This window comes from Streptomyces sp. NPDC045026, from assembly GCF_056432625.1.
In genome coordinates this window covers 1-115343 of record NZ_JBWKIS010000024.1, presented here as the reverse complement: position 1 = coordinate 115343, position 115343 = coordinate 1, and the positions used below count along the sequence as shown (strand labels likewise).

Sequence of the window (115343 nt, the reverse complement as noted above, 5' to 3'; positions counted from 1 at the left end):
CCGTAGACCAAGCCCTGCTTGGCCGTAGCGTTCTTGGACAGGCCCGCGAGGCTGAGGACGAACAGAAGGGCCGCGATCAGATAAGCCGCGGTCGCGATCGAGTCGACGGACACGTCAGGCACCCTTCGAGAACATGTTGAGCATGCGCCGGGTGACGGCGAAGCCGCCGAAGATGTTGATGGCGGCGAGCAAGGTGGCGATTCCGGCCAGGACTTGGATCGCGCGGTGATCGATGCCGATCTGGATGAGCGCGCCGACGACAATGACGCCGGAGATCGCGTTGGTGACCGACATCAGCGGCGTGTGCAGTGCGTGGGCCACCTTACCGATCACGTAGTAGCCGACCACGACCGCCAGCGAGAGCACGGTGAAGTGCTGCGGAATCGGGGCCGGGGCGAAGGCATTGATCAGGAAGAAGGTAGCCATGCCGCCGAGGACGAGACTGAGCTTCGCGACGGCGGCGAGGGGCTTCTTCTCCTCCTTGGGTGCGGCCTCGACGGTGGGAGCCACAGCCGGGGCCGCGGACACCTGCACTGGAGGCGGCGGCCACAGCTTTTCGCCGTCGCGTACGACGGTGATGCCGCGCTGCACCTCGTCGTCCAGGTCGAGGACCAGTTGTCCGTCCTTGCCCGGGGTCAGCAGCTTCATGAGGTTGACCAGGTTGGTTCCGTACAACTGACTGGCCTGGGTGGGGAGGCGGCCCGCGAGGTCGGTGTAACCGAGGATCGTGACACCGCCCGCTGTGACGACCTTCTCACCGGCGACGCTCCCCTCGACGTTGCCGCCCATGCCTGCAGCCATGTCGACGACGACACTGCCCGGCTTCATCAACGCCACGTCGGCCGCGGTGAACAGCCGCGGCGCCGGGCGGCCCTGCACCAGCGCGGTGGTGATGACGATGTCCACGTCCGCGGCCTGCTCCGAGTAGAGCCTGGCGGCGGCCTCGTTGTAGAGGTCGGACGTGGCCTTCGCGTAGCCGTCGGAGGACTCTTGCGCCTCCTCCGCCACGACTACGGGGAGGTACTCGCCGCCCAGCGACTTCACCTGGTCGGCGACCTCCGGGCGCGGGTCGGTGGCCCGCACGATGGCCCCCAGCGACGACGCGGCGCCGATCGCGGCCAGGCCCGCGACGCCGGCTCCGGCGACGAGCACCTTGGCCGGCGGCACCTTGCCCGCAGCCGTCACCTGGCCGGTGAAGAACCGGGTGAACTCGTGGGCGGCCTCGACGACAGCGCGGTAGCCCGCGATGTTGGCCATGGAGGAGAGGACGTCGAGTGACTGCGCGCGGCTGATGCGCGGCACCGCGTCCATCGCAAGGACCGTGATCTTGCGTGTGGCTAGCACGTCGACCAGATCGGGGTTGACGGAGGGCCCCAGGGTCGAGACGAACGTGGCGCCGTCTTTCGGTATTCCGACCTCGTCGGTTGAGGGACCGTTGACGCGCAGGACGACATCGGCGCCCCACGCCTCGTCGGCAGCGCCGGTCCGGGCCCCGGCCTCGACGTAGGCCGCGTCGCTGAACGAGGAGAGCTCACCGGCTCCGGCCTCGATCACCACCTCGTACCCGAGGCCCAGTAGTTGTCCGACCGTCGCGGGGGTTGCGGCGACCCGTGTCTCCCCGGCCGGCTCGCGTGGCACTCCGATGAGCATCGTCAACTCCTTCAGCGTGGATGGTGCCGCACCGGTGCAGGGCGGGCATGGCAAAGGTCTGGTGCCGGTCCGCTCCACCGGACCGGCACCAGACCTTTGCATGGATCAATGGTCGGGCGTGAGTGAGTAAAGGATCAGGGCAAGTTCAGTACAGGAGGAGGGGGTTGATGAGGACTCCCGTGGAACGGTGGATCGCTGTCGGCGCGGCGACGAGCAGCCCCGTCGACGTGCCGGCCGCCTTCAGCTCGGCGACGGCAGGGCCGATCAGGCAGTTGTCGACGAGGCAGAGTCCGATCGCGTAGATGAGGTTGTGCACTTCCAGCGAACCGCCCGGGTCGTCACGCGCGTCGTGGAAGTCCCAGAGCACGAGGCCGGGGTTCTGCGCGGCGATCCACTTCGCGCCGTCCTCGCCTATACCGGGCCGGCGTACGGCCGCCGCCCCGCTCGGGTACACGTTCCCCGCGGCCTCGTAGCGGTCACGGCCCTGGTAGATGATCAGCGCGTCGCCGGACGCGAGAGTGACGCCGGTCGCGGCGAGGGCCGCGTCGAGCTCAGCGGCCGTGACCGGCTCCTCGGCGGTGATCCAGTCGACGCCGCGTACCGCCGCGACGTCGAGCAGCACGCCACGGGTGGCGATGCCGTGCTGCGCCCAGTTCACCATGGTGTCCTCGTCGGTCTCGGACGCCGAGGCGGGGATCGGGCCGTGCCAGCCGTTGTCCGCGCCGATGTGCGCGAGCCCGTCGAGGTGGGTGTTGTGGACGCCGTGCGCGTCGTACTTGATGACGTCGCCGCCGTGCGCGTGGCGGCCGTAGACGCCGATCCGCACGTCGAGTTCGACGCTTCCGTGGCCGTCGCGGAGCTCTGACACGCCCAGTTTCTGCCAGTCGCGCTTCTCGGCCTCGGCCACCGCACGGCCGTCGGCAAGGCGCCCGGGCCGGGTCTCCACCTCGCGCTCGAGCGAGGCGGCCCTGCCGAACTTCACCTGGGTGACGCCACGCAGCCGGGCCGCCTCGTCGATGAGCGCCACCGAGCCCCGGCACTGCGCCCCGTCGACGTGACGCTCCTTGTCATGGGCGTCGGCGATCTCGCGCAGCCACGGGGCGAGCGGATCCGGACCGAGGTCGTCAGTCATCTTTGACTCCGTTCTTCTCTCAGGAATGCGCACCCGAGCCTGGCGAGACCGGCGGCTCGCCCGGGTCCTCACCACCGCAGCTCTCGTGCGGGCGACGGCTTCCGTCTTAGGGTGGCGTCGCGCCCGTCATGGCGAGTTGCCGTGTCGCTCGGTACGTATCCACCGGATATCGCATCCCGCACAACAGAACAAGAAGCCGCTACAACGCAACGGCTCGGATTCTGCTCTTGCCTGGTCGGGAATGTCAACGGGCGACCACAGAGCCGCACTCTCATTCTCTTAACGCGAGCTCACTTCTTGACACGGCAACGTCCGCGAAGCCATTCTGCGGTTACCGCACAACAGTAAAAGTGTTCGGTTCAATGGAACGTTGCGGACCGGTCATGTCAGAACGGCCGGTCCCGGAGAGCGATGACGCCTCCGGCTCACGGAGCCGGACCAGGGCGCACCGCGACGAGAGGGGCGCGGATGAGTACCGCGGAGATGAACCCGGCTCAAACCGACTACTTCACCGACGCCGAGGTGGCGGCGGATCCGCTGCCGTATTTCGACCACATGCTCACCCACCACCCTGTGTGGCGCGAGCCCAAGTACGGGGTCGTCATCGTCACCGGCTACGAGGAGGCGCTGCAGGTCTACCACCAGCCCGACGTCTACTCCTCGATCAACAGGACGGGCGGTCCCGTCCTCGATCTGCCCGTGGAGCTGGCCGGCGACGATCTGACCGAGATCCTGGAGCAGTACCGCGAGTACTTCCCCTCGAACGACCAGATGGTCACGTTCGATCCGCCCCTGCACACGGATCACCGTGCGCTCCTGATGGGGCTCATCACCCCGAAGCGGCTCAAGCAGAACGAGGAGTTCCTGCGGCGCACCGCCGACCACTTCCTCGACGAGCTGCTGCCCAAGGGCAGTTGCGACTACATCTGGGACTACGCCAAGCGCTATGCGGTGCTCGCCGTGGCGGACCTCCTCGGGGTACCCGAGGCAGATCACCAGATGCTGATCGAGCTGCTGGCCGTCAAGGGCCCGATGCTCGGCAATCTCCAGCTTCAGGCCGCTCACCACAACAGCCTGGAACGGCTCTACGACTACTTCATCGAGAAGATCGAGGAGCGGCGGGCCAACCCGGGCGAGGACATCCTCACCGGGATGGCACTCGCGACGTTCCCCGACGGCACCCTCCCCGAGCCGATCCACGTGGCCCGCATCGCCTCGAACCTCTTCGCCGCCGGGCTCGAGACGACCGTCCAGCTGCTCGGCATCTCGCTCGCGCGCCTCGCCGAGGACCAGGACCTGCAGGGCCTGCTGCGCCAAGAGGGCGCGCTCATCCCCAAGTTCATCGAGGAAGTACTACGCATCGAGGCGCCGATCAAGGGGTCGTTCCGGCTCACGAAGGTCGCCACGACGATCGGCGGCCTGGATCTCGCGCCCGGCACCGTGGTGCTGCTGCTGCACGGGGCCGCCGGACGCGACGCGCGGGTCTTCGACAACCCCGGCGAGTTCGACCCGCAGCGCCCGAACGCTCGCCAGCACCTCGCCTTCGGCCGTGGCATCCACACCTGCCCCGGAGCTCCGCTGGCCCGCGCCGAGGCGGTGTACTCGCTCCAGCGACTCCTGGAGCGTACGGAGAGCATCACCCTGTCCGAGGAGCGGCACGGGCCGGCGGGTGATCGCCGTTGGGAGCTCATGGAGAGCTACAAGTTCCGCGGGCACACCCACCTGCACCTGGAGTTCAGCGAGCGGAGGGCCGGCTGATGCCTGACGAGATCACGGTCGACCGCGACCGTTGCATGGGGTCGGGGCAGTGCACCTTCTACGCGCCGAGCACCTTCGACCTCGACGACCTGAGCATCGCGTTCGTCACGGATCCGCACGGCGACAGTGACGACAAGGTCGACATGGCGATCAACGTGTGCCCGACCCGGTCCATCGCCCGCGCCACCGCCGCGGCAGACAACGGAGGAGTGCGATGACCGTCGAGACCGAGGCTGTCGTCTCCCTGCCGATCCCCGACCTGGAGAGTGACAGCCTGCTGGGCACCTTCCCCGAAGGCCACCGCCTCGTCGGATCTCGGTGCGACCGGTGCAGTCAGACGATGATCGGCACACGGGTGGTCTGCAGCTCCTGCGTCAGCCGAGACGTCTCTCGCGTCGCCCTGCCCACGGCCGGGACGCTGTACACCTTCACCCGGCTCCACGCCAAAGGCCAGGACGTGCGCCCCTTGGGATACGTCGATCTCGACGGCGTCCGGACCCTCGCCGACCTGCGCGAGGACTCCACACCGCTCCAGCCGGGCATGCGCGTCGAGCTCGGCGTCGACGGCGACAGCTGGTTCTTCGTGCCGGTCACCGGCGCGGGACGAGAGGGCAACTCATGAGTGACAGCGTGTTCGTCGTCTCCGCGGCGATGGTCCCCTTTGCCAAGCACCACAGTTCGTCCTACGTGGGTCTCGCGGTGCCTCCGCTGATCGACGCCCTGCAGGGCGCGGGCATCCAGAAGTCCGATGTCGACGCCGTCTACGTCGGGCACTCCTACGGCGGCATGATGACCGGCCAGCGGATCACCAAGGAGATCGGCCTCGGCACGATCCCGACCGTGAACGTCGACAACGCCTGCTCCAGCGGCGCCACCGCCGTGCACGAGGCGTGGACAGCGATCTCCCAGGGCCTCATCGACGTGGCCGTCGTCATCGGGGTGGAGAAGCTCACCCAGTTCGGCGGCGGCATGCTGCCGCTGTCCCCCGAGGACCGCGAGGTCAAGCAGGGCATCGCGATGCCCGCCGTCTACGCGATGCGCGCGACGCGATACCTCCATGAGACCGAGGCCACCGCCGAGGATCTGGCGCGGGTCAGCGTGAAGGCCCGCAAGCATGGCGCGCTGAACCCCTTCGCGCAGTTCCGCGAAGAGGTCACCGTCGAGCAGGTCCTCGCGGCGCGGCCCGTCGCCGATCCCCTCACGCTGCTGATGTGCTGCCCGACCGGCGACGGAGCGGCGGTCGTCGTCCTCGCCTCCGAACGCGCCCGTCAGCGCCTCGGTACGCCGCACGGTATGCGCGTCGCCGCCTCGGTCCTGCACTCGGGCCAGGTCGCGGAGGGATTCCGCGACATGACGAAGCCGGAGATCACGTACGACTCCGCGCGTGACGCGTACGCGCAGGCAGGTATCGGTCCGGAGGATCTCGACATGATCGAGCTCCACGACGCGTTCTCGATCGCGGAGCTCGTCTACTACGAGGCGTTCGGCCTCACCGAGAAGTACAGCGCCGCGGCACTCCTGCGCGACGGCAGGACGACCTTCGGCGGCGACGTCGTGGTGAACCCCAGCGGCGGCCTCCTCGCCAAGGGTCATCCGGTCGGTGCCAGCGGCGTCGCCCAGATCACCGAGGCGTTCTGGCAGCTCACCGGGCAGGCCGGGGCCCGGCAGATCGAAAACAACCGCACAGCACTGACCCATGTCACCGGCGGCGGCACCGCCGGCCTGGACCACGGAGCGTGCACCATCCACATCTTCGAGGCGGCATGACGACAACCAGCGAGCGCCCGCCCCTGGAGAGCCTGCGCATCATCGATCTGACGACCTTCCTCTCCGGCCCCTCGGCGACCCAGCTCCTCGGGGACCTCGGCGCGGACATCATCAAGGTCGAAGCGCTCGGCGGCGATTCGAGCCGGGCCATCGTCGGACCGACGGTCGACGGGGACAGCGCCTACTACCTGGCCAACAACCGGAACAAGCGCAGCATCGCGATCGACCTGAAGTCGCCGCGGGGGCTGGCGATAGTGCAGCGCCTGATCGCCGGCGCCGACATCGTCATCGAGAACTTCCGGCCGGGTGTCACCACACGGCTCGGTATCGATCCGCACGACGTCACCGAGCGCCATCCAGCCCTCGTATGGGCGTCGATCAGCGGGTTCGGACAGCACGGTCCGCTGCGCGACCGGCCCGCTTACGACATGGTGGTCCAGGCACTCAGCGGTGTCATGAGCCTGACCGGACACCCCGGGGCCCCGGTCGCACGGCTCGGGATACCGGCCGGTGACGTCGTGGCCGGCCTGTACGCCGTGATCGGGATCCTGGCCGCTCTGGAGGCGCGCCGCGAGACGGGGCGGGGACGGATCGTCGACGTCTCGATGCTGCACGGCCAGCTCGCCATGCTGTCGTACCAGGCCCTGTACACCAACCTCAACGGTGTGGCTCCGGGGCCGCAGGGCGCCGGCCACGACTCCATAGCGACGTACCGCTCCTTCCGGGGTGGAGACGGCCGCGAGCTGGTGGTCACGGCCAACACGCCGCGCATGTGGCAGGGCCTGTGCCGGGTCCTCGGTGTCGACGAACTGGTCGACGACGAGCGCTTCCTCGACGCCGCATGTCGCCTGCGCAACAAGGAAGAGCTGTGGGCGATCCTGGAGGGACGGTTCGCCGAGCGGCCTGCCGCCGAGTGGGTCGACCTGCTCTCCGCCGCGTCCGTCCCCGCCGCTCCGGTGCGCGACGTTCTCGAAGCGCTCGCTGACGCACGGGCAGCCGACGACGGGAGTCTCGTCGTGGTGCGGGGCGACGAAGCGGCCTTCGAGAACGTCTCGACCCCGATCCGCTTCGAGGGCACCACGGAGGTCGCACCTTCCTACCCGCCGGCGCTCGGCGGGAACACAGTCGACATCCTGGTCGACGAGCTGGGCGTGACGGCCTCGGAGATCGACTCGCTGATCGCTGACGGCGTCGTTGTCGCGAGCGTGCTCGGGGATCCGGTCAGGTAGCCCGGCTCAAGGTCAGCAAGAACCCACCACATGCACAGGCCCCGGCCGGACGATGAGCCTCCTCATCGCCCGGCCGGTCGGCTTCCATGTGAGCCCGAAGGGTGTGGCACGGGACCTGGAACAAAGAGACCACGCTGCCGGTGGCCAGGTGCGACGAGATCGAGGCCCCCGGCGGCCGGGGGCCTCGATCTCGTATCCGGGAGGCCTCACCTCACGGTCGGGTGCGCACCACTTCAGACGGCGTCCGGAACCACGACGACAGACTGAGGCAGGGTGTCGCTCGACCTGATGGCTCCCCGCCGGATGAACCAGGCGGCCACGAGGCCCACCGCGGCGGCGACAGCAACCATGAGGAACAGCTGGTTGTACCCGGCGCGCGTGGTGAACGACGTACCGGCGACGAGGTGTTGGGACAGCAGAACCGTGCCGATGGACGTGCCGACGGCCGAGAACGCGGTCTGCGTGACCATGTAGACACCGGACGCCTCGCTGGTGTTGGCCTCCGGAACCCCTTCGACGACCAGGTTCGGGAGCGAGCTGAGCAGGAAGCCGGTCGCGCCGGTCAGGACGACCTGCGAGACCAGGAAGCCGATGACGGTGTCAAGGAGCAGCATCGACAGCAGGGCCGCCGCGATGCTCAACACCGCGCCGACGATGAGGGCGTTGCACGAGCGGCCGTTGCGGGAGACCCGGCCGCTGAGCGGGGAGAGCAGAAACCCGATGAGGCCGATCCCGAAGGAGACGTTGCCGGCCATGCCCGCGCTCAGGCCGAGGCCCACCGGAGCGGCCTCGGGCATCTGCCAGATCAGCTGACCGACGAAGCCCGACACTCCCAGGGTGCCGAAGGAGACGAACGCGGTCGCCACCAGCGTCAGGCCGAGCTTGCGGTTGCGGAAGAACCGGATGTTGATGAGCGGCTCGTCGATGCGGAGCTCCCGGACGACCCACAGAGCCAGGACCGCGAGGCCAACGGCGAGGAAGCCGACGGTCTTCCCGCTCGACCAGCCCCACGTGCTGCTCTCGTGGACCCCGTACAGGGCGAGGCCGATCCCGGGCGCGAACAGGATGCCACCAAGCCAGTCGACGCGCCCAAGGCGCGCCTTGACGGTCGGGCGCGGCAGGAGCAGGGCGCCGACGGCGCCGACAGCGGCGACGACCGCCGCGACCACGAAGACGTAGTGCCAACCCCAGGCGTCGACGATGTTGCCGGCGATGATGTTGCCGGCCGCGCCGCCCCACATGGCGGCACCGGCGACGGTGGCCACGGCCACCGACAGGTTCTTCTTCGGCACGCTCTCCCGGAGGATGCCGACGCACAGCGGGACCAGACCGCCCGCGAGTCCCTGGATCGCCCGCCCGGCGATGAGCCCGCCCAGGCTGTCCGCAGCCAGGCTGACGATCGAGCCGATGATCGATGCGAGCAGCACGACGATGAGGACGTTGCGGCGGCCGAAGGCGTCGCCGAGCCGGCCGCTGATGGCCGCGGAGGCGGCACCGACGAGCAGGAAGCCGGTGAGGACCCAGCCGGCGTCGCTCGGGGTGGTCTTGAACTGCTCGATGATCTCCGGCAGGGCCGTATACATCATCGTCGCTTCGAAGGAGCTCACGATCGCGGCGAAGATCAGGATCACGACGATGAGAGCGACAGGACGCTGAGGCCGCGGATCGGCTTCCAGTCCGGTGGTGGATGACATCGTGGCTGCTTTCGTCTGGCATCCGGGCGTCGCCGGAGTCCGGCCGCGGGATGCACGTTGAGGGGGCCTTCCGTCGTAGACATCGAGTCGTCTACGACACCCAGGCGTTTCGTTATAGAGAACACTCGCTCTATATAACGCGAGAGTGTGATCCGCCCCATAAGCGCTGTCAAGGAGTCGAGCGAGGACAGTTCTAAGCCCCAGTGCTTGACAAGCAGGAAAGGGCGGCTTGATGCTGAGCACGCCTGGTAAGGCAACGTCCGTTCTTTTGGACGAAACGCACGTGTTTCCCACGGGAGTCGACCGTGGGCCGGGAACGGAGGGCTTGATGTCCAGCCACGTCAGCATCGATCGGGCAGGGGGAGCACCCGGATCCGCCGAGCGCGACCTTCCCGTACCGCTCCGTCATCCGGACCGCCTTTACATCGACGGCCAGTGGGTGTCCCCGGCCGATTCCTCGGCGCGGTCCTCCGGATTCGACATCATCGACCCCGCGACGGAGGAGCTCTACTACCGCGCCGCCGAGGCCGGCGCAGCCGACATGTCCCGGGCCGTCGACGCCGCTCGTCGCGCGTTCGACCGGACGGACTGGCCGTTGCTCGCCCCGGCCGAACGCGCCGAGTGGCTGCGCAGGATCGCCGACGGCCTGCGCCGCCGCGCAAGCGACGCGAGCCGCCTGTGGACCCGTCAGGTGGGTGTCCTCCATTCCATGTCGGCCGCCTCGATCGAGCGTGTGGGAGCCCACTACGACTACTACGCGGACCTCGCCGCGGACTTCCCCTTCGAGGTGCGGCACGACACGGTGCAGGGTGCCTTCGGCGCGGTGGTGCGGGAGCCGATCGGTGTCGTGGGGGCGATCGTCGCCTGGAACACACCCATGTCGCTGCTGGCCTACAAGGTCGCGCCCGCGCTGCTCGCGGGGTGCACGGTGGTAGTCAAGGCGCCGCCGGAGGCTCCCGGTGAGGCGTACATCCTCGCCGAGATAGCCGAGGAGATCGGTCTGCCGGCGGGCGTACTGAACGTCGTCGCCGCCGATCGTGAGGTCTCCGAGCAGCTCGTACGTGATCCGCGGGTGGACAAGGTCGCCTTCACCGGCTCCAGCGCCGTGGGACGGCGCATCGCGAGCATCTGCGGTGAGCGCATGGCCCGCTACACCCTCGAACTGGGCGGCAAGTCGCCCGCGGTGATCCTCGACGACTACGACATCGAGACGGCGGCCAGGACTCTGGCCGAGGCCGAGTGCACCCTCAACGGTCAGGTGTGCTCGTCCCTGACCCGCATCATCGTCAGCCGTCACCGCCATGACGCGTTCGCCGAGGCGCTCGGCACGTTCTTCGGCGAGGTCCGCATCGGCGATCCGTTCGACCCCGCCGCGCAGCTCGGGCCGCTCGCCATGGAGCGTCAACGGGACCGTGTGGAGGGCTATATCGCCAAGGGTGTGGCCGACGGGGCGAGGCTCATCTCCGGCGGTGGCCGCCCCGACGGATTCGACACCGGCTTCTACGTCGAGCCGACCGTCTTCGCCGGCGTGGACAACCAGTCGACGATCGCCCAGGAGGAGATCTTCGGCCCCGTGCTCAGCGTCATCCCCGCCGACGACGAAGAACACGCGGTCCAGCTCGCCAACGAGACGGTCTTCGGGCTCAACGCGACGGTCTTCACCCACGACGCCGACCGCGCGCACCACGTCGCCCGTCGCATCCGCGCGGGCACGGTCGGGCACAACGGGTACCGGACCGACCCCCGGATGGGTTTCGGCGGATTCAAGCAGTCGGGGGTGGGCCGCGAAGGGGGATCCGACGGCCTGCTGCCGTACCTGGAGGCGAAGACCGTGATTCTGAGCGGTACGCCGACGGACCGGGCCTGACACCGCGAGCGCCTCACCACTTCACGCGCCACCGCTGCCACAGACAGCACCTGTTCACAATGACGATTTGACGATCCAGGAGTGACTCATGCCGGGACGAGTCGAGGGCAAGGTCGCCTTCATCACCGGAGCAGCCCGAGGTCAGGGCCGCCGCCACGCTGTTCGCTTGGCCGAGGAGGGGGCGGACATCATCGCCGTCGACCTTCTGGAAGACATCGAGACAGCCCCGTATCCGCTGGCCGGCAAAGCGGACCTCGACGAGACCGTCCGCCAGGTCGAAGCCCTCGGCCGGCGCATCGTCGCCAAGCAGGCGGACGTGCGCGAGCTGCGGCAGCTGCAGACCGTCGTGGACCAGGGGGTGGAGGAACTCGGCGGACTCGACGTCGTCGTGGCCCAGGCGGGGATCCTCACCATGGGCTCGGACACCCCGCAGGCCTTCATCGACGTCGTCCAGGTCAACCTCGTCGGAGTGATCAACGCCGTCACCGCCGCCGCGCCGCACCTGCAGAGCGGTGCGTCCGTGATCCTCACCGGTTCGACCGCGGCGCTGCTGGCCGGCTCCGTCGACATCACGGGTGCGGGCGGGCTCGGCTACGCCCACTCCAAGCGGCACGTCGCCCGGCTCGGGCACGACCTCGCGCGCGTCTACGCAGGCCAGCAGATCCGCGTCAACGTCATCCACCCGACGAACGTCGAGACCGGGATGATGGACAACGAGTTCATGTACCACGCGTTCCGGCCCGACCTGGAGAGCCCGTCACGCGAGGAGATGATTCCTTCGCTGGCCGCCAAGTCGCCGATGAACATGCCGTGGCTGTCGCCCGACGACGTCTCCGCGGCGGTGCTCTACTTCGCCTCCGACGAGTCGAGGTGGGTCACCGGTCAGCAGCTGAAGCTGGACGGCGGGCAGCTGCTTTCCGTCGGGAACGCGGGCGTGCCCGCCTGATCCCCCCGGACGATGTGCCGCTTCACCGTTCGTCGGCTACTCGACGGTCTGAGCCTGTCTTTTGACCCTCCGCATCGACGAGCGGGAAGTGGCACGCCGCGTACTGCCCCTGCGCCACCTCCCTCATCTGAGGCTCCTCCTGCGCGCAGCGCTCCACTGCACGTGGGCAGCGCGTACGGAATCTGCATCCGGAGGGGGGTGCGAGCGGCGACGGGATGTCTCCCGCCAGAGCGGGTCCGCCGAAGCCCCGTTCCGGATCGGTGAGCGGTACCGAGTCGAGCAAAGCCCGTGTGTAGGGGTGGGCGGGTCGGTCGTAGACCTGTACCGTGTCGCCGAACTCGCAGACCTTACCCAGGTACATGACCAGGACGTTGTCGCTGACGGACCGGACTACGCCGAGGTCGTGCGCGATGAAGACGACGGTGAGATCGTGGGCGGCCTTCAACTCCTGGATGAGGTTGAGGATCTGCGCCTGGACCGACACGTCGAGCGCGGACACCGGTTCGTCACAGATCAGCAGGCTCGGGGCGACGGCCACCGCGCGGGCGATCGCGACGCGCTGGGCCTGACCGCCCGACAGCTGTCGCGGCAGCAGGTCCTTGAACCTCTCGTCACCGAGGCCTACTTGGGCGAGGACGGCCGCCGACGCCTCGGCCCGTTCCCGGGCCGGGGCACCGGCCACGGACAGTCCTTCGACGACGAGTTCCCGGACCGGGCGGCGCGGATTGAGCGAGGCGACCGGATCCTGGAAGATCATCTGCAACCGGCGGCGCAGCGCCCGCAGATGGCGTTCGCCTGCCGCCTCGATGTGCTCGCCGGCGAAGCAGATCCGCCCGGCGGCGGGGCGGTCCAGGCGCAGGGCCGCGCGTCCGGTCGTCGACTTACCGCAACCCGACTCGCCGACGATGCCCAGTGTCTCGCCCGGCAGCACGTCGAAGCTCACCCCTGACACCGCCCGTACTACGGCGCCGCGACGACCGGCCGGATACTCGACGACCAGGTCCTCGACGCTGAGCAGCGCCTTGTCGCCGCGCAGGTGCGCGGTTCCCCTACCGGCCATGGGGGACACCTCCAAGAGCGAGGGCGGGGTGGGCACAGGCGACGTGGTGCCCGGGCCGCACGTCCGTCAGGTGCGCGCCGAGCGTCGTGCATTCCTCGTCCGCGTACGCGCATCGTGGCGCGAAGCGGCAGCCTGCCGGGGGGCAGATGGGGTCGGGGAGCGATCCCGGTATGAGGGGCAGAGGGGTGTGGCGTTCGTGCGCGAGCGTGGGGGTGGAGTCGAGCAGGGCCCGTGTGTAGCGGTGGTGCGGCTCCTCGAAGACCGCCCGGGTCGGGCCTGTCTCCGCGATCCGGCCCGCGTACATCACGGCGACCCGGTCGGTGCGTCCCGCGACCACGGCCAGGTCGTGGCTGATCAGGATCAGCGCCATGCCGCGCTCGCGCTGGACGCGCCGCAGCAGGTCCAGGATCTGGCGCTGGACGGTCACGTCGAGAGCGGTGGTGGGTTCGTCGGCGATCAGCAGGTCCGGCTCGCTCGCCAGGGCCGTCGCGATCATGATGCGTTGGCGCATGCCGCCGGAGAGTTCGTGAGGGTAGGCGCGCAGCCGTCGCTCGGGGTCGGGCACGCCGACCTCGTCCAGCAGGCCGAGCGCACGGGTGCGGGCCTCAGCGCGGCTCACCCCCAGCTGTCGGCGCATGCCTTCGGTGAGCTGGCGTTCCACGCGGACGACCGGGTTGAGGGAGCGGCCGGGATCCTGGAAAACCAGGGCGATCCGCCTGCCCCAGATCCGGGAGCGGTCCCTGCGCGGCAGGGACAGCAGGTCGCGTCCTTGGAAGAGGACCTCCCCCGAGCTCGCCGCGGCCCTCGGCAACAGCCCCATGACGGCGCGGGCGAGGACCGACTTGCCGGAGCCCGACTCCCCCACCACGCCCAGGGCCTCGGCGCCGGCGAGCCGCAGCGAGACGTCGTCGACGGCGCGTACGGTGCCGCGCGGGGTGGCTATGTGGGTGCGCAGGTTCCGCACCTCCAGGACGGGAGCGCCCGGTGTCACCGCTTGATCCACAGCTCTTCGGGCAGCAGCGATCCGCTGCCGTACTCCACGACGCCGTGGACGTTCTTGCCGGTGATGACGGCGGGCGCCGCGCGCGTGTAGAAGACCACCGGGACGAGCGCGGCGAGACGCTCCTGCACCGTCTTGTACGCGGCCTTGCGTTCGGCCTCGTCGGTGGACCTGCGCCCATTCAGGAGAGCGGTGTCGAGCTGCTTGTCCTTGATGCCGGACATGTTCCTGCTCGATGCTCCCTGAAAGGTGCCGAGCAGCCTGACCTCGGGGTCGGCGAAGAGCGCGGAGCTGACGACCATGTCGAAGTCGAACTTGGTGCGCAGGGCCGCGTTGTCGGCGTAGTCGATGACCTTGATGTCGACCTTGACGTTCTTGAACTGGCTCAGCTGTGTCTGGACGCTCTCGGCGACGACACGGTTGTCGGAGGAGGGGAACGTCTTGAAGGTGAACGTCACCGGTTTGCCCTCGGCCGCGAGTTCGTCGAAGAGCTTCTGGGCCTTCGCCTTGTCGGGACCGGCCAGCGGCATGTCCTCGTAGAACGGCGAGGTCTTGTCGAAGAGCGTGTCGGCCGTCTTTCCGGCGCCGTTGAAGGCGCTCTGATTCATCGCCTTCATGTCCAGGGCGGCGGCGATCGCCTGACGGGCGCGGATGTCGTCGAAGGGTGCGCGCCGCGTGTTCATGGTCAGGGACAGGCCGCCGTTGAGCGGCACGACGGTGGTGGGCAGTTGGGCGGCCTTCGCCTTGGCGAGGTTCTGCCAGCTGCTCTCGATGGCGACGTCGGCGCCGCCGGTCGTCATCGTGTCGAGACGCTGCTTGCCGTCCAGTGCGGTGCGCACGGTGATGGTGTCGAGATACGGCTTGGGCTTGGCGTAGTACCGGGTGTTGCGCGCCAGGACCACCGAGTCCTGGCGTGCCCACTTCGTGAGCGTGTACGGGCCGGCCCCGACCGGCTTCGCGTCGAAGCTCTTGCGGCCGGCCTTCAGCGCGGTCGGGGAGGCGATCCAGTTCAGGGCCGTCAGGACCACCGCCTGGGCGTAGTGCGGGACCGCCTCCCTCAGGGTGACCTTCAGGGTGGTCGGGTCCACCACCGTCGTCGAGGCGATCAGCGACGCCTCGGGGAAGGCGAAGGCGCCCGTGGCCGGATCCTTGAGGCGGTCCCAGTTGAACTTCACGGCGGCGGCGTCCAGCGGGGTGCCGTCGGAGAACTTGAGCCCGTCACGGAGCTTCAACTCGAACGTCCTTCCGCCGTCCTTCGTGGCGAACGACGTGGCCATCTTGAAGCGGATCTCTCCCGTGGTGACGTCGTTGACCATCAGGGTTCCGTACAGGGCGTTGCCGATGAAGGAGTTGACGGCCCACTCGTTGGCCAGCATCGCCGGGTCCATGCCGGCTTGTTCGCTCAGCTGCAGAACACGGGCGCTGCCGCCGGCGACGGGTTTGCCCGCGGCGGTGGACCCGTTCGACGTACTGCCGGAGCCACCCCCGCCGCATGCCGAAAGAACCATCGCGGTGGCGGCGCAGGCCGCGGTCAGGGAGAAAGAACGCCTTGTGCGGATCATCGTCGACCCTTCGTGAGCGGATGGGGTACGGGGACGGGTTACGGGGAGCGAAGAGACAAGACGGAGCGGGGCAGGGCGGTCAGTCGCGCAGTGTGCGGTCGAACCGGTGGCGCAGGTGGTCACCGGCCTGGTTCAGCGCGAAGACGGTCAGGAAGATCACGACGGAGGGGACGAACACGATGTGCGGGGAGTCGGCGATGGCGTCCTTGCCCTCGGCGATCATGCCGCCCCAACTGGGCCTGGGCGGTGGGATGCCCATGCCGAGGAAGCTCAATGAGCCCTCGGCGACGATCAGCGCCGCCATCACCACGGGCACGTAGGCGCCGAGCGGGGGCAGTACGTTGGGCAGGACTTCCCGCGTCAGCACCCGCCGGTGGCCCGCTCCCATGTTCCGCGCGGCGAGCACGAAGTCGCGTCCTTCCCAGGTGAGCGTGGTGGCCCTGGACAGGCGGATGAACGAAGGGACCACGAGCAGCGTCAGGCCCGCGAGCAGCGTGCGGACGCTGGGCGTCAGGATCGCGGACAGGGCGAGCAGCAGGATCAGTGGCGGGAAGGCGAGCATCGCGTCGGCCACGAGCCGGATCACGGTGTCGCATCGGCCGCCGAAGTGCCCGGCAGACATACCGAGCGCGGTGCCGACGACCGCTCCGACGCAGCCGGCCACGGCGCCCACGACGAGCGAGACCTGCGCCCCGTACACACACCGGGACAGGATCGAGCGGCCCTGGGTGTCGGTGCCGAGCAGCAGGTCGAGCGATCCGGATCCGGGGGCCTGGCGCGGGGGCCCGACCGGGACGGCGTACGAGGCCAGGGGCAGTAGATCGGCCAGGAGCGCCGCGGCGATCACCACAAGGAGCCAGCCGTAGGACAGGTACACCAGCGGCGAGCGCCGTACGCGCACGGTCGGAACGAGGGGGTCCGCGGACACGTGATGATCGGCGGTGGGGTCGGCCGGTGCCTTGGGTGCGTACTGGGTCATGCCCGTGCCGCCCTTCTGACGCGCGGGTCGATGAGCTGGTAGCTCAGGTCGACCAGCATGTTGACGACGACGTAGACGACGGCGACGAAGACCACGACGCCCTGGACCATCACCACGTCCCGCTGGGTGATGGCGGAGGCCATCAGCTGGCCTAGGCCCGGCAGGCCGAACAGTGACTCGACGACGACCGTCCCGCCGATCAGCCGCCCCAGACTCAACCCCGCGAGCGTGACCAGGGAGAACGAGGACGGGCGCAGGGCGTGCCGGAACATCACGTAGCCGCGGCCGAGCCCCTTGGCCCGGGCGGCTTCGACGAAGTCCTCGCGCAAGGTCCCCACCAGGTCGCTGCGCAGCAGCCGGTGGAAGGCGGCGATCTCGGTCAGGGCGATCGCCACCACGGGCAGTGCGACCGAGCGCAGGTGCGCGCCGATCCCCTCCTCACTGACGCGTGCCCACCCGGTCACCGGGAGCCAGCCGGCCTGGACCGCGAACACATAGATGAGGACGGGCCCTGCGATGAACGCCGGTACGGACAGGAAGACGGACGACAGCCCGTTGGCAATACGGTCGACCGGGCCACCGGGGCGGCCCGCCGACACCGTCGCGAGCAGCACCGCGACAGCGAGCGCGAGAACCAGGGCGAGGACCGCCAACTCCAGGGTGACGGGCAGCCGTTCGACGATGGCCCCGCTGACCGACTGCCCGGTCACCGGCGAGTCGCCCAGGTCTCCGCGGACGGCGGCGGCCAGCCAGTGCCCGTACTGCGCCCACAGCGGCTGATCGAGGCCGAGCTTCGACTCGAGCGCGTCGACGGCCTCGGGGGTCGCGTTCGGTCCGAGGACGACCTCGGCGGCCGAGCCCGGTGCCAGTCCGAGCAGGAGTGTCACACCGATCGTGACGAGGAGGATGACCAGGAGGCTTCGGCCCACACGCCTCACGACGGAAAGCACCATGCGACTCGCTTCCTCAGGGGACCAGTCAAGGACTGTGCTGAGCAGTGCGCAGTGGTTCGGGCGGTACGGAGCGGGGGCGACCGGCAAGGATCACCAGCGGTCACCGGGCCGCTGGACGACGGCCCGTCCTGGCGCGTCGAGCGGCATTGCGGCATGACTACGAGAGCACACTCAGAGTGCGGGCATAGATGCGACCGGCACCCTCAATAGAGGGTTACAGTACACTCTATTTCGAAAGCGGCCAGCGTCCTCGCGCCGATAATGCAGAGAAGCACGAGCGTCGCCCTCAGCGTGCGTTCCGGGTAGTTCCGCTCGCCCCAGAACAGTCGGTGGCGGGACAGTGCGTCGACACCTTCGTGGACGATCGGTTCGATGCCGACGTTGGTGACCTCGGAGGTGCGGCCAGGTCGGTGATGGCGACGCACAGGAGGTAGTCGGGTTGGCCGCCGAACAGGCACTGAGCCTGGAGGACGTGCAGGAAGGTGGCCACTGACTCGTCGAACGCGGTGACGGTGCCGGGTTCGTCCCAGTGAAGACGAGGGCCTCGAGGTTGGGGCCGACGGCGGCCGGGGCCACGATCGCGCCTTAGCCGCGGATCGCGCCCTCGCGTTCCAGGGCTCACAGCCGGCGGTGACAGGGCGAGACGCTCAAGTGCATGTGGGCGGCCGGCGCGGTGACGGCGAGGCGGCCGTCCGGCGGCAACTCGGTTGCACCGATGGAAGTCCCGCTTCTCACATACCGATGTCCGACGCCAGCATGAGCGCCCTGGCCTCCATCCAGTTCTGGCCGGACAGACGGCGGAAGGCGCCGACCAGTACGTCGCCGAGGTCGAAGCTCGGATCCACCAGCCACTGCACCTGCAGACCGTCCCAGGTGGCGACGAACTGGCGCGCCACCTCCGATGCGTCAAGGCCAGGATGGGCGAGGCCGGCCGCCTGCCGCTGTTCCATCAGCCGGGAGAAGCGGGCGATCGCCGCCTGGTGGTGCGCTCGGAAATAGTCCTGCGCGGGGTGCTCGGGAGTGGTCGCATGCCCAGCAAGCGCCGTGTACAGGCGCATGATGTTCTCGCGGTGCGGGGCGGCCCGGGTGAACGCCTTCAGGGCCGTGTCCACATCGAGGGCCTGCGTCCCGTTACCGGCCGGCGTGCGCTCGTCGTCCTCGTCGTCGGAGCACTGCAGCGCAGCCACCAGCAGGTGGTCCCGGGTCGGGAAGTGGTAGAGCACGGTGCCCTCGCTCGTGGCGGCACGCTGGGCCACCTCGGCCGTGGTCACGTTGGCGTGCCCCTTCTCCAGCACAAGGTCAAGAACGGCACGCGCGATGACTTGGCGGCGCTCTTTGGTCCTGGCGTACGGCCCTCGGGACCTGCCTTCGGAGGTGGTCATGCGATGACTCTACGGCGCATTCAATTCTTATACATACTCAAGTTTGGCGTGAGGGGCGTCGCAACTTTGAGGCGAGGCCTCTGGTTGAAGCCATTGACGCAATACATTCACTCTGTTTCACTCAGGTTTCACGCTTGAGGTGGGCCGCTGAGCCCGCAGAATCGGCCCCTCTGCCGCACTGGTGATGCCGTCCGGCGTCGAACCTTGTGACCCCATCCACGTCACCAGCCGCGGACCCTCACCATTCCTCTCAGACGGCACGGTGAACTCCCATGACGCAGAGCAATGTCCCAGCCCCTGCCCCCGCAAAGGCGATGCCGTCGGCGGCCCAGGTCGGCCCCCTGGACGCAGCGGGGAAGCCGCGCTATCGGCTCGGGCCCCTATATCTGACGCTTCCGCTGGTCAACATCGCCCTTGTGCTGGTGTGGGTGGGCATCGGGTCGTTCCTCATCCCGATGCAGGTCACCGCGATCAAGGGGCACAACGATCCCGAGGCGCTGAAGAACGCGGTGGCGATCGGCGCCGCGATCGCCGCGATCGGCAATCCGGTCTTCGGGCAGATCTCCGACCGCACACGCTCCCGGTTCGGGAGACGGGCGCCCTGGATCCTCATCTGCTCGATACTCGGCGCGAGCGCCCTGGTCTGGCAGTCGCAGGCCAAGTCGATCGGCGTCCTGGCCGTCACCTGGGGCTGTGTGCAGTTCATCGTCAACGGCTTCCAGGCCGCGATCACCACCACTATGCCCGACCGGGTGCCGCCGACGAAGTACGGCATCATGTCCGGAATCGCGGGCCTCGCCACCCCGGTTGCGACCATCCTGGCCGCGTACATGATCGGCGGTATCGACGGCCACAAGTTCGGCTACGACGGTGTCATCGGCGGATTCGGCGGCCGGTTCCAGGGCGAGAAAGGCTACTACCTCATCGCGGGAGTCCTGGTCGCGTTGTCGCTGATCTTCGTCTTCGTCACCCCGGACAAGTCCAGCAAGGGAATGGCAGTCGAGAATTTCGACGTGAAGAAGTTCCTCGCGAACTTCTGGGTCAACCCCAGGCGGCACCCCGACTTCGTGATCGCGTTCGCCTCCCGCTTCGGTGTCGTCGCCGGGTACTTCGTCGTGCAGACGTACAGCTTCTACGTCCTCATGGAGTACATCCGGGTCAAGCCGCAGGATGCCGCCTCCACGATGGGCTTCCTGATGGTGATCAACGCCGTGGCGATGGTCGTGGCGGCCCTGGTCGTCGGTCGACTCGTGGACCGCGTCGGCCGGATCAAGGCATTCGTCCTCGGTTCCGGAGTGCTGGCCGCGCTCTCACTCTTCATCCCGATGATCTGGGACAGCGTCGACGGGATGGTCGCCTTCAACCTCGTCAACGGCTTCGCGTTCGGCATGTATATGGCCGTCGACATGGCGCTGATCACCAAGGTGCTGCCCCGGGGCGAGGACGCGGGCAAGGACATGGGCCTGATCAATGTCGCCAACGCCGCGCCTCAGGTGGCCGCCCCGTTCATCGCCTCCGCGATTGTCGAGGCGTGGGGCTACGACGCCCTGTTCCCGATCTGCGCCTGCATCGCCCTGTTCGGCGCCGCGGGCGTGATGTTCGTGAAGTCGGTCCGCTGACGACGCACCCCAGGCGCCACCGCGTACCCGTCCAACTCTCCGTACCTCTCCCCCTATATGTGTCCACAACCGCGCACCAGGAGCACCATCATGTCCTTCCCCGACACCTTCCTCTGGGGCACCGCCACTGCCGCCCACCAGGTCGAGGGCAACAACGTCGCCAGCGACTTCTGGGTCCTGGAGAACATGCCGGGCACGTTCTTCGCCGAACCCAGCGGCGACGCCTGCGACCACTACCGCCTCTACCGCCAGGACATCGCCCTCCTGAAGGAACTCGGCTTCTCCTCCTACCGGTTCTCCATCGAGTGGGCCCGTGTCGAGCCCGAGGACGGCCGCTTCTCCCGGGCCGCGATCGCCCACTACCGCGACGTGCTGGAGGCCTGCCGGGAGTTCGGCATCACCCCGATGGTGACACTGCATCACTTCACCAGCCCCCGCTGGCTGATGAAGCTCGGCGGCTGGGAGTGCGAGCGCACGCCCGAGCGGTTCGCCGACTACTGCCGCACCGTGATGGCCGAACTCGGCTCGCTGATCCCGTACGTGTGCACCATCAACGAGGCCAACATCGCCCCACTTATCCGCAGCATGCAGCCCAAGCCGGACGCGGCGGAGGCGGGCGACACGGCGCACGCGCCGGTCGGGGTCGGTGATGCGATGGCCGACGTGTTCGGCACCGGTCTCAAGGCGGGCGCGGACGCGCTCGGCACCACCCCCGAGAAGATGAACGTGTTCCTCTTCACCGCCAGTGACGCCGGGATCGATGTGGTCAAGCGTGCCCACGTCTCGGCGCGCAGCGCCATCAAGGAGGTCAGCCCTGCCACCCAGGTCGGCATCACCCTGGCGCTGTCGGACTACCAGCCGCAGCCCGGTGGCGAGGCGATCGCGGACGGGATGTGGGCGGAGAACTTCGACGACTTCCTGCCGGCCATGCAAGGCGACGACTTCATCGGCGTACAGAACTACACGCGGGCCACGGTCACCGCGAGCGGACTGCAGCCTCACGCGCCGGACGCCGAACTCACCCAGATGGGATACGAGTTCTACCCCCAGGCACTCGAAGGCGTCCTGCGCCGCGCGGCCTCGGCGGGCCTGCCGCTCATAGTGACCGAGAACGGCGTGGCCGCGACCGACGACACCCGGCGCACCGAGTTCATCCGTATCGCCCTCGAAAGCGTGGAGCGCTGCCTTGTCGACGGCATCGACGTACGCGGCTACTACTACTGGTCCGCCCTCGACAACTACGAGTGGATCATGGGCTATCAGCCGACCTTCGGGCTCATCGCCGTGGATCGCGCGACGCAACGGCGCGCAGTGAAGAACAGTGCACGCTATCTCGGAGACATCGCCCGTCGAGGCGCTCTGCGCTGAGTAAGGTCGGGGACTGGAGTGGTGGCTGACGCTCCGTTTCCAGTTCCTGACCCGAGCAGACGGCCGTTCCTCACCGGATGTAATGCGCGCCGGATCGGGCCGCGCCTCCCGGGCGCACCGCATCCCGTTGTCAGCGCGCAGCCGCCCAGTCGGCCACCGTCACGACCTCCGCCTGCTGCGGGAAGACCTTGTCCACGAGAACCCTGTGCACCTCCGGATCGCTGTCCAGGCAGCCGTCACGCAGAACCGTGAGGCCGTAGTCCAGGTCGGCCGCCTGACGCACGGTCGACAGGACGACACCGCTGGTGGCCACCCCCGCGAGCACCAGCTCCTCGATGCCGCCGGCGCGCAGCACCATGTCGAGATCACTGCCCGCAAAGGCGCTGACGCGGCGTTTGGTGACGACGATGTCCTGTTCGCCGGGCGCCACCTCGGGCGGGATCAGCATCGCCTGCTCGGACCCTGCCGTCCGGGGCGCTCCCGCGAGCCCGCCGAACATCTTGTTGCGCGCACTGACCTCGGGATATCCCGGCCGGAACCCGACCACCACGTACACCACGGGAACACTCGTCGCCCTGGCGGCATCAATGGCCGTCCGCAGGCGCGGCAGGTAGTCGGCGTCCGGGTAGCGGTCGAGGACGGCCTGTTGAACGTCCATGACCAGGAGAGCCTGCCGGGCCATCTTCACCTCACTGTGTAGGGGTCACGAAGCACGGGGACCCGAAGAAAGTCATCAGCTGATTACTTGCCAAGCTAGGCACGCGTCACGACTATGTCAACAGGCGATTACTTGACACCTCGCCAGGGACGACGCATCACGGAGGCCACAGGTGACAACGCGAGGGGCGGCCGAAGGCCCCCGGAAACGCAACGCGGCGGCGACGCGTCAAGCGCTGCTCGCAGCCGCGCACGACCGGTTCATCCGCCTGGGGTACGAGGGCACGAAACTGCGGGACGTGGCCGCGGACGCGGGAGTCACCCTCGCCCTGGTCAAGCGGTACTTCGGCTCGAAGGAAGGGCTGTTCAAGGCGGCTCTCGCAGCCACACCGCGGTTCCTGGGCCGCGAGGGCGACACCCCTCGTGACCCCGCCGCACTGGCCGAAGCGCTCAGCCGTCAACTCGCCTCGGACGCCTGGCCCGAGTTCGGTGAGCACCCCGTGCTCATGCTGCTGCGCGCCTCCGGCGACCCACAGGTGGACGCTCTGCGCAGGGAGGCTCTGCTCGACGCCGGCCGACAGGTGCTGGCGGCCTCCGGCGAGCCGCACAGCGAAGACGCCGGACGCCTACTGCGGGCGGAGCTGCTGATCGCGCTCGGCGTCGGCGTCGCCGTCCTGCGGTCCTCGGTCGGGCTCCAGCCCCTGCAGGACGCGACCGCCGACGAGCTGGCCGCTCCGCTGCACGACGTCGTGCGCGCCCTGCTCACACCCGCCACCTGACCCGGGCGCCGGGGCGCCCCGGAAGCCGCTGATCGCGACGCCCGGGGATTCCACGAAAGCTCTCGGCATTCAGTGCACTCAACTTGGCCTTGCGGCGGTACCGTACCGCCATGAGGATCGGAATGACCTTGAGCTACAGCGGTGGTTTCCGGGACACGGTCGCCGTACTCGGCGACTACGAGAAGGCCGGACTCGACATCGTGTTCGTCCCCGAGGCCTACTCCTTCGACGCCATCAGTCAGCTCGGCTTCATCGCCGCGTGCACGGAGCGCCTGGAGATCGCCTCCGGGATCCTGCAGATCTACACCCGTACCCCGTCTCTCACCGCGATGACGGCCGCCGGACTCGACCATGTCTCCGACGGCCGGTTCACGCTCGGCATCGGCGCGTCCGGGCCGCAGGTGATCGAGGGGTTCCACGGGCAGCCGTACACCGCTCCCCTGGCGCGCACCCGCGAGATCGTCGACATCTGCCGCTCGGTCTGGCGCCGGGAGCCGGTGGTGCACGAGGGACGCCACTACCGCATACCGCTCCCCGCCGACCAGGGCACCGGACTCGGCAAGCCGCTCAAACTCATCAACCGTCCGGTACGTGAGCGCATCCCGATCCTGCTCGCCGCCATCGGCCCGAAGAACGTGGCACTGGCCGCCGAGGTCGCCGAGGGCTGGCTGCCGATGTTCTTCCACCCGGAGAAGGCCGACGCGGTGTGGGGTCCCGCGCTGGCCGAAGGGTCGGCTCGACGCGATGCCATCCTCGGGCCGCTGGACGTCGTGGTCTCGGCGCCGCTGGCCGTCGGTGACGACGTCGACGACCTGATCGACCTGGCCCGGCCCCAACTCGCCCTCTACATTGGGGGGATGGGAGCGCGCGGCCGCAACTTCTACCACGACCTCGCCCGCCGCTACGGCTATGAGACCGAGGCCGACACCATCCAGGAGCTGTACCTGTCCGGGCGCAAGGAGGAGGCCGCGGCCGCGGTGCCTCAGGACCTGCTGCGGGCGACCTCGCTCATCGGCCCCGCCTCCCGCGTCGCCGAACGCGTCGAGGCGTACCGCGCCGCCGGGGTCGGCACGCTGCGCGTCGCCCCCGTGGCACCCACCCACGAGCGGCGGCTCGCCGACGTGGAACGTCTCAAGTCCTGGGCCCTGTAGTGCCCTTCGTCGGCGAAGGGCTTGTGCTGGAGCCCGACGGGAGGCCGGGAGGTGCGGTCCGCCATGTGGTGGTCGACGACTGGCACCAGGCGCCCGCGAGCGAAATCGCCGCGGCTGCCGCCCGCGCCGCGGACTCCTTGTCACTCACCGTCGGCGTCGCCACCCGGCAACCACCTGGGCGGCTGCGACCGCTGCTCGACGCGCTGACGTTCACCCTCGTGAGCCCTCATCTCGACGCCGACGCACGGCAGTTGGTGCGCGTACCGGACCCCTGGAAGGAATACGCTGCGCTGGCCGAAGCCGTCGCGCGGCGTCCGCGAGCCGCCGTGGCCCTGGGGCAACTGCTGCGCGGGTCGCCGTCCACCGACACCCTCCAGGGCCTCGCCTCGGAGGCGGCCGCCTACTCGATGCTGCTGTCCGGAACGGAGTTCGCGGCATGGCTGGCCACCCGGCCCACCCCCCGGCCCGTCGACGTCGACGTCGGCCGTCCGTTCGTACGCCTACGGCGCACGGGCGCAGAGCTCTCGCTCCTGCTCGACCGGCCGGAGCGGCGCAACGCGTTCGGGTACCGGATGCGGGAGGAGTTGTACGAGGCTCTGGAGGTCGCGGCCCTCGACGACACGGTGGAGCGAGTCGAACTCGCAGGTGCGGGGCCGGTGTTCTGCAGCGGTGGCGATCTGGCCGAGTTCGGCCGGGCGCGGGATCTCGTCGCCGCCTATCTGGTGCGCCTCGACCGGGCACCGTGGCGACTCCTGGACCGGCTGCGGGGCCGGGTGACGGTCCGGGTGCAGGGGGCGGCCGTGGGCGCGGGCATCGAGATGGCGGCCTTCGCCGGCCGCGTGGTGGCCGCGCCGCAGACGTTCTTCGCCCTGCCGGAGGTGGAAATGGGCCTGGTGCCCGGCGCCGGCGGAACCGTGAGTGTGCCCCGGCGCATCGGCCCGTGGCGGGCCGCGTGGATGATGGTGGGCGGGGCGCGGGTCGACGCCGGGACCGCTCTGCGGTGGGGCCTGGTGGACGCGATCGACGACAACAGTGCGGACACCGCCGCCCATGAGGCGTGACGCGGCGGGGATCCTCCTCCGCGACGTGGAGATCCACCCGCATCGGACGAGAGCCGACTGCCGCATCCTGCACGGCAAAGTCGTACAGATCGGCCGTGAACTGCGCCCTGCCCCGGGCGGGTTGGTGATGCGGGGAGAGGGCGGCGCGCTGCTGCCCGGCCTGGCCGACCACCATCTCCATCTCGCGGCGACAGCGGCCCAGGAGACATCACTCGACGTGTCCGCTCTGCCCCGCAGCGGACTTGCGGCCGCGTTGGCCCTGGCGGACACGGGTGAGGACGGCTGGGTCCGCGTGGTCGGTTACGACGAGGTGGTCCACGGGGATCTGGACCGCGACGCCCTCGACGCGTACCGCGGCTCCGTTCCCGTGCGCGTGCAGCACCGCTCCGGTGCCCTGTGGTCGGTCAACTCCGCCGGGCTCGCCCGGCTCGGCGCCCACCACGCCTCGCATGAGGGCATCGAGCGCGACCTCGAGGGGCGACCCACCGGCCGGCTGTGGCGCGCCGACGGCTGGCTGCGCGAGGTGCTCGGCGCGCGGCGGCCGTCCCTGCTGTCCCTAGGCGCGCGGCTCGCCTCCCTCGGGGTCACCCATGTCGCCGACGCCACGCCGGACGCCATGGCCGCCGAGGCCGCCTTCGCCGCCGTATACGCCGGTGAACTACCGCAGCACGTCATGGTGATGGCGGCCGGGGCCGGTGCACCGTGCCATCCGCGTCTGAGCGTCGGCCCCGTCAAGATCGTGGTCACCGACCACGATCTGCCCCGCCTGGATGCTCTGGCCGGGCGCATGGCGCGGGCCCACGCCGCGGGCCGGCCGGTCGCCGTGCACTGCGTGAGCCGTGTCGCGCTGGCCCTGACCCTGGCCGCGCTCGACCAGGCGGGCGGGCTCGACGGGGACCGCGTCGAGCACTGCGCGGTGGCCGATCCCGCCGCGGCGAAAGAGCTGGCGCGCCGGGGGATCCGCGTGGTCACGCAACCAACCCTGGTGACCCGCCGCGGCGACGACTACTGGCAGCGATCCGAGCCCGGTGACCGCGCGGACCTGTGGCGGTACGGCACTCTCGTACGGGCCGGGGTGCGGGCCGCGCCCGGCAGCGACGCCCCGTACGGGGACCTGGACCCCTGGGCGTGCCTGCGTGCCGGGGCCGGTCGGCGCACCCGGTCCGGTCGTGTGCTGGGCCCGGGCGAACGGCTCCCGGCCCGGACCGTACTGCGCGGCATGCTCGCTCCGCTGGACGATCCCGGCGGGCCGCCGCGCCGGATCGCAGTAGGCCACGCGGCGGATCTGGTACTGCTTGACCGGCCGCTCGCGGATGTCCTGCGGGCCCCGCACGCCCGACACGTACGCGCCACGTTCGTCGCGGGGCGCCAGGTGTACTCGGCCTGACGGTCCGCCCTGACCGGACCTGACCGGACCGGTCACGAGGGGCCCGACCACAGCTGCGCCCAGATCCACCGGCACACCTGTTCACCCCGACCGCTCCGGTCCGGTCCGGTCATTCCAGGTCCGGCCGCAGCCGCGCCAGGACCCGGTCGGTGTCCGCGCCCAGATCCGCCGCCCCCACCCGCCCGTCGGGCGCACGGGCCCGCGACACCGGCTGGGTCCGTCCCGACGCGGCGCACGCGACCACGGTTCCGGCCGGACCCTTGCGCACGGTGTGGGGGCCGTGCGGCACCGGGGATGCCTGGGGCGCCGCCGCGAACGCGGCCGCCACGTCGCGCATGGAGACGTCGATCAACTGCCCGCCGCCCGCGCGCAGCGAGGTGGCCGCACCCAGCGCGGCGACAAGGCCCGTCAGCGGGTCCGCGATCGCGTCGGCGCAGAACACCGGCCGGCCCCGCGACCGGCCCACCAGTCCCCCGGCGACCGCGGCGTCATCGCCGAAGGCGACCCGGTCCGGCAGCCTGCGGCCGTACCCGGTGATGCCGATCCACACCGTGCCGGGGCGGTGGTCGAGTTGTTCGGGGGCCAGTCCCAGCTGGGCGAGGGCGCGCGGCCGGGACGCCTCGATCACCACGTCGGCCGCGCGCACCAGAGCAGCGAGCGCCGCGCGGCCGTGCGGGGTGGTGAAGTCGACGGCGACGCTCTCGTGGCCCGCGTGCAGCCAGTCGTAGAAGCTGCGGTCCCCGGTGCGTGCCCCATCGGGCCGCCGGGTGCTCTCGACCTTGACGACCCGGGCACCGGCCAGGCCGAGCAGCCGGGCGCACAGGGGGCCGGCCCACATCGAGGAGAGGTCCACGACGAGGGCGCCGTCGAGCGGGCGTGCCGCGGCCGGCGGGGCGAGCGGCGAGACGCGCCAGGGCGCGGATGGCTCCCGGGGTCGAGCGGGGAGGACGGCCGCGGGAACCCCGAACAGGCGGACGCGGGCCACGAAATCCTCCGCCGGTACCTCCCGTGCCGCGTCGGCGAGGGCGCTCCAGGAGTCACGGATGTCGTCGCGCTCCAGGATCGCCGGGACGAGGTCGAGGTCGTCGGGGCGGCTGAGGGTCAGCGCGCACCAGCCGTCCGCGGCGGGCAGCAGACGCGTGGCCCCGCCCGCGGAAACGTCGCCCCGCCGGGTGAGACCGAGGGCGCCCGCACGCGCGCCCAGCAGGAGCGCGGGGTCGATACGGGCCTGCGGCGAGGTCAGCCGGGCCAGGACTCCGACGACCGCGTGGACCAGGGGGAGCATCGAACCGGGCGTCATGAGGGGTGGCCCGTCCGCGTCACCGGTCAGGTCCATGGCCCCGCTGGCCGCCCACTCCAGGTACGGGCAGCATCCGGGCTCGTCACTGTCCGGGGCCGGCGGCAGCGACAGGCCCCCGATGCCGCTCAGCCAGCGTCGAACGGTCCGGGCCGGTGCTTCGTCTCTCACCGGCCCGTCTTCTGTCCGCCCCGCTGGTGGATGCGCGGCAACAGGCAACGCAGCGACCGCCCCGCGACGGCTCCCGCCCACACCCCGGCCCCGTACGCGAGGTCGTCCAGGCGGCGCGCCAACGTGAAGCGGACCGGATCCAGGTCGGGGGCGAGACGGCGGTACTCGATGACGCCGTCGATGAGGGCCGCGGCGGCGGTGGCCCGGCGGGCCCGTCGGGAGACCAGGCAGCCCGCCGCGGTCAGGGGCCACCAGTGGCGCAGCAGCAGGGCCGCCGTCTGTTCCGCCGTGCCGGCCACACCAAGTCCCGTCAGGGACAGGGCTGTTCGGTACGGGTGCTCGGCGCTCGCGGTGGCCTTGCGGGCGTATCCACGAGTCACTGCGGCCAGCACTATGGCGGTGACCGGCACGCTCCAGCGGCGTTGGGCGAGAACGCTGAGGGCCACCGCCGCAGCCCACGGTGTCAGGGCGGCAGGGGCGATCGCCGAGCCATGCCGAATCTCCAGCGCGTGGGCGCCGGTGCCGTAGTACGCCTTGCGGCCGAGCCAGTCACGCAGGTGCGTGCGGTGGTCGTGGCGGACCGAGACCGTCGGTTCGTAACGGACCCGGTGGCCCGCCCGGGCGAGGCGCCAGACCAGGTCGACGTCCTCGCCGACCCGCATCGCCGCGTCGAACCCGGGACAGATCGCCGCCACCCGTGCCACCAGGCAGGCGCTGGGCACCCAGGAGACGCGGGAGCCCTGCCGCACGAGCGCCGGCCAGGGCCCCAGGTCCAGGGAGGAGCGTGCCGCCTCGTAGCGGGAGATCCAGCCGGCGGTGGACGGCCCGGTACTGGTGCTTGTGTCGGTGCCGGCCTCGGTGAGGCCCAGGACGCGGGGTGCCACGGCGGCCAGGCGCGGGTCGTGGAAGTGGCGCAAGAGCGTCGCCAGGGCCGCAGGGGCGACGACGACGTCCGAGTCGACGAAGGCGACGTACGGCGTGCGGACGTGGAGCAGTCCTTCGTTGCGGGCGCCGGCCGGGCCACCGTTGACATCGAGGCGCACCAGGTCCGCGCCGTGTCCGGCCGCGACGCGCGCCACGGCCTGCTGGTCGCGGGAGGCGTCGTCGACGACGATCACCGGGACTTGTCCGCCGAGGGCGTCGAGCAGGCGGCCCAGCTGCGCCGCCCGGTCGCGCACCGGCACGACGACGGTCACCTGGGAGACGTCCACGGGGGGCAGTTGGCCCGCCACAGGGTGGGCCATCCCGAGCGACACCAACCGGTCCGCGAGGCGGGCCGAGGCCGGGCCGTCGAGCTGGATCCGGCGGCCCTGCAGCAGGAGGCGGGCCCGCGGCGCGAGCCGGACGAGCCGGGGCGGCGCCCCGCCGACCAACACCCGCCCGTCGTCCAACTGTCGTACACGTACACAGAGTTGGACAACCGATCCGGTCGGTAGGCCGGACGGCGCGGGCGGGGCGGTGGTCATCCGCGGAATCCTCCCTCGGCGCTCATCACGGCCCCGTTGGCGACCCCGCCGGACGGGGAGCAGCAGAAGGCGATGAGGGCAGCGACCTCCTCGGGTTCGTTCAGGCGTCCGCGCAGCTGGGACTCGGTGAAGGTCTCGACGTCGTCGAGCCCGTAGAGCGCGGCCGTCGCCTCCAGCATGTCGGTGCGGGTGGAGCCGGGTGACACGGCGACCGCGCCGACCCCGGTGTTGACGAGATCAGCGGCGAGCCCGCGCACCAGCCCGATGACGGCGTGCTTGGCCGCGCCGTAGCCACTGAGGTGGTAGAGGCCGCGGGTGCCGGCCGCCGAGGCCACGGCGACGAACCGGCCGCCGGCGGGCTCGGGTCCGTCGAGCAGATACGGCACGCAGGCCGCCGCGGTGTTCCACACGCCCAGCACATCGACGTCCCACAGGGTCCGCAGATGCGACTCCGGTGTCTCCCACAGAGGCTGCCCGCCGCTGATGACGGCCGCGGCGGCGACGACGGCGTCGAGGCGGCCGAAGTGGTCGACCGCTCGCGCCGCCGCGGCGTCCATGGCGCCACGGTCCCGCACGTCGGCGACCTGGGCCAGCACCTGTTCCGGGTGGTCCGCGGCCAGCTTCTCCAGATCCGCGTGGTCCGCGAGGGGATAGTCGACGCCGGCTCCGCGGGAGGCTCCCGTGCCCGTACAGGCATCCAGCGCGAGCACCCGGTATCCCTGCGCGCACAGGGTGCGGACCGTCGCCGCACCGATGCCCCGGGCCGCACCCGTCACCAGCGCGACCCTGCTGTCCTGCTCCGTCACTGCGAGGCCCTCTCGGTGTTCGTACGTGTCGCGCCGTTCGTACGTGTCGCGCCGTTCGTAGTTGTCACGTCGTTCGTAGTTGTCACGGGTGTCACGTTGTTCGTAGGTCTCACGTCCACGCGGCGGGTGACGTCGGCGACGAGTTCATCCAGGAGCAGTGCGCCCGCTTCGGCGCTCGCGCCGGTCGGGTCGCCGAGCACTCCCGTCGGCGACACGCCACGCACTCCTTCGGCGCGCAACGCGGGCATCAACTCCCGTACAGGTGTGGTGTTTCCACGTGCCGCCGCCGTCATGTCCACCTGTGCCGGGGCCAGATGGAGCAGCAGGGACGTCTCCGTGTACCCGGCGTGGGCGTCGCCGCCGACCGGCTCGCAGGGCACCCACACGGCGTCCCGCCCTTCGTCGGCCAGCTCCGCGACCACGCGCTGGAGGCAACTGACGTTGCCACCATGGCCGTTGACGAACACGACGCGTCCGGACCACAGCGAGAGCGAGCGGACGAGCTCGACCAGCATGAGGCGCAGCGCCTCATGACCGATGGAGATGGTGCCGGGGAAGTCCTGGTGCTCACCACTGGCGGTGAACGTGATCGGAGGTGTCACCAGCACGGCGTCCCCCGAATCCGCCGACCGCCGGGCTCTGAGCCGGCGCGCCGCGCCGTGCGCCACGGCGTCGGCGATCCGGGTGTCGGTGTCCAGGGGCAGATGTGGCCCGTGCTGTTCGAATGAGCCGATGGGCACGAGGACCGTCGGCCGCGGCGGCACGGCCGGCCAGGGCCTGCGCGACAGGTCATCGGTGTGCGCGTGCGCGACGGACTCGGACCACCGGTTGGCCATGAACGTACCTCTGGGCTATGGGAGTGGGGGAGGCCGGACCGTTCAGTAGACGCCGCACATGCCGTCGATGGAAACCTCTTCGACGAGCAGGTCCTCCGCGACCATGTCGTCGTCGGTGGCGGAGGCGGAGGCGGCCGGGAGAGGGGGCGGCAGGTGCTCGGCCGCCCGGGCGGGCTGGTCCATGGTCGCGGCCGTAGTCGTGGTCACGGTCATGAGAAACTCCCTCTTCCAGTGAGCGGGGCACAAACGTTCTCTACGCTTGGCACCGTAATGGCACCCCGTGCCGAAAGGAAGAGAGAAGGAAGAGTTTGCTGAATTCGTCGCGTCGGTCGTCCCCCGACCGCGCCCACCGCACCGGTCGCAAACCGCTGACGTCCCGCGCCCAGCTGGAGCAGCACGCCCTGCGACTCTTCGCCGACCGTGGATTCGACGAGGTCACGGTGGAGGACATCGCGAGCGCCGCCGGGGTCAGCCGACGCACCTTCTTCCGCTACTACCCGTCGAAGAACGATGTCGCCTGGGGCGACTTCGACGGCGCACTGGAGGAGATGAGGGCACTTCTCGCCGGCTATCCGCGCGAGATGCCGATGATGGACGCGCTGCGCGAGACCATCGTGGAGTTCAACCGGTTCGAGGCGGCGCAGCTGCCGTGGCACCGCCTGCGCATGTCACTGATCCTGGACATCCCCGCGCTGCAGGCGCACTCCACGCTCCGCTACGCCTCCTGGCGGGCGGTGGTCGCCGAGTTCGCCGCCCGGCGGCTCGGGCAGGCACACGACTCCTTGCTGCCCCAGCTCGTCGCGCACGTCTGCCTGGGCGCCGCCGTCGCCGCGTACCAGCAGTGGCTGCGCCAGGACGACGCGGACCTGTGCGCCTTCCTGGACGAGGCGCTGCGGGCGATCGGCCCGGGACTGCAGGCGCACGAACCCCGCCCCTGACGGCGGATACGCTCATCGCGGCTCGCGCGGCAGCCCGAGTCCGCGCTCCGCGATCTGGGTGCGCAGCACCTCGTTGGCACCGCCGGCGATGGTGTACGCGCGGGCGTAGAGGTAGGCGTCGGCCCACCAGCCATCCGCCGCCGCGCCCGGGTCACCCTCGGTGAGCAGACCGTCCGCGCCCTGCAGTCGCAGCCCGAACTCGACCAGGTCGTGGTTGAGTTCGCTGAAGAAGATCTTGCCGATCGCGGCGTCGGCGGGCCGCTCGGTGCCGTGCAGCATCCGGGACTGCGCGAGGGCGACGAGCGCGGCGTTGACGTGTACGCGGGTCGCCAGTTCACCGATCGTCTGCCGCGAGGCGGAGTCGTCGAGGGCGCTGCCCGCACCGGTCGTGGTGCCCGCCGCGAGGGCCGTCAGGTCGTCCAGCGTCGCGATCAGTTCGGTGCCGCGTGCGGCCACGCCCGAGCGCTCACGCCCGAGGCTGCTCATGGCCACCCGCCACCCGGCGTTCACCTCCCCGATGACGTTGGCGGCGGGTATGCGGACGCCGTCGAGGAACACCTCGTTGAAGTCGGTGGTGCCGGTGATCTCGCGCAGCGGCCGGATCTCGACGCCGGGGCTGCGCATGTCGAGGGCGAAGGCCGTGATGCCCCGGTGCAGCGGGGCGTCGGGGTCGGTGCGCGCCAGCAGGTACCCCACGTCGGCGTACTGGCCGTTGGTGGTCCACACCTTCTGCCCGTCGACCACGTACACGGAGTCGTCGCCCTCGCCCTGGCGCCGGGCCCGGGTGGAGAGGGCCGCAAGGTCGCTTCCCGCGCCCGGCTCGCTGAACAGCTGGCACCACACGTCCGCACTGCTGCGGATACGGGGCAGGAAGTGGTCCCGCTGCGATTCGGTGCCGAACTCGATCAGCGCGGCCGAGGCGAGGGCCGCGGCGCCGATGGGCGGCCAGGTGCGGGCGCGGGCGATCTCCTCGGCCACGACGAACGGTTCCAGAGGGTGCGCGTCGGGCCGGCCGCCGTACCGCTCGGGCCAGTCGATACCGAGGTGGCCCGCCTCGTACAGCTTGGCGGTCCAGGCCCTGATCGCCGGCATGAGCTCGGGCTCGGGCGCGCGGACACCCGCGTGCGCCTTGATCCCGGGGGCATGTTCGGCGATGAACGCCCGGACCTTGAGGCGGAATGCCTCCAGCTCCGGAGTGAACTCAAGCCGCATGGTTCTCCTCGTATCTGAGGTACAGGGTCGCGCCCATGATGAGGGCACTCTAAGGTGGCCATCAACCAGTTCAACCTCGGGAGTTACGGATACAAGACTCGACCCGAGACTTAAAAGAGGATACTTTCCTTCTGCTGCGTCGACTCCGGCGCGATGGCCCATCGACCCGGGTGGTGATGCGTGGACTTCGAACTCAGCGAGGAACAGGCGATGCTCCGTGCGGCGTCCCGCGACCTCTTGCGTGACCGCACAGCAGCCGACCCCGCTCTGTGGCGTCTCGCGGCCGGACTCGGGTGGCCGGGGCTCGCCGTACCGGAGGAGTTCGGCGGCACCGGACAAGGGCTCACCGAACTCGCCCTGGTGGCCGAGGAGTTGGGTCGCGCCCTTGGACGCGTTCCATTCCTGCCCACCGTGCTGGTCGCCCGCGCCCTGACACACGGTGGCTCGCCACGACTGCGGGAGGAAGTACTGCCCGCCCTGGCCGAGGGCATGGAGTGGGCGTCGTGGGCCTTCGCGGAACCCCGTTCGCCCTGGACACTCGACGGTGTCGGGACCATCGCGCGCACCGACAGTGACGACAGCGGCACCGTGGTGCTCGACGGCGTGAAGACCATGGTGCAGGACGCGAATGGAGCCCGGTGGCTCCTGGTGACCGCACGGCAGGACGGCGTCCCCGCCTCGTTCCTCGTCGACCGCGCCGCGCCCGGTCTCACCGTGCGGCGCCAGCACGTCCTCGATCTGACCCGGGCGTCGCACGAGGTGCGGCTCGACGGCGTCCGGGTCCCGCTCGACCGGCGCCTGGACGGCGGGCCCGCAGCGGTGCAGCGACTGCTCGACGACGCGTCGGTGCTGGTCGCGGCCGACGCCCTCGGCGTGATGGACCACCTGCTCGACATGACCGTCGCGTACATGAATGTGCGGGTGCAGTTCGGGCGGCCGCTCGGCTCGTTCCAGGCCGTCAAGCACAAGTGCGCCTCGATGGCGCTGCAGGTCCACGGCACACGGGCGGCCACAGCGTACGCGGCGATGGCGGCCGACGCCGGATCGCCGGACTCCGCACGGGCCGCGTGTGCCGCCGCGTCGTACTCGAGCGCCGTGGCCGGTGAAGTGGCCGGTGAGGCCCTGCAGTTGCACGGCGGGATCGGCTTCACCTGGGAGCACGACCTGCACCTGTATCTGCGCCGGGCGAAGACCGACGCCGTGCTGTACGGCGACGCGGCCGTCCATCGCGACCGGCTCAGCGCGCTGATCCGGCCCGAGACCGTACCCGCATAGCCGCCAGGACGACCAGTACCGTCAGGACCGCCAGGACTGCGCGAAGGGAAAGAACGCCTGTGGAGATCAAGGGGAAGAAGGCCGTGGTGTTCGGCGGGGCGTCCGGCATGGGCCGGGCCAGCGCCGAACTGCTGGCGTCCCGTGGCGCCGAGGTGGCCGTCCTGGACCGCCCGGAGTCGGCCGGCGCCGAGGTCGCGGCCGCGTGCGGAGCCTCGTTCCATCCGGTCGACGTGACGGACTTCGAGGGCACCGAGCAGGCCCTGGCAGACGCCGTCACCCAGCTCGGCGGGCTGCACGTCGCCGTCACCACCGCGGGCGGCGGAGTTGCCCGGCGCACCCTCGGCAAGGACGGCCCGCACGACCTGGAGACGTTCCGCCGGGTCCTCGACCTCAACGCGGTGGCCACGTTCAACATCAGTCGTCTCGCCGCCGCGCACATGAGCCGCAACTCCCCCGAGGACCCCGACGTCACCGGCGAGCGCGGCGTGATCGTCAACACGGCTTCCATCGCCGCGTTCGAGGGCCAGATCGGGCAGGTCGCCTACGGTGCCGCGAAGGCCGCCATCGCGGGAATGTGCCTGACGATGGCCCGCGACCTGGGTTCCCTGGGCATCCGCGTGATGGCGATCGCGCCGAGCCTGTTCGAGACGGGGGCCGTGCGGAAGATCCCGGACGAGGTGAAGTCCACGCTTGTGCAGGACGCCGCGTTCCCCAAGCGTCTGGGCCGTCCCGAGGAGTACGCCAAGCTGGTGCTCGCCATCGTCGACAACCCGATGCTCAACGGCCAGTGTCTGCGCCTCGACGCAGGGCAGCGCTTCGCACCGAAGTGACCTGGGGCGACCGACCGGGGACAGTGCGGATTCAGTGACCCCAATCAAGCCGGTGAGCACGCCTCTACGCCCGGGAATCCGCTGCTGTCGGCCCAGCTCAGTATGCTGAGGACACGCAACGTCACTCGAGGAGTTGACCCCATGGCGACCGCCGCCGACCACGAAGCCACCGACTTTCCCTGGCAGGCTGGTCCCGCCGACGGTGAGACCGGTTCCCCCGTCGGCAAACTGGCCGCGCAGATCGCACGCCGCATCGAGGCGGACGTCATGCAGCGTGGCTGGCCCGAGGGCGAGTCCCTCGGCTCCGAGCAGGACCTGCGCGAGCACTACGGGGTCAGCCGCTCCGTGCTGCGCGAGGCGGTGCGTCTGGTGGAGCACCACCAGGTGGCCCGGATGCGGCGGGGGCCGGGGGGCGGGCTGATCGTGTGCGTGCCCGACGCAGGCCCGGCCACGCGCTCCATCGTGATCTACCTGGAGTACATCGGAACGAGCGTCACAGATCTCCTGCACGCGCGCCAGCTCCTCGAACCGATCGCCGCGGGGCTTGCGACGCAGCGCCTCACCGAGGACGGTATCGACACGCTCCGCGCCACCCTCGACGACGAGCTCACCCAGCCGGACGAGCCGGGCGAGGGGGCCCTTGATCCGCTGCATCCCGTGCTCGGCCGGCTGTCGGGCAACCCGGTGCTCCAGCTCTTCATCGACGTGCTCACCCGCCTGACCGCGCGGTACGCGCACACCTCGCGGCGGATCGCCAAGGCCGAGGTCCAGTCCGCCGCAACCACTTCGCGCGAGGCGCACCAGGCCATCGTCGACGCCGTGATCGCCGGCGACGGGGCGCACGCCCAGACGCTGCTGACCTCGCACCTGGAGTGGGTCGCCGCCTGGATCGAGAAGCACCGGGTGCGCCGCGCGCGGATCACCGGCACCGTGATCGAGCCGGAGATGGCCGAAGGGCCGCGGGCCAAGCTGGCCGAGGTGGTCGCCTCGTGGATCCATGACGACATCGCCGCGCGGGGCTGGCAGGTCGGTTCGGTGCTCGGCTCCGAAGCCGACCTCCTGGCCCGCTACCAGATCAGCAGGGCCGCGCTGCGCGAGGCGGTACGACTCCTGGAGTACCACCAGGTTGCCCGGATGCGGCGCGGTCCCGGCGGCGGCCTGATCGTCACCGAACCCGAACCACAGGCGAGCATCGACACGATGGCGCTCTTCCTGGAGCACCAGGGCGCGACGGCCGACGATCTGCGGATCGTCCGCGACGCACTGGAGCTCGGCGCGGTCGCGCGGGTGACCGCGCGGCACGCCGAGGGCGAAGAGAACGCAGAGAACATCGCCGAGCGGCTTGCCGCGGCCGTCCGGTGGCCGGCGGAGGGCCCCGCGGACGACCCGCGCAAGGCGGACCTCTTCCACTCCGAACTCGCCGCTCTGGCGGGCAATCCCGTCCTGTCGTTGTTCATCGACATCATCACGGAGCTGTTCCGCCGGCACGCCGCGGGCCAGAACCAGTCGCTGCCCGGGGACAAGGCGGCCGACGAGGTCACCCACGTGCACCAGCGGATCCTCGACGCGGTCCTTGCCGGGGACTCCGGTGTCGCCCGGCACCGGATGCGGCGCCACCTGGACGCGCTCATCCCCTGGTGGCACTGAGCAGGGGATGAGCGCGGGGATCAGTCGGCCCGGTCGCCCACGCTGAACCGGGCCAGTTCGTGCGTCACCATGCCGTCCAGTCCGGGCGCTGGCGGCTCGGGCAGCACGACCGCCCGCTCACGGGTCGGCAGCAGCACTACGGCCGTGCCGGGGGTGGTGAGCTCGCCCCGCTGGTTCTCGCAGCGCACCGCGACGTGCACCTCGGCGCGATCACCGGCCTGCCGCTTGTCGACGACCTCGCCTCGCACCCACGTGGTGTCGCCGAGATAGTTGAACTTGCGGTGCTCGCAGCGCAGTTGCCACAGCCAGCCGTCGTCGCCCATCCAGTCGGTGAGCAGATGGCACAGCCAGGTCTCGCGCATCCCGCCGTAGTCGTAGGGGTTCGGCAGGCCGAGCTCCCGTGCGCGCTCCGGCTCCCAGTGCAGGCGCTGCACCGTGTCGGGGACGCCCAGCGGGTTGGGCGGGTAGAGGCCGGGGGCCTTGCGCCGCACCTCCGCGGCGATACGGAACGCACCGGGCGGGGTGAGCTGCATGCCCCAGCCCAGATGCCAGACCACCACGTCCGTGACGGTGAGCGGCCCCTTCACCCGGGGCTGCAGCTCCTCGCCGATCTCGACGTCCTCCCAGTAGCGGGGTTCGGCGCCGCGCCGGGTCTCGGCCGCGTACGCCGCGTCGATCTGCGCCAACTGGTCGTCCGTATAAGGTTGTTGCTCCACCTTCTCCTTGGCCCGCTTACGCGAGGTGTGCCGTTCCGCGTTGATCCACGTGCCACGGCGTACGGCGTGCATCTCGCCGGCCCCGTTGGCGTAGAGGTAGTCCTGGGTGACATGGGCGGTGCGGCCACCGAAGCTGCTGCGCTTGGCCTGCACGCCCACCTGAGTCTGCAGCACCCGGCAGCGGTCGCCGAGGGTGAGCGGCCGCCACCACTCGAACTCCATGACCGCCTGGTATGAGCCGAGCCCGGCGAACGGATCGCCCTTCAGGAGCGCCTTGGTCCGCGGATCCGGCGCCGGGGCCGCGTCCTCGCCCATGGTGTAGAGGAACGTCGGCGGGGCGATGAGCGATCCCCAGCGGGTGCCCGACGCGTACCCGGGATCACAGTAGAGCGGGTTGTCATCGCCGTACCCGTAGGCGAAGTGGCGGGTGCCGTCGGAGCTCACCTCGTAGTTGTGTGGGGGGTTGCGCTGCGGCTTCGGGATGCCGAGACGGCGGCGCGAGCGCTCAATCGCCTCGTCGGTCAACACGCCGAACGGCTTGGCCTGTTGGTGATCCGTGGTGGTGGTCATCGGGGCCTTTCGTCAGTCAGGTCGAGCACGACCTTGCCGGTGGTCCTGCGCTCGGCGACGGCCGTGAGCGCGGCGGCCACGTCCTTCAGCGGATGAACCTGGGAGACCATGGGCCGCATACCGTCGCGGACCATCCCGGCCAGCGCGTGCTGGGCCGCCGTGACCGCCTCCGGATCCTCCTCGCGCATCATCCGGGCCTCGAAGCCGCGTACGGTCGCGTTCTTGAGCAGGACGAGGTTGAGCGGGATACGGGGGATGCGGCCGTCCGCGTAGCCGACCGTGACGAACCGGCCGTGGCGCCGCAGAGCCCGGAAGGCCGCCTCGGCGTGGTCGCCGCCGACCGGGTCGACCACCAGGTGCACGCCGTCGCCACCGGTCACCTCCCGGAGGCGGGCCTTGAAGTCCTCTTTCACGTAGTCGATGCCCTGCTCCGCGCCGAGTTCGCGCGCGACGGCGAGCCGCTCCGGACTCGATGCGGCCGCCACGACGTGCAGGCCGAGCCGGGTCGCGACGTCGACGGTGGCCGAACCGACCCCGCCCGCGGCGCCGAGCACCGCCACCCACTCCCCCGCGGCGGCGCCGCCCACCGTCACCAGGGCGTGAAAGGCGGTCCCGTACGTGACGTGGAAGGCGGCCGCGTGCACCATGTCGAGGCCGTCGGGGATCGGCCGCAGGGCCGCCACGGGGGCGACCACCCGCTCGGCGAAGGCCCCGGTGAACACGGCTCCCGCGACGGGCGACCCGACGGTCGGCCCGTTCACCCCGTCCCCGAGCGCGGCGACGACTCCGGCGAACTCGCTGCCGGGCGTGAAGGGCAGGGGGGCAGAGATCTGGTATCGGTCGGCCGCGACGAGCACGTCCGGGTAGTTGACGGCCGCCGCATGCACCTGGATCAGCACCTCGCCGGGACCGGGCGCGAGGTCGTCGACCTCGGTGACCGCGATGCCGCTCGGCGGCCCGTACGAGGTGCAGCGCGCCGCCCTCATCACCGCGCCTCCAGGCCGGGCATGGCGGGGTCGCGGGGCAGTCCGAGGATCTGTTCCGCAATAGTGTTGCGCTGGATCTCGGCCGTGCCGGCACCGATCGTCGAGGCCCTGGTGCGCAGGAATCCCCATACCCAGCGCCCGTGTTGGACGGCGTACGGATCACGTCGCCCGAGCATGCCGTACGAGCCGAGCAGGTCGAGGGCGAACTCGTGGAGCTCCTGCTCGAAAACGACGATGAAGAGGCGGGCTGTCGACGAGGCGGGTCCCGGCTCGCCCTTGGTCATGATGTCGGAGATCGTCCGCATGCCCGTGTAGCGCATGATGCGCACGCGCATCTCGAAGTCGGCCAGCCGGTCGCGAACTTGGGGATCGGCGGTCGCTCCGCGCTCGCGTGCCAGCTCTATCAACTCGTCCAGGACGCGGCGGTAGCGAGCCGCCTGGTTCATCGCACCGGCGGCGCGTTCGTGCCCGAGGCTCGTGCGCACCAGCGGCCAGCCGCCGTTCTCCTCGCCGATCCGGTCGGCCACCGGTACGCGGACGTCGTCGAGGAAGACCTCGCAGAAGTGTGCGTCGCCGGTCAGGTCGCGCAGCGGGCGTACGGTGACGCCGGGCGCATGGGCGTCGATGAGGAGGTAGGTGATGCCGCGCTGGCGCGACTGGAGGGTGCCGGTGCGGACGAGGGTGAAGAGGATGTCGGCGATGTCGGCCGAACTCGTCCACACCTTTTGCCCGTTGACGACGTAGGTGTCGCCCTCGCGGCGTGCCGTCGTGCGCAGGGCGGGTAGGTCCGAGCCCGCTTCGGGTTCGGAGTAGCCCTGCGCCCACACCGTGTCCCCACGGAGCATGGGGCGCAGGAAGCGCGCCTTCTGCTCCTCGGTGCCGTACGTGATGAGGGTGGGGGCAGCGATGCCGAGTCCGGTGCCGAGAGGCCCGGGGACCCTGGCCTTCGCGTACTCCTCCTGGTAGATCACCTGCCGGGCGAAACTCAGCTCCATGCCGCCCTGGGCGCGCGGCCAGCTGGGGCCCGCGTATCCGGCGTCGTAGAGGGCGGCAAGCCACGCCTTCTGCCAGGCGAGCCGCTCGGCGCGGCCCTTCGGGGGGCGGCCGGGGTGGTGTGCGGTCAGAAACTCCCTCAGCCGGGAGCGGAATTGGCCGTCGGTCTCGGCAGCGAGGTCCGCCTGGGCGGCGGGCGGGCCGTCTACGGTTGGCGTCGTCATCACGTTCCCCTCAGATCCCCACCAGGTCGGCGAGGCGTGCGCGATGCGCGGCGGGCGCGCCGAGCAGGTGCTCCGACGACTTCGCTCGGCGCAGGTGGAGGTGTGCGTCGTGTTCCCACGTGTAGCCGATGCCGCCGTGGATCTGGATGTTCTGCTTCGCGGCGTGGGTGTACGTCCCCGCGCAGTAGGCGGCGGCGAGCGCGGCGGACGTCGGCAGCTCGGCCGGTTCACCGGCCGACTCCGCGGCCTGCTCCCCGGCCTGCTCCTGCGCCGCGACGGTCACGGCGTGGTGGGCCGCCGAGCGGGCGGCCTCGACGGCGAGGAGCAGGTCGGCGCAGGCGTGCTTGACGGCCTGGAACGAGCCGATGGGACGCCCGAACTGCACCCGCGTCTTCGCGTACTCCACGGCGGCATCCAGACATGCCTGGGCTCCCCCGACCTGCTCGGACGCCAGCCCGACCGCCGCGAGGTCGAGGACGGTGCGCAGATAGGCCGTCGCGTCCCCGTCAGGGCCGACCCGCAGGGCGCGCACGCCGTCGAGTTCGACCCGTGCCAGGCGGCGGGTGGGATCGAGGGCGTCGAGCGGGGTCCGTGTCACTCCGGGAACCCCGTTCTCTACGGCGAAGAGGCCGGGGCCCGCCTCGGTGCCCGCGACCACGAGCAGCAGGCCGGCCGTGGCCCCGTCGACCACGAACATCTTGGTGCCGGACACCGTCCACCCCGCCTCGTCGACGCGGGTGGCCGTAGTCGCCACGTCCTCGACGCGCCAGGAGCCGCGTTCTTCTGCGACAGCGACGGTCGCAGTCAGCTCTCCCGCGGCGATACCGGGCAGCCATCGCGCCTGGGCCGCGCGGTCGCCGGAGGCGGTGAGCGCCTGGCCCGCGAGGGCGACGGTGGCGAAGTACGGGGAAGGCAGCAGGGCCTTGCCCAACTCCTCCAGTACGACGCCCAGTTCGACCGCGGTGCCGCCGCTGCCGCCGTACTCCTCGGGGACGGCGATCCCCGTGAGGCCGAGCTGCCCGGCCAACTGACGCCACAGCGCGGGGTCGTACCCCTCGCCGGACTCCATCCAGCGACGCACGGCCGCGCTCGGCGACTTTTCCGCCAACAGGCGGCGCAAGGCCGAGCGCAGCTCGTCGCGCTCCTCGGTGTGCGTCAGGGTGTGTGTGAGGGTCACCTAGCTCCTCCACGTTCGTGAGCGGATCCATCCATGCTCACGGCACACGGTACCCCGAATATTTAATAGAGGGTACTTAATTTGGCGGTCTAGTCGAACGTGACGACGACCTTCTCCGCCGCGCCCGGCGTGCGGGCCAGCTCGAAGGCGCGGCCCACCTCAGCGAAGGGCACACGGTGGCTGATCAGCTTCGCGAACCGGTCCTGGTGGGCGGCGAGTTCGGCCGTCACCTCGAAGATCTCGGTCGGGTAGCCCTGGGAGGCGATCAGGGTGAGTTCGCTGCGCAGCATCCCGCCCAGGTCGATGGCGTCCGACTTCTTCTGCACGGCCACCATGACCATCTTCGCCTTCCACTTCGCAGCGTCGATCACGGCGTTGAAGGCGGCGGGGGCCCCGGCGGCGTCGATGTAGATGTCGGTTCCGGCACGCGGCTGTCCCAGTGAGTTGACGGCCTCGCCGTGCAGTTCGCTCAGGCGGGCGGTGACGTCCTCGGAGGCCGAGTTGATGACGGCGTCCGCGCCGACGGCAAGGGCCGTCTCAAGGCGACCGGGGATCACATCGGCGACCACCACGTGCTTGACCTCACGCAGCTTCAGCCAGATCGTGGCGCCGAGGCCGATGGGCCCCGCGCCGAAGACCACCACCTTGTCGTCGGGGCCGGCCTCGGAGCGGTTGACGCAGTGCCGGGCGACCGCCATCGGCTCGTTCAGCGCGGCCACGTCGAAGGGCACGTCGTCCGGGAAGACCCCGACGCTCTTGCCGACGACCGCGTCCTCGATGAGCAGGTAGTCACTCATGCCGCCCAACTCCCCGCCGCAGCCAATGATCCCGGACGGGGCGCCCTGCGGGTTGACCACGACCCGGTCCCCCATCTTCAGGCCGGTGACCTCGGCACCGACCTCCACGATCTCGCCTGCCGGTTCGTGACCGAGAGGGAGGGAGACGATGGAACCGTCGCCACCGTAGGGCGTGCCCCCCATGTGGACGAAGAAGGTGTCGGTGCCGCAGATGCCGCAGGCACGGATCCGCATCAGCGCGTCGCGCGGACCGGGCACCGGCCGCTCGATCTCCGTCACGTCGATCGTGTCGGGCTGGGCGGGAACCGTCTGGACGGACTTCATCGTGGCCATGAGGAGGCTCTCTTTCACTTGAGGGGATTCGTGAAGGGAGTGTGGTGCGGGGGCAGGCGCGGGCCTGCTCAGGGCGGCCGGCGAGGAGGCCGCCGGCCGCGCCCAGGGACACCAGACCCATGGCTGCCGCCGCCGTGATCCTCTGCGTGCCGCCCGAATGAGGTAACTGATCACCGTCACGCCACCGTAGAACAGGAACAGGAACCAGAGCACCGGCCGTGTCGAGAGGAACGCCTTGATCCGCGGCCTCTGCGCGAGACGGAAGCCGGACACCAGCGCGAGGGCGATGCCCGCGTACGTGGCCACGTCCTGCGCCGTGCCATCCAGCCGGTCTCCGTGCTAGCGCCGAGACCGGCGGCGAAACCCGCCCAGAGCAGCACGTCGCGGGCGAGCGTCTTCACGGGCGACTTCGCGGGAGCGTGCATCGTGGTGGCCATGGGGGTTCCTTCGGTTGCCGAGGTGCCACCCGGTTCACCAGGGCGGCGAGTACGGGCCCACCGTCCCCCGCCAACCCCCTGCCCGTCGTCGTGCGGCTGCCGACATCCGGCCTACTGCGTTCTCCCTACGTGGCCGACCCCCGGCCGGGACCTAAGTCCTCGACCGCAGCGGCGCCGGCCAGTCCGGCAGCACGGCCCGGTCCACGATCTCGATGCGCTCGCCCGTCGGCGCCAGGTGATAGGCGAAGACCGACGGGGCGGTGCCGTCGATCACCGCGCACACCTCCAGCGCGAAGCCCGCGTCCTCGAGCCGCTTCGACGTCGCCCGGACGTCGTCGCAGAAGTAGCCGAGGTGGTGTGCCGCCGCGCGCGGGGGCGCGGTCCAGGGGGTGCCGGGTATCTCCTGGACGAGTTCGATGTGCGGGGCGTCGAGGGAGTACGTGTAGCGCAGGGTCAGCACCTGGTCGCCTCCGTCCGCAAGGCGGACCGGCATCTCGGTGGACTCGGGCCTGGTCCACCGGTATCCGGCGGCCTCGCTCATCCGGGCCATCGCGGCATCCACATCCGGCACGACGAGCCCGGTGTGATAGAGATCGGCCGCCCTCAGCGCGGGCACGGCATCCTTGCTCCGCTTCGTCATCCGCCCGCTCACCACTCCAACCGCAGGGACTTGATGCCGTACATGTTCCCGGTCTGCTCCAGGTCCTGGCCGGCCGCGATCCGGTAGTTCGGGATGCGCTTGTGCCACTCCTGCACGGCCACGTTCAGCTCCAGGCGCGCGAGATGGGAGCCCAGGCAGCGGTGCGGGCCCGAACCGAAGGCGATGTGGTTGCTCGCGGAGCGGTGCGGGTCGACGTCGAGGGGGTTCTCGTACCGCTCGGGGTCGCGGTTGGTGACGGCGAGCGGCAGCATCACCATCTCGCCCTTCTTGACTGGGCAGCCACCGACCTCGACGTCCTTGGTGGCCTTGCGGGCCGGGACGACGAACGAGTAGACGCGCAGGATCTCCTCCACGCTCATGCCGATGAGCGTGGGGTCGGCCACGATCGCGGCGCGCAGCTCGGGGTGGGAGGCGAAGTGGTAGAGCCCCCAGCCGATCGCGATGGGGACCGTGTCGAAGCCCGCCTGGAACATCAGGACGCAGAAGGCGTGCATGTCCCGGTCGCTGATCGGCTCACCGTCGATCTCCCAGGTCATGGCCCGGGACAGCAGGTCGTCGCGCGGGTGCGCGCGCCGCAGGGCGATCTGCTCGTCGAAGTACGCCGATACGGCCTGCATCGCCGCCAGTTGGCGGCTGTGGTCCGGGTCCTCCTCGAAGGAGAGGTGCAGCAGGGCGTGCACCCAGTCGAGGAACTGGTCCAGATCCTGCTCGGGCAGCCCCATCAGCCGCATGAAGATCAGCGTCGGGAAGCGGCGCGCGAATCCGTCGAGGACCTCGGCGCCGTCCCGGCCGCGCAGTTCGTCGATCAGTTCCACCGCGGCCTGCCGGATCTCCGGCTCGCGGGCGGCGATGGCCTTGGGAGAGAACTCACTGCCCAACAGGCGTCGCCAGTCGGTGTGCTGCGGCGGGTCCAGCATCTCGGGGATCCAAAGGAACGTGGGGTCCGGGTTCAGCGCTGTGACGGACGTGCTGGAGAACGTCTCCCAGTCCTGGAGCGCCTGCTGAACCTCCTCCCCGTCCGTCACGACCCAGTAGCCCTGTGCAATGCTGCTCCTGAATCCGGAGCGCGCCTCCGCGAACGCGTCCCACCGCTCCTGGTGGCTGAGGACCGGGCCGCCTTCTCGGTTGTCGAAGTCATAGGTAGGAACACCCTTGTGGGCGCCCTCCGGTTCGAGCGTGGTACTCATCTCGGATCCTCTCCGGGGTGACCTGCACGCGGGCAGGCGGCCTCTCTACCGACATGCTCTGCTCAGGAAATTGAGAGCCCTCTATTGGGGCTTCCCTCACCATGGCACCGATCCTGAGACGGCGGCAATGCCCGCGCGGCGAGGAACGCGGCACGGGCTGGACATCCCCGCGGCCCGACTGCCGCCCCTCAGCGCCCCTCCCAGACCGGTGCCCGCTTCTCGGCGAAAGCGGTGGCGCCCTCCTTCGCGTCGTCGGAGGCGAACACCGGGTCGGTGATCGCCTCCTGTTCCCGCCACCCCTCCTCCCATGTCCAGTCCGCGGTGGCGCGCGCGATCCGCTTGGTCGCCGCCACGGCGAGGGGCCCGTTCGCAGCGATCGCCTCGGCGAGCCGGAGCGCGCCATCGAGGGCCTCGCCCTCGTCGGTGAGCCGGTTGACCAAGCCCACGTCGGCCGCCCGCTCGGCTCCGAACGGCTCACCGGTCAGCAGGAGTTCGAGCGCGACGGCGTAGGGCAGACGGCGCGGCAGCAGCAGCGCTGCACCCCCGGCCGCCACCAGCGACCGCTTCACCTCCGGCACCCCGAAGCGCGCCGTGCGGGCCGCGACGACGAGGTCGCAGGCGAGCAGCAGCTCGAAACCGCCGGCCAGCGCCCAACCCTCCACCGCCGCGACCAGTGGTTTGCGCGGCGGCGTCTGCGCGATGCCGCACAGCCCGCGCCCCTCGATCCGCGGACGCTCACCGCGCAGCCATGCCTTCATGTCCATACCAGCACTGAAGGCCCCTCCCGCCCCGGTGAGGACCCCGACCCGCAACTCGTCCGACGCGTCCAATTCGTCGACCGCGGCGGCGACACCCTTCGCCACCGCGCCGTCGATCGCGTTCTTCACCTGCGGACGGTTGATCGTGATGACCTGGACGGCACCGCGGCGCTCGACAAGAACCTCGTCTGGCATGCTGCCTCCTCCTGTTCGGCTCGGGTGTACTCGACGACACCTCCGGAAACAGTATCCTTAAAAGACTCCATGGTGCCCAACTGTGGACTCAATCCCGGTGCCAGGATAAATTTCTGATACTGATCTTCTGCACTCTCGCGACATCCCGCCCGGAGGGCCGATGCTGGATTTCTCGATCGAACCCGACTTCCAGGCCAAGCTGGACTGGGCCGCAGCCTTCGTGCGTGCGGAGGTCGAGCCACTGGACCTGCTGTTCCCGCACGGCGGCGACCCATACGACACGGCCAACGAGAAGGCGCGGGCCATACTCAAGCCCCTGCAGGCGAAGGTCCGCGAACAGGGCCTGTGGGCCTGCCATCTCGGCCCTGAACTCGGCGGCCCCGGCTACGGCCAGGTGAAGCTCGCCTACCTCAACGAGATCCTGGGCCGTTCCTACTGGGCGCCCACGGTGTTCGGCACCGCCGCCCCCGACACAGGGAACGCGGAGATCCTCGCGATGTTCGGCACCGCGGAGCAGAAGGAGCGCTACCTGCAGCCGCTGCTGGACGGCGACATCGTCTCCACGTTCTCCATGACGGAGCCTCAGGCGGGCGCGGACCCGAAGGAGTTCGTATGCCGGGCCTGGCGCGAGGGTGAGGAGTGGGTCATCGACGGGGAGAAGTGGTTCTCCTCGAACGCACGCTACGCGGCCTTCCTCATCGTCATGGCCGTCACCGACCCCGAGGCGGCCCCGCACCAGCGCATGTCGATGTTCATCGTGCCCGCCGAGACCACCGGCATCGAGATCAAGCGCAACGTCGGCACGATGGACGAGCGGGACGGCCTCGACGAGGGGATCCACGGCTACCTCCGCTACCACCGGGTCCGCGTCCCGCTGGACGCCATGCTCGGGGGCCCCGGCGAGGGCTTCAAGGTCGCGCAGGCCCGGCTCGGCGGCGGCCGGGTGCACCACGCCATGCGGACGGTCGGCAAGTGCACCCGCGCCTTCGACATGATGTGTGAGCGCGCGCTCTCGCGTCGTACGCAGGGCACCCTGCTTGCCGACAAGCAGGCCGTTCAGCAGTTCATCGCGGAGTCCTGGATCGAGCTGGAGCAGTTCCGGCTGCTCGTGCTCAACACGGCCTGGATCATCGACACCCAGCCCCACGGCGCCGCTCGCACCCGGATCGCCATGTGCAAGGTCGCCATGGCCAAGGTACTGCACGACGTCATCCAGCGTGCGCTGCATCTGCACGGATCGCTGGGTACGACCAACGAACTCCCGCTCGCGAAGTGGTGGATGGCCGCGCCGAACCTGGCGCTCGCCGACGGCCCGACCGAGGTACACCGCACCACGGTCGCCAAGCAGATGCTGAAGCAGTACCGGCCGGCTGAGGGACTGTTCCCCAGTGAGCACATTCCGCCGAAACTGGAAGCCGCCCGAAAGCGGTACGCGCACATCATCGGCGACGACAGCCTCAATGGGCAGGTGAACGCATGACACCGGCCGAACAGCGCAGGGCACCGACCGAGTTGTTCGACCTGAGCGGCAAGGTCGCCCTCGTCACCGGCGGCAGCCGGGGCCTCGGACTGGAGATGGTACGGGCCTTCGCCGCCGCGGGCGCCGACGTCGTCATCACCAGCCGCAAGCTGGACGCCTGCGAGGCGGCCGCCAAGGAGGTGCGCGACCTGGGCCGGCGGGCGCTGCCAGTGGCAGCCCACGTCGGCCACTGGGACGATCTGGACCGGCTCGCCGACACCGCGTACGACGCGTTCGGCCGCGTCGACATCCTGGTCAACAACGCCGGAATGTCCCCGCTGGCCCCGTCCTCGGCCGAGACGAGCGAGGAGCTGTTCGACAAGGTGATCGGGGTCAACTTCAAGGGCCCCTTCCGACTCACGTCGCTCGTCGGGCAGCGGATGGCCGAGGGCGAGGGCGGCTCCGTCATCAACGTCTCCTCGTCCGGGGCACTGCTGCCGCAGCCCCGGTTCGGCCCGTACGCGGGTGCCAAGGCCGCGCTGAACACCCTCACCACCGTCTTCGCCCGAGAATACGGGCCGAGGGTGCGGGTCAACACGATCTCGGCCGGGCCGTTTCTCACGGACGTGTCGAAGTCGTGGGCGGAGGAGTCCCGTACGAGCACACGCAGCGCGCTGGGCCGTCCCGGCAACCCCGAGGAGATCGTCAGTACGGCCCTGTACCTCGCGAGCGACGCCTCCAGCTACACCACGGGGGCGCTGATCCGCGTCGACGGCGGGCTGTACTGATCCGCCCGCCGTCGACGCACTTGCGAACGAGCCGTCACCTCGCGTCCGGCTCACCCAGGTAGGCACGCTCAAGGAATCCCGGGTCCGCCACGAGCTGCGCGGCGGGCCCGCTGAGCACCGTGTCACCGTGCACCAGGACGACCGCCTGGTCCGCCACCTCGAGCGCCAGCTGTACGTGCTGCTCCACAAGGACCACCGCGGCGCCGGTGTCGTCCGCGATGCGCCGCACGACCGGCAACAGCTCCTCGACGATCACCGGGGCGAGCCCCATGCTGAGTTCGTCGACGAGCAGGACGCGCGGGTCCTGGATCAGGGCCCGGCCGAGGGCAAGCATCTGCTGTTCCCCGCCGGAGAGCAGTCCGGCCGCGACCTTGAGACGCTTGCCCAACGCCGGGAAGTAGTCGAGGACCTGGTCCACTGTGCTGCCGCCGCGCCGCCGTGCGAGCGTCAGGTTGTCGCGCACGGTCAGCTGGGTGAACAGGGACCGGTCGTCGGGTACGAGGACCAGTCCCTTCCGGGCCATGGCCCGCGCCCTGCCTCCCTTGACGGGCTCCCCGCCGAGGGCGACCGCCCCGCCCAGGCTCGGCAGCAGCCCGGCCAGCGTCAGCAACAGGGTCGTCTTTCCCGCGCCGTTGGGGCCGAGGAGGGCCGTGACCTCGCCGGGCCGCAGCCGCAGGTCGAACCCGCGCACCACCGGCTGCCCCTTGGTGTAGCCGGCGTCCAGGCCCTCGCATGCGAGGGGTGCCCGTTCTGTCTCCTGCGCCGTCGCCATCGTCACCGTACGCCTTCCTCTTGTGTCTGGGCCGCGCCGAGGTAGGCGGCGGCGACCCGTGGATCCGCCTTGATCTCGGCAGGGGTTCCCTGAGCGATGACCTTGCCGAGATCGAGTACGACGATGCGGTCGCACACGTCGAGTACGAGTCCCATGTCGTGGTCGACGAGCAGCACCGTCACCCCGGCGGCCCGCACGGCACGCAGCCGCTCGCCCAGCCAGCGGCTCTCGGAGCTGTCGAGTCCGGCCGCGGGCTCGTCGAGGAGCAGGAGCCGGGGGCGTCCGGCAAGGGCACGTGCGATGGACACCAACTGCCTTCGGCCCTGCGAGAGTTCACGCGCCGGCCGGCCTCGGTGGCCGCTCAGGTGCAGCGTCTCGAAGAGATGGTCGCGCAGCTGCGGCCCTTCGGTCGAGCCGACATGGTCGCCGCCGTGCCGGGCGGCACTCTCGCCGACCAGGACGTTCTCCTCCACGCTCAGGTCCTCGTACAGCTCGATGCCCTGGAAAGTGCGACCGAGCCCCGCGCGGCTGCGTCGGTGCGGTGGGAGCGTGGCGAGGTCGTGGCCGTCGAACTCCACGGTGCCGGTGGCGCGTTGGTACCCGCTGACCGCATCGAGCAGGGTGGTCTTGCCCGCCCCGTTCGGCCCTATGACACCGACGATCTCGCCGGAGCGGACCTCGAAGGAGGCCGCGTCGAGGGCGACGACTCCTCCGTGGCGCACTCCGACGTCGAGCACTGCCAGGACGACGGCTCCCGGTCCGGATGCCGGGCGGTCGGCAGCAGGTCGCGGGCCCGTGTCCGTACCCGTCTCCCCATACGTATCGGTGACCGCGTCCGTCAGGGCGGAGTCACCCTTGTCGTCCGTGGGCGTCTCGCGCCGCAGGCGGGCCGCGAGCGCGTGTGCGGGACCGACCAGTCCCTCCGGGTTCGTGATCACGGTGAGCACCAGGCCCATGCCCATGATGACGCTGTACCACTCCCCCATGGACAGCGCCCGGTCCAGGGCGACGGAAACCACTCCGCCCGCTCCCATCACCCCCGCCACCACACCGCCGGACAGTGCGGTGATGCCCGCCAGATACGCGGTGGCGAACAGGCCGAGGCCGCCGAGGGCGGTGAACATCTCCGGGTCGGCGATCGTCTGCTGGTAGCCGAGCAGCGCGCCACCGAGGCCGGCGACGAAAGCACCGATGGCAAAGGCGATGATCTTCGTACGGGAGACGTCGATGCCCGCGGCGGCGGCCGACCGCTCGTTGGCGCGGACCGCGAGCATGGCGGCGCCGAGCCGGCTACGGCGAAGGCAGGCCACCCCGAGGCCCACAAGCAGCAGCACCGCCAGGCACAGCAGCCCGAAGCGGATACGCGGGTATCCCTCACCCGCGCCGATGCCCAGGTCGAGCCCGAAGAGCCGCGGCGAGGGGATCTTGGCGCCGTCGAGCCCGCCGTTGAAGTCACTGTTGCGGAACCAGAACGCCTCCACCGCGACCGCGAGCGCGATCGTCACCACCGCCGCCGGCAGTCCGCGGATACGCAGCGCGGGCAGCCCGATGACGACGCCGATGACCATGGCCACGACGGCCGCTAGCAGTGGTGCGAGAGGGAACGGGATCCCCCAGTCCGCCGTGAGACGGCTCAGGCTGAACGCGCCGACCCCGGCGAGGGTGAGCTGCGCGAGGGAGATCTGCCCGGCAAACCCGGTGACGACGACCAAGGACAGCGAGATCACCCCCAGGGTCAGCGAGGTGATCACGGCCGCGCGCATGCTGCCCTGGGTGGCGAACAGGACGACGACACCGAGGGCGGTGCCGACAAGGGCGGGAACCAGCAGACGGTCAGGGCGCGGAGCGCGCCCCAGCGTCTGCCGGATCACCGTCCCCCGGGTCGGCAGCGGCCGTCCGCGCACCACCAGGTACACCAGGATCACGGCGAGCGGCACCAATTGCGCGAGTCCGGTCTGCGGCAGCCAGGACCACCTCCCCTGGAGGAACTGCAGCTCGGACTGGAGCATGCCGATGACGAGTCCGGCGCCGACGGCCGGGATCAGCGCGGTGAAGTTGCCGACGAGTGCGGCGGCCAGGGCGGGGACGATGAACAAGGTGTACGACAGGGGTACCAGCGGCACGATGGGCGCGATGAGGATCCCGGACAAGGCGGCGATGGCCGAGCTCAGCGCCCAGTTCGCGGTGGCGATCCGCTCCGGGGAGAGCCCGCTGACGAGGGCGCCCTTCTCGGACTCCGCCGCGGCCCGGGCCGCCAGGCCGAACCGGGACAGCCGGAAAACCAGCGCCAGGACGACGGTGAGCGCCACGACGACCGCGGCGAACCACAGCCGGTCCCCGGGAATACGCGAACCGCCCCACGCCACCGCGTCGTTGGGAAGGATCGCCTTCACCGACACCGGGGCGGTTCCGACCCGGGCTACCAGCAGGGCCTGGATCACCAGCATCACGCCGATCGACGCGACGGCCTTGGCGACCGGCGGCGCCGACCGCAGCGGCCGGAAGACGACGGCGTAGAGCAGCACCCCGAACACGGCGGCCAGCACCAAGGTGAGTGCCATCGCCGGGAACAGCCCGAGCTCATCACCGAAGCCGAGGCCAACGGTGCGCGGCAGGCCGGGTATCGGCACCAGGAGTTCGCCTTTGCGTGCAAACGCGTACGTGTACGCGCTGTACAACGCGATCGCCCCCGTGGCGAAGTTGACGACCCCCGAGCTGCGGAAGGTCAGGACCAGGGCGAGGGCGAGGGCGGCGAACACGGCCCCGTTGCCCAGACCCAGCAGGAGGAAGACCAGGTACTGGTCCATCAGCCGGCCTGCTGGAAGAGCGAGGTGGGGTCGACGACCTGGACCTTCTCCAGCTTGCCGCCGTTGACGGTGGCGGTGACCTCCTCGGCCGAGCACGCCGCCTTGAGCGCCGGGACCGCCTTGTGGTCACAGGTGAACGTGGTGCCGTGGCCCGCGGGCAGCGCCACGTCCTTGGCCGAGTCCAGCGCCTTCGCGACGGTCTTCGGTGTGACCTCGCCCGTCAGGCCCTTCAGCGCACGCACGAGCCCGAGCGCGCCCTGGTACCCGATGGCGGCGTAACCGCCGCTCTTGGTGTCCGGGCTGTAGCGCTTCATCACCTCCCGGTAGAGCTGGGCCTCGACGTGGTCACTGGATCCGTCAAAGCTGCTGAACACCTGCGCCCCGTCCAGACCGGCCCCGACGGCGTCGACGACCTCGGGGGCCGTGCACGGCTGGAGGATCATCCGCGGCGTGGAACCTCCTAGCGTGGCCATGGCCTGGAGGACGGAGGTGCACACGGTCGACTCGCCGATGATCGCGACGGCGTCCGGCTTGTTCTGCAGCGCCGCGCTCACCTGGGGCGAGGCGTCCGGAGTGCCCGCCGCGATCTTCACTATGCGCAGGTCGATGCCCGCCTTGTCGAAGACGGGCTTGCCGATGGACTGGGCGCCGCCGACCGCGGACGGGACATCGATGACGAACGTGACGACCTTCTTGTAACCCTGCTTTCTGGCGTACTCGGCCATCGCCGTCATGGACGCCGGGAATCCGCCCGTCCATGAGTAGGAGCGAGCGCTCGTGCCCTCGGCGCCGCTGGTGGCCAGGGCGGTCGTCCACGGAATACCGGCCCGGGTCACGATCGGCACCATGGAATCGCCCAGGCCGCTGCTGGTCAGGACGACCGCGGCCACCTTCTGCTCGACCATCCGGTTCGCGCAGTCCCGGGCGGTCGCGGGCTCTTCCTTCGTCTTGCAGACCACGTACTCGATGGGCCTGCCCGCGATGCCGCCCAGGTTGCCGTTGGCGTATCGGCGGGCCGCGTCGGCGGCCTGACGTGTCTCGGGCTGACTGATGCCCGCGCCGCCCTCGTTGGTGATGAGGCCGATCTTGACCGGCGTACCGGTGGCCTTCTTCCCCGGGAACGCAGCTGCCAGCGCGGCCGGGGTCTTTTCCGTACTTCCTTGCGTGTCCGCGTCGCCCTCCTGTGCGCAACCCGCCAGAAGGAGGGCCGCGACCGCGGCCAGCGCGATGGACGCGCGCGGCCGGGGGGAGGTGGCAGAGGTGAGGGCACGCCTGACCGACTCGATCATGTCTGCATCCCGAAGTGGTGTCGGCGAGTGCCCCGCACTCGCAGCGATCGGTGGACCGGTGAAGTGCGGGCAGTGCTCAGGTCACCGCACCGTCGATCTTCAGCTGGAGCAACTCCTCGTCGCTCAGGCCAAGTTCACGCAGCACCGCATCCGTGTGTTCGGCGAACTGCGGCGCGCGACTCAGCGTTGCCGGGGTCTGGTCGAACTGGACCGGGTTGGCGACGAGTTCACGCTTCCTGCCGTCGCCATCGACGATCTGGGCGATCAGTCCGTTCGCCCGCAGCGACGGGTCCTGGCCGACCTCCCAGGCGTTCTGCACGGCGGCCCACTGCCCCTCGCCCCGCGCGAGGATCTCGGTCCACTCGGTGAAGGGCCGCTGCCGGATGATGTCGGCGACGATGTCCGCGGCCTCGGCGGCGTTCGCCATGATCTTCTCGGCGCTGTCGAAGCGTTCGTCGGTGGCGAGGTCCTCACGTCCGACGACCCGGCAGAACTCCGGCCAGTACCGGCCCGGTTGGAGCATCGCGAACTCCAGCCACCGGTCGTCGGCGGTCCGATAGGCGCCGATCAGCGGGTTGGCCGCCGAGCCGTGTTTGGGCTGCTCCTGCACGGGCAGCGGGCCGCCCACCATCAGGGCCCGGTTCACCAGGTACTGGGTGGCCCACGCGCCCACGCCGAGCAGCGACACGTCGATGACCGACGGCTCACCGGTGCGCTGCCGCTGGAACAGCGCCGCGGCGATACCGCCGGCGATGGTCATCCCACCCATCGAATCGCCGTACGCGCCCGCCGGCATCCGCATCATCCGGTCGGACCCGGACGGGGTCACTCCGGCCGCGCTGCCACCCCGCGCCCAGAAGGCGGTGCTGTCGTAACCGCCCTTGTTCGCTTCCGGTCCACGGGCGCCGAAGCCGCTTCCCCGTACGTAGATGATGTCGGGGTTGATGGCCCGGATATCTTCGACGTCGATCTTGAGCTTGGCCCGCGCGCCCGGCAGGAAGTTCGTGAGGAAGACGTCACTGGAGCGGACGAGTTCCTCCAACACCCGCCGCGAGGAAGGCTTTTCGAGGGCGACACCGATGCTGCGCTTGCCGCGGTTGGGCCCCTCCATGATCGGGAAGAAGGAGGAGCCCTTGCTCATCGCCTCCTGACCGAGCACGCGCACCAGACCGCGCTGGGCGTCGCCCCGCTCGGCGTGCTCGATCTTGATGACGTCGGCGCCCCAGTCCGCGAGCACCGCGCCCGCCGCCGGTACGAAGGTGAACTGCGCCACCTCCAGGACCCGTACGCCCTCCATCGGTCGGTGCACTGCGTCAACCTCCTTGTTCTGTATGTGAACCTGTACGTGAACGGGCGTGCGTCACTCGACGGTGATGGCGCGCTCCGGACAGGCCCAGGCGCCGTCGCGGGCCGCCTGTTCCTGCTGCGGCGGGACTTCCCCGTCGAAGGGCAGGGCGTAGCCGCTGTCGTCGAGTGCAAACAGGTCCGGGGCGGTGGCCGCGCAGCGCGCGTGCCCGGAACACAGTTGCGTGTCAATGGTGATCTTCACCGAGTCACTCCGTTCTCGATCGTCTGGATCTCCCCGAGGTCCATCGGCCCGTCCTGCGCCGCGTCCAGCAACCCGGCGAGGTCCACGCCGGCTTCGGCCGCCGTGTCGCGGCAGGCCGCCAGGTCCTTGGCGAGAAAGGGGGCCACGCCGTCCGCATAGCGCTCGGCTCCGCCGCGGGCCGCCACGTACGACCCGGCCGTGCTCCCGCCGCTGCTGACCGCGAGGGCCTGGAGCAGGGTTTCCTCCGCGATGCCCATCGCCCGGCCTGCCGCCAGTCCGCGCAGGGTCACCTGGCTGATCGCGGCGAACAGCAGGTTGTTGAGCAGCTTGACGCGCAGCGCGGAGCCACGGGGACCAGTTGCCACCACGGGGTCGGCATACGCGGCCACGACCTGCCGCGCCACCGCCACGTGGTCCGGTTCCCCGCCGAGGAAGACGGTGAGGCGTCCGGCGCGGACAGCCTCGGCCGTTCCGCTGAAGGCGGCGTCGACGATCGCCGCCCGACCTCCGGGCGCGTACGCGTCGAGGCGGTCCAACGTCGCCGGTGCCCCGGTGGTGTGCGAGAGCAGTACCGTGTGCGGGCCCAGGGCCGCGACGACCTCGGGCAGCACGTCGAGCGTCTGGGCGTCGTCGTAGAGACAGCTGACGACGGCGTCGCAGGCAGCGAAGTCCGGTGCCCCGCCCACGAGTTCGGCGCCCAGTGCCGCGAGTCGGTCACGGACCTCGGACCTGCGTGCGTACACGAGCACCGTGTGACCGGCCGCGAGGAGGCGCTCCACCATCGGCTCGCCGATGCGCCCGGCGCCGAGAAAGCCGATCGTTCGGACTGCGGTCATCTGCGCTCCATAAAGTGTCAGAGAGGGGGAACTCCGCTACGGCTTGTTCGTCGAGCCCGCGTCGACGGTGAACTGCAGGCCCGTGACATAGCGCGCCTCGTCCGACGCCAGGAACAGCACGGCGTTCGACACGTCCCGCGGCTCGACGTAGGGCGCGAGGGGGTTCATCGCGGCGAGGCCGAACAGCGGTTCACGCGCGGCGAGTTCCTCGATCGGCTCACCGACGGTAATACCGGTGTCGCTGACCCCGGTGGGGTGCACGGTGTTGACCCGGATGCGGTGCGGGGCGAGTTCGTTGGAGAGCGCCTTCATCAGGCCTACGACGCCGTGCTTGCTGGCCACGTAGTGGGCGTAAGGGACATGGCCGCGGATGCCGGCCGCCGAGCTGGTGATCACGATCGAGCCGCCGGCCCCCGCGTCGATCATGCCGGGTGCCGCGGCGCGCACCGTGTTCCAGGCCCCTTTGAGGTTGACGTCGACGACGACGTCCCAGGCCTCTTCGGACAGTTCCCAGGCGCGTCCTGAGCTCATCACACCCGCGTTGGCGACGACCGTGTCGAGCCGCCCGAACTCGGCGGTCGCCGCGTCGACGGCGGCCCGCGTCTCGGCGTACGAGCGAACGTCCGCCTGCACGGCGAGACACCGGCGCCCGGTGCCCTTGACCAGCTCCACCGTCTCGTCGAGCTCTTCCTTGGTGGCAAGGGAGTAGGGCAGCGCGTCGCTGATGTCGTGGCAGACGTCCACCGCGACGATGTCCGCGCCTTCCTCCGCAAGGCGCACCGCGTGCGATCTTCCCTGTCCTCGGGCCGCCCCCGTGATCAGCGCGACCTTTCCGTCAACTCGCCCCATGTCAGCCTCCGTTCGTCACTCATCACTCATGGCCGGGGACGGCCAGGTCGTCCGTTGCCTCGCGCAGGGCGCGCAGCCGGGCTTCGAGCAGGGCGCGCTCCGCGTCGCCGGCCCCCGCAAGGCGCTGCTCTGTCTCGGTGATCTCCGCGCGCAGACGGCCCGCGGCCTCCTCGCGCGTCAGCAGGTCCAGATCCGTCCAGTCCGAGCGCTCGGACTCGGGTCGGCGGCTCATGCGGGGAAGTTGTAGAGGCGCCGGGTGTTCAGCTCCACCATCCGGTGCACCTCGTCGTCGGGGACGTCGGCGAGGACCTCGGCCGCGTAGGCGCGGCTCTTGGGCCAGTAGGAGTCGGAGTGCGGGTAGTCGCACTCCCAGGTGATCCTTTCGACGCCGATGTGGTGGCGTACGGCCACGCCGAACCGGTCGTCGATGAAGCAGCCGTGGAAGTGCCTGTTGAACAGCTCCGAGGGCCGCACACTCTGGTTGATGTTCTGGTAGAAGCGGTGCCGCTCCCAGGTGCCGTCGGCGCGCTCCAGCAGATACGGGATCCAGCCGATGCCGCCCTCGGACAGGCCGATCTTCAGCTTCGGGTGCCGGTGAAGGACCGGAGAGAAGAGCAGGTCGCCGGTGGCGTACATGGAGTTGCAGCCGAACAGCGCGATCGTCACGGCGAACGGGGCGTCCTCGGCGGTCTTCGGCGGCTTGCCGGAGGTGCCGAAGTGCAGGCACAGCGGCATGTCGGTCTCTTCAAGGGCCGAGAACACCGGGTCCCAGTGGTCGGTGTGGAACGACGGCAGGCCCAGCGGGGCCGGGTTCTCCGGGAACGAGACCGCCTTGGCACCCTTGGCGGCGGTCCGGTGGATCTCGGCGACGCACGCCTCGACGTCCCACAGCGGCAGGATCGCCAGCGGGATGAGCCGGTCGGGCCCCGCGGCACACCATTCGTCGAGCACGAAGTCGTTCCACGCCTGCACGCACAGACGCGCGAGTTCGGGGTCCTGCCCCTCGAGGAACACCGTGCCGGCGAAGCGCGGGAAGGACGGGAAGCAGAGCGCGCCCCACACCCCGTCGAGATCCATGTCCCGCAGCCGGGCCTTCGGGTCGTAACACCCCGGGATCATCTCGTCGTAGCGGGTCGGCTCCAGACCGAACTCCTCGGGGTTCTTGCCCGCCACCGCATTGAGTCCGATGTACGGGTAGATCCGGCCCTCGTACGTCCAGACCTCGGCCGGAGCCTGCCCCTCGCCCCGCGGCTGCTCCACGATCCGTGGTCCCGCCTCCCGGTACTTCGCGGGCAGACGGTCCGACCACAGCCGCGGCGGCTCGATCAGGTGGTCATCGGTGGACAGCAGTTTCATCCATGGCTGCAACGGCATCGTCGCGCCCCTTCCTCGGAGAGATGCGCCGGGTCGGGACTCTACAACAGGCCCTTAATTGCGTATACCTTTTGTGCGCGCCTTACGTGAGTTCACCACCGACTGACCGTCAACGCCCTCTATTACGGCCACCTATCTTCATGAGAGGACGCCACATGCCCGAAGCTCCATCCACCCACCCACTCCCCCAACCGACGCTCTCCAGCGCCGAGTTCTGGCGATCCGGCGCCGACGGGATCCTGCGGCTCTCCCAATGCGCGGACTGCACGCGGTACTTCCACCCTCCGTTGCCGGTGTGCCCGTCGTGCCGGAGCCGCTCGGTGGGGCTCGCGCCCACCTCGGGGAAGGCGGTCGTGGTCGGCTTCAGCGTCACCGAGCAGTCCTGGGTTCCGTCGTTCCCGCCGCCGTACGTGGTGGCCGTCGTGGCGCTCGCCGAGGACGACCGGGCCCGCCTGACGACGAACATCGTCGGGTGCGCGCCGGACGAGGTGCACGTCGGGATGCAGGTACGGGTGCGCTTCGAGCGACACGACGACGGGGCTCTGTACGTGCCGCTGTTCGAGCCGGACCGGGAGGCTCAGGCCACCGAGGGCCCAGGGCCGCTGCCCGAGCCCCGCGCCGTCCGCACCGCCCTGCGGCCCATGGCCACGCAGCGCAAGTACGAGGACGCAGTCGCCCTCACCGGGGTGGGGCAGTCCCGCGTGGGCCGGCGCCTCATGGTCGATCCGGTGTCACTGACCGTGGATGCGTGCCTGGCCGCGGTTGAGGACGCGGGGCTCGAACTGGACGAGATCGACGGCCTGTCCACGTACCCCGCGGTGTCCCCGAGTGGCCTGAGCGAAGGCGGGATCACGGCGCTGTGCGAGGCCCTCCAGCTGCGGCCCACCTGGGTCAACGGAGGCAGCGAGGTGCCCGGGCAGATCGGGTCGATCACCGCGGGGATGCTCGCCGTCGCCTCCGGACTGTGCCGGCACGTCCTGTGCTTCCGTACGGTCTGGGAGTCCTCGCACACCGCGCTGGTCCGCTCCGGTCAGTGGCGGACGGACGGCGGCCGGGCCACCGGGATGTACGAGTGGCGGGCTCCCTTCGGGGCGATGTCGGCCGCGCAGTGGATCGGCTGCAACGCCTCGCACTACATGCACCGTTACGGCGTCGGGCGGGAGGCCCTGGGCGCCATCGCCGTCACGGCGCGGGCGGGTGCGATGCGCAACCCCGAGGCCCTGTACCGCGAACCGCTCACGCTGGACGACTACTTCGCGGCCCGTACGGTGACCACGCCGTTCGGGCTCTACGACTGCGACGTGCCGTGCGACGGCGCGGTGGCCGTCGTCGTCTCGGCGCGCGAGACCGCGGCCGATCGCCCGCAGCCCCCCGTTCTGGTCGAGGCGGTGGGCTCGGCGATCCTGGAGCGGCTCAGCTGGGACCAGGACACCCTCACCCACACACCCCAGTCGTTCGGCCCGTCCACCCATGTGTGGTCCCGCACCGATCTCACCCCGGCCGATGTCGACGTCGCCCTGCTCTACGACGGTTTCACGTTCAACGCGCTGTCCTGGATGGAGGGTCTGGGCTTCTGCGGCTTGGGTGAGGCGACCGACTTCATCGCCGGGGGCAAGACGATCGCCCTGGACGGCGCCCTACCCCTCAACCCGCACGGCGGCCAGCTCTCGGCCGGCCGCCTGCACGGGTACGGATTCGTCCGCGAGGCCATGCTGCAACTGCGCGGCGCGGCCCACGGGCGCCAGGTGGCCGACGCCGGTGTCGCAGTCGTGACCTCGGGGGGAGGCGTGCCGTCCGGGGCGATGCTGCTGCGTCGGGCGTGATCCGGTCCGACTCGAGCACAGGCCCAACAGCCCTTATGAAGTGGCCAGTTGGGCCTCCTCCCCTTGCCCAGCCTCCTGCTCGGCACCCCCAGCCTCGGCCTCCTCGTGCTTGACCGCGCGGAGCAGCAGGGCCGGGGTGGCCACCTTCCAGATGAAGTAGGCGACCGTGGGGATCATGTTCGCGAGCAGCCCGTTCCACGCGAACGGACCGGTCTTGGTGACGAAGACGAAAGCCCCGGGGATGAGGAGGACGCCCAGCACCAAGTTCAACCAGCCGAACCACCGGGGGAAGATCGGCCGGCTGCGGCGGTCGATGAGTGCCGCGTAGCCGATCGACCAGACCTGCAGGACGAAGATGCAGGCGTTGCCCACCAGCATGAGGTTGAACGTGTCGGTCATCGCAAGGAGCACGTCAGGCGAGTGGGCGTCGGGGCGGTAGGCCGCGGCGGCAAGGATCGCCAGCGGGAAGAAGAACCCGATCGGGGCCACGACACCGGTGAGGACCTGGGTCATGGACAGAATCCCCCACCCGCCCTCGATCCTGCGCATCTGCAGGCTGGTCACGACGACGAAGGGGTACTCGAACGGGACGGTCAGGACCATGATCGCGACACAGGCGAGGATCCCCGTCCGGTTGTCCTGAAGGAAGTTGACGGCCTCCTGGGCACTCCACGTCGGGTCCATGGGCTTGAGGAGGTTGCCCACGGCGTAGGCGATGATGAATCCGGCGAGCAGGACGAACCCGCACCAGGCGGATGCGCGTTGCAGTCTCATGTACCGGGCGGTTTCCATGACGGATCTCCTTCGATCTCGTACGGGGTGACGGATGCGCGGGTCACTCAGCTGTGCCGGCCATGTCGAGCACCGCCAGGTAGGCGAAGACCATGCTCGATCCGATCGGCGTTCCGGCCCCGGGGTAGACACGTCCCGACATCGGGGCCGCGGTGTTGCCGCTCGCGTACAGGCCCGGGATCGCGCTTCCGTCCGGGCGCAGGACGCGCGCGTGCTCGTCGGTCTTCAGGCCGCCCTTGGTGCCGATGTCGGACAGGGTAACGGTCGCGACGTAGTACGGCGGGGTGTCCAGGGGCATCAGCAGAGGGTTGGGCCAGTCCGGGGTGGGCGGGGCAGGGTACTCGGGGCCCGCGGGGAAGCCGATGCCGTGGTGGAACATCTGGTCCCACGCGCTCTCCCCGCGGTGGAAGTCCTCGTCGGCACCGCCGTGCGCGAGGACGTTGTACCGGTCGACGGTCCGGCGCAGCGCGTCCACGGGTACGTCGATGAGCTTCGCCACCTCCTCCAGGGTGTCCGCCTTGCGCAGCGCGCCCGAGGTGAACCACTCCTCCTGGACCGGCTGACCGGGGTCGCCGCCGAAGCTGTCCCGGTCGATCTGGCGCTGGTCGAGGATCCAGTGGCAGGGCGTGTGCGCGACACCGGTGCTGTTGTGCAGGCGCGCTATCTCGTGCCCGGCCTGGTCGTAGGGGCGCGTCTCGTTCACGAAGCGATCGCCGGCGGCGTTGACCCAGATCCCGCCGCGCGTGCCGGTGTGGAAGAACGGCAGCCCGTCGGGCTGGACGAGGCCGGGCACGAACCAGGCCTCGTCGAGCAGGTCGGTGTCGGCGCCGATGGCGATGCCGGCCTTCAGGGCGTCGCCGGTGTTGCCGGGGGCACCGTTGGACCACCGGCCGCCCTGGGCCGCCGGCTGGTGCTTCTCGCGCAGTTCGCGGTCGCGCTCGAAGCCGCCCGCCGCCAGGATCACGCCGCGCTCGGCGCGGAAGCGGACGGGCCGGCCCTCGCTCACCGCGTCGACCCCGACGACCCTGCCGTCCTCCACGACGAGGCTCTGCAGTGCGGTGTTCAGCAGAAGCGTTCCGTTGCCCGTGTCCAGGAACGCCCCGAGTGCCCGGCCGATGAGCGCGCGGCCACCGGCAAGGGCGGGCCCCGGCTCCGTCTTCCACCACCGCTCGGTGTAGAGGGAGTCACGGACGAGTTCCGCACGCTCGCCGAGCCGCTCGGCGGGCAACTCCTGCGGGAAGATCGTCCGCCCTGCGGTCGTCCCGCCCGGGCGTGACGCGAAGTAGTCCGGCACGGGCCCGTACACGAACGACTGGAACCACTCGCTCTGCTCGAGCTCGTCGATGAGTTGAGGGCCCGCCTGCAGATACGCGTCCTGCAGCCGCTCCCGGGAACGGTCGGCGACGATGTCGCGCAGATATGTCCTGGCGTTCTCGGTGTCGTCCTCGATGCCCGCCCGGCGCAGCGGGGCCGAGCCGGGATACCACACGCCGCCGCCCGAGTAGGCGACGGTGCCGCCGACCCGGTCGGTCTTCTCCAGGACGAGGGTGCGCAGTCCGCGCGACGCCGCCACGTAGGCGCCGACCAGGCCACCGCCCGACCCTACGAAGACGACGTCGTAGACCTCCCCTGCCGACTCTGCCGATTCGTCCTTGAGCGTCATCTTTGCCCTCCTCGTTGGTTCGCGGCAGGGCGGCAGGAGAGTCCCACGTAGGCGTCGACACCACGATTGAGTGGACTTCACCGACCTACGGGGAAACGGCCTCGCTGCACCGCGAATTGACGGCGGCTGTCCCAAGGGGCGCACTCGGCGCACCGAAAACAACGACGTCCCGCGCTCCGCCCCAGAGCGACGCCGTCGACCGCCAACGAGCACTTGCACGGATGGTGGCCGCCCCCAAGACCAGTGTCAATGCCTATTAGGGGTACTCATTTTGTGAATCGAAGAGCATCATGAGGACCATGAAGACGGACGAAGCCGCCGCGGCGCCGTCGGTGACCGCCGCGGCCGACCGCCTGGCGCTGGCTGCCGGTTCGGGCGTGGCCTGCCGCCCGGTGGCCGACCTGATCGGCCCGAGCGACATTGCCCTCGCGTACGCGGTTCAGCAGGTCACGACCGCACGCCGGCTGGCCGCAGGCGCTCGGCTCATCGGCCGCAAGATCGGACTCACCTCCCCAGCGGTGCAAGCACAGATCGGGGTCGACCGACCCGATTTCGGTGCACTCTTTGACGACATGCGGTACGGGGACGGTGAGCTCGTCCCCTACCCGCGCCTGCTGCAGCCCAAGGCGGAGGGCGAGGTGGCCTTCCTCCTCGGCCGCGACATCCCCGACGCGGCCGACACCACCGAGGTGCGCGCGGCGGTTCACCTGGCCTATCCCGCGGTGGAGATCGTCGACAGCCGGATCGAGAACTGGCGGATCGGTATCACGGACACCATCGCCGACAACGCCTCGTCCGGAGTCTTCGTGATCGGGGACCACGGCCGCCCCCTGGACGAGTTCGAGCCGGCGCGGGTCCGGATGGTGATGCGGCGGGGCGGCGAGGTGGTCTCCAAGGGCACAGGACAGGACTGCCTCGGCGATCCCCTGCACGCCCTGACCTGGCTCGCGCGCACCGCCATCGAGCTCGGATCCCCTTTGCGCGCAGGGGACTTGGTGCTCTCGGGCGCCCTGGGACCGATGGTGACGGCTGAGCCGGGCGATGTCTTCGAGGTGTCCATCAAGCCGCTGGGCACGGTTACCGCTCACTTCTCGGACAACCCAGGACCCGCAGGGCGGGCCGGAACGACAGGAGAGGACGACGGATGACGGATCGCGTGGGAGTGGCGATCGTCGGCTCCGGCAACATCGGGACCGACCTGCTCATCAAGATCAAACGAACCTCACCGAACCTCGAGGTGCTCGCGATGGTGGGGATCGACCCCGCCTCGGACGGCCTCGCCCGCGCCTCCCGGATGAAGGTGGCGACGACGTCGGACGGGGTGGCGGGGCTGATCGGGATGGATCAGTTCAAGGACGTGCAGATCGTGCTCGACGCCACCAGCGCGGCCGCGCACGAGGCCAACGCGCGGCTGCTCGCGCCCCATGGCCGACGCCTGGTCGACCTGACCCCCGCGGCGCTCGGGCCGTATGTGATCCCTCCGGTGAACCTGGAGGAGCACCTCGACGCACCGAACATCAACATGGTCACCTGCGGCGGTCAGGCCACCATCCCGATCGTAGCGGCGATCTCGCAGGTGACCGACGTGCCGTACGCGGAGATCGTCGCCTCGGTGGCCTCCCGTTCGGCGGGCCCCGGCACCCGGGCCAACATCGACGAGTTCACCGAGACCACGGCCCGCGCGATCGAGAGCGTGGGCGGCGCCCGGCGCGGCAAGGCGATCATCATCCTCAATCCGGCCGAGCCACCGCTGATCATGCGAGACACGGTGCTGTGCCTGATCGGCGGGGCCGACCACGACAAGGTACGGGCCTCCATCGAGCGCATGGTTGCCGAGGTGGCGGCCTATGTGCCCGGCTACCGCCTCGTACAGGACGTGCAGTTCACGCCCGTCGAGGCGGGCGAGGTCACGACGCTACTGCCGGACCGGCCCGGGCCCGTGGACACCAAGGTGTCGGTATTCCTTGAGGTCGAAGGGGCGGCGCACTATCTGCCCGCGTATGCCGGGAACCTCGACATCATGACCTCGGCCGCCCAGCGGGTCGCGGAGAAGATCGCCGAGCGCGTGACGCGGAGGGCGGCATGACGAAGACCAAGAAGCAGATCTACGTCCAGGACGTGACGCTCCGGGACGGCATGCACGCCATCCGGCACCGGATCACCCCCGAGCAGGTCGGCCGGATCGTCGCCGCGCTGGACGCCGCCGGCGTCGCGGCCATCGAGGTCAGTCACGGCGACGGCCTGGCGGGGGCGAGCCTGAACTACGGGCCGGGCAGCAACACCGACTGGGAGTGGATCGAGGCCGCGGTCGCCAACAGCAGCCGCGCGACCATCACCACACTGCTGCTCCCCGGTGTCGGCACGGTCACCGAGCTGCGCAAGGCATACGAGCTCGGGGTGCGCTCGGTCCGCGTCGCCACGCACTGCACCGAGGCGGACGTCGCGGCGCAGCACATCGCCGAGGCGCGCGAGCTCGGGATGGACGTGGCCGGCTTCCTGATGATGAGTCACATGGTCGACCCGGCCGAACTCGCCGCCCAGGCACGGCTGATGGAGTCGTACGGCGCGCATTGCGTGTACATCACCGACTCCGCGGGACGTCTGACAATCGAGGACGTGCGGGCCCGCGTCCGCGCCTACCGCGACGTCCTCGCCCCCGAGACCCAGATCGGCATCCACGCCCACGAGAACCTCTCCCTCTCGGTCGCCAACTCCCTCGCCGCGGTGGAGGAGGGGGCCGTCCGCGTCGACGCCTCGCTCGCGGGGCAGGGCGCGGCGGCGGGCAACGTGCCGATCGAGCCGTTCGTCGCCGTCGCCAACATCCGCGACTGGGAGACTGGTTGCGACCTGTTCGCACTGCAGGACGCGGCGGACGACCTCGCCCGCCCGCTCCAGGACCGCCCGGTGCGCGTCGACAGGGAGACGCTCACGATCGGCTACGCGGGCGTGTACGGCAGCTTCCTGCGCCACGCGGAACAGGCCTCACAGCTCTACGGCGTCGACACCCGGGACATCCTCGTCGAGGCCGGACGGCGCCGGCTCGTGGGCGGGCAGGAGGACATGCTCACCGACATCGCCCTCACGCTGCGCGGCGGCGCGTCATGACCCCTCAGAGCCCGTCTCACTGCCCGGAAGGCCACCACTGATGACGAGTAGTTCCACCACCTACGAGGCGACGCGGTCGACCCGGGACGTCGACGGCCTCACCTTCGCCTACCACGAGGCGGGCGAGGGCGAGCCGCTGCTCTTGCTGCACGGATCGGGTCCCGGGGTGAGTGCCTGGTCCAATTTCCGGCACAACCTTCCGGTGTTCGCCGAGCACTTCCGTACGGTCATGCCCGACCTGCCCGGCTTCGGCGGCAGCGATCTGCCCAAGCTGGACGAGGTCTATCCGGTGGTCGCGGCCCGCCTGATCGCCCGCTTCATGGACGAGCTCGGCATCGAGTCGGCGGTGATCATCGGGAACTCGATGGGCGGGGCCGTCGCCGCGGAGCTGGCCGTCCAGTTCCCCGAGCGGGTGCGCAGGATGGCGCTGATGGGCTCGGGCGGCCTGTCGGTCGGCACGTTCGCGCCCGACCCCAGCGAGGGCTTCCTGCGCCTGTTCGAGTTCCTCGGCGACCCCACCCGTGAACGCATGCGGGGATGGGTGGCCACGATGGTCCACGACCAGAGCCTCATCACCGACGAACTCCTCGACGAACGCATGGCCAACGCCACCGCCGACGGGGTGATCGACAAGACCAGGGCGATCCTCGGTTCGATGTTCAACCCCCAACTCCAGGCGAACTACACACCGTTGTGGACACAGGCGGCGAAGGTCACCACACCGACGCTGCTGCTGTGGGGCCGCGACGACCGCATGCTCCCCTACGACCAGGCCCACTTCGCGACCCGCCACCTTCCCGACGTCGAGCTGCACACGTTCGCCCGGTGCGGGCACTGGGTGCAGGTCGAGCGGAAGAACGACTTCGAACGCGTGGCGCTGGAGTTCCTCACCCGCAAGACGGACCAAGCAGGAGGTGCCCGCGATGGCGCATGAAGTGATCGACCGGATCGAGGAATTGGGCCCGCAGCTTGCGGGGCTCGCCGAGGAGAACGAACGCCTCGGCAGGCTGAGCGAACAGACCGTGGGCCTCATGCGCTCCGCGGGCGTCATGCGGCTGCTGCAGCCGACGAAGTTCGGCGGGTACTCGGTCCACCCGCGGGACTTCGCGGAGGCGGTGATGGCCCTCGCCCGGTACGACGGCGCCGCGGGCTGGGTGGCCGGGGTCGTCGGGGTCCACCCCTGGGAGGTCGCGCAGATGGACCCGCGCCTCGCGCAGGAGATCTGGGGCGAGAACCAGGACACCTGGATCGCCTCCCCGTACATGCCGAACGGGATCGCCGAACCGGTCGAGGGCGGCTACCGGCTGAGCGGCCGCTGGCCGTTCTCGTCCGGCACCGACCACTGCGACTGGGTCTTCCTCGGCGCACTGGTCGGCGACGGCAAGGGCAAGCCCGCCCAGCCGATACAGGTCCTGCACGTGGTGCTGCCGCGCTCGGACTACGAGATCATCGACGGCTCCTGGGACGTCATCGGCCTGTCGGGCACGGGCAGCAAGGACGTCGTCGTCAACGGCGCCTTCATCCCCGACTACCGCACGGTGGACCAGGAGGACATCAAGACCGGGACGGCCGCCGAGCGCAACGGCGCCACCGAGACCGTGCACAAGTTGCCGTTCACGACGATGTTCCCGCTGGGCATCACGGCGGCCGTGATCGGGATCTGCGAGGGCGCCCTGGCCGCGCACCTGGCGTGGCAGAAGGACCGGGTGGCCGTGACCGGGGTGCAGGTGCGCGACGATCCGTACGCGCTCTACGCCACCGGCGAGGCCGCCGCCGAGATCGCAGCCTCCCGGGTCCAACTCATCGACGGGGTCAGCCGGTTGTACGACCGTCTCGATGCGGGCGAGACGGTGGGCATCGAGGACCGCACCAGGATCCGGCGCAACCAGGTCCGTTGTGCGTGGCGGGCTGTTTCCGCCCTGGACGAGATCTTCGCGCGGTCCGGCGGGAATGTGATCCGGCGCGACAACCCCATCCAGCGGCTGTGGCGTGACGCGCACGTGGGCCTGCAGCACATGATTCACGTACCGGGTGCCACGTACCACGCCGACTCCCTTGCCCAGATGGGACTTGAGGTGCCGGCGCCGATGCAGGCGCTGACCTGAGATGGGGACGGACGTGAGCACGGGCGACGACGGCCGGCACTTCCGGGACGTACTGGGCCACTTCCCCACGAGCGTCGTCGCCATCACCGCGACGGGTTCCGAGGGCCGTCCGGAGGGGATGGTCGTGGGTTCCTTCACGTCCGTCTCCCTCGACCCGCCCCTTGTGTCGTTCCTCGCGGACCGCTCCTCGGGGACGCTGCCGAAGATCAAGGCCGCCGGGCGATTCTGTGCCAACGCGCTCGCGGCCGACCAGGAGAACCTCAGCCGGAAACTGGCGGCCAGGGGGACCGACCGGTTCGCCGGCGTGGCCTGGGAGACGTCCCCGTCGGGAAATCCCGTTCTCGACGGGGTCGTCGCCTGGGTGGACTGCGCGATCGAGGACGTCGTCACGATCGGAGACCACGACCTCGTGGTCGGGCGGGTCCAGGACCTGCGCGTCGCGTCGGCGAAGACCCCGCTGTTGTTCTTCAAGGGCGGCTACGGCGACTACTTCTCGACCACATCGCTGCTGCTCGACCAGCTCGTCGGCTGGTGACAGCCACAGTTCCATTCAGCCATGTGAACGTGCGAAAGGGGTCCCTGATGGGCCAGGTACAGGACAAGGTCGTCTTCATCACCGGCGCGGCCCGTGGGCAGGGCCGCGCCCATGCGGTGCGCCTGGCCGAGGAGGGCGCGGACATCATCGCGGTCGACATCTGCGAGGACCTCGACAGCGTCGGCTACCCGCTCGGGAGCCGCGCCGACCTGGACGAGACCGTACGGCTGGTGGAGAAGCTGGGTCGCCGGATCGTGGCCGTGGCCGCGGACGTGCGGGACGCGGCGGCGCTGAAGGCGGCGGTCGACGAGGGTGTGGAGCGGCTCGGCCGGCTCGACGCCGTGGTGGCCCAGGCCGGGATCGCGCCGATCGGCCGGCCCGAGGCGGGCGCCTTCATCGACGCGATCACCGTCAACTTCCACGGAGTCGTGCACGCGGTGCAGGCGGCGCTGCCGCATCTGCCCGACGGCGGTGCGGTCGTGGTGACCGGCTCGACCGCGGCGCTGATGCAGTCCGCCGACATGGCCGCCCGGCCAGACTTCGGCAAACTCGGTTACTCGTTCTCCAAGCGCACGGCGGCCGCGTTCGTCAACGACCTCGCCGTGGCGCTCGCCCCGCGCAGGATCCGGGCGAACGCGGTGCACCCGACGAACACCAACACCGACATGCTCAACAGCGAGCCGATGTACCGGGAGTTCCGCCCGGACCTGGAGAACCCGACCCGCGACGACGCCCTTCCCGCTTTCCACGTGATGACCGCGATGGGCCTGCCCTACGTGGAGCCGCAGGACATCGCCGAGGCGGTGCTGTTCCTCGTCTCCGATGCGTCCCGGTACATCACCGGGCAGCAGCTGCGGGTGGACGCGGGGGCGATCGTGCAACGGCGGCCGCAGCAGCCGCAGTTCTGAGCGACACACAGGGACGCCGAACGGCCGACGGGGGCCCGCCCGTCGGCCGTTCGGCGTCGTGCGTCAGCTCAACAACTCGATGACGGTCGCGTTCGCGGTCCCGCCGCCCTCGCACATCGTCTGCAGCCCGTAGCGCAGGTTCCGGCTGCGCATGCGGGCGAGCAGCCGCGTCATCAGGATGGCGCCGGACGCGCCGAGCGGGTGCCCGACCGCGATCGCCCCGCCCAGCGGGTTGAGGCGCTCCGGGTCGGCTCCGGTGTCGGCCAGCCAGGCCAGCGGGACGGGCGCGAAGGCCTCGTTGACCTCGAAGGCACCGATGTCGTCGATGCTCAGCCCGGCCCGCTTCAGCACCTTCTCCGTCGCGGGGATCGGGCCGGTCAGCATCGTGACCGGGTCCGCTCCGCTCACCGCGCCCGCGTGGTAGCGGGCGATCGGGGTGAGGCCCAGTGCGCGGGCCCGCTCGCTCGTGGTGATGAGCAGGGCCGCCGCGCCGTCGGAGATCTGCGAGGCGTTGCCCGCGTGGATCACTCCGTCGGGCTTGAACGGAAGCTTGAGACCGGACAGGGTCTCGACCGACGTCCCGCGCCGCAGTCCCTCGTCGGCGGCGAACTTGTCACCGTCGACGTCGACGGGCACGACGTGGTCGTCGAAGACGCCGTCGTCGATGGCCGCCGCTGCCTTGGCGTGGGAGGCGGCCGCGTACTCGTCGAGCCGCTGCCTGCTCAACCCCCAGCGCTCGGCGATGAGTTCGGCACCGACGCCCTGGTTGAGCTCGGCACCCTCATAGCGGGCCAGCACCCCCGGCCCGTACGGCTGCCCGGTCGTGCGGTGCGAGCCGAGCGGCACCCGGGTCATGGTCTCCACCCCGCCCGCGACGACCAGGTCGTACTGCCCGGCCATCACGGCGTGGGCTGCGGAGTCGACGGCCTGCTGGCTGGAGCCGCAGGCCCGGTTGATCGTCACGCCGGGAACGTGCTCGGGCCACCCGGCAGCCAGGACGGCGAAGCGGCCGATGTTGCTCGACTGGTCACCTACCTGGGTCACACACCCCCACATCACGTCATCGACGGTGCCGGGGTCCACGCCGGTACGCCGGACGAGTGCGTTGAGTACCAGGGCGGACAGGTCGGCGGCGTGGATGCCCGCCAGTGAGCCGTTGCGCTTGCCGATCGGAGTGCGTACGGCGTCGACGATGACGGCGTCCCTCATGAACGGTTCCTCTCGCTCGGGTCCTCGGGTCCGCCGCCCTGTGCGGTGGCCCGGTGGTCGAAATGCGATGCGGGCGGGCTCGTCCGGCCTGTTCCCACGGCGCCGCGCTCGACGAGCTCCTCTACGCCGTCGACGCCCCAGTCGCTCAGTACGGCGCGGGTGTCGGCCCCCACGACCGACGCCGGTGCGCCGACGGCCGGCGGGGTAACCGAGAAGCGCGGCGCCGGGGCCGGCTGCACGACGCCGCCCTGAGCGAGCACGGTTCCGCGCGCTGCCAGGTGTGCATGCGACGCGGCCTCCGTGAGGCTGAGGACGGGCGCCACGCAGGCGTCGGTCCCCTCGAACAGCTCCGCCCACTCTTCACGCGTGCGCTGTGCGAACCGCTCAACGAGGAGTTCGCGCAGCTCGGGCCAGGTCGTGCGGTCCTGCTGCCGGTCCGGATCGACGTCGCCGTCGAGTTCGAGCAGAGCGAGCAGACGCCGGTAGAACTTGGGTTCCAGCGCGCCGACGGCAACGTATCCGCCGTCCTTGGTCGCGTAGACGGAGTAGAAGGGGGCCCCGCCGTCGAGGTGGTTGACGCCGCGCTCGTCGCTCCAGGCGCCCCGGGCGAGCTTGGCGAAGGTGCTTGCCAGCAGGTGCGCGGTGCCGTCGACGATGGCCGCGTCGACCACCTGCCCCGCACCGGTGCGTTCGGCCACGCGCAGCGCGGCCAGGATGCCGATCACCAGGTAGCAACCGCCGCCACCGAAGTCGCCCAGCAGGTTGAGCGGGATCTGCGGCGGCCCATCGGCGGCGCCGATCGCGCCGAGGGCCCCGGTCAGGGCGATGTAGGTGAGGTCGTGTCCCGCCGCGGCCGACAGCGGTCCGTCCTGGCCCCAGCCGGTCATCCGCCCGTACACGAGCCGAGGGTTGCGGGCCAGGCACGCCTCGGGGCCGACGCCGAGGCGTTCGGTGACGCCCGGCCGGTAGCCCTCGATCAATACATCGGCGCGGTCCACGAGTTCGAGGAGGGCCGCCCTGCCGTCGGGGCGCTTGAGGTCGATCGCCACCGACCGCTTGCCCCGGTTGAGGACGTCCGCGGCCCCGCCCCTGCCCTCCTCACCCACCGACTCGGGCCGGTCGACGCGCACCACCTCGGCGCCCAGGTCGGCGAGGAACATTCCGGCGAACGGCCCGGGGCCGATGCCGCCCAGCTCGACCACGCGGCAGCCCGTCATCGGACCCGCACCTCCCGAAGTCATCAATCAGTCTCCTTAATTGAGGACCAGAGGCAATCGCCTCCCGCCAACTACCCTAATCTTCCGGGACCGTAGCCCACATCGCCAGACCTCGAGATCCAATACCTGATACTCTTCTCCGCGAATCGAGCCAGCAGGCCGTCGACTCGGAGGAACTCGCCGTGAAGCGCACGCTGTTCACCCAGGACCACGAAGACTTCCGCCTCCTGGTACGCAACTTCCTTGCACGCGAGGTCGTACCGGTCCACGAGGAGTGGCGCCGCGCCGGACTCGTCCCGCGCGAGCTGTTCACCTCGCTCGGCAAGCTCGGCATCATCGGCACGGCGCTGCCCGGGGAGTACGGGGGCGGTGGCCAGGACGACTACCGCTACAACGTGGTCATCCAGGAGGAGTGCGCCCGCGCGTGCGTGACCCTGGGCGGTCTGCGCACCCACCTGGACGTGGTGTTGCCGTACTTCACCGCTTTCGCCGACACCGAGCAGCGGGCCCGCTGGTTCCCGGGCCTCGCGTCCGGCGAGCTGTACACGGCGATCGCGATGAGCGAGCCGGGCACGGGTTCCGACCTCGCCGGCGTTGCCACGACGGCCGTCCGCGACGGCGACCACTACGTCCTGAACGGCGCCAAGACCTTCATCACCGGCGGACACCATGCCGATCTGGTGGTCGTCGTGGCCCGCACGTCCACCGATCCGGACAACCGGCGCGGCGGCCTGTCGCTGCTCGTGGTGGAGAAGGGGATGCCCGGCTTCACCGTGGGCCGCAAGCTGGAGAAGATCGGGCTGACCACGCAGGACACGGTCGAGCTGTCCTTCGCCGACGTGCGCGTGCCCGCCGCGAACCTGCTCGGCGAGGAGGGCACCGCGTTCTCCCTCCTCGGCCGCAACCTCGCCCAGGAGCGGCTCGCCATCGCGGTCGGCGCGGTCGCCCAGACCCGCGCGGCCATCGACATGACCATCACCTACGTACGCGAGCGGAAGGTGTTCGGAGAGCCGGTCGCCCACTTTCAGAACACGAAGTTCGAACTCGGCGCCATGTCGGCGGAGTTGGAGGCCGCACAGGCCCTGCTCGACGCGTCGGTCACGACACTCCTCGACCGTGAGCTGAGCGGCGCCGACGCGGCGCGGACGAAGCTGTTCTGCACCGAGACGCAGGGGCGCGTCGTCGACCGCTGCCTGCAACTGCACGGCGGGTACGGCTACATCCTCGAGTACCCGATCGCCCGGCTGTACGCGGACGCCCGGGTGAGCCGCATCTACGGCGGCACCAGTGAGGTCATGAAGTCCATCATCAGCAAGTCCCTCGGCCTGTAAGGAGTTTCAACGATGCGCATCGACGGTTCCTCCGCCCTCGTCACCGGCGGCGCCTCCGGGCTCGGCCTGGCCACCGCGCGCCGGATCATCGACGGCGGCGGGCGGGTGGTCATCGCCGACATCTCCGAGGAGCAGGGCGCCAAAGCCGTCGCCGACCTCGGCGACGCGGCACGGTTCGTCCGCGCGGACGTCACCGACGAGGCCGAGGTGACCACAGCCCTCGACGCGGCACACGAGCGCGGTCCGCTGCGGTGTGTGGTGCACTGCGCGGGCCGCGGCGGGGACCGTACGCGGATCATCGGCAAGGACCGTACCCCCGGCGAGCTCGCCACGTTCGCCGAGGTCGTCCGGGTCAACCTGGTGGGCACGTACAACGTGCTGCGCCTGGCCGCCTCCCGCATGGCAGAGAACGACGTCCTGGACGACGGTGACCGGGGCGCGATCGTGCTCACCGCGTCGGTCGCCGCGTTCGACGGGCAGATCGGACAGACCTCGTACACCGCGGCGAAGGCCGGAGTGCACGGCATGACGCTGGTCGCCGCCCGCGACCTGGCGAGCTGGCAGATCCGAGTGAACACCATCGCCCCCGGCATCATGGACACCCCGATGCTGGGCCGACTGCGCGCCGACATCCGCGACGGCCTGGCCGCGACGGTGCCGCACCCCAAGCGGCTCGGCGCACCGGACGACTTCGCCCGGCTCGCCGTCGACATGCTGGAGAACCCGTATCTGAACGGCCAGACCGTCCGTCTCGACGGCGCGATCAGGATGGCCCCGCGCTGACAGACGCACACCCCGCGGATCCGGTATGTGCGTGAGGCGATCGCAAGTCGTCGAAGAGCCCTCGTAGCCCGGCTACGAGGGCTCTTCGACGACACGACGAGTTCCGGCCGAGCGGCTTCAGCCGACGAGCAGCTCCTGCTTGAGCGCGCGCAGGTCGCGGGCATCCATACCGACGGCCTCCTTAAGATATCCGCGGAAGGTCCCGTACTCCTCCTCGACCTCCTGATAGCCGGCATTCAGGTACTCGGGCCGTACGTCGAGCAGCGGCTTGTAGATCGCGGCCTGCTCAGCGGGCAGCTGTTCCAGGGCGGCGGCGTTCGCCTCGGCACGGTAGGCGTTGCTGGCCAGGTAGTCGGCCATGACGGTGGAGCGGGGGACGCCGAGGGCGGTGAGGAGGGCGGCGTTCTGCCAGCCGGTACGGTCCTTGCCGGACGTGCAGTGGAAGAGGACGCTGCCGTCTCCGCTCTCGATGCCGGCGAAAACCTTGCTGTAGGCGGTCTTCGCGGTGGCGCCGCTGATCATGAACTTCTCGAGGTCGATCATTCCCTGTTCGGCCTCATCGGCGGTCGTCGGCATGGTGGGGAAGACGTCCGCACCGGCCAGGACGTCGGCGACCACATACGTGGCGCCGACCGGAAGGCGGTCAGGGTCAGAGCCGCGCTCGTTGTCCATGCGGAGGTCGTAGATCGTGTGGACAGAGAGGCGCTCGAGCTTGGCAAGGTCGTCCGGAGTCAGCTTGTCGAGGGCGTCGGAGCGGTAGATCGCACCCATCTTCACCCAATGGCCGTCGCTGGTGCGATAGCCGCCCACGTCACGGAAGTTGACCGTACCTTCGAGCTTGATCAGACGGTCCGCGAGGCGCAGCGGCCGGCCACGGGACGGCGTGAGGGTGAACCACTGGCGGTCCGCAGCGGGCAGCCCTGCGACCGTGGCCGAACCCTCGGAACCGCCGTGAGCCACCGTATGGCCGTTGGCCCTGATGGCAACGTGACGTATGCCGGGTGCCTTCCAGGCGATGGTGTAAGTGCCGTCCTCGTCGGGGGCTGCGGTGACGGTGGCCTCGGTGAAGGGGATCGTGGCGAGCGCCGGGGCTGTGGCCCGGTGTACCTGGGCTGCCACGGCGGTGGTGGCAACGCCGGGGATCAGGGCGACGCTGACAGCGGCCAAAGCCGCGGCAGTGATCCGCAGACTCTTCGTGTGGCTCATTGAGGATTTCCTCTCCTAATTTCGCGTTATGGCGGCCGGTCTGGGTGTGCGCCTCCGCACGACAGGGCCGGTGACAGCCCCCTCCGACCACCCATAAAACCGCCGAGGTTGGAGATCAAGCTCAGCCCAGCAGCTCCATCGCCTCGTCCAGGAGCACCGGCAGCTCGGGCAGCATGCGCCGGTGCATCGCGGTCAACTCCCCTGCCTTCCGTCCGCGTTTGATGAGCAGCGCGGTCGCGGCTGACTCCTTGTACTTCGTCAGCGCCTCGAACCAAACCAGGTCCCGCAGCGGCTCCCCGCGCGCCTCCTGGTAGGCGTCGACCAGCTCCGCCTTGCCCGGCATGCCGGTGGGTTCGTCCGAGACCGACGCCGGGTGCCGGGCCTCGTCGGTGAAGAAGGTCAGCCAGGTCACGTCCACGCGCGGATCGCCGAGCGACCAGATCTCCCAGTCGATGATCGAGGTGACCCGGTCCGTTTCGCACAAGGTGTTGCCCAGGCGGTAGTCGCCGTGCGTGAACACCGGTTCCATGGCGGCCGGCCTGGTCGCGTGCAGGCGCCGCGCAACCGCCTCGTGTCCGGTGCGCAGGTCCTCTGCGACGGTCGAGAAGGCCCTGGTCCAGCGGTCGATCTCGGCTCCGAGCGGCACCACCGGTTCGGCCGCGAGCTCCGTGCGCCACGGGTCCACCCGGTGCAGGTCCGCGAGCATGCGGACGGCGTCCAGGGCGCGGGCGCGGACCTGGCCGGCCGGGACCCTCCCGCGCGGGACGAGTACCGGCTCGACACACTCCCCCGGCACCAACTCCATGGCCACGAAAGGCGGAACGGCCGGCGGTGCGCCCTCGTCGGTGAAGAGGACGGCCGGCACGCGTACGCCACGCCTCCCGGCGAGCGTCTGCATCAGGCGGGCCTGGCGGAGCACGTCCCGGTTGCGTACCGGTGCGAGACCCGGCGGGGCCACCTTCAGCACCACACGCTCGTGCCCGGCCGGCGCACCAGACAGGGTGACCACGTACGTGAGACTCGATGTACCGCCGGTGAGGGGCGCTACGCCTTCGACCTCGGCCCGCGGGGCCCAGATGCGGACCGCGGCCACGGTGCGCCCGGTCAGTTCGCGCAGCAGCTCCTGGCTGCCGGTCGCGGTGCTCATGATGCATTCAACTCCCGTCAGGCGGAGGTGCGTCGGACCGGTTGGAACAGGGCTTGCACGTCGGGGCGACTAACCTTCAGCGAGGGTGTGCGCGGCAGCTCGTCGACGACCTTGATCTCGGTGGGCAGGTGGTAGCGGGCGAGCCGCTGTGCCAGCCAGGTCCGCAGCTGGCCGGGGTCCGGGCGGCGCGCCCCGTCGCGGATCGTCACGGCGACGACGGGCACCTCGCCGAGCCGCTCGTCGGGGATGCCGACCGCGGAAGCGTCCCGCACGGCGGGATGCGCGCGCAGGGCGTCCTCGATCACGGTCGGGACGATCGTGAACCCGCCGCGGTTGATGGCGTCGTCCGCCCGCCCGTGGATGTAGAGGAACCCGTCCCCGTCGACGCTGGCAAAATCGGTGGTGCGTACCCAGCTGTCGCCGGGCAACTGGGCTCCCCTGGCTTCGAGAATGCCCACGGCGTCGGCGGGAAGCGGCTCGCCCGTCGCCCGGTCGATGACGCGCACCGTCACGCCGCGAAAGGGCCGCCCGACACTCCCGCGCTTCGCCTTTCCCCACTCGCGGTGCAACGCCAGGTCCCAGCCCACGATCGCGCCGGCGAACTCCGTGGCGCCGTAGACCGACAGGACCGGGACGCCGAACCGCTCGGTGAACCGTTCGGCGTCAGCGGGGGGAAGTGGAGCAGTCCCTGAGGACACCGACTCGACCCCGTCGAACAGGTCGTCCGGCAGCTCGGACTGGAGCACCATGCGCAGCGCGGCGGGCGCGAGCCGGACCCGCCGCGGCCTGGTCCGCCGTACGAGAGTGGCCCACCGGTGGATGTCGAAGCGTTCCAGGAGGGCGGTCTGTAGTCCGGCCGCGACGTTGGCGAGCACGAAGTAGAGGCCGCCGATGTGGACGAGTGACGTCCACACGATGGAGGGGTGCGCGCGCAGCCGCACCTCGGCCGAGGCCACGGGAGTCCCGGAGGCCTCGAACGCAGCGGTGAGTTTGGCGTAGGTAAGTTCCACCCGCTTGGGGCGGCCCGTCGTACCGCTGGTCTGCATGAGAACGGCGACGTCCCCACGCTCGGCGGAACGCGGAGCGGGTGTCCAGTGGGCCGGGCCCGCGGTCAGTGGCCGCTCGCCCTCGCCCGCCTCCACCGCAACCGCGGCGATCCGCTCGACCGCACCGGCCATCCCGGGCCGCGCCCAGTCCTCTGGATCGGCCACCACGACCTGCGGCGCGAGCGCGACGGTGTCCTCCGCGAGCGCGACATCTCCGTGGAAGGGGCTCAGCACCACGACCTCGCGCCCGGTGGCGACCGTCGCGACCAGCGCGGCCAGTGGTCCTGGCCGGTTGCGCAGCACGATACCGATGCGATGGGCGTCGGGGGCGCCGGCCGCGGCGAGCAGCCGGTCAAGGTCCTCGGCCGCTCGCCTCAGGTACTCCCACGGGAAGACTCGGTCCTCGAAAGTCAGCGCGGTCGTCTCCGGTGCGTGGGCCATTACGCGGCGCAGCCGAAGCGGAAGCGGTCGATCAGCAGGAAGCGGCACAGCCGTGTCCTTCGGTCGGGCCCCGGGCGGGGCGGTGGGGATGTCGGCCGCGGCGCTCACGAACGCCGTGCGTGGTCCGGAGCGGTCAGCCCGGCCACCACTTCACGGCGCAGGAGTTTTCCGGTCGGTGTCCTCGGCAGCTCGCGCCAACAGGCAATGCGATCGGGTGTCTTGGAGCCGCGCAGTGTCGCACGGATCATCTCCCTCAGCTGCTCGGTGTCGGCCTCGCTCCCGGCGCGTAGCACCACCGCGGCCTCGATCCGCTGCCCCCACTCCTCGTCGGGTACGCCGACCACGACGGCGTCGAGCACCTCGGGATGGCGCAGCAGTACGTCCTCGATCTCGGCGGGGGCGATGTTCTCGGCGCCGCGGATGATGGTGTCGTCGAGCCGTCCTCCGACGTAGAGGTAGCCGTCGGCGTCGAGGTGTCCCTGGTCGCGGGTGTGGAAGAAGCCGCGCTCGTCGACGGTTGATCCCTGCCCCGTGTAGGTGGCGGAGACCTGGTCCCCGCGCACCCAGATCGCGCCGGCCTCGCCTGCCACCACCGTGGCACCACCCGGGTCCCGGATCTCCAGCTCGATCGTGGGGACGGGCCGTCCGGCGGAGCCGAGCCGCGCCCGGACCTGCGGATCGCCGCTCGTGACGGCGGCCCTGTGCTCCTCGGGCCCCAGGACCGCGATGGTGGACGAAGTCTCGGTCAGCCCGTAGGCGTTGACGAAGTCCACGCCCGGCCAGGCGTCCAGCGCGGTCTCGATCACCCGCACCGGCATCTTCGCGCCGCCGTAGGCGAGCGCCCGCAGTGAGGGCACCGATCGGTCGAGCCCCTCGCCGTCCATGATCCGGGCGAGCATCGTCGGCACGACCATCGCGTGGGTGACCCGCTGCTCGCGGACGAGTGCGAGCCAGCCGCCGGGCGTGAAGTGCTCCAGGGTGAGGGCGCGGCGCCCCGCGTAGAGATTCGTGAGGACGTTGGAGACGGCCGCTATGTGGTACGGGGGCACGCTCACCAGCGCCGCCTCCGCTGCCCCGGCCGCCGCGAACTCCACGGTGCCCAACACGTAGGAGACCAGGTTGTGGTGACTGAGGACGACGCCCTTCGGGGCGGAGGTCGTACCGCTCGTATAGATGACCACGGCGGGGGCGTCGGGGGCTTCGGACTCCGTCGCCTTCGTACCGACGACCGCGGCACCGGCGTCCGTCAGCCACTCCCGCGGGCTGCGCACCGACAGCCCGGCACGACGCAGCGCCTCGGCCTGGTCCGGTCCCGCGATGCCCAGGGCTCGCGGATGGTGAGCAAGGAGTTCGTCCAACTGTTCTTCGCCCAGGCGGTAATTAAGCGGTACGAGCGGCACTCCCGCGCGGGCGGCGGCGAACAGCGCCGCAGGGAAGGCCGGACCGTTGACCGCGAGGTGGACCAGCGCGTCGGCCCCGGCAGCGCGAATCAACTCGGCGCCTCCGTCGGACAGTTCGCTCAGTCGCGCGACGGAAAGGCCTCTGCGTTCGGGCCCGACCACGATCCGCTCGCCGAATCCCTCGGCAGCCATGTCCAGCAGCATCGCGATGTTCATCAACCGTCCCGCCCTCAGTCCGATGCCGGCAGCGGCTTTGCGGCTTTGAACGGCAGCGGAGTGCCGTTCACCGCGAGCGTGCCCGGCCCAGGCTTGGTGCACAGCAACTCCACGCCGTGCGCGTCGTCCGCGTAGCGTTTGCCGAGCTGCGAGCCGCCCATCTGCGCGGGATCGGCCGTGCCACCAGAATCGGTACCAGCCCCTGGTTCGCGTGCGTCAGCCATCGGCACCCCGCCGCAGGTGACCTCCACTTCCCTGTCCGGCCATCGGACGACGATCACGGTCGTCGTGTCGACGGTGCTGACAAGTGTCTGTCCCACACGCGGCTTCATCGCAGCATCCTCCGCTGGAGTCGTCCCGGATCACTAGAAGGCAAAAGAGTATCCGCTTATGCATGAACGCGCAGCAGTTGAGACATCAAACCCCGCCAACACCACAGAAGAGTGCTCTGTTATCGACCCACCCTCCCAAGAGTCGACAGGGCTCCGCGCACGGACCGAGCGAACGGCAGGAACGGCAGCCGCCCCGCGGTGGGTGTCGACCACCGGACATCCATAACAGGGCACTGCATCGCCCACGTACGCAGGGTTGCTGCGGCCGTAAGTGCAGTGCCATGCTGAGGCATCTCCACAAAGAGGATCCTTAATTGGATCTGCCGGCCGGCAGTCCACCGGAGTCGCTGACGGATGGGAATTCGCATGTCAGAACAGTTCCGGATGCGACTCACACAATCCGAACCAGCCGATGCGGTCGACCCAGCCGATCCGCCCGGCACCTCCCCCCGCCGCTCCCCTGGTTACTACCTGTTCATCGTTGCGATGCTCACCCTCATCACCGAGCTCGCGGCCTTCGAGTTCATCGTCGTCTCGCCCAGCATCCCCGAAATGGCCGCCGAGTTCCGCACACCACACGTCAACTGGGTGTTTGCCACCCCGCTGTTGGTGGCCGCGGCAGTCGTGCCCCTGCTGGGCAAGCTGGCGGACATCATCGGTAAGAAGCGCGTCCTGATGGGCGTCGTCGCGGTTTTCATAGCCGGCTCCCTCATCTGCGCGACCACCTCCCACTTCCCGGTGCTTCTTCTGGGCAGGGGTCTGCAGGCGTGCAGTATCGGCGCAGCCGTGATCGTCTACGGCCTGGTACGCGACCTGCTGCCGCGCCACCTGGTTCCGCTGGCTGTCGGCGGCATCGGGGTGGGCACCGGATTCGGCGCCATTGCCGGTCCCGTCATCGGCGGATATCTCCTGGACGCCCACGGGTTCCGCTCGACCTTCTGGTTCCTGATCGTCTACGCCGCCGTCGTGGGTTCGGTGATCCTCGCGTTCGTGCCCGAATCGGATGTGCGGACCCCGCAGCGGTTCGACTTCGTCAGCGCGCTCCTGCTCGGGATCGGAGCCGCGCTGATCGCTCTGTCCTTCCAGGGCGGGCGGTTCGCGCTCCTCGGGATCGCCGGGGGAATCGCGTTCGTCGCCTTCTTCCTCGCCATCTCACGGCGGGAGCATCCTCTGATCCCGCTCGAACTCCTGCGGCAGCCACCGGTGTTCAGCACACTCGCCGTAGCGGCCCTCCTCGCCTTCACCTACGGCGGACTCAACGGAGTGCTCATCCCTCAGATGCTCCGCTCGCCCGCCCTCCCCGGCAGCAGCGACCCCGGCCTGGGACTGACCGGCACACAACTCGCCCTCTACTGGGGCCTGCCCTACGGGGTCATGTCGATGGCCGGCGGCTTCAGCGCGGGCTGGCTCAGCCGCCGCAGGGGTCCGAGGTGGTCCGTCCTCGGGGCAGGTCTGCTGGGCTGCGTCGCCACCGCGATGATCGCGGCGCACCTGGTGGACACCCCCGCCATGGTCGCGGTCACCGGTGTCGTCATGGGCCTGGGGCAGGGGTCCGCTGCCGCGGGTGCCGCCAATCTGCTCATCGAGGCGGTCACGCCCGACGTACAGGGGGTGGCGGCGGGCTTCAGTTACACCGTCCAGGGAATCTTCGCGGGCATCGCCACCACGGCCGTCGGGGCGGTGCCCGGGATGTTCGTCGAGAAGGTGATCGCCGACGGGAACGCCGTCGTCTTCCAGCAGTTGGGCTACCGGGTGGCGTACGGCATCTGCACCGGCGTCTTCCTGCTCGCCGCCTGCGCCGCCTGGCTGATGAAGCACGGCCGCGAGCCCGCCACCGGAGGAAAGTCCCCCATGCCTGCTTCCTAGTACCGGCACGCGTGCCCGTACTCGTACTGGCACCGTGCCCCGCAAAACGCATCCCATCACCGATGAAAGGCCGGTACCTCTAGTGAAAACCGACGACCTGATCCTGGTGAGCGTCGACGACCATGTCATCGAGCCGGCTCACCTCTTCGACGGACGTCTTCCGGCGAAGTACGCCGACGCCGCACCCCGCTTCATCACCCGCGAGGACGGGACCATGGCGTGGGTGTACGAGGACGCCGTCATCCCCAACCCGGCCGTACAGGCCGTGGTGGGCCGCCCCAAGTCGGAGTGGGGCATGGACCCGGTCTGCCTGGAGGAGATGCGGCCCGGCTGCTACGACATCCACGCCCGGATCAAGGACATGGATGCCAACGGCATGCTCGGCTCCATGTGCTTCCCGTCGTTCGTGCGCTTCTCCGGCGCGCTGTTCCTGGAGAACGGCGACCGCGACCAGTCGGCCGCGATGGTCCGCGCGTACAACGACTGGCACATCGACGAGTGGGCCGGCACCTACCCCGGCCGGATCATTCCCCTGGCGATCCCGATTCTGTGGGACCCCGAGCTCGCGGCCGCGGAGGTGCGGCGGGTCGCCAAGAAGGGCTGCCACGCGGTGACTTTCACGTCCAACCCATATGACCTGGGGCTCCCGAGCATCTACCAGGACCACTGGGATCCGTTCTGGAAGGCCTGCGAGGACGAGGGCACCGTGGTGTGCATGCACATCGGGTCCAACTCGAAGGTGCCGTCCACGTCCCCGGACTCGCCGGTGGAGCTCATCTACTCGCTCTCCCCGATCGGGTCGATCGAGGCGGCCAGCGACCTGGTGTGGAGCAAGCTGTTCCTGAAGTTCCCCCACCTGAAGGTGGCTCTGTCCGAGGGCGGGATCGGCTGGATCCCGTACTTCCTGGAGCGGATCGACTATCTCTACAAGCACACCCAGCACTGGACCGGTCTGAACCTGGGCGGCATCCTGCCGTCCGAGCTGTTCAACGAGCACGTCCTGCTCTGCTTCATCGACGACGAGGTCGGTGTCGAGAACAGGCACCGGATGAACCTCGACAACATCTCCTGGGAATGCGACTACCCGCACTCCGACACGACCTGGCCCCAGGCACCGGAGGAGGTGGCGCGCTACCTCGGCGGCGTGAAGGACGACGAGATCAACAAGATGACCCACCTCAACGCCATGAAGCACTACCAGTTCGACCCGTTCCGGCACATCCCGCGTGAGCAGGCGACTGTCGGCGCCCTACGCGCCCGGGCCCAGGGCTGGGACGTGGGTACCAAGTCGACCACCCACCTGCGCCCCGACGCCACGGTCGGAGCGTGACGGGACGGCCGTCGCGCGGTCCTGAAGGTCACTGCCCGACAGGAATCGGCCGGGGGCGCCGCCGTGATGGCGGCGCCCCCGGCCGAGCTGTCACTCTGCAGCGAGGCCGGGCAGCGGGTCGGCCGCATCGGACTCGGCCGGACGCGGTCGCGGGCTGCGCCAGAACGCACCCAGTTGCGCGGCCGCCGCGGCGAGCCCCAGTCCTGCCGCGACCGCGGCCCCGCGCCGGCCGCCGAGCCGGCCGTCGAGCCCCAACGCCCGGTCCACGCTGAGCCGTCCGGGCCCGAGCGCGGCGAGCGCCACGGCCGCGGCGCCGAGGTTGAGCACGTACTCGTAGCCCTCGTCCGTCACGAAGAATCCGTGCGGCAGGTGCACCGCGCGGGCTGCGACACCCATCGTGCCCACGACAGCGGAGGCCGCCAGCGGGGTCGCCGCCCCGGCCAGCAGGGCGGCGCCCGCGCCTACCTCGACGGCGGCGCTCGCCGCGGCCTGCAGCCGCGCCCCGCGGAACCCCACGGAGCGGAACCATCGCGTGGTGCCGTCGAGCGTGCGGCCGTGGCGCAGGCCATGCGCGATCATCGTGCCACCGACCACCGCGCGCAGCCCGTAGCGTGCCACGTCGATGCCGTCCATCCGTCCTCCTGGATCACTTCCAATACCGAACTGTCTGTTCCTCACCCGCACTTGTCGCATCGGCCGCATTCAGGCCGTCAGCACCAGCGCCGAGCCCATGCCGCCGCCGGCGCACATCGCCGCGACCGCCGTTCCGCCGCCCCGGCGGCGCAGCGCGTGGGCGAGCGTGGTGATCATGCGTGCCCCGGTCGCGGCGACCGGGTGTCCGAGGCTGCAGCCGCTGCCGAAGGGGTTGACCCGCTCCGGGTCGAGCCCGAGCTCCCGCGTGGCGGCCACGGCGACCGAGGCGAACGCCTCGTTGATCTCGAACAGGTCTACGTCGCCGACGCCGATCCCCGCGCGGTCAAGTGCCTTGCGGATCGCGGCGATCGGGGCCAGGCCCGTCTCGACCGGGTCGACGCCGACGGACGCCCAGGAGCGGACCGTCGCCAGCGGCACGATGCCGTGGGCGGCGGCGATCGCGGCGTCGGCGACGACGAGCGCGGCCGAACCGTCGTTCACCCCGCTGGAGTTGCCCGCCGTGACGGAGAAGCCCTCGATCTCGGGGTGCAGCACCTTGAGCGACGCCAGCTTCTCCATGCTGCTGCCGCGCCGCGGGTGTTCGTCGACGTCGAACACCGATGCCGTTCCGTCCCGGTCACTCACCTTGACCGGGACCGTCTCGTCGGCGAACCGTCCCGCGTCGATGGCCCGCAGTGCGCGCTCGTGCGAGCGCAGCGCCCAGGCATCCATCTCCTGCCGCGAAACGCCGGCCAGGCGAGCGGTGTTCCATCCGACGAGGATCGACATGTCGTTGTGGGGCGCCTGCGGGGTGGACACGTGGGACGGTGAGTTCCAGGGCTCCAGCCAGTCGTCGGTGCCCGGGACCCGCCACCGGGACACCGGTGCGGTGGACGTCGACTGGGTGCCGCCCGCGACGACCACCCGGTCCATCCCGGCCCGGATACCCGCCGCGGCAGTGGCCACACAGGCGAGCCCGGACGCGCAGTGCCGGTTCTGCGCCAGGCCGGGCACCTGACTCAGCCCCGCCTCCAGCGCGGCGTAGCGGGCGATGTCGCCGCCGCCGGCCAGCGACTCCCCCAGGATCACATCGTCGATCAACTCGGATGGCAGGCCCGCCCGTTGAACGGCCTCACGGACCACCACCGTGGCGAGATCGAAGGCACTCACCTCACGCAGCGAACCCTTGCGGGCCGTACCGATGGCGGTACGGCAGGCGGACAGCACTACAGCTTCAGTCATGCAATTCGTTGTACTCTTTTTCGGCGCCGCTCGAAAGAGGAGGACTTGCCGAATGCACCCGGTGGACCCGAAGAACCCCATGGACCTCAAGACCGTCCTGTACGACGTGGCCGACCACGTCGCGACGATCACCCTGAACCGGCCGGAAGTACTGAACAGCTTCAATCAGGCGATGCTGGAGGACTTCGCCCTGGTCTGGCGCACCGTCAAGGCCGACGACGACGTGCACGTGGTCGTCCTGCGCGCGGCGGGCGAGCGCGCCTTCTGCACCGGCATGGACGTCAAGGAGGGCATCGACCGCGCACCCAACGTCTGGAGCCGCACCGACCCAGGCGAGTCCCTCTCCCCCAAGCTCAACCAGGTGTGGAAACCACTGGTCTGCGCGGTGCAGGGGATGGCGGCAGGCGGCGCGTTCTACTGGATCAACGAGGCCGACATCGTCATCTGCTCCGACGACGCCACCTTCTTCGACCCGCACGTCAGTTACGGCCTCACCGCCGCGCTCGAACCCATCGGCCTGGCCCGCCGCATCCCGCTCGGCGAGACCCTGCGGATCGCCCTCCTCGGCCTCGACGAGCGTCTGTCCGCGACTCGGGCGATGCAGATCGGGCTGGTCAGCGAGGTACTCCCGGCCGCGACGCTGTGGCGGCGCGCCGACGAGATCGCCCAGATCATCGCAGCCAAGCCGCCGGCCGCGATCCAGGGCACGGTCCGTGCGATCTGGGAGTCGCTCGACTCGACCCGCACGCAAGCCCTGCGCACCGGGCTCTCTTACACGGAGATCGGCAACCCGATCGGGAAGGCCGAGGTGGACCGCGCATCGGTACCGCGCCGACGGTGGACGCTGCGCTGACGCTCCCGTACGCTCCCCGAAGAATCTCAAATAGAGTATCCGCTTTTGCGTCACGCTCCATGATTGCTCCACGACTGTCCCGTGACTGTTCCTAGAACTGGGGAGGCTCCATGCGGTTCGGTATGCCCTGGCCCGGCGCCGACGTTGCCCACGAGGCAGAGGCGGCCGGTGTCGAGGCGTTCTGCACGGGTGAGTTCGCCGACCACGACGCCTACACCTCGCTCGCCGAGATGGTCGCGGGCACCGAGCGTGCCCTGGTCGGCCCCGCGATCGCCTACGCGTTCTCCCGCACCCCGTACGCCCACGCGACCGCCCTGCGCCAGCTGCACGCGAAGGCGCCGGGCAGGCTGTTCGTCGGCCTGGGCGCGGGCGCGTACCGCATCAACCGTGACTGGCTCGGTGTTCCCCCGGACCGTCCGGTGGAGCGGATAGCGGAGACCGCCGACGCCGTCCGCGCGTGGCTGCACGCCGAGAACGGTGAACAGGTGTGCTACAGCGGCGAGTTCCACACCATCGACGCCGACGTGCGCGCTCCGGTCCTCGGCCGTCTCGACATCCCGGTGCTGCTGGCCGCGTTCAACAAGCGGATGGCCAAGGTCTCCGGCCGGGTCGCCGACGGTGTCATCGGGCACGGCCTGTTCACCGGGGACTGGTGGAACGCCGTCGTCCGCCCGGCCGTCGAGAAGGGTACGGCGGAGGCGGCCCGCACCGAACGGCCCACCGAGCACGGCTGGATCATCACCGCGATCGACGACACCGCCCCCGAGCGCGCGATCGCCGACGCCCGGCGGATGATCGCCTTCTACCTCACCGTGAAGACGTACGATCCGTTCGTCGCCCACCACGGCTGGGAGAGCCAGGTCGAGAGGGTGCGCACGGCCTTCCGGGCGGGTGACAACGACGCCATGGCCGCCGCAGTCACCGATGACATGGTCGCCGCCATCGCTGTCTGCGGCACCACCGCCGAGGCAAAGGAGACCCTGGCCCGCCGAGAGGGCCAACTCCCACGCGACGTCGGCTACTTCGCTACACCCACCTATCTCGTGAGCCACCGTCGGCGGGCCGGCTACGCCCGCTCCAGCCTCGCTCTGATCGAGGCGGTGCGCTCCGATGCCTGAGCCCGCCCACCCGTCGCACCCGTTCTCCACCCGGCTCTACATCGGCGGCCGCCACACGGACGGAGACGGCGACGACCTGCTCACCGTACGCAACCCGGCGACGGCGGAGACGCTGGCCCAGGTTCCCCTGGCCTCGGTCGCCGATGTGCGGCGCGCGATCAGCGCCGCCCGCACCGCCTTCGACGAGGGCCCGTGGCCCCGCATGCGCCCCGCCGAGCGGGCCGCCGTGCTGCTGCGCATGGCCGACGAGATGGAGCGCCGCCTGCCCGAACTGGTCGCGGTGAACATGGCCGAGGCAGGATCGGCGCGCTGGATCGCGGAGAGCATCCAGACCAGTATCCCGGTGACGCATCTGCGCGACATGGCCGAGCGGGTGATGCCGTCCTTCGGGTGGGAGCGCGCGCTGGACCCCACGATCACGCCCGGCACGGGCATCGCACAGGGGCTGGTACGGCGCGAGGCATTCGGGGTGTGTGCCCTGATCCCGGCGTACAACTTCCCGTTCTTCCTCAGCATGATGAAGCTGGCACCCGCCCTGGCGGCAGGCTGCACCGTGGTCCTCAAGCCCGCCCCGGCCACCCCGCTGGACTCCCTGCTGATCAGTGACTTCGCCGAGGCGGCCGGGCTGCCGCCGGGCGTCCTGAACATCGTGACCGGCGACGTGGAGGCCGGACATGAGCTGACCACCAACCCCATGGTCGACCTGGTCAGTTTCACCGGTTCCGACGTGGTCGGGCGGCAGGTGTACGCGCAGGCGGCGGGCACCTTGAAGAAGGTCGTCCTGGAACTCGGCGGCAAATCCGCGAGCATCGTCTGCGCCGACGCCGACCTCGACGGCGCGGCACGTGCGGCCCTGTCGGGCATGACCACCCATGCGGGCCAGGGCTGTTCGCTGCTGACCCGCACGATCGTCCACGAGTCCGTGCACGACGAGCTGGTCGAGCGCATCGTGGCGGGTCTGGCCCACGTACGCGTCGGCGACCCTGCGGACGAGACCACCACCATGGGCCCGCTGATCAGCGAGGCACAGCGAGCGAAGGTCGAAAAGCTGATCCGCACCGGCACGGAGGAGGGCGCGCGCATCGTCACCGGCGGCGGGCGTCCGGCCGGGCTCGACCGGGGCTACTACGTCGAGCCGACGCTTTTCGTGGACGTGGACAGCTCGATGAGCATCGCCCGGACGGAGTTCTTCGGCCCGGTCGGCGTTGTCCTCCCGTTCCGTACAAAGGACGAAGCGGTCCGCATTGCGAACGACAGCCCGTACGGACTGTCGGGAGGGGTCTGGAGCCGTGACGTCGCGAGCGCCTACGAGATCGCGACGCGCATACGTACCGGCGGGGTCACCCTCAATGGGGGTGGATCCGGGGTGAATCCGCGCGCACCGTTCGGCGGGTACAAGCAGAGCGGACTCGGCCGGGAGTGGGGCGAGTTCGGGCTCGACGAGTACCTGCAGACCCAGAGCATCAGCTGGGCCGCCCGCTGAACAACCGGTCGCACCGGTCGCCACATCTCCCGCGGAGCCCGACAGATCGAGCGCCGCGCCACCGCGACCGGAGCGCCGCCCGCCCCCGCGTCCGAGTGCTTGACACCACGTACGGCTCCCACAACACTAAAGGCCGTTGAACAGACCGGCCGTTCTGCTGAACGAAACAGTCGAGCGGCTCCGCCCCATCCCGGGAAGTCTCCGTCCCACCTGGGGCTTCCCGCCCTTCCCTGCCACCTGCAGCACAACCCCCGCACAACAGCACCATCCGAACAGTCGGAGGACGATCGTCCGCTCGCGGCGATCGCTACGCAGGAGTACACATGGCAACGCCTACGATTTCCCTCGACCGCACCGATCCGTACCACCCGTCCTCGGAACACGTACAGCTGCGCGGGGATGCTCCGGTCAGCTGGGTCGAGCTGGCGGACGGGCGTCGGCTCTGGGTCCTGACGCGACACGAAGACGTCAGGACGATGCTCGGGAACCCACGGTTCAGCTCGGATCGCCGGGACCCCCGCCACCCGAATCACATGCCGCACATCGGCCCCGACCACCGCCCGCAGCTGATCGAGATGGACCCGCCCGACCACACGCGGCTGCGGCGCTCGGTAGTAGGCGAATTCACGGTGCATCGACTGGCCGCCTGGCGCCCCAGGGTCCAGGAAATCACCGACCGGGCCATCGACGAGATGCTCGCCGGGCAGCCCGAAGCGGACCTCGTCGAGGCACTCTCCCTCCCGGTTCCGTCCACGGTCATATCGGAGTTGCTCGGCGTGCCGTACGCCGACCACAGCTTCTTCCAGGAGAACAGCGCCGACTTCGTGCGTGCCGAGACCACGCCGGAGGAGAAGGGAGCGGCAGCGGGCCGGCTCAAGTCGTACATCGCCACCCTCGTCCAGGAGAAGGAGAAGTCTCCGGGCGAGGACCTGCTCAGCCGTCAGCTCGCCGCCGGCGCCGACCCGGAGGACGTCGGGGCCATGGGCTTTCTGCTGCTGGTCGCCGGCCACGAGACGACCGCGAACATGATCTCGCTGTGCGTCGCCACCCTGCTCGACAAGCGCGAGCGCCTGTCAGAGCTGCGCGACGACCCGAACCTGACCGTGGGTGCGGTCGAGGAGCTGCTGCGGTACTTCACGATCGCGGAGATCGGCGCGGCCCGCCTCGCCACCGAGGACATCGAGATCGGCGGAGTGCTGATCCGCGCCGGCCAGGGCGTGCTCGGCCTGGCGAACACGGCCAACCGGGACCCCTCGGTGTTCGACGACCCCGACGAGCTCGACTTCACCCGCATGGCACGCAATCACCTCGCCTTCGGTTTCGGGCCGCATCAGTGCCTGGGGCAGAACCTCGCCCGCATCGAACTCGAGATCGTCCTGGCCACCCTGCTTCGCCGCATTCCGACGCTTCGCCTGGCTGTGCCCTTCGAGGACATCCCCTTCAAGGCGAAGAGTCCCGTCTACGGCGTCCACGAGCTGAAGGTCGCGTGGTGAGCATGGAGATCTCCGCCGACCTCGGCCGGTGCGTCGGAGCCGGGCAGTGCGTTCTGGTCGACCCCGAGGCGTTCGACCAGAACGACCAGGACGGGACGGTCATTGTGCTGCGGCCGCATCCTCGCAGCGCCGCTGAGATCGCCCGGGCCAAGGAAGCGGTGGACGTCTGCCCCGGACGAACCCTCTCGCTCCAGGACTGAGACCCGGTCCGCGAGCGCCGGGAGCCTGTCGACCATCCGGCCACCGCGTACACCCCGCTGCGTCGCACGGCGTGCAACCGGACGAGGCTGAGCCGTCGGCGGTGGCCTCGCCGACCGGCTCCTGGAGCTCCCCGGCCCGGTACAAGCCCTGCACGGACATCACCGAAGGGCCCTGAGTCCGCACGATCTGGGTGGAGCCGACGGCGCCCTGCGCCCCTTCCTCGGCGACCCGGGGCATCGCCTCAAGAAGGTGGTCGACGCGCTCGTCGGTGTACCCGCTCCCACTCCCGGCGGGCGCCCCCGCCGAACTCGAGTCCAGGGGCAAATCGCTCACCGACGGCATCCGCGGGCTGCTGGTGACCTGGTGGGGATCGACGAGCCCTCCCGTACGAACAGGAGTCAGACATGAGCGAGTTCAGCTTCGAAGGGCGGGTCGCCGTTGTCACCGGCGCGGGCCGCGGGATCGGCCGGGCTCACGCCCGCCTCCTCGCGCGGCGCGGGGCGCAGGTCGTCGTCAACGACCTCGGGACTTCAATCGACGGCGAGGGGGCCGACGCCGCTCTGGCTCAGACGGTGGCCAAGGAGATCACGGCGGGCGGCGGCACCGCCGTTGCGGACAGCCACGACGTGTCCACGCCGGAGGGCGGCCAGTCGATCATCGACACCGCTCTCGACCACTTCGGCCGTGTGGACATCCTCGTCAACAGTGCGGGCATCCAACGGTGGGGCGGCCTGCCGGATGTCACCCTGAACAACCTGGAGCACCACCTCGACGTCCACCTCGTCGGCTCCTTCACCACACTTCAGGCGGCCTGGCCGCACTTCGTCGAGCAGGAGTACGGGCGGGTCGTCCTGACCACATCGAGCGGAGTGTTCGGGCTCGGGAACAACCTGTCGCACACGGCCGCCAAGGGCGGTGTCATCGGCCTGGCCCGCAGCGCGGCGCTCGCTGGCGCGCCGCATGGGATCAAGGTCAATCTGATCGCCCCGGCGGCCCGGACGCGGATGTACGGCGGCGAGCTCGGCGACGACGCCGAGCCCGTCCCAGGACAGCCCTTCCTGCCTCCGGCGACGGTGGCCCCCATGGCCGCCTATCTCGCCCACGAGAGCTGTCCCGTCAACGGGGAGATCTACGCGGCAGGCGCCGGCCGCTTCACGCGGGTCTTCTTCGCCTCGACCCAGGGATACGCGCATCCCCAGGACCAGGGCACACCGACCGTGGAGGACGTCGCCGCGAACTGGGAGCAGATCAACGACGAGTCGGGCTACTACTCGCCCGTCGACCTGCCGACCTGGTCCGCGCAGTACCTCAAGCACCAGCTCACGTGAGACGAGGAAGCCCTCGCCCCCTCCCGAGACGGGGGCAAAGGCTTCTCGCAGCCGGAGGGCGGTCAGGACTTCGCGATGCCCACCTGCTCCTCGACGGCTTCCGTCTCCCCCGCGCTCTGAGCCGTCCCAGCCTGCTCGGCCGCCTTGCGGTACGGGATGGTCATGGTGATCAGGGCCGCCAGCAGGGCTCAGCTATGCGCACCGCAAAACCGCCTCTCACAGCGAGCCCGGATCGGGAGGGACACCCCCAATGGCCGCCACGGACGAGCCCACTCGGCAGGTCGAGTTCGAGACCATGCTGCTCAGTCGGCACGGCTACTTGTTCGGATCAGCCACGAAAGGCGCCGGTTGGCACCTGGACCGCAGTGCGTACATCCTGCTCAGCCGGATCCAGATGGACGGACCGATGTCGATCGGCCAACTCAGCCAGGCGTTCGGCCTCGACGCGTCCACCCTCAACCGGCAGTCGGCCGCGATGATGCGCGCGGGTCTCGTTGAACGAATCCCGGACCCCGACGGCGGCATCGCCCGCAAGTTCCGCATCACCACCGCGGGCGAGAAGAGCCTCGACGACGACCGCACCCGTTACCTGGACATCCTCGAAGGATTGCTGGACGGCTGGGAACCTGACGACATCGCCCAGTTCGCGGCCGGCCTGAACCGCCTCAACCGTGCGGTCGAACACCTCGACGGCCGCCCGTGGCCCCGCCCCTGACCCCGTTGGGGGTGGCTCCTTCCCGATGGGGCCCATCAGAAAGATGGACCTGACGCGAAAACAAGACGCTCTCCAGCAGCATCCTGTGCCGTTCGGAAACTCATCGGCTACTGCTCGGAGGCGGTCTGGCGCGGCACCACTGTCTGCTGGAACCCTGTCCAGGTGATCGCTTCACTGGAGTACCAGGTGGCGCGGAAACTGCTCGCAGTCCCGGCGGTGCTGCTACGCCGGGACGTGGCCAAGAACGCGGAATTGCTGGTGCTGCGGCACGAGAACGCGGTGCTTCGCAGGCAGCTGACGAAGCCGGTTCGCTACGAGCTGGTGGATCGGCTGTGGTTCGCAGGGCTGTCCTCGCTGATCCCCCGGCGCCGGTGGGCGCAGGTGTTCCCGGTGGCGCCCACGACGCTGCTGGCGTGGGCGCCGCAGGCTGATCGCCCGGAGGTGGGACTACAGCAAGCGCCGGAGCAGGCCCGGTCGACCATCGACCGTGAGTGCGGTGAAGGCTCTGGTGCTGCAGCTCGCCAAGGAGAATCCGCGCTGGGGCTGCCGACGGATCCAAAGGGAACTCGTCCGGCTCGGACACCCGGTCCCTCCACGACGATCTGGGAGATCCTCACCGCAGCGGGTATTGATCCAGCTCCACGCGGCAGTGGCCCGACGTTGTAGGTGCCAGAAACCTCATCCACGCTGGTCAGGCCGCGTAGGGGCGCTGTCGTGAGTTCCCGCCAGTCGATGGTGATGGTGGGCCCTCGGGATTGCCGGGCAGCTCCGGCCGACGCCAGGATGATCCGGTGCTGCTGCGACTGCCCTACCTGGCCCTGACAAGCATGTTCACCTTGATACGGCTCCTGCCGACGAGCGACCGCGACAAGGACGCTGAGATCCTGGCGCTGCGCCACCAACTCGCCGTACTACAAAGACAGCTCGACAAACCGAGGCTCACCTGGCCGGACCGCGCGCTGCTCGCCGCACTCCTGCACCGCCTCCCCCGGGCACATCTTCGTCGCCTTCACTTGATCGTCTCCCCCAACACGGTGCTGCGCTGGCACCGCGACCTGCTGCGCCGCCGCCACGCCAAGGCCTCCCGTCCCAAACGCCCCGGGAGACCGCGCACCGTACGCTCCGTCCGGGCTCTGGTACTGAGGCTCGCAGGGGAAAATCCCAACTGGGGGTACAGGCGCATCCACGGGGAGCTCGCCGCGCTCGGAATCAAGGTCGCCGCCGCCACCGTGTGGAACATCCTCAGGGAGCACGGCATCGATCCCGCGCCCGAGCGGGACCACACCACCTGGGCGAACTTCTTGAGCTCCCAAGCGCAAGCCATCGTCGCCGCCGACTTCTTCGAGACCAAGACGCTGACCGGTGCGACCTTCTACGTCCTCGCTGTCATCGAGCACGCCACCCGGCGCGTGCGGATACTTGGCGCAACGGCGCACCCGACCGCGGACTGGGTCACCCAACTTGCCCGGAACATGGTCATGGACCTCCACGACGCTGGCGCCGGGGTGAGGTTCCTGATCCGCGACCGGGACGCGCGCTACCCGGCCGCCTTCGACGCCGTCCTGCAGGCCGAGGGTATCGAGGTCGTCCAGACCGGCGTCCGGATGCCGCGCATGAACGCGGTCATGGAGCGATGGGTGCGGTCCTGCCGAACTGAGCTCCTCGACCGCACCCTGGTCTGGAACCAGGCCCATCTACTCCACGCGCTGCGGGAATACGAGCAGTTCTACAACCAGCACAGGCCCCACCGCACTCTCGCAAGCGCCGCACCGCTACGTCCCCTGCCCGAACCGATCAACGAGCCCGACCGGCTCACCCACCTCGACGTCCACCGACGCGACCGTCTCGGCGGCATCCTGCACGAGTATCAACACGTGGCGTGACCAGCACGGACGTGGTTCTTGGCACCTACACGGCCCACGGGGAGCCCATGGCGGACGGGACTGGTCAGCAACGTTCTCAATCCGAAGATCGCCGTCTTCTACACCGGGTTGCTCCCCACGCTGGCGCCGCCCCGACTTCCGGCACCCTTGGCCATGACGCTCCTCGTCGTCCTCCACGCCGCACTCACGCTCGCCTGGATGGGCAGCTACGTGTTCCTGCTGTCCAAGGGCGAGCGGACCCTCGAGAAGCCGCGGATCTGCCGCGCTCTGGGGCGGACCACAGGCGTCGTGCTGATCGGCCTCGCGGTCGCGACCGCCTCCGTCTGAGCTCGGACCGGGGTTTTCCCCACCCCGTACCGGACTGCAGGAGCCGAGCACGATGCGCTGGGAAGCACTCCTGGTGGCCGCCACTGGTCTCCGGCTCGGCGCCGGCATCGCCTGGACCACGCTCATTCCCCTCGCCCGCGGCCTCACCGGTGCCGCACCTCAAATCTCCGCCGACGCGGCGGTCGCCTTGGTGGCCGACACGGTCTTCCTCGGCCTGGCTGCCACCGGTCTGCCCACGCGTGCGCTGCTCCGCGGCCACCCCACGGAAGCGGCGGCCGGACGGCAGTGGCCGTTTACGTGCGACCCGGGGCATTCGCGGTGCTCCGGGCCGGGTTCGTCGGCGCGTATGAACAGGCGGCCACGGATTCGTCGGCATGGACCAACAGCGGTGCCTGATCCCCCTCCTAGGGTCGCACTGGAGACCAGCAGGTGCTCCAGTGCGTCCTCGACGAGGAGACGAAAGCGTGCAGACACTTTTGCGTGGCGGCCGTGTCATTGATCCGGGAACAGGTTTCGACGGCATCGCCGACGTCCTCGTGTCCGACGGCGTGGTCAGAGCTGTGGCCGCGGGGCTCGACGTGCCACCGGGATGCGAGGTCGTCGACGTCACGGGGTTGGTCGTCGGTCCGGGGTTCGTCGACCTGCACAGCCACGTGCACTCCGTCGCGGGGCAGCGGCTGCAGGCCATGGACGGTGTGACGACGGCCCTCGACCTGGAGTCGGGCCTCATGCCCATCGGGCGTGCGTACGCCGAGGCCGCCGCGGACGGACGCCCGCTGCACTACGGCTTTTCCGCCTCGTGGGGCGGTGCCCGGGCCCAGGTGCTCGCCGGTATTCAGCCCGACGCACAGATCGGGAGCGGCCTCGCGGTGCTGGGAAACCCCGCATGGCAGCGCTCCTCCACCGATCGTGAACTCGCCGAATGGCTGGCCCTGATCGAGGGTGAACTGGCCGCAGGAGCGCTCGGTATCGGAGTCCTCCTCGGGTACGCGCCGCACAGTGATCCGGCCGAGTTCCTCGCCGTCGCCCGGCTCGCCGCGAAGGCCGGTGTGCCGACGTACACCCACGTCCGTGAGCTGGTCGAGGTGGATCCCGGCACTCCGGCGGACGGCTCCGAGGAGATCGTCATCGCCGCGGCCGAGACCGGCGCCGCGATGCACCACTGCCACGTCAACAGCACGTCGGGCCACCACATCGACCGGGTACTCGGCGCGTTGGACGGCTCACGGCGGTCGGGATCCCGGGTGACGGTCGAGGCCTACCCCTACGGGGCGGGCAGCACCGCGATCGGCGCGGCCTTCCTCGACGCCGAACGCCTGCGGATGAAGGGCCTGTCCCCGTCGAGCGTCGTGATGCTCGAATCGGGCGAACGCATCGCCGACGAGGGGCGCCTGCGGCAGTTGCGCAACACTGACCCCGGGGCGCCCTGCATTCTGGAGTTCCTCGACGAGGGCAACTCGTGCGATCTCGCGATGCTGCACCAGGCGCTGGCCTTCCCGGACGCGATCGTCGCCAGTGACGCGATGCCGGTCTACTGGCCCGACGGCAGCAACGACAGCACCGAGTGGCCGCTGCCGCCCGGGGGAACGACGCACCCACGCACCGCGGGAACGTTCACCAAGACGCTGCGCGTGATGGTGCGGGAGAGCGGCGCCTGGGACTGGCCGGAGGCGTTCCGGCGCTGTGCCCACCTGCCGGCGCGCGTCCTCGACGACGTGGCGCCGGGCGCGCGGGGGAAGGGACACCTCGGCGTCGGCGCGGACGCCGACATCGTCGTCCTCGACCCGGTGACGATCACCGATTGCGCGACCTACTTCGACTCCACGCGGCCGTCCGTGGGCGTGCGGCACCTGTTCGTCGGTGGTGTTCCGGTGGTCAGTGCGGGGGAGCTTCAAGTCGACGCGCTCGCCGGACAGCCGCTGCGAGGTGAGCCGCGATGACGGCGACGCGTTCCGAAGTGACGGTGGAGGCGCTCCTCGCCGACATCGAGACCCTGGTGCGGTGCGAGTCGCCGTCCTCCGATCACGAAGCCGTCGCCCGCAGCGCAGACGTCGTGGCGGCGCTGGGGCGCAGGCTGCTGGACGCGGAACCGGACCGCGTGGTGATCGACGGGTGTACGCATCTGAGGTGGCGCTTCGGCGAGGCGCCGCGTGTGCTGCTGCTCGGGCACCACGACACCGTGTGGCCCGCCGAATCGCTGGAGACGCACCCGTACTCCGTCCTGGACGGAGTGCTGCGCGGGCCGGGCTGCTTCGACATGAAGGCGGGCGTCGTGATGGCGCTGCACGCCGCCGCGGCCGCCGGGAACCGCTCGGGTCTTTCGGTCCTCGTCACCGGCGACGAGGAGATCGGCTCCCCGTCGTCGCGGCGCCTGATCGAGGATGAGGCTCGCGGCTGCGAAGCGGTCTTCGTGCTGGAGGCGTCGGCCGACGGCGGAGCGCTCAAGTGCCGCCGCAAGGGCGTCTCCCTGTACCGGATCGACGTGGACGGCCGGGCCGCGCACGCCGGGCTCGAACCGGAGAAGGGTGTGAACGCCGGAGTGGAGGTGGCGCACCAGATCCTCGCCGTCGCCGCACTCGCCGACGCCGAACGGGGTACGACCGTCGTGCCGACGGCCCTGTCCGCCGGTACCACGACCAACACCGTTCCCGCGCGTGCCGGCGTGGCGGTCGACGTACGTGTGTGGGACGAAGCGGAACAGCGGCGGGTCGATCAGGCCGTGCGGGACCTGAGGCCCGTACTCGACGGCTCGCGGATCCGGATCTCGGGTGGCATCAACCGCCCGCCGCTGCAGGAGGACGCGTCCTCGGGGCTGTTCGACCTCGCCGCGACGCTCGCTGCCGAACTCGGTCTCGGAAATCTCACCGCCGCCGCTGTCGGCGGTGCCTCGGACGGAAACTTCACCGCAGGCCTTGGGGTCCCCACCCTCGACGGCCTCGGCGCCGTGGGCGGCGGCGCGCACGCGGACGACGAACACGTCGTCGTCGCCGAACTGCCGCGGCGCACCGCCCTGCTGACGGCCCTGATCGACGCTGTGTTGGCGAAATGAGCTCCGTGCGCCACGACGAACGCGGCGGACAACCCTGGCGCGGCACCACCGTGGCCCGCCAGGCAAGCCCGGAAAGGACAGTCCCGTGACCGATCTTGCGACACATGAGTCAGCTCTGGTTTCCCCGGCTGTGAGTGCAGCCGCGCTGGCCGCCGCGACCGCTGCGGCCGCCGCCTCACGTGTGGAAATCCGGGACCTGACCGAGGTGTCCGACCTGACCGAGGTCTGCTGGCTCTTCGCCTCGATCTGGCAGCCGGGCGCCGGTGCCCAACCGGTGACGACCGAGCTGCTGCGGGCGATGGCCGCGGCGGGGAACTATGTCGCGGGGGCGTATGAAGGGGACGAGCTCCTGGGAGCCTGCCTCGGCTTCTTCGGTAGCCCGGCCAAGGCGAGCCTGCACAGTCACATCGCCGGGGTCGCGCCGCGAGGCCTCGGCCGGGGGATCGGGTTCGCCCTCAAACTGCACCAGCGCGCCTGGGCGTTGCGCCAGCACGTCTCGCTGATCACCTGGACGTTCGATCCCCTGGTCCGGCGGAACGCGCATTTCAACCTGGCCAAGCTCGGCGCTGATCCGGCGCGCTACCTGCCCGACTTCTACGGGCCGATGCGCGACGGCATCAACGGCGCCGGTGACACCGACCGGCTGATGGTCCGTTGGGACCTATCAGGCCCGGTGGCCTCCGCCGCCTCGCTCGGTGAGCCCGCCCGGGTCGATGCCGCCGCGCTGCGGGAGCACGGTGCGGCAGCCGCCCTGTACGTCGCACCTGACGGGGGCCCGCTGACCGTAGTGGCCGACGGGCCGGTCGTCCTGGTCGGTGTGCCGCCGGACATCGAGACACTCCGGCGCACGGACCCGGGCCGGGGCCAGGCGTGGCGCGTCGCGCTGCGGGAGGTGTTGGGAGGCCTGATGGCGGAGGAAGCCAGGGTCGTCGGATTCGATCGTGCCGGATGGTACGTGGTCTCAAGGGAGAAGCCGTCATGAAGCCCAGTGGTGTGGAACTTCTGCGTGTGCAGATGCCGTTGGTGGCACCATTCCGGACGTCATTCGGTACGCAGGACGTACGGGAACTGCTGCTCGTACGCGTCGTGACGCCGAACGGCGAGGGCTGGGGCGAGTGCGTCACCATGGGAGGGCCGCTCTACTCCTCGGAATACGTGGACGGCGCCGAACACGTGCTGCGGAACTTCCTGGTCCCGGCCCTGATGGAGGCGGACGAGGGCACCGCGAGCCAAGTCGCGCCCCTTCTGGCCAGGTTCAAGGGTCACCGGATGGCGAAGGCCGCGCTCGAAATGGCCGTGCTCGACGCCGAACTGCGAGCACACGACCTGTCCTTCGCCGCCGCGCTCGGGTCCACCCGGGACTCCGTTCCGTGCGGGGTCTCGGTCGGAATTATGGACTCCGTCCCCCAACTCCTCGACGTCGTGGGCGGCTATCTCGACGCCGGCTACGTGCGGATCAAGCTGAAGATCGAACCCGGCTGGGACGTCGAGCCGGTGCGAGCGGTGAGAGAGCGCTTCGGCGACGACGTGCTGCTGCAGGTCGACGCCAACACGGCGTACACCCTGTCCGACGTGTCCCAGCTCGCCCGTCTGGACCCCTTCGAGCTCCTCCTCATCGAGCAACCCCTGGACGAGGAGGATCTCCTGGGCCACGCCGAGCTGGCCCGTCGGATCCGCACGCCGATCTGCCTTGACGAGTCGATCGTGTCCGCCCGATCCGCTGCCGACGCGATCACGCTCGGCGCCTGTCGCATCGTGAACATCAAGCCCGGCCGGGTCGGCGGATACCTCGAGGCGCGGCGGGTGCACGATGTCTGCGCCGCCCATGGGATACCCGTGTGGTGCGGTGGCATGATCGAGACCGGGCTCGGGCGGGCGGCCAATGTCGCGCTCGCCTCGTTGCCCGGGTTCACCCTGCCCGGAGACACCTCGGCGTCGGACCGGTTCTACCGGACCGACATCACCGAACCGTTCGTCCTGAAGGATGGACATCTGCCGGTGCCCCAGGGGCCGGGCCTCGGTGTCACGCCGATTCCCGACCTGCTGGCGGAGGTCACCACCTCGACGGTGTGGCTCGGTTCGTAGCACGCGACGAATTCGTCGTGAAATCCGGTCGGATCGGACCAACAGGTTCCGGTGCGGCCGGAGTTACCTTTGGGCGGTGCTGACACCGACGTCTGGCAAGCCACACACAAGTCTGGCGCGCGTTCTCGACGATCTCGGGGACGTGTTGCTGGAGTCGATTGCCGGCGGCGGGAGCACGCGCCGGGAACTGAGCGGCGTGGTCATCCACGATCCGCTCGACGAGGCGCAGTTCCCCGCGCAGGCCGTCGTCCTGGGTGTGGGCGTCCACGAACCGGGCGACGTGGTCCGCCTCCTGCGCGACCTCGGCCGCAAGGGCGCGGCGGTGCTCGTGGTCCGGTCACCGTTCACCGCGACCGGCGAAGTCCGACGGGCCGCCGACGAGTCCGGCGTCGCCCTGCTCGGACTCGCCCGCGGAGCCTCCTGGGCGCAGGTCGCCGCCATGCTCCGCACCCTGCTCGTCGAGGGAGACATCGGCGACATCTCACCACAGACGCTGGGCGGCATGCCGTCGGGCGACCTGTTCGCGCTGGCCAACGCGGTGGCCGCGCTGCTGGACGCGCCGGTCACCATCGAGGACCGTAGCTCACGGGTGCTCGCCTTCTCCGGCCGCCAGGACGAGGCCGACCAGTCCCGCGTGGAGACGATCCTGGGCCGCCAGGTCCCGGAACGGTTCACCCTCGGCCTGGCGCGCAACGGCGTCTTCGACCGACTTCATCGCGGCCATGCGCCCGTGTACGTCGATCCGCTCCACGACGAGTCGATGACTGTTCCCCGGGTGGCGCTCGCGGTACGGGCCGGCGACGAGATCCTCGGCTCGATCTGGGCGGCCGTGCCCGGGCCCTTGTCCAAGGAGCGGACGCAGGCCCTGATCGACGCCGGCAAGCTGGTCGCACTCCACATGCTGCGTCTGCGCGCGGGCGCCGATGTCGAACGCCGATTGCGGGCCGACCTGGTGAGCACCGCGCTCGAAGGCGGCACCGGGGCACCGGAGGCGATTGCGCGGCTCGGGCTCGTGGGACAGCCCGCGATCGTGCTGGCCCTGGGTCTGTTCGGCGGTTCGGACGCCGATCCGTCGACGGAGGACGGTCTGCGCCGGGTCGCGGACCGCCAGCGGGTCGCGGACGCGCTGGCCATGCACCTGAGTGCGGTCCAGGCGCGCTCGGCCGTGGCGCTGGTGGGCGATGTGGCCTACGGCATCGTGCCGATGCCGGGGAGCCAGGCGGACTGTCAGGAGCGGTCGATCCGCGTCGCGTCGACATTCCTCGAGCGCACCGGGCAGCGCGTGGACGCGGCGATCGGCATCGGCCCGCCCGCTCTCGACGGCTCCGTACTCAGCCGCTCGCGTGACGGCGCGGACCGGGCGCTGCGGGTGCTGCTCGCCAACGGGGGCGCCCGGCGCGTAGCCACGGCAGAGGAGGTCCACGTCGACGCGCTCATGCTGGACCTCGCCGATCTGGCCGCCGCGCGCGGGGACGTGGCGACCGGGCCCGTCGCCCGGCTGCTCGACTACGACGCCCGGCACCAGTCGCAGCTCGTCCATACGCTCTCGTGCTGGCTGGACGCGTTCGGCGACGTGGCCGCCGCGTCCGCCGCGGCTTACGTGCACCCCAATACCTTCCGGTACCGACTGCGACGGGTCGCAGAGGTCGGTGAGATCAACCTCGACGACCCCGGCGAGCGGTTCGCGGCGATGCTGCAACTCCGGCTCCACCCAGCCCACCACCACGAGTAGAAGCCGGACACCGTAACGAGACAACGTTCGTCCGCACCGCCCGAACACCAACTGAAGGTTTGTGGAACTCCACGAACCCGCTGCGTCACCTGATGTCCAGGATGGGCCATCAACCCCGACGCAGCGGTACGGAGGTAGCCATGACGGCGGTGGTCACCGAGGACACCTGGACACCGAAGCTGGTCAACCGGACAGCAACGATCACGATGGTGGTCATGCTGTGCGCCTGGTCGATCGACTACATCGACCGTTTCTCGATCAGCATGGCTCTGCCGTCGATCGGAGAGGAGTTCCAACTCGGCAAGACGGCACAGGGCTCGCTCGTCACCGTCTTCGCGCTGGTCTACATGATCTGCCAGATACCCGCCGGTTTCCTGGCCGATCGGTACGGCTCCCGCGGACCCATGCTGATCACGCTCGTGCTGTGGTCGCTGTTCACCGCGCTGACCGGGATGGCCGGCACATTCGGTCTGCTCCTGCTGTTCCGCGGTCTGTTCGGTGCCTGTCAGGGCGCTTTCCCGGCGGCGTCGTTCAAAGCCATAGCGGAACGGACGACACCGGCGAGACGGGGGACCGCCACGAGCGTGATGCTGTCCGCCAGCGGGATCGCCGGCCTCGCGCCCCTGCTCGTCGCCCCGCTGCTGACGGGCATCGGCTGGCGGCACACCTTCCTCTGGATGGCGGGTTGCGGCGCGGCCATCGGCATCGGGTTGTGGGCGCTTCTGCCCAAGGCACTGCCGGACCGGCTGAGCCGGCTTCCGCAGACGACGGCGACGACGTCCGCAGTCTCGCGCGCACAAGTACTCAGGTCCCCGGCGGTGTGGAAGTTCGCGGTGCTGTTCTGCGCGATGAACATGCTCAGCTACGGCCTGGTCACCTGGGTGCCCAGCTATCTGCTCGAGGCCAGACACCTGTCGCTGAACGAGACCGGGGTGCTGTCGGCGATCCCGAGTCTGGTGGGCTTCGCGACGACCATCTTCGGCGGCTGGCTGTTCGACCGGTACTTCCATGACAAGGCCAGGTGGTACCTGGTGTCCATCGCGACGGTGACCGCGGTCCTGCTCGTTCTGATGGTGTCGGCGGGCAGCGCGGCGACGTTCACTCTCTACGAGACCTTGGCCGTCGGAGTGTTCGGGATGGCGACGATGTGCGTCTTCGGCCTTCCGCTGCGGGTGCTTCCCACGGCGGTGGCCGGCCTCGGCTCCGGAGTGACGAACTTCGGCGGCCAGGTCGCCGGCGTGATCGCGCCGCTGGCGATGGGCTGGCTGGCGGACGCGTTCTCCTACACCGCCGCGTTCGGATTCCTGATCTGCACCACGCTGCTCACCGCGGTGATCGCGTTCTGGGTCCCGCAGCGAGCCGAACAGTTCAACTTCCCGCCGGCCGGAACCAAGGAGTCTGCCGGCACCAAGGAGTCGACCGGCACCAAGTAGTCGACCGGTGTACCCGGGAAACAGATCCCGTCCGGACAGAAATCCACCCCGACAGAGAGAAGGGACCCCATGGTCACCGAATCGGAACTGGTCGAGACAATCACCGGCCGGGCGGCGGAAGCCGGCGTCCAGGTATGGCTGCACGCGGCCGATCTGGACAGCCCACGACACGTGGGCATCGACGCCGACGAGCCGATGGTCACCGCGTCCGTGTTCAAGGTTCCCGTAGCAGTGGAACTTGCCCGGCAGGCGGCCGACGGTGAACTCGACCTCGCCGAGCGGATCACGGTGCCACCGGGACATCCGACCGCCAGTCCGTACGGCCTCGCGACGTTCCGCCACGACGTCACGATGTCCTGGTACGACCTCGCCGTCCTGATGATCGGCATCAGCGACAACGTCGCCACGGACCTGATCCTCGGGAAGGTAGGAAAGGCCGCGGTCGCCGAGACGCTGCGCCGGCTCGACCTCCCGCACACGGCCGTCCCCCACGACTGCGGGGACCTGTTGCGCACGATCGGCGAGGACCTCGGGATCGACTACCAGGACGACGAACGGATCCTGGCCGCGATGCCGGCCGAACAACTGGCCAAGCTGCGCGCGTTGACACCCCAAGAGACCTGCCGGACCACCGCCGCGGAGAGCACCCGCCTGCTGGGCCTGATCTGGCGTGACGAAGCGGCACCCGCGACGGCGTGCGCCGACGTCCGGCGCTGGCTGGAACTGCAGGTGTGGCCGCACCGGCTGCGCTCCGGCTTCGCGGACGACGACGTCAGGATCAGCGGCAAGACCGGCACGCTGCCCTCGCTGCGCAACGAGATCGGCGTGGTGGAGTACCCGGACGGTGGCCGGTACGCGGTCGGCGTCTTCACCAGGGCCGTCGACGCCCGTTCGAGAGTTCCCGAGCGTGACGCCTTCATCGGCTTCGCCGCCGCCCGGGCGGTGGACTGGCTCAGGCGGTAACCCATACCAGCGGCCGGGTGTTTCGTCGGCCACGATGAAGGTTTCGGCAATTCTCGTCGTTTCTCACGAATCGGCCATGAGCGCACAGGTCATACCCTCCCGGAATCACCCGTTCTCCCTCGCCGAGACAAGAGGTGCACATGTCCGAACTCAATGAACTCCGTGGCTGGTTGGAAAGTCGCCTTCCCGAGTTGCTGGCCGAACACAAGGTGCCGGCCGCGTCGATCGCCGTATACGCACACGGCGAGATGATCGACCGCGCGGCCGGGGTGCTGAACAAGCACACCGGCGTCGAGGCCACCGCGGACTCCGTCTTCCAGATCGGGTCGATCACCAAGGTCTGGACGACCACGCTGGCGATGCAGCTCGTCGACGAGGGCGCGCTCGACATCGACGCCCCGGTCCGGGCCTACCTGCCCGAATTCGCCGTCGGTGACGAGACGGCCTCCGCGAAGATCACCGTACGCCAACTGATGTGCCACACCTCGGGGTTCGAGGGCGACATCTTCCTCGACACCGGTCGCGGGGACGACGCGGTGCACAGGCTCGTCACCCTCCTCGCCGACGTGCCCCAGCTGTTCGCGCCGGGCGAGATGTTCTCGTACAACAACGCCGCCTTCTGCGTACTCGGTCGCATCGTCGAGGTGCTGCGCGACAAGTCGTACGACGACTGCCTGCGCGACCACCTGTGCACGCCGCTGGGGCTGACCCACGTCGCCCCCAGCCCGTACGAGGCCGTCAGGTTCCGCGCCGCGTCAGGGCACCTCACGCCCGACCCCGACGCCGAGCCGCAGCCCGCGCAGGTCTGGGCGCTGCCCCGGTCGAACGCGCCCGCCGGATCGATGCTGGCGATGCGGCCGCGGGACCTTCTGACGTTCGCCCGGATGCATCTCGACGGGGGCAGGGGGCCCGACGGGACGGCGGTGCTCACTCCGGAGAGCGCGCTCGCCATGCGGCGCCGCGAGGTGGAACTGCCGGATCTCGGTCTGATGGGCGACGCCTGGGGACTGGGCTGGTCGCTCTTCGACTGGCCCGGCGGCACGGTGGTCGGCCACGACGGAGGCACGCTCGGCCAGTCGGCCTTCCTACGGGTGGCTCCCGAACACGACATCGCGGTGGCGTTGCTGACCAACGGCGGCAACCCGCTCCCGCTGTACGTCGAACTCGTCGGACGCGTGCTGCGCGAGCTGGCCGGAACAGAGATGCCGGCGCTCCCGGTGCCGGACGCCGACGCCCCCCGTGTCGAGACAGCGAGGTTCGTGGGCACGTACGCGTCGTCCGTCGGCGACACCGTCGTCAGCGAGGACGCCGACGGCAGGCTGTGGGCCGAGCGGACCCCGAAGGGAGTGTTCGCCGAACTCGACGGCGGTCCGCCGGAAAGGATCGAACTGGTCGCGTACGACGGCGACAGGCTGATCCCCGTGAAGCCGCAGCGCGGCATGCACATGGTGCACGCGTTCGTCGGGGACGACGGGACCGGGCGGGCGCGGTTCCTGCACACCGGCCGGGCCGATCGGCGGGTGAGCCGGTGAACGCCATCGCCGACGAGATCGCCGCGGTCTTCGCCGAGGCGGGAGCGCAAGGATTCCTGCACGCCCGTGAGATCGGGGTGACCGACGGCCCCGAGGTCGCCGTCGGCGCGGACGCCCCGGTGGTCCTGGCGTCGGTCTTCAAGATCCCGGTCGCGGTCGCCTACGTCCGCGAGGTGGCCGCCGGACGGCTGGACGAGACCGAACGGACCCGGGTCACCGCGCGCTACCGCGTCGGCGGGATCGGCACGGCCGGGTGCGTCGACGACGTGGAGATGAGCTGGCGCGACCTGGCGCTGTTCATGCTGACCATGAGCGACAACGCGGCCACCGACGTCGTGTTCCACCGGGTCGGACAGGACGCCGTGGACCGCGTACTCACCGACCTCGGGCTGTCCCGAACGCGCATCCGCGGCTGCTGCGAGGACCTCTTCGCGTCGTTGCTGTCCGACCTCAGTGCCGGCGAAGGCGACGACGCGGAGGCCGTGCTCGCCGCGGCCACCCCGGAACAGCTGTGGAAGCTGGCGGTGCTGGACCCGGCCAGGACGACGTCGTCCACCCCGCGGGAGATCACCCGGCTGCTCGACGCGATCTGGACCGACCGCGCGGCCGATCCCGGGGCCTGCGAGAAGGTCCGCGCGATCATGGGACGGCAGATCTGGCCGCACAGGATCTCGTCCGGCCTCGACACCGGGGTCCAGGTGGCGGCCAAGACGGGCACGCTTCCCGCGATCCGCAACGAAGCAGGTGTGCTGACCTACCCGGACGGCAGGCAGTACGCCGTCGCGGTGTTCACCCGCGCGGACTCCCTGGAGGACCGCCGGCCCGCTGTCGATACCTCGATCGGCAGGGCCGCCCGGCTCGCCGTGGACCATCTCCGCCGCGGAGTGACGTCATGAGGCGCCGGGTCGTGCTGCTCGGCGCGCTGGCGCTGGCGCTGACGGTGAGCGCGTGCGGGGGAGTCTCGCAGTCCACACCAGGGCGGACCGCACACCAGGAACTGGCGGACGGCAGGACCTTCACGCAGGCGATCGCGTCCGACCCCGGAAGCCTCGACCCGCAGATGACGGTCCTCTCGGTCGCCATCCAGACCGACCGCTACCTCTACGACTCGCTGCTCAACGTCGACTCCACCGGAAAGCCGGTGACGGGACTGGCGGCCAAGTGGCGCGCCACGACGACGAAAGCCACCTTCAGCCTGCGGCGCGGCATCACCTGCGCCGACGGCTCGCCGCTGACCGCCGCGGACGTCGCGGCGAACATCAACTTCGTGGGCGACCCGGCGAACAAGTCCCCGTTCGCGGGGGTGACCATCGCGCCCGGAACGAAGGCGACCGCCGACAACGCGAGCCGCACCGTCACGCTCACCAGCGGAGCGCCGGACGCGTTCCTGCTGCGCAACGCGGGCCGGCTGCCGATGGTGTGCGCCGCGGGCCTGCGGGACCGTTCGCTGCTGGCCAAGGGCGGCGCGGGCACCGGCATGTTCACCGTCACCGAGGCCGTACCCAACGACCACTACACGCTCACCCGGCGCAAGGACTACACGTGGGGGCCGGGCGCGTGGAAGACCAACCAGCCGGGGCTGCCCGACAAGGTGGTCGTGCGGGTGGTCCCGAACGCCACCACCTCGGCGAACCTGCTGCTCTCCGGCGGCCTCAACGCCGCGGCCACGGTCGGGCCGGACAAGAAGCGGCTCTCCGCGCAGAAGCTGTTCCACGCCGACTACCTCGCTCCGATGGGAGAGTTGTTCTTCAACGAGGCTCCCGGCCGCGCCGGCCGGGACGAACGCGTCCGCCGCGCCCTGGTCCAGGCACTCGACCTGACGCAGCTCGGCAAGGTGCTCACCAGCGGCACCGGCACACCGGCCACGGGGATGGTCACGGCCGAACCCCGGGCCTGTACGGGCGACACCGTGAAGGGCAACCTTCCCGCGCACGACCTCGCCGCGGCCAGAACTGCGCTCGACGCGGCGGGCTGGCGCACGGGCCCGGGTGGCGTGCGCGTCAAGGACGGCAAGCGGCTCGCCCTCACCATGATCTACGCGACGCAACTCGGGCCGACCATGGCGCCCACCGCCGAGCTGGCGCAGCAGACCTGGAAGAGCATCGGAGTCGACGTCAAGCTGAAGGGCGTCGACAGCTCCGGGCTCAACCAGGCGCTGTTCACCACCGGAGCGTGGGATGTCTCGATGGCGCCGTTCGGCTTCGAACTGCCGAGCCAGGCAGTGCGGTTCGTGTCGGGCAAGGCGCCGCCGCAGGGCACCAACTTCGCGCACGTCGAGAACGCCGGGTACGACTCTCAGGTGCGCCGGGCGGCGGGGCTGGTCGGCGACGACAGCTGCCGCGCTTGGGTCGCGGCCGAGACGTCCCTGATCAAGCGCGTCGACGTCGTCCCTTACGTCCACTCGGTTGTCCCGTTCTTCGGCACTGGAGCGCGGTTCGAGGTCAGCGCTGGTTCCATCACGCCGTCTTCGATACGGATGTACGGCTGATGGCCACCGCTGCAGTGGCGGCCGCCCTGCGTGCCGGAATCCGGGGCGGCCCGTGGCTGCCGTTCGCACGGCGCAGGCTGCGGCGATTCCTCGTCGCGCTGTGGGTGCTGCTGACCACGGCATTCCTGATGATCCACCTGGTCCCGGGCGACCCGGTCCGGGCGGCGCTGGGAATGACCGCACCCACCGAGCTGGTCGAGGCCCGGCGCCAAGCACTCGGCCTGAACGACCCGTTGTGGGTGCAGTACGGCCACTACCTCGGCAACCTGTTCACCGGCGACTTCGGTACGTCGATGACGAGCAACCTGCCGGTGGCGCAGGTGATCGGCGACCGTCTGCCCGCGACGCTCGCGCTGGCCGTGCCGGCGTTCGTGGTGGTGGTCGCCCTGGCGATTCCGCTCGGCGTGCTGTTCGCAGTGTTGACCAGGGGCGGCAGACGGCGGGGCGTCGAGCTGGGATTCACCTCGGTGAGCGTGTTCCTGGCCGCCGTCCCTGAGTTCCTCGTCGCCGTCGGCCTCGTCGCGTTCTTCGCCGTGCGCCTTGGCTGGTTCCCGGTCGCCGGGAGCGGCGGCGCGAACACATTCGTGCTGCCGGTGACGGCACTGGCGACCGGGGCGACGGCGGTGCTGGCGCGGATCGTACGGGTGGAGATGTTGTCTGTGCTCGGCGACGACTTCGTCCGCACCGCCCGGGCGAAGCGGCTGCCCGCCCGGCTCGTGTACGTCCGGCACGCCCTGCCGAGCGCGCTGACCGCCACGCTGACGTTGGGCGGGCTGATGCTCACCGCGATGGTCGCCGGGACGGTGCTGGTGGAGAACGTCTTCGCCTGGCCCGGGCTCGGCTCGACGATCGTGCAGTCGATTCTGGCGAAGGACTATCCGACGGTGCAGGGCATCGTGCTCGTCTACGGCATCGGGGTGCTGCTGGTGAACCTGGCGGTCGACGTGCTGCTGGCGCTGCTCGACCCGCGCTCGACCATCCGGGAGAGCTGATGACGTCGACATCGCAGTGGAGAAGGCGCGGCTCGGCCTGGTCGGCGGCCGCGCGCACCCCGATGGGGGCGTGCTCACTGGCGCTGTTGGTCGCGTTGGCCGCACTCGCCATCCTGGGACCGGTGCTGTGGGGCGAGCAGGCGGCCGCGGTCGACACGAACGCGATCGGCCAAGGCCCCTCCGGGGCACACCTGTTGGGCACCGACTCGCTCGGCCGCGACATCTTCTACCGCACGCTCGTGGCCACCCGGTTCTCGGTCGAACTCGCGGTGATCGCCACGGCGGTCGGCGTCACGGTCGGTCTCCTGCTGGGTACCTTGCCGTCGGTGCTGCCGCGCCGGGCCGGCAGGCTGATCACCTCCGCCGTGGACATCGCGGTGGCGTTCCCGGGGCTGCTTCTTGCGTTGTTCTTCGCGGTCATCTTCGGCGTGGGCACCCGAGGCGCGGTCCTTGCGATCGCGTTCGCGACGGCGCCGGGCTTCGCCAGGCTGGCGCAGACCCTCGCCGCATCGGTGGCAGGGCGGGACTACGTATCGGCTGCGCGGATCGCGGGCGTCGGCCGGCTCCGGCTGCTCGTCCGGCACGTCCTGCCCAACATCGGCGAGCCGCTGCTGGTGAACGCCACCATCAGCGCGGGCGGGGCACTGCTCGCCTTCGCCTCGCTCTCCTTCCTCGGCATCGGCGTCCAGGCACCCCGATACGACTGGGGGCGGCTCCTGGGCGAGGGACTGGACGGGATCTACGTGAACCCAGCGGCCGCGCTCGCTCCCGGCGCGGCGGTGGTGCTCGCCGGTCTCGCGTTCAACCTGGTGGGCGAGACCGTCGCCGCGGTGGTCGGCGTACGCACCCCGACCGCGCGGATCCCCGCCCGGCCGGCGCCGCCCGCCCGTCCCGCCGCGGCCGAGGAACCCACGGCGAAGCCGGTGCTGTTGGTGGAGAACCTGCAGGTGGCGTTCCCGCGTGCGGACGGGTGGACGGTCCCGGTGCGCGGCGTGAGTTTCACCGTGCGCGACGGTGAGGCGATCGGTGTGGTCGGGGAATCCGGATCGGGCAAGAGCCTGACCGGACTGGCGGTTTCGCGGCTGATCGAGACGCCGGGTGTCGTGACTGCGGACCGGCTTGAGTTCGCGGGGACTCCGCTCCTGACGACCCCGGAGCGGGAGTTGCGCGAGTTGCTCGGCACGTCGCTGGCGATGGTCTTCCAGGATCCGACGAGCTCGTTCAACCCGACCCGGCGGATCGGCCGCCAGCTGGCGGAGGCGTCGGAGCAGCACCACGGCCTCAACCGGCGCGAAGCCTTCGCCAGAGCCGTGGACCGGTTGCGCGCGGTGCGCATTCCCGCCGCGGAACGACGTGCCCGGCAGTACCCGCACGAGTTCTCCGGCGGGATGCGGCAGCGCGCGATGATCGGCATGGGTCTGATGGGCGAGCCGAAACTGATCATCGCCGACGAGCCGACGACGGCGCTGGACGTCACCGTGCAGCGCCAGGTGCTGCGCCTCCTCGCGCGGACGAGGGAGACCGAGAACGCGGCCATCCTCCTGATCAGCCACGACATCGCGGTCGTCGCGCAGACCTGTGACCGGATGCTCGTCATGTACGCGGGCCGCGTCGTCGAGGACCTCCCCACCGCCGACCTCATGTCTGTACCGAGACATCCCTACACCCGGGCGTTGCTGGCCGCGACGCTGGAACTGGACACCGACCGCGACGAGCCGCTGGCCGTGGTCCCCGGCCGCCCGCCCGAGCCGGAACAGGTGCCCGAGGGGTGCGCGTTCGCCGCCCGCTGCCCGGTGGCGACGGACCGGTGCCGGAGCGAGGACCCGGTCCTGGAGCGGGTCGACCGGGCACACCGGGTCGCCTGCTGGCATCCGAAAGGCGCCGTCGCGCGGGAGTCCGGCCGGGAAGCCGCCTACGGAGGTGCCGAATGAGCGCGCTGGTGTTTGACGAGGTGAGCGTGCGCTACGGCGCCCGGCGCGGAGGCCTGACCGCAGTGGACCAGGTCAGCCTGACCGTGCCCAAGGGACAGGTGGTCGGGCTGGTCGGGGAGTCGGGATCAGGCAAGTCGACCCTGGCACGGGCCGCGGTGGGCCTTGCACCGGTGAGCGCGGGCCGCGTCATGCTCGGCGGCGTGGACGTGAAGAGCCTGCCGCGAAGACGGCCGCTGCAGATGGTGTTCCAGGACCCGTACTCCTCGCTGGACCCGCGGATGAGCATAGGTGAGTCGATCACCGAGGCCCTGCCGCGCAGTGCGCACGCCGGGGCGGCAGACAGACGGGCCGAGGTGGCGAGACTGCTCGAACTGGTCAACCTCGACCCGGACCGGGCGGGGATGATGCCGAAGCACCTGTCCGGCGGGCAGCGGCAACGTGTCGCGCTCGCCCGCGCGTTGGCCGGGCAGCCGCAGGTACTGATCGCCGACGAGATCACGTCCGCGCTCGACGTGTCGGTGCAGGGCGCCGTGCTCAACCTGGTCCGCACACTGCAGCGACGACTGGACCTGTCGATGCTGTTCATCTCGCACAACCTGGCCGTGGTGCGCTATCTCAGCGACGTGATCGCCGTGATGTATCTCGGCCGCATCGTGGAGATGGGCCCCGCCCAGCAAGTCCTCAACGACCCGCAACACCCCTACACGCGCGACCTGCTCGCCGCGGCCCCGTCCGTCCATACCGGCCTGTTCGACGACCCCGGTGACGGCGACGGCATCGGAGACACGGACCCGCCGGACCCGCACCACCCGCCCACCGGTTGCCGCTACCACCCCCGCTGCCCGATCGGCCCGCTCACGCACACCGAGCGCACCGTCTGCCTCAGCTCCGACCCGGCCGACGACGCGGTGACCCGCCGGCACCGAGCGGCCTGCCACTTCTCCCCGAGCGCCAGCGAACAGCCCGCAATCCCACGAGGAGGCCTCCTGCGATGACCCGACGCCTTGGCATTGATGATCTGTACGAGTTGACAGTCCCCGAGCAGCCGAGCGTTTCGCCGGACGGAAGCCGGATCGTGTACGTGCTGCGCGCCGCCGACCGTGACGGCGACCGGGACGTGCGGGCGCTCTGGCAGGTCGCCGCCGCGGGCGGCGAGGCGCGGCAGCTCACCCGGGGAACGACCGACACAGCACCGACATGGTCGCCCGACGGCACGCGTATCGCGTTCCTGCGTGCCCGGGACTCGGCCCCGCAACTGTGGTTCCTGCCCACCGCCGGGGGCGAGGCCGAGCAGGTGACAGAACTCCCGCTGGGCGCCGGCGCACCGGTCTGGAGCCCGGACGGCAACAAGGTCGCCTTCGCGGCGCCGGTCGACCTCGCCGCGGCGGACGGCGAGGACGCAACCGCACGCGCACGCCGGGCGAATGCCCCGGTCGTGACGGACCGGCTGGACTTCAAGGCCGACGGCACAGGTCTGGTACGGACCCTGCGCAGGCACGTGCACGTCCTCGACGTAGGCACACGGGAGATCCGGCAGGTCACATCGGGGGACTGGAACGCAGGCGATCCCGCCTGGTCCCCCGATGGCACCCGGCTGGCGTTCCCCGGCGCCCGCGAGCCCGACGCCGACCTCACGCTGCGGTCTGCCGCCTACGTCCTCGACCTGAGCGAGCGCGCCGCCGAACCGCAGGCGACGGGCTCCGGCGACGGCACGGCAGCCACGGTCACCTGGACCCCTGACGGTCGGGCGCTGCTGGTCGTCGGGCGGGGGGACACCGAGATCGGGAACACCAAACTACTGCTGGTGCCGCTGGACGGCGGCGACACCATCGACCTGACGGCTGCCCTCGACCGGAACGTGATGCCGGGCGGCCCCGGCTATCCCGGCGCGGCGCCACGCCCGACAGCGGACGGCCGCGTGCTGTTCTGCGTGCGCGAGCGCGGCTGCACCCACCTCTACTCGGTCGGTCTCGACGGCAACGCGCCGCGGCCGGTCGTGGGAGGCGCGGGGAATACCGTCGGCGACCTGGCCGTCGCGGGGGACACCGTGGCGATCCTCCTCGCCACGCCGTCCTCGTTCGGCGAGATCGCGACGGTCGACCCCGCCGACGGGACGGTCGAGGCGCGCACACACCATGGCGAGAGCGTCGCCGACGTGGAGCTGTTCGCCCGTGAGGAGCGGGAGTTCACGATCTCCGACGGCACCGTGGTCCATGGCTGGCTGGTCCGTGACCCGGCCCGTACCGGCCCTTCGCCTCTGCTACTGGACATCCACGGCGGCCCGCACAACGCATGGAACGGCACAGCCGACGCTACCCACATCTACCACCAGGTGCTCGCCGCGCGCGGCTGGGCGGTGCTGCTGCTCAACCCACGCGGGAGCGACGGCTACGGCGAGAAGTTCCTCACCGCGGCGCTCGGCGCGTGGGGACAGGCGGACGCGCCTGACTTCCTCGAACCACTGGATCACCTCGTCGCCGAGGGGGTCGCCGACGCCGACCGGCTGGCCGTGTCCGGCTACAGCTACGGCGGCTTCATGACCTGCTACCTGACGAGCCGCGACAACAGGTTCGCGGCTGCGGTCGCGGGCGGGGCGGTCAGCGATCTGACCAGCATGGCGGGCACCTCGGACGCAGGCCACTACATGAGCGTGCGCGAACTGGGCGGCACCCCGTGGGCCGAGGAACAGCCGTACCCGCAGCAGTCGCCGCTCACCCACGTCGACCAGGTCCAGGTACCGACGCTCATCGTGCAAGGTGCCGATGACGTGCGCTGTCCCGTGGGCCAGGCGGAACAGTGGTTCACCGCGCTGCGCGAGCGGGGCGTTCCGGCCCGGCTGGTGCTGTACCCCGGCAGCTCGCACCTGTTCATCCTCGACGGCAGGCCGTCGCACCGGGCGGACTTCAACCGACGCGTCGTCGACTGGGTGGAGCGGCACGCAAGGCCCAAGGGGAGCGCGGCGCGGGTGCCGATCGACGCCGCGCACTGGCAGCGGCGGCTGAGCGAACTGGCTTGCGCACATCGGGTACCCGGAGCAGCGCTCGGCATCCTGCGCATCGGCGGCGACGGCGCCGACGAGCTGGTGCAGGCGAGCCATGGCGTCCTGAGCAAGAACACCCGCGTCGAGGTCACCGACGACTCGCTGTTCCAGATCGGCTCGATCACCAAGGTGTGGACGACGACCGTCGTGATGCAACTGGTCGACGAGGGGCTGCTCGACCTCGACGCGCCGATAGCGGAGGTCCTGCCCGAGCTGCGGCTGGCCGATCCGGACGTGGCGAGGCAGGTGACGATGCGTCATTTGCTCACCCACACAAGCGGCATTGACGGCGATGTGTTCACGGACACCGGCCGTGGCGACGACTGCCTGGAGCGCTACGTCGACCAGCTCGCGGGCGTCGGACAGAACCACCCGCTCGCGGCGACCTTCTCCTACTGCAACTCGGGATTCGTCCTTGCCGGCCGGGTCATCGAGAAGCTGACCGGCAAGACCTGGGACCTCGCGATGCGCGAGCGGCTGTTCACCCCGCTCGGCCTGAGCCACACGATCACGCTGCCGGAGGAAGCGCTGCTGTTCCGCGCGGCGGTCGGCCATGTCTCGCCCGGCGGCGGCGAGCCGACGTCCGCGCCGGTCTGGGGGCTGCCGCGCTCGGTCGGTCCCGCCGGTCTGGTCGGCGCGGCGACCGCGGACGTCCTGGCGTTCGCCCGGCTGTACCTGACCGGCGGGCTGGCACCCAACGGCGAGCGCCTGCTCGCGCGGGCGTCGGTGGACGCGATGGCCGACAGGCAGACGAACCTGCCCGATCCGCACAGCATCGGCGACTCCTGGGGCCTGGGCTGGATACGTTTCGACTGGGACGGGCACCAGGTCATCGGCCACGACGGCGGCACGATCGGCCAGGCGGCGTTCCTGAGGCTGCTCCCCGAGCAAGGACTCGCGGTGGTGCTGCTCACCAACGGCGGCAGTCCACGCGACCTGTACGAGGAGCTGTACCGGGAGATCTTCTCGGAGCTGGCCGGGGTGGCCATGTCGCGTCCACTCGAGCCGGCCGCCGAACCTCCCGCCGTGGACGCGCGGCGGCACGCCGGTGTGTACGAGCGGGCCGGGGTGCGCGCCGAGGTTCTGCTGACCGGGGAAGGGCTGCGCCTGCGCCAGACCCTCACCGGTCCCCTGGCCGAACTCGCGCCGGATCCGACGCAGGAGTACGACCTGGTACCGGTCTCCGACAGCCTGTTCGCGTTCCTCGCGCCGGAATCACGGACCTGGACCCCGGTCACGTTCTACACGCTGCCCACCGGCGAGCCGTACGTGCACTACGGGGTGCGGGCGGCCCCGAAGGTGGCCTGACCGTTCACGGCCGGCGTCTGCGGCTGCGATGTGGAAGGGCCCGCTCGACCAGCCGTCCTGTCGACTGGTCGAGCGGTGCCCTTGCCGATAACCTCATCCGCCCTGGTGGAAGTAGCTGTGCCACGACGCGTGGGATGTCGGCCGCGTCGCCCGACCCGGCGCTCTGGCAGGGCCGAAGACCACTGCGCCATGATGATCGGCTGTGCTGCTACGACTGGCGTACCTGGGTGTGACGAACGCGTTCGCGATGCTGCAACTGCTGCCGATGAGTGAACAAGAGAAGACCGTCGAGATCCTGGCGTTACGCCATCAGCTCTCGGTGCTGGAACGACAGATGAGCGGGCAGCGGGTGCGGTTCCAGGCAAGTGACCGGGCCTTCCTGGCGGCGCTGCTCCACCAGCTGCCGACGCAAATGCTGGGCCGGATTCGGTTGCTGGTGCGGCCGGACACGGTGCTGCGCTGGCACCGCGACCAGCTCGCCCGCCGCCACGCCGCCCGGTCCCGGCCGACGCGCGGAGGCCGACCCCTCACCGTCCACTCCGTCCGAGGCCTGGTGCTTCGCCTGGCGAAAGAGAATCCGACTTGGGGATACCGGCGCCTGCACGGCGAACTCCTCGTCCTCGGCGTAAAGGTGGCCGCATCCACAGTCTGGGAAATATTGAAAGAGGCCGGGATCCCGCCGACGCCCGAGCGTGCCTCCACCACCTGGGCCGACTTCCTGCGCTCCCAAGCGGACGCACTCCTCGCATGTGACTTCTTCGAGACCGTCACCTTGTCCGGGGCCCGGCTGTACGTGTTCGCAGTGATCGAGCACACCAACCGG

99 protein-coding genes and 3 pseudogenes (1 of these 102 running past the window's edge) are annotated in these 115343 nt (G+C 70.2%); 56 read left to right on the top strand and 46 right to left on the bottom strand.

Annotated features, from left to right (window positions below; all coding sequences use genetic code 11):
• From pntB to AC07EJ_RS35295, 3 genes are all read right to left on the bottom strand, one after another.
• On the bottom strand, positions 1–113 hold the 5' end (the start) of the coding sequence (gene pntB, locus AC07EJ_RS35305; protein ID WP_478885793.1) for a Re/Si-specific NAD(P)(+) transhydrogenase subunit beta. It extends 1309 nt beyond the left edge of the window; 113 of the gene's 1422 nt are visible here — the first part of the coding sequence; it begins with the start codon at positions 111–113; the stop codon falls past the left edge of the window.
• A gap of 1 nt (position 114) precedes the next feature.
• Entirely contained in the window at positions 115–1650 is a 1536-nt protein-coding gene (locus AC07EJ_RS35300) for a Re/Si-specific NAD(P)(+) transhydrogenase subunit alpha (RefSeq protein WP_478885792.1), read from the bottom strand.
• Positions 1651–1795: 145 nt separating this feature from the next.
• The gene (locus AC07EJ_RS35295) at positions 1796–2782 is read right to left on the bottom strand and encodes a cyclase family protein (RefSeq protein ID WP_478885791.1); all 987 of its coding nucleotides are present in this window, start codon (positions 2780–2782) and stop codon (positions 1796–1798) included.
• A gap of 468 nt (positions 2783–3250) precedes the next feature.
• On the opposite strand from AC07EJ_RS35295, the gene AC07EJ_RS35290 reads away from it, so the two are divergent.
• The 5 genes from AC07EJ_RS35290 to AC07EJ_RS35270 are packed head-to-tail and all read left to right on the top strand — an operon-like array spanning position 3251 to position 7536.
• The gene (locus AC07EJ_RS35290; protein WP_478885790.1) at positions 3251–4540 is read left to right on the top strand and encodes a cytochrome P450; all 1290 of its coding nucleotides are present in this window, start codon (positions 3251–3253) and stop codon (positions 4538–4540) included.
• A complete protein-coding gene (locus AC07EJ_RS35285; RefSeq protein WP_468990455.1) occupies positions 4540–4758 on the top strand; it encodes a ferredoxin in 219 nt (72 codons plus the stop codon). Before AC07EJ_RS35290 ends, AC07EJ_RS35285 begins: the two co-directional genes overlap by 1 nt.
• Positions 4755–5162: a Zn-ribbon domain-containing OB-fold protein gene (locus AC07EJ_RS35280; RefSeq protein WP_468990460.1), complete on the top strand. Its 408-nt coding sequence runs from the start codon at positions 4755–4757 to the stop codon at positions 5160–5162. Before AC07EJ_RS35285 ends, AC07EJ_RS35280 begins: the two co-directional genes overlap by 4 nt.
• Positions 5159–6307 carry a thiolase family protein gene (locus AC07EJ_RS35275; protein ID WP_478885789.1) on the top strand — a complete coding sequence of 383 codons (1149 nt, stop codon included), beginning with the start codon at positions 5159–5161 and terminating at the stop codon, positions 6305–6307. Before AC07EJ_RS35280 ends, AC07EJ_RS35275 begins: the two co-directional genes overlap by 4 nt.
• A complete protein-coding gene (locus AC07EJ_RS35270) occupies positions 6304–7536 on the top strand; it encodes a CaiB/BaiF CoA transferase family protein (RefSeq protein ID WP_478885788.1) in 1233 nt (410 codons plus the stop codon). Before AC07EJ_RS35275 ends, AC07EJ_RS35270 begins: the two co-directional genes overlap by 4 nt.
• Positions 7537–7769: 233 nt before the next feature.
• On the opposite strand, the gene AC07EJ_RS35265 is transcribed toward AC07EJ_RS35270, so the two are convergent.
• Positions 7770–9230 (bottom strand): MFS transporter, encoded by a 1461-nt coding sequence (locus AC07EJ_RS35265; RefSeq protein WP_478885787.1) that lies wholly within the window; start codon positions 9228–9230, stop codon positions 7770–7772.
• 328 nt (positions 9231–9558) lie between these two features.
• On the opposite strand from AC07EJ_RS35265, the gene AC07EJ_RS35260 reads away from it, so the two are divergent.
• On the top strand, positions 9559–11097 hold the full coding sequence (locus AC07EJ_RS35260; RefSeq protein ID WP_478885786.1) for an aldehyde dehydrogenase: 1539 nt from the start codon (positions 9559–9561) through the stop codon (positions 11095–11097).
• 88 nt (positions 11098–11185) lie between these two features.
• Positions 11186–12043: a mycofactocin-coupled SDR family oxidoreductase gene (locus AC07EJ_RS35255; protein WP_468990482.1), complete on the top strand. Its 858-nt coding sequence runs from the start codon at positions 11186–11188 to the stop codon at positions 12041–12043.
• Between the two features lie 22 nt (positions 12044–12065).
• Here the strand turns inward: AC07EJ_RS35255 and AC07EJ_RS35250 are convergent, their stop codons facing one another.
• The 7 genes and pseudogenes from AC07EJ_RS35250 to AC07EJ_RS35220 all read right to left on the bottom strand — a co-directional run bounded on the left by AC07EJ_RS35250 (position 12066) and on the right by AC07EJ_RS35220 (position 18979).
• Complete coding sequence (locus tag AC07EJ_RS35250) at positions 12066–13103, bottom strand: oligopeptide/dipeptide ABC transporter ATP-binding protein (RefSeq protein WP_478885785.1); 1038 nt, start codon at positions 13101–13103, stop codon at positions 12066–12068.
• Positions 13093–14094, bottom strand: coding sequence for an ABC transporter ATP-binding protein (locus AC07EJ_RS35245; protein WP_478885784.1), 1002 nt, complete (start codon positions 14092–14094; stop codon positions 13093–13095). The genes AC07EJ_RS35250 and AC07EJ_RS35245 overlap by 11 nt, the downstream gene beginning before the upstream one ends.
• A complete protein-coding gene (locus tag AC07EJ_RS35240) occupies positions 14091–15665 on the bottom strand; it encodes an ABC transporter substrate-binding protein (RefSeq protein WP_478631372.1) in 1575 nt (524 codons plus the stop codon). The genes AC07EJ_RS35245 and AC07EJ_RS35240 overlap by 4 nt, the downstream gene beginning before the upstream one ends.
• Before the next feature lie 79 nt (positions 15666–15744).
• A complete protein-coding gene (locus tag AC07EJ_RS35235; protein ID WP_478885783.1) occupies positions 15745–16644 on the bottom strand; it encodes an ABC transporter permease in 900 nt (299 codons plus the stop codon).
• On the bottom strand, positions 16641–17597 hold the full coding sequence (locus tag AC07EJ_RS35230; protein ID WP_478631367.1) for an ABC transporter permease: 957 nt from the start codon (positions 17595–17597) through the stop codon (positions 16641–16643). Before AC07EJ_RS35230 ends, AC07EJ_RS35235 begins: the two co-directional genes overlap by 4 nt.
• Positions 17598–18185: 588 nt before the next feature.
• A pseudogene (locus AC07EJ_RS35225) lies at positions 18186–18332 on the bottom strand (winged helix-turn-helix transcriptional regulator); the annotation flags it as partial.
• Entirely contained in the window at positions 18329–18979 is a 651-nt protein-coding gene (locus AC07EJ_RS35220) for a TetR/AcrR family transcriptional regulator (RefSeq protein WP_478631364.1), read from the bottom strand. The gene AC07EJ_RS35220 and the pseudogene AC07EJ_RS35225, both read right to left, overlap by 4 nt.
• A 272-nt stretch (positions 18980–19251) precedes the next feature.
• Here AC07EJ_RS35220 and AC07EJ_RS35215 point away from each other — a divergent pair, with 272 nt between their 5' ends.
• Together AC07EJ_RS35215 and AC07EJ_RS35210 are read left to right on the top strand one after the other, a co-directional pair.
• Positions 19252–20598: an MFS transporter gene (locus tag AC07EJ_RS35215; protein WP_478631361.1), complete on the top strand. Its 1347-nt coding sequence runs from the start codon at positions 19252–19254 to the stop codon at positions 20596–20598.
• 90 nt (positions 20599–20688) lie between these two features.
• Positions 20689–21966: a glycoside hydrolase family 1 protein gene (locus tag AC07EJ_RS35210; RefSeq protein WP_478885782.1), complete on the top strand. Its 1278-nt coding sequence runs from the start codon at positions 20689–20691 to the stop codon at positions 21964–21966.
• Positions 21967–22096: 130 nt separating this feature from the next.
• On the opposite strand, the gene AC07EJ_RS35205 is transcribed toward AC07EJ_RS35210, so the two are convergent.
• On the bottom strand, positions 22097–22648 hold the full coding sequence (locus tag AC07EJ_RS35205) for a cysteine hydrolase family protein (RefSeq protein WP_468990523.1): 552 nt from the start codon (positions 22646–22648) through the stop codon (positions 22097–22099).
• Between the two features lie 148 nt (positions 22649–22796).
• Here AC07EJ_RS35205 and AC07EJ_RS35200 point away from each other — a divergent pair, with 148 nt between their 5' ends.
• The 4 genes from AC07EJ_RS35200 (at position 22797) to AC07EJ_RS35185 (ending at position 27001) form a co-directional block, all read left to right on the top strand.
• Positions 22797–23402: a TetR/AcrR family transcriptional regulator gene (locus AC07EJ_RS35200; RefSeq protein ID WP_468990526.1), complete on the top strand. Its 606-nt coding sequence runs from the start codon at positions 22797–22799 to the stop codon at positions 23400–23402.
• 110 nt (positions 23403–23512) lie between these two features.
• Positions 23513–24553, top strand: coding sequence for an LLM class F420-dependent oxidoreductase (locus AC07EJ_RS35195; protein ID WP_468990529.1), 1041 nt, complete (start codon positions 23513–23515; stop codon positions 24551–24553).
• Positions 24554–24576: 23 nt separating this feature from the next.
• Positions 24577–25614: an enoyl-CoA hydratase/isomerase family protein gene (locus AC07EJ_RS35190; RefSeq protein ID WP_478885781.1), complete on the top strand. Its 1038-nt coding sequence runs from the start codon at positions 24577–24579 to the stop codon at positions 25612–25614.
• Positions 25604–27001 carry an amidohydrolase family protein gene (locus tag AC07EJ_RS35185; protein ID WP_478885780.1) on the top strand — a complete coding sequence of 466 codons (1398 nt, stop codon included), beginning with the start codon at positions 25604–25606 and terminating at the stop codon, positions 26999–27001. Before AC07EJ_RS35190 ends, AC07EJ_RS35185 begins: the two co-directional genes overlap by 11 nt.
• A gap of 109 nt (positions 27002–27110) precedes the next feature.
• On the opposite strand, the gene AC07EJ_RS35180 is transcribed toward AC07EJ_RS35185, so the two are convergent.
• From AC07EJ_RS35180 to mftA, 5 genes are read right to left on the bottom strand one after another with little or no spacing between them, the layout of a single operon-like run.
• Positions 27111–28469 carry a CoA transferase gene (locus tag AC07EJ_RS35180; RefSeq protein ID WP_478885779.1) on the bottom strand — a complete coding sequence of 453 codons (1359 nt, stop codon included), beginning with the start codon at positions 28467–28469 and terminating at the stop codon, positions 27111–27113.
• Entirely contained in the window at positions 28466–29935 is a 1470-nt protein-coding gene (mftF, locus tag AC07EJ_RS35175) for a mycofactocin biosynthesis glycosyltransferase MftF (protein WP_478631349.1), read from the bottom strand. Before mftF ends, AC07EJ_RS35180 begins: the two co-directional genes overlap by 4 nt.
• Positions 29932–30741 (bottom strand): mycofactocin-coupled SDR family oxidoreductase, encoded by an 810-nt coding sequence (locus AC07EJ_RS35170; RefSeq protein ID WP_468990546.1) that lies wholly within the window; start codon positions 30739–30741, stop codon positions 29932–29934. The genes mftF and AC07EJ_RS35170 overlap by 4 nt, the downstream gene beginning before the upstream one ends.
• Positions 30738–31577 (bottom strand): mycofactocin biosynthesis peptidyl-dipeptidase MftE, encoded by an 840-nt coding sequence (gene mftE, locus AC07EJ_RS35165; protein ID WP_478885778.1) that lies wholly within the window; start codon positions 31575–31577, stop codon positions 30738–30740. Before mftE ends, AC07EJ_RS35170 begins: the two co-directional genes overlap by 4 nt.
• 42 nt (positions 31578–31619) lie before the next feature.
• Positions 31620–31790, bottom strand: a complete 171-nt coding sequence (gene mftA, locus AC07EJ_RS35160; protein ID WP_478885777.1) for a mycofactocin precursor MftA — start codon at positions 31788–31790, stop codon at positions 31620–31622.
• Positions 31791–31885: 95 nt separating this feature from the next.
• On the opposite strand from mftA, the gene mftR reads away from it, so the two are divergent.
• Positions 31886–32515 carry a mycofactocin system transcriptional regulator gene (gene mftR / locus AC07EJ_RS35155; RefSeq protein ID WP_468990559.1) on the top strand — a complete coding sequence of 210 codons (630 nt, stop codon included), beginning with the start codon at positions 31886–31888 and terminating at the stop codon, positions 32513–32515.
• 12 nt (positions 32516–32527) lie between these two features.
• Here mftR and AC07EJ_RS35150 read toward each other — a convergent pair whose 3' ends face one another.
• On the bottom strand, positions 32528–33727 hold the full coding sequence (locus AC07EJ_RS35150) for an acyl-CoA dehydrogenase family protein (RefSeq protein ID WP_478885776.1): 1200 nt from the start codon (positions 33725–33727) through the stop codon (positions 32528–32530).
• Between the two features lie 180 nt (positions 33728–33907).
• Between AC07EJ_RS35150 and AC07EJ_RS35145 the strand changes: the two genes are divergently transcribed.
• The 3 genes from AC07EJ_RS35145 to AC07EJ_RS35135 all read left to right on the top strand — a co-directional run bounded on the left by AC07EJ_RS35145 (position 33908) and on the right by AC07EJ_RS35135 (position 37479).
• On the top strand, positions 33908–35002 hold the full coding sequence (locus tag AC07EJ_RS35145) for an acyl-CoA dehydrogenase family protein (protein ID WP_478885775.1): 1095 nt from the start codon (positions 33908–33910) through the stop codon (positions 35000–35002).
• Positions 35003–35061: 59 nt separating this feature from the next.
• A complete protein-coding gene (locus tag AC07EJ_RS35140; protein ID WP_468990569.1) occupies positions 35062–35832 on the top strand; it encodes an SDR family NAD(P)-dependent oxidoreductase in 771 nt (256 codons plus the stop codon).
• Positions 35833–35973: 141 nt separating this feature from the next.
• Positions 35974–37479: a FadR/GntR family transcriptional regulator gene (locus AC07EJ_RS35135; RefSeq protein ID WP_478631334.1), complete on the top strand. Its 1506-nt coding sequence runs from the start codon at positions 35974–35976 to the stop codon at positions 37477–37479.
• 20 nt (positions 37480–37499) lie between these two features.
• On the opposite strand, the gene AC07EJ_RS35130 is transcribed toward AC07EJ_RS35135, so the two are convergent.
• The 8 genes from AC07EJ_RS35130 to AC07EJ_RS35095 form a co-directional block, all read right to left on the bottom strand.
• Positions 37500–38765: an FAS1-like dehydratase domain-containing protein gene (locus tag AC07EJ_RS35130; RefSeq protein WP_478631331.1), complete on the bottom strand. Its 1266-nt coding sequence runs from the start codon at positions 38763–38765 to the stop codon at positions 37500–37502.
• A complete protein-coding gene (locus tag AC07EJ_RS35125) occupies positions 38762–39751 on the bottom strand; it encodes an NADPH:quinone oxidoreductase family protein (RefSeq protein ID WP_478885774.1) in 990 nt (329 codons plus the stop codon). Before AC07EJ_RS35125 ends, AC07EJ_RS35130 begins: the two co-directional genes overlap by 4 nt.
• A complete protein-coding gene (locus tag AC07EJ_RS35120; protein WP_478885773.1) occupies positions 39751–40968 on the bottom strand; it encodes an acyl-CoA dehydrogenase family protein in 1218 nt (405 codons plus the stop codon). Before AC07EJ_RS35120 ends, AC07EJ_RS35125 begins: the two co-directional genes overlap by 1 nt.
• A 10-nt stretch (positions 40969–40978) precedes the next feature.
• Entirely contained in the window at positions 40979–42145 is a 1167-nt protein-coding gene (locus AC07EJ_RS35115) for an acyl-CoA dehydrogenase family protein (protein ID WP_468990586.1), read from the bottom strand.
• Between the two features lie 89 nt (positions 42146–42234).
• A complete protein-coding gene (locus AC07EJ_RS35110) occupies positions 42235–43275 on the bottom strand; it encodes a zinc-dependent alcohol dehydrogenase (RefSeq protein ID WP_478885772.1) in 1041 nt (346 codons plus the stop codon).
• A gap of 588 nt (positions 43276–43863) precedes the next feature.
• Positions 43864–44352: a VOC family protein gene (locus tag AC07EJ_RS35105; protein WP_468990595.1), complete on the bottom strand. Its 489-nt coding sequence runs from the start codon at positions 44350–44352 to the stop codon at positions 43864–43866.
• A gap of 8 nt (positions 44353–44360) precedes the next feature.
• Positions 44361–45560, bottom strand: a complete 1200-nt coding sequence (locus AC07EJ_RS35100) for a cytochrome P450 (protein ID WP_468990598.1) — start codon at positions 45558–45560, stop codon at positions 44361–44363.
• Positions 45561–45748: 188 nt separating this feature from the next.
• The gene (locus AC07EJ_RS35095; RefSeq protein WP_468990601.1) at positions 45749–46513 is read right to left on the bottom strand and encodes a crotonase/enoyl-CoA hydratase family protein; all 765 of its coding nucleotides are present in this window, start codon (positions 46511–46513) and stop codon (positions 45749–45751) included.
• A 160-nt stretch (positions 46514–46673) separates the two neighbouring features.
• Between AC07EJ_RS35095 and AC07EJ_RS35090 the strand changes: the two genes are divergently transcribed.
• Together AC07EJ_RS35090 and AC07EJ_RS35085 are read left to right on the top strand one after the other, a co-directional pair.
• A complete protein-coding gene (locus tag AC07EJ_RS35090; RefSeq protein ID WP_468990605.1) occupies positions 46674–47993 on the top strand; it encodes an acyl-CoA dehydrogenase family protein in 1320 nt (439 codons plus the stop codon).
• Positions 47990–48760, top strand: coding sequence for an SDR family NAD(P)-dependent oxidoreductase (locus AC07EJ_RS35085; protein WP_468990612.1), 771 nt, complete (start codon positions 47990–47992; stop codon positions 48758–48760). The genes AC07EJ_RS35090 and AC07EJ_RS35085 overlap by 4 nt, the downstream gene beginning before the upstream one ends.
• 34 nt (positions 48761–48794) lie before the next feature.
• Here AC07EJ_RS35085 and AC07EJ_RS35080 read toward each other — a convergent pair whose 3' ends face one another.
• The 9 genes from AC07EJ_RS35080 to AC07EJ_RS35040 all read right to left on the bottom strand — a co-directional run bounded on the left by AC07EJ_RS35080 (position 48795) and on the right by AC07EJ_RS35040 (position 58236).
• A complete protein-coding gene (locus AC07EJ_RS35080) occupies positions 48795–49532 on the bottom strand; it encodes an ABC transporter ATP-binding protein (protein WP_468990746.1) in 738 nt (245 codons plus the stop codon).
• A 2-nt stretch (positions 49533–49534) separates the two neighbouring features.
• Positions 49535–52339 (bottom strand): ABC transporter permease subunit, encoded by a 2805-nt coding sequence (locus AC07EJ_RS35075; protein ID WP_478885771.1) that lies wholly within the window; start codon positions 52337–52339, stop codon positions 49535–49537.
• On the bottom strand, positions 52339–53628 hold the full coding sequence (locus tag AC07EJ_RS35070; protein ID WP_478885770.1) for an ABC transporter substrate-binding protein: 1290 nt from the start codon (positions 53626–53628) through the stop codon (positions 52339–52341). Before AC07EJ_RS35070 ends, AC07EJ_RS35075 begins: the two co-directional genes overlap by 1 nt.
• A gap of 76 nt (positions 53629–53704) precedes the next feature.
• On the bottom strand, positions 53705–54937 hold the full coding sequence (locus tag AC07EJ_RS35065; protein WP_478885769.1) for a CaiB/BaiF CoA transferase family protein: 1233 nt from the start codon (positions 54935–54937) through the stop codon (positions 53705–53707).
• Between the two features lie 51 nt (positions 54938–54988).
• Positions 54989–55177, bottom strand: coding sequence for a ferredoxin (locus AC07EJ_RS35060; protein WP_468990625.1), 189 nt, complete (start codon positions 55175–55177; stop codon positions 54989–54991).
• On the bottom strand, positions 55174–56013 hold the full coding sequence (locus tag AC07EJ_RS35055) for an NAD(P)-dependent oxidoreductase (protein ID WP_468990627.1): 840 nt from the start codon (positions 56011–56013) through the stop codon (positions 55174–55176). Before AC07EJ_RS35055 ends, AC07EJ_RS35060 begins: the two co-directional genes overlap by 4 nt.
• A 36-nt stretch (positions 56014–56049) precedes the next feature.
• On the bottom strand, positions 56050–56862 hold the full coding sequence (locus tag AC07EJ_RS35050; protein ID WP_468990630.1) for a mycofactocin-coupled SDR family oxidoreductase: 813 nt from the start codon (positions 56860–56862) through the stop codon (positions 56050–56052).
• A 22-nt stretch (positions 56863–56884) separates the two neighbouring features.
• Positions 56885–57094, bottom strand: coding sequence for a hypothetical protein (locus AC07EJ_RS35045; RefSeq protein ID WP_478631306.1), 210 nt, complete (start codon positions 57092–57094; stop codon positions 56885–56887).
• Positions 57091–58236, bottom strand: a complete 1146-nt coding sequence (locus tag AC07EJ_RS35040; protein ID WP_478885768.1) for an amidohydrolase family protein — start codon at positions 58234–58236, stop codon at positions 57091–57093. Before AC07EJ_RS35040 ends, AC07EJ_RS35045 begins: the two co-directional genes overlap by 4 nt.
• Positions 58237–58391: 155 nt before the next feature.
• Here AC07EJ_RS35040 and AC07EJ_RS35035 point away from each other — a divergent pair, with 155 nt between their 5' ends.
• Positions 58392–60059 carry a thiolase C-terminal domain-containing protein gene (locus AC07EJ_RS35035; RefSeq protein WP_478885767.1) on the top strand — a complete coding sequence of 556 codons (1668 nt, stop codon included), beginning with the start codon at positions 58392–58394 and terminating at the stop codon, positions 60057–60059.
• 33 nt (positions 60060–60092) lie between these two features.
• Here AC07EJ_RS35035 and AC07EJ_RS35030 read toward each other — a convergent pair whose 3' ends face one another.
• Both AC07EJ_RS35030 and AC07EJ_RS35025 read right to left on the bottom strand, forming a co-directional pair.
• Positions 60093–60851 carry a hypothetical protein gene (locus tag AC07EJ_RS35030; protein ID WP_468990648.1) on the bottom strand — a complete coding sequence of 253 codons (759 nt, stop codon included), beginning with the start codon at positions 60849–60851 and terminating at the stop codon, positions 60093–60095.
• A gap of 43 nt (positions 60852–60894) precedes the next feature.
• Entirely contained in the window at positions 60895–62514 is a 1620-nt protein-coding gene (locus AC07EJ_RS35025) for an FAD-binding protein (RefSeq protein WP_478631298.1), read from the bottom strand.
• A 290-nt stretch (positions 62515–62804) separates the two neighbouring features.
• On the opposite strand from AC07EJ_RS35025, the gene AC07EJ_RS35020 reads away from it, so the two are divergent.
• From AC07EJ_RS35020 to AC07EJ_RS34990, 7 genes are read left to right on the top strand one after another with little or no spacing between them, the layout of a single operon-like run.
• Positions 62805–63662: a 2-keto-4-pentenoate hydratase gene (locus AC07EJ_RS35020; RefSeq protein WP_478885766.1), complete on the top strand. Its 858-nt coding sequence runs from the start codon at positions 62805–62807 to the stop codon at positions 63660–63662.
• Complete coding sequence (locus AC07EJ_RS35015) at positions 63659–64600, top strand: acetaldehyde dehydrogenase (acetylating) (RefSeq protein WP_468990661.1); 942 nt, start codon at positions 63659–63661, stop codon at positions 64598–64600. Before AC07EJ_RS35020 ends, AC07EJ_RS35015 begins: the two co-directional genes overlap by 4 nt.
• The gene (gene dmpG / locus AC07EJ_RS35010; protein WP_468990665.1) at positions 64597–65619 is read left to right on the top strand and encodes a 4-hydroxy-2-oxovalerate aldolase; all 1023 of its coding nucleotides are present in this window, start codon (positions 64597–64599) and stop codon (positions 65617–65619) included. Before AC07EJ_RS35015 ends, dmpG begins: the two co-directional genes overlap by 4 nt.
• A gap of 40 nt (positions 65620–65659) precedes the next feature.
• Positions 65660–66553, top strand: coding sequence for an alpha/beta fold hydrolase (locus tag AC07EJ_RS35005; RefSeq protein WP_478631293.1), 894 nt, complete (start codon positions 65660–65662; stop codon positions 66551–66553).
• The gene (locus AC07EJ_RS35000) at positions 66543–67724 is read left to right on the top strand and encodes an acyl-CoA dehydrogenase family protein (RefSeq protein WP_478631291.1); all 1182 of its coding nucleotides are present in this window, start codon (positions 66543–66545) and stop codon (positions 67722–67724) included. The genes AC07EJ_RS35005 and AC07EJ_RS35000 overlap by 11 nt, the downstream gene beginning before the upstream one ends.
• A 13-nt stretch (positions 67725–67737) precedes the next feature.
• Positions 67738–68259 carry a flavin reductase family protein gene (locus AC07EJ_RS34995; protein ID WP_478631289.1) on the top strand — a complete coding sequence of 174 codons (522 nt, stop codon included), beginning with the start codon at positions 67738–67740 and terminating at the stop codon, positions 68257–68259.
• A 47-nt stretch (positions 68260–68306) separates the two neighbouring features.
• A complete protein-coding gene (locus AC07EJ_RS34990) occupies positions 68307–69167 on the top strand; it encodes a mycofactocin-coupled SDR family oxidoreductase (protein WP_478885765.1) in 861 nt (286 codons plus the stop codon).
• Between the two features lie 63 nt (positions 69168–69230).
• Here the strand turns inward: AC07EJ_RS34990 and AC07EJ_RS34985 are convergent, their stop codons facing one another.
• Together AC07EJ_RS34985 and AC07EJ_RS34980 are read right to left on the bottom strand one after the other, a co-directional pair.
• Positions 69231–70376, bottom strand: coding sequence for a thiolase family protein (locus tag AC07EJ_RS34985; RefSeq protein WP_478631284.1), 1146 nt, complete (start codon positions 70374–70376; stop codon positions 69231–69233).
• Positions 70373–71617 (bottom strand): CaiB/BaiF CoA transferase family protein, encoded by a 1245-nt coding sequence (locus tag AC07EJ_RS34980; protein ID WP_478631282.1) that lies wholly within the window; start codon positions 71615–71617, stop codon positions 70373–70375. The genes AC07EJ_RS34985 and AC07EJ_RS34980 overlap by 4 nt, the downstream gene beginning before the upstream one ends.
• Positions 71618–71775: 158 nt before the next feature.
• Here AC07EJ_RS34980 and AC07EJ_RS34975 point away from each other — a divergent pair, with 158 nt between their 5' ends.
• Positions 71776–72924: an acyl-CoA dehydrogenase family protein gene (locus AC07EJ_RS34975; RefSeq protein ID WP_478631279.1), complete on the top strand. Its 1149-nt coding sequence runs from the start codon at positions 71776–71778 to the stop codon at positions 72922–72924.
• 12 nt (positions 72925–72936) lie between these two features.
• Positions 72937–73707, top strand: coding sequence for an SDR family NAD(P)-dependent oxidoreductase (locus AC07EJ_RS34970; protein WP_468990696.1), 771 nt, complete (start codon positions 72937–72939; stop codon positions 73705–73707).
• Between the two features lie 117 nt (positions 73708–73824).
• Here AC07EJ_RS34970 and AC07EJ_RS34965 read toward each other — a convergent pair whose 3' ends face one another.
• The 5 genes from AC07EJ_RS34965 to AC07EJ_RS34945 all read right to left on the bottom strand — a co-directional run bounded on the left by AC07EJ_RS34965 (position 73825) and on the right by AC07EJ_RS34945 (position 79483).
• On the bottom strand, positions 73825–74913 hold the full coding sequence (locus AC07EJ_RS34965) for a tyrosine-protein phosphatase (protein WP_478885764.1): 1089 nt from the start codon (positions 74911–74913) through the stop codon (positions 73825–73827).
• 121 nt (positions 74914–75034) lie between these two features.
• The gene (locus tag AC07EJ_RS34960) at positions 75035–76060 is read right to left on the bottom strand and encodes a phosphotransferase family protein (RefSeq protein WP_478885763.1); all 1026 of its coding nucleotides are present in this window, start codon (positions 76058–76060) and stop codon (positions 75035–75037) included.
• Positions 76061–76077: 17 nt separating this feature from the next.
• Entirely contained in the window at positions 76078–77547 is a 1470-nt protein-coding gene (locus AC07EJ_RS34955) for an AMP-binding protein (protein ID WP_468990705.1), read from the bottom strand.
• A gap of 104 nt (positions 77548–77651) precedes the next feature.
• On the bottom strand, positions 77652–79163 hold the full coding sequence (locus AC07EJ_RS34950) for a class I adenylate-forming enzyme family protein (RefSeq protein WP_478885762.1): 1512 nt from the start codon (positions 79161–79163) through the stop codon (positions 77652–77654).
• A 14-nt stretch (positions 79164–79177) separates the two neighbouring features.
• On the bottom strand, positions 79178–79483 hold the full coding sequence (locus AC07EJ_RS34945) for a hypothetical protein (RefSeq protein WP_468990711.1): 306 nt from the start codon (positions 79481–79483) through the stop codon (positions 79178–79180).
• 396 nt (positions 79484–79879) lie between these two features.
• Here AC07EJ_RS34945 and AC07EJ_RS34940 point away from each other — a divergent pair, with 396 nt between their 5' ends.
• Positions 79880–81361, top strand: a complete 1482-nt coding sequence (locus AC07EJ_RS34940) for an MFS transporter (protein ID WP_478885761.1) — start codon at positions 79880–79882, stop codon at positions 81359–81361.
• 82 nt (positions 81362–81443) lie between these two features.
• Positions 81444–82691 (top strand): amidohydrolase family protein, encoded by a 1248-nt coding sequence (locus AC07EJ_RS34935; RefSeq protein WP_478885760.1) that lies wholly within the window; start codon positions 81444–81446, stop codon positions 82689–82691.
• A 90-nt stretch (positions 82692–82781) separates the two neighbouring features.
• On the opposite strand, the gene AC07EJ_RS34930 is transcribed toward AC07EJ_RS34935, so the two are convergent.
• Together AC07EJ_RS34930 and AC07EJ_RS34925 are read right to left on the bottom strand one after the other, a co-directional pair.
• Positions 82782–83324 carry a DoxX family membrane protein gene (locus AC07EJ_RS34930; RefSeq protein ID WP_478631259.1) on the bottom strand — a complete coding sequence of 181 codons (543 nt, stop codon included), beginning with the start codon at positions 83322–83324 and terminating at the stop codon, positions 82782–82784.
• A 69-nt stretch (positions 83325–83393) separates the two neighbouring features.
• Positions 83394–84566, bottom strand: coding sequence for a thiolase family protein (locus AC07EJ_RS34925; protein ID WP_468990723.1), 1173 nt, complete (start codon positions 84564–84566; stop codon positions 83394–83396).
• 52 nt (positions 84567–84618) lie between these two features.
• Here AC07EJ_RS34925 and AC07EJ_RS34920 point away from each other — a divergent pair, with 52 nt between their 5' ends.
• The 25 genes and pseudogenes from AC07EJ_RS34920 to AC07EJ_RS34800 form a co-directional block, all read left to right on the top strand.
• Positions 84619–85419, top strand: coding sequence for an enoyl-CoA hydratase/isomerase family protein (locus AC07EJ_RS34920; protein ID WP_478885759.1), 801 nt, complete (start codon positions 84619–84621; stop codon positions 85417–85419).
• 110 nt (positions 85420–85529) lie between these two features.
• Positions 85530–86537 carry an LLM class flavin-dependent oxidoreductase gene (locus tag AC07EJ_RS34915; RefSeq protein ID WP_478631250.1) on the top strand — a complete coding sequence of 336 codons (1008 nt, stop codon included), beginning with the start codon at positions 85530–85532 and terminating at the stop codon, positions 86535–86537.
• Positions 86530–88020 (top strand): aldehyde dehydrogenase family protein, encoded by a 1491-nt coding sequence (locus AC07EJ_RS34910; protein WP_478631247.1) that lies wholly within the window; start codon positions 86530–86532, stop codon positions 88018–88020. Before AC07EJ_RS34915 ends, AC07EJ_RS34910 begins: the two co-directional genes overlap by 8 nt.
• Before the next feature lie 323 nt (positions 88021–88343).
• Positions 88344–89513, top strand: coding sequence for a cytochrome P450 (locus AC07EJ_RS34905; protein ID WP_478631245.1), 1170 nt, complete (start codon positions 88344–88346; stop codon positions 89511–89513).
• A gap of 2 nt (positions 89514–89515) precedes the next feature.
• A complete protein-coding gene (locus tag AC07EJ_RS34900) occupies positions 89516–89713 on the top strand; it encodes a ferredoxin (RefSeq protein ID WP_478631462.1) in 198 nt (65 codons plus the stop codon).
• A 405-nt stretch (positions 89714–90118) separates the two neighbouring features.
• Positions 90119–91042: an SDR family NAD(P)-dependent oxidoreductase gene (locus tag AC07EJ_RS34895; protein WP_478631242.1), complete on the top strand. Its 924-nt coding sequence runs from the start codon at positions 90119–90121 to the stop codon at positions 91040–91042.
• 250 nt (positions 91043–91292) lie between these two features.
• Positions 91293–91757, top strand: coding sequence for a MarR family winged helix-turn-helix transcriptional regulator (locus AC07EJ_RS34890; protein WP_468990743.1), 465 nt, complete (start codon positions 91293–91295; stop codon positions 91755–91757).
• 162 nt (positions 91758–91919) lie between these two features.
• Positions 91920–92417, top strand: a pseudogene (locus tag AC07EJ_RS34885) (helix-turn-helix domain-containing protein); the annotation flags it as partial.
• Between the two features lie 131 nt (positions 92418–92548).
• The gene (locus tag AC07EJ_RS34880) at positions 92549–93640 is read left to right on the top strand and encodes an integrase core domain-containing protein (protein WP_478885758.1); all 1092 of its coding nucleotides are present in this window, start codon (positions 92549–92551) and stop codon (positions 93638–93640) included.
• An 18-nt stretch (positions 93641–93658) separates the two neighbouring features.
• Positions 93659–93967: a LysE family translocator gene (locus AC07EJ_RS34875; RefSeq protein ID WP_478885757.1), complete on the top strand. Its 309-nt coding sequence runs from the start codon at positions 93659–93661 to the stop codon at positions 93965–93967.
• Positions 93968–94431: 464 nt separating this feature from the next.
• Positions 94432–95907, top strand: a complete 1476-nt coding sequence (locus AC07EJ_RS34870; protein ID WP_116507060.1) for an amidohydrolase family protein — start codon at positions 94432–94434, stop codon at positions 95905–95907.
• A complete protein-coding gene (locus AC07EJ_RS34865) occupies positions 95904–97016 on the top strand; it encodes a M20 family metallopeptidase (protein WP_478885756.1) in 1113 nt (370 codons plus the stop codon). The genes AC07EJ_RS34870 and AC07EJ_RS34865 overlap by 4 nt, the downstream gene beginning before the upstream one ends.
• A 130-nt stretch (positions 97017–97146) precedes the next feature.
• A complete protein-coding gene (locus tag AC07EJ_RS34860) occupies positions 97147–97998 on the top strand; it encodes a GNAT family N-acetyltransferase (RefSeq protein WP_478885755.1) in 852 nt (283 codons plus the stop codon).
• Positions 97995–99101 (top strand): o-succinylbenzoate synthase, encoded by a 1107-nt coding sequence (gene menC / locus AC07EJ_RS34855; RefSeq protein ID WP_478885754.1) that lies wholly within the window; start codon positions 97995–97997, stop codon positions 99099–99101. The genes AC07EJ_RS34860 and menC overlap by 4 nt, the downstream gene beginning before the upstream one ends.
• 76 nt (positions 99102–99177) lie before the next feature.
• Positions 99178–100833, top strand: a complete 1656-nt coding sequence (locus tag AC07EJ_RS34850; protein ID WP_478885753.1) for a PucR family transcriptional regulator — start codon at positions 99178–99180, stop codon at positions 100831–100833.
• A 140-nt stretch (positions 100834–100973) separates the two neighbouring features.
• On the top strand, positions 100974–102266 hold the full coding sequence (locus AC07EJ_RS34845; protein ID WP_478885752.1) for an MFS transporter: 1293 nt from the start codon (positions 100974–100976) through the stop codon (positions 102264–102266).
• 69 nt (positions 102267–102335) lie between these two features.
• Positions 102336–103229 (top strand): serine hydrolase, encoded by an 894-nt coding sequence (locus tag AC07EJ_RS34840; RefSeq protein ID WP_478885751.1) that lies wholly within the window; start codon positions 102336–102338, stop codon positions 103227–103229.
• 140 nt (positions 103230–103369) lie between these two features.
• On the top strand, positions 103370–104761 hold the full coding sequence (locus AC07EJ_RS34835; RefSeq protein WP_478885750.1) for a serine hydrolase domain-containing protein: 1392 nt from the start codon (positions 103370–103372) through the stop codon (positions 104759–104761).
• A complete protein-coding gene (locus AC07EJ_RS34830; RefSeq protein ID WP_478885749.1) occupies positions 104758–105657 on the top strand; it encodes a serine hydrolase in 900 nt (299 codons plus the stop codon). The genes AC07EJ_RS34835 and AC07EJ_RS34830 overlap by 4 nt, the downstream gene beginning before the upstream one ends.
• Positions 105654–107249, top strand: a complete 1596-nt coding sequence (locus AC07EJ_RS34825; protein ID WP_478885748.1) for an ABC transporter substrate-binding protein — start codon at positions 105654–105656, stop codon at positions 107247–107249. Before AC07EJ_RS34830 ends, AC07EJ_RS34825 begins: the two co-directional genes overlap by 4 nt.
• Positions 107249–108241, top strand: coding sequence for an ABC transporter permease (locus AC07EJ_RS34820; protein WP_383149610.1), 993 nt, complete (start codon positions 107249–107251; stop codon positions 108239–108241). Before AC07EJ_RS34825 ends, AC07EJ_RS34820 begins: the two co-directional genes overlap by 1 nt.
• Positions 108241–110172 carry a dipeptide/oligopeptide/nickel ABC transporter permease/ATP-binding protein gene (locus AC07EJ_RS34815; RefSeq protein ID WP_478885747.1) on the top strand — a complete coding sequence of 644 codons (1932 nt, stop codon included), beginning with the start codon at positions 108241–108243 and terminating at the stop codon, positions 110170–110172. Before AC07EJ_RS34820 ends, AC07EJ_RS34815 begins: the two co-directional genes overlap by 1 nt.
• Positions 110169–111167: an ABC transporter ATP-binding protein gene (locus AC07EJ_RS34810; RefSeq protein WP_478885746.1), complete on the top strand. Its 999-nt coding sequence runs from the start codon at positions 110169–110171 to the stop codon at positions 111165–111167. Before AC07EJ_RS34815 ends, AC07EJ_RS34810 begins: the two co-directional genes overlap by 4 nt.
• Positions 111164–114520: a serine hydrolase gene (locus AC07EJ_RS34805; RefSeq protein ID WP_478885745.1), complete on the top strand. Its 3357-nt coding sequence runs from the start codon at positions 111164–111166 to the stop codon at positions 114518–114520. The genes AC07EJ_RS34810 and AC07EJ_RS34805 overlap by 4 nt, the downstream gene beginning before the upstream one ends.
• A gap of 202 nt (positions 114521–114722) precedes the next feature.
• Positions 114723–115343, top strand: a pseudogene (locus AC07EJ_RS34800) (integrase); the annotation flags it as partial.

Bases quoted from the DNA above. Each gene is read 5' to 3' on its own strand.
- AC07EJ_RS35095 (WP_468990601.1), bottom strand. From the start codon at position 46,513: ATGCCAGACGAGGTTCTTGTCGAGCGCCGCGGTGCCGTCCAGGTCATC.
- AC07EJ_RS34915 (WP_478631250.1), top strand. From the start codon at position 85,530: ATGCGGTTCGGTATGCCCTGGCCCGGCGCCGACGTTGCCCACGAGGCA.
- AC07EJ_RS35000 (WP_478631291.1), top strand. From the start codon at position 66,543: ATGGCGCATGAAGTGATCGACCGGATCGAGGAATTGGGCCCGCAGCTT.
- AC07EJ_RS34890 (WP_468990743.1), top strand. From the start codon at position 91,293: ATGGCCGCCACGGACGAGCCCACTCGGCAGGTCGAGTTCGAGACCATG.
- AC07EJ_RS35275 (WP_478885789.1), top strand. From the start codon at position 5,159: ATGAGTGACAGCGTGTTCGTCGTCTCCGCGGCGATGGTCCCCTTTGCC.
- AC07EJ_RS35015 (WP_468990661.1), top strand. From the start codon at position 63,659: ATGACGGATCGCGTGGGAGTGGCGATCGTCGGCTCCGGCAACATCGGG.
- AC07EJ_RS35135 (WP_478631334.1), top strand. From the start codon at position 35,974: ATGGCGACCGCCGCCGACCACGAAGCCACCGACTTTCCCTGGCAGGCT.
- AC07EJ_RS34835 (WP_478885750.1), top strand. From the start codon at position 103,370: ATGTCCGAACTCAATGAACTCCGTGGCTGGTTGGAAAGTCGCCTTCCC.
- AC07EJ_RS34990 (WP_478885765.1), top strand. From the start codon at position 68,307: ATGGGCCAGGTACAGGACAAGGTCGTCTTCATCACCGGCGCGGCCCGT.
- AC07EJ_RS35055 (WP_468990627.1), bottom strand. From the start codon at position 56,013: ATGACCGCAGTCCGAACGATCGGCTTTCTCGGCGCCGGGCGCATCGGC.
- AC07EJ_RS34955 (WP_468990705.1), bottom strand. From the start codon at position 77,547: ATGGCCCACGCACCGGAGACGACCGCGCTGACTTTCGAGGACCGAGTC.
- AC07EJ_RS35260 (WP_478885786.1), top strand. From the start codon at position 9,559: ATGTCCAGCCACGTCAGCATCGATCGGGCAGGGGGAGCACCCGGATCC.
- AC07EJ_RS35130 (WP_478631331.1), bottom strand. From the start codon at position 38,765: ATGACCACCACCACGGATCACCAACAGGCCAAGCCGTTCGGCGTGTTG.
- AC07EJ_RS34900 (WP_478631462.1), top strand. From the start codon at position 89,516: ATGGAGATCTCCGCCGACCTCGGCCGGTGCGTCGGAGCCGGGCAGTGC.
- AC07EJ_RS35005 (WP_478631293.1), top strand. From the start codon at position 65,660: ATGACGAGTAGTTCCACCACCTACGAGGCGACGCGGTCGACCCGGGAC.
- AC07EJ_RS34960 (WP_478885763.1), bottom strand. From the start codon at position 76,060: ATGAGCACCGCGACCGGCAGCCAGGAGCTGCTGCGCGAACTGACCGGG.
- AC07EJ_RS35235 (WP_478885783.1), bottom strand. From the start codon at position 16,644: ATGACCCAGTACGCACCCAAGGCACCGGCCGACCCCACCGCCGATCAT.
- AC07EJ_RS35050 (WP_468990630.1), bottom strand. From the start codon at position 56,862: ATGGGGCGAGTTGACGGAAAGGTCGCGCTGATCACGGGGGCGGCCCGA.
- AC07EJ_RS34820 (WP_383149610.1), top strand. From the start codon at position 107,249: ATGGCCACCGCTGCAGTGGCGGCCGCCCTGCGTGCCGGAATCCGGGGC.
- AC07EJ_RS35105 (WP_468990595.1), bottom strand. From the start codon at position 44,352: ATGACGAAGCGGAGCAAGGATGCCGTGCCCGCGCTGAGGGCGGCCGAT.
- AC07EJ_RS34910 (WP_478631247.1), top strand. From the start codon at position 86,530: ATGCCTGAGCCCGCCCACCCGTCGCACCCGTTCTCCACCCGGCTCTAC.
- AC07EJ_RS35300 (WP_478885792.1), bottom strand. From the start codon at position 1,650: ATGCTCATCGGAGTGCCACGCGAGCCGGCCGGGGAGACACGGGTCGCC.
- AC07EJ_RS34920 (WP_478885759.1), top strand. From the start codon at position 84,619: ATGCACCCGGTGGACCCGAAGAACCCCATGGACCTCAAGACCGTCCTG.
- AC07EJ_RS35205 (WP_468990523.1), bottom strand. From the start codon at position 22,648: ATGGCCCGGCAGGCTCTCCTGGTCATGGACGTTCAACAGGCCGTCCTC.
- AC07EJ_RS34980 (WP_478631282.1), bottom strand. From the start codon at position 71,617: ATGACTTCGGGAGGTGCGGGTCCGATGACGGGCTGCCGCGTGGTCGAG.
- AC07EJ_RS35075 (WP_478885771.1), bottom strand. From the start codon at position 52,339: ATGGACCAGTACCTGGTCTTCCTCCTGCTGGGTCTGGGCAACGGGGCC.
- AC07EJ_RS35080 (WP_468990746.1), bottom strand. From the start codon at position 49,532: ATGGCGACGGCGCAGGAGACAGAACGGGCACCCCTCGCATGCGAGGGC.
- AC07EJ_RS35085 (WP_468990612.1), top strand. From the start codon at position 47,990: ATGACACCGGCCGAACAGCGCAGGGCACCGACCGAGTTGTTCGACCTG.
- AC07EJ_RS35220 (WP_478631364.1), bottom strand. From the start codon at position 18,979: ATGACCACCTCCGAAGGCAGGTCCCGAGGGCCGTACGCCAGGACCAAA.
- AC07EJ_RS35240 (WP_478631372.1), bottom strand. From the start codon at position 15,665: ATGATCCGCACAAGGCGTTCTTTCTCCCTGACCGCGGCCTGCGCCGCC.
- AC07EJ_RS35185 (WP_478885780.1), top strand. From the start codon at position 25,604: ATGAGGCGTGACGCGGCGGGGATCCTCCTCCGCGACGTGGAGATCCAC.
- AC07EJ_RS34805 (WP_478885745.1), top strand. From the start codon at position 111,164: ATGACCCGACGCCTTGGCATTGATGATCTGTACGAGTTGACAGTCCCC.
- AC07EJ_RS34965 (WP_478885764.1), bottom strand. From the start codon at position 74,913: ATGAGCCACACGAAGAGTCTGCGGATCACTGCCGCGGCTTTGGCCGCT.
- AC07EJ_RS35280 (WP_468990460.1), top strand. From the start codon at position 4,755: ATGACCGTCGAGACCGAGGCTGTCGTCTCCCTGCCGATCCCCGACCTG.
- AC07EJ_RS34815 (WP_478885747.1), top strand. From the start codon at position 108,241: ATGACGTCGACATCGCAGTGGAGAAGGCGCGGCTCGGCCTGGTCGGCG.
- AC07EJ_RS35030 (WP_468990648.1), bottom strand. From the start codon at position 60,851: ATGGAAACCGCCCGGTACATGAGACTGCAACGCGCATCCGCCTGGTGC.
- dmpG (WP_468990665.1), top strand. From the start codon at position 64,597: ATGACGAAGACCAAGAAGCAGATCTACGTCCAGGACGTGACGCTCCGG.
- AC07EJ_RS35285 (WP_468990455.1), top strand. From the start codon at position 4,540: ATGCCTGACGAGATCACGGTCGACCGCGACCGTTGCATGGGGTCGGGG.
- AC07EJ_RS34950 (WP_478885762.1), bottom strand. From the start codon at position 79,163: ATGAACATCGCGATGCTGCTGGACATGGCTGCCGAGGGATTCGGCGAG.
- mftF (WP_478631349.1), bottom strand. From the start codon at position 29,935: ATGACCACCGCCCCGCCCGCGCCGTCCGGCCTACCGACCGGATCGGTT.
- AC07EJ_RS35040 (WP_478885768.1), bottom strand. From the start codon at position 58,236: ATGCCGTTGCAGCCATGGATGAAACTGCTGTCCACCGATGACCACCTG.
- menC (WP_478885754.1), top strand. From the start codon at position 97,995: ATGAAGCCCAGTGGTGTGGAACTTCTGCGTGTGCAGATGCCGTTGGTG.
- AC07EJ_RS34970 (WP_468990696.1), top strand. From the start codon at position 72,937: ATGCGCATCGACGGTTCCTCCGCCCTCGTCACCGGCGGCGCCTCCGGG.
- AC07EJ_RS34840 (WP_478885751.1), top strand. From the start codon at position 102,336: ATGGTCACCGAATCGGAACTGGTCGAGACAATCACCGGCCGGGCGGCG.
- AC07EJ_RS35230 (WP_478631367.1), bottom strand. From the start codon at position 17,597: ATGGTGCTTTCCGTCGTGAGGCGTGTGGGCCGAAGCCTCCTGGTCATC.
- AC07EJ_RS34905 (WP_478631245.1), top strand. From the start codon at position 88,344: ATGGCAACGCCTACGATTTCCCTCGACCGCACCGATCCGTACCACCCG.
- AC07EJ_RS35295 (WP_478885791.1), bottom strand. From the start codon at position 2,782: ATGACTGACGACCTCGGTCCGGATCCGCTCGCCCCGTGGCTGCGCGAG.
- AC07EJ_RS35210 (WP_478885782.1), top strand. From the start codon at position 20,689: ATGTCCTTCCCCGACACCTTCCTCTGGGGCACCGCCACTGCCGCCCAC.
- AC07EJ_RS34895 (WP_478631242.1), top strand. From the start codon at position 90,119: ATGAGCGAGTTCAGCTTCGAAGGGCGGGTCGCCGTTGTCACCGGCGCG.
- AC07EJ_RS34825 (WP_478885748.1), top strand. From the start codon at position 105,654: ATGAGGCGCCGGGTCGTGCTGCTCGGCGCGCTGGCGCTGGCGCTGACG.
- AC07EJ_RS35250 (WP_478885785.1), bottom strand. From the start codon at position 13,103: ATGGCCGGTAGGGGAACCGCGCACCTGCGCGGCGACAAGGCGCTGCTC.
- AC07EJ_RS35195 (WP_468990529.1), top strand. From the start codon at position 23,513: ATGAGGATCGGAATGACCTTGAGCTACAGCGGTGGTTTCCGGGACACG.
- AC07EJ_RS35215 (WP_478631361.1), top strand. From the start codon at position 19,252: ATGACGCAGAGCAATGTCCCAGCCCCTGCCCCCGCAAAGGCGATGCCG.
- AC07EJ_RS35255 (WP_468990482.1), top strand. From the start codon at position 11,186: ATGCCGGGACGAGTCGAGGGCAAGGTCGCCTTCATCACCGGAGCAGCC.
- AC07EJ_RS34925 (WP_468990723.1), bottom strand. From the start codon at position 84,566: ATGACTGAAGCTGTAGTGCTGTCCGCCTGCCGTACCGCCATCGGTACG.
- AC07EJ_RS35100 (WP_468990598.1), bottom strand. From the start codon at position 45,560: ATGAGTACCACGCTCGAACCGGAGGGCGCCCACAAGGGTGTTCCTACC.
- AC07EJ_RS34845 (WP_478885752.1), top strand. From the start codon at position 100,974: ATGACGGCGGTGGTCACCGAGGACACCTGGACACCGAAGCTGGTCAAC.
- AC07EJ_RS34865 (WP_478885756.1), top strand. From the start codon at position 95,904: ATGACGGCGACGCGTTCCGAAGTGACGGTGGAGGCGCTCCTCGCCGAC.
- AC07EJ_RS35110 (WP_478885772.1), bottom strand. From the start codon at position 43,275: ATGGCCACGATGAAGTCCGTCCAGACGGTTCCCGCCCAGCCCGACACG.
- AC07EJ_RS35070 (WP_478885770.1), bottom strand. From the start codon at position 53,628: ATGATCGAGTCGGTCAGGCGTGCCCTCACCTCTGCCACCTCCCCCCGG.
- AC07EJ_RS35125 (WP_478885774.1), bottom strand. From the start codon at position 39,751: ATGAGGGCGGCGCGCTGCACCTCGTACGGGCCGCCGAGCGGCATCGCG.
- AC07EJ_RS35290 (WP_478885790.1), top strand. From the start codon at position 3,251: ATGAGTACCGCGGAGATGAACCCGGCTCAAACCGACTACTTCACCGAC.
- AC07EJ_RS34940 (WP_478885761.1), top strand. From the start codon at position 79,880: ATGCGACTCACACAATCCGAACCAGCCGATGCGGTCGACCCAGCCGAT.
- AC07EJ_RS35265 (WP_478885787.1), bottom strand. From the start codon at position 9,230: ATGTCATCCACCACCGGACTGGAAGCCGATCCGCGGCCTCAGCGTCCT.
- mftE (WP_478885778.1), bottom strand. From the start codon at position 31,577: ATGGCCAACCGGTGGTCCGAGTCCGTCGCGCACGCGCACACCGATGAC.
- AC07EJ_RS34810 (WP_478885746.1), top strand. From the start codon at position 110,169: ATGAGCGCGCTGGTGTTTGACGAGGTGAGCGTGCGCTACGGCGCCCGG.
- AC07EJ_RS35025 (WP_478631298.1), bottom strand. From the start codon at position 62,514: ATGACGCTCAAGGACGAATCGGCAGAGTCGGCAGGGGAGGTCTACGAC.
- AC07EJ_RS35150 (WP_478885776.1), bottom strand. From the start codon at position 33,727: ATGCGGCTTGAGTTCACTCCGGAGCTGGAGGCATTCCGCCTCAAGGTC.
- AC07EJ_RS35035 (WP_478885767.1), top strand. From the start codon at position 58,392: ATGCCCGAAGCTCCATCCACCCACCCACTCCCCCAACCGACGCTCTCC.
- AC07EJ_RS35120 (WP_478885773.1), bottom strand. From the start codon at position 40,968: ATGACGACGCCAACCGTAGACGGCCCGCCCGCCGCCCAGGCGGACCTC.
- AC07EJ_RS34930 (WP_478631259.1), bottom strand. From the start codon at position 83,324: ATGGACGGCATCGACGTGGCACGCTACGGGCTGCGCGCGGTGGTCGGT.
- AC07EJ_RS35020 (WP_478885766.1), top strand. From the start codon at position 62,805: ATGAGGACCATGAAGACGGACGAAGCCGCCGCGGCGCCGTCGGTGACC.
- AC07EJ_RS35090 (WP_468990605.1), top strand. From the start codon at position 46,674: ATGCTGGATTTCTCGATCGAACCCGACTTCCAGGCCAAGCTGGACTGG.
- AC07EJ_RS34985 (WP_478631284.1), bottom strand. From the start codon at position 70,376: ATGAGGGACGCCGTCATCGTCGACGCCGTACGCACTCCGATCGGCAAG.
- AC07EJ_RS35270 (WP_478885788.1), top strand. From the start codon at position 6,304: ATGACGACAACCAGCGAGCGCCCGCCCCTGGAGAGCCTGCGCATCATC.
- mftA (WP_478885777.1), bottom strand. From the start codon at position 31,790: ATGACCGTGACCACGACTACGGCCGCGACCATGGACCAGCCCGCCCGG.
- AC07EJ_RS35045 (WP_478631306.1), bottom strand. From the start codon at position 57,094: ATGAGCCGCCGACCCGAGTCCGAGCGCTCGGACTGGACGGATCTGGAC.